Origin of the sequence: Pontibacter sp. JAM-7, from assembly GCF_048548695.2 — a bacterium.
Classification (GTDB): Bacteria; Pseudomonadota; Gammaproteobacteria; order Pseudomonadales; family Balneatricaceae; genus Neptuniibacter.
In genome coordinates, this window is the sequence record NZ_JBLYIF020000001.1 from 114,376 (window position 1) to 229,718 (window position 115,343).

Annotated in this window: 95 protein-coding genes and 1 tRNA gene (1 of these 96 running past the window's edge); 38 read left to right on the forward strand and 58 right to left on the reverse strand. The window is 51.5% G+C overall.

What is annotated here, in order from left to right; all coding sequences use genetic code 11:
* A protein-coding gene (locus ACFVYJ_RS00545; protein ID WP_419414226.1) for a hypothetical protein crosses the window boundary here: on the reverse strand, positions 1-599 show its 5' portion. It extends 148 nt beyond the left edge of the window; only the first 599 of its 747 coding nucleotides appear in the window; it begins with the start codon at positions 597-599; the stop codon falls past the left edge of the window.
* The gene (locus ACFVYJ_RS00550) at positions 596-1,753 is read right to left on the reverse strand and encodes a methyl-accepting chemotaxis protein (RefSeq protein ID WP_419414227.1); all 1,158 of its coding nucleotides are present in this window, start codon (positions 1,751-1,753) and stop codon (positions 596-598) included. The genes ACFVYJ_RS00545 and ACFVYJ_RS00550 overlap by 4 nt, the downstream gene beginning before the upstream one ends.
* A 664-nt stretch (positions 1,754-2,417) precedes the next feature.
* On the opposite strand from ACFVYJ_RS00550, the gene ACFVYJ_RS00555 reads away from it, so the two are divergent.
* A complete protein-coding gene (locus tag ACFVYJ_RS00555; RefSeq protein WP_419414228.1) occupies positions 2,418-2,816 on the forward strand; it encodes a phasin family protein in 399 nt (132 codons plus the stop codon).
* A gap of 60 nt (positions 2,817-2,876) precedes the next feature.
* Here the strand turns inward: ACFVYJ_RS00555 and ACFVYJ_RS00560 are convergent, their stop codons facing one another.
* Genes ACFVYJ_RS00560 through ACFVYJ_RS00570 form a run of 3 tightly spaced genes read right to left on the reverse strand, consistent with a single transcriptional unit; the run spans position 2,877 to position 6,441 of the window.
* The gene (locus tag ACFVYJ_RS00560) at positions 2,877-4,781 is read right to left on the reverse strand and encodes an MOSC domain-containing protein (RefSeq protein ID WP_419414229.1); all 1,905 of its coding nucleotides are present in this window, start codon (positions 4,779-4,781) and stop codon (positions 2,877-2,879) included.
* Positions 4,782-4,799: 18 nt separating this feature from the next.
* Entirely contained in the window at positions 4,800-5,042 is a 243-nt protein-coding gene (locus ACFVYJ_RS00565) for a Rho-binding antiterminator (RefSeq protein WP_419414230.1), read from the reverse strand.
* Positions 5,011-6,441 (reverse strand): methyltransferase domain-containing protein, encoded by a 1,431-nt coding sequence (locus ACFVYJ_RS00570; protein WP_419414231.1) that lies wholly within the window; start codon positions 6,439-6,441, stop codon positions 5,011-5,013. Before ACFVYJ_RS00570 ends, ACFVYJ_RS00565 begins: the two co-directional genes overlap by 32 nt.
* Before the next feature lie 114 nt (positions 6,442-6,555).
* On the opposite strand from ACFVYJ_RS00570, the gene ACFVYJ_RS00575 reads away from it, so the two are divergent.
* From ACFVYJ_RS00575 to ybaK, 4 genes are all read left to right on the forward strand, one after another.
* Entirely contained in the window at positions 6,556-6,771 is a 216-nt protein-coding gene (locus ACFVYJ_RS00575) for a DUF3820 family protein (RefSeq protein ID WP_419414232.1), read from the forward strand.
* A gap of 98 nt (positions 6,772-6,869) precedes the next feature.
* Positions 6,870-7,403, forward strand: a complete 534-nt coding sequence (locus ACFVYJ_RS00580; RefSeq protein WP_419414233.1) for a BPSL1445 family SYLF domain-containing lipoprotein — start codon at positions 6,870-6,872, stop codon at positions 7,401-7,403.
* A gap of 12 nt (positions 7,404-7,415) precedes the next feature.
* On the forward strand, positions 7,416-7,997 hold the full coding sequence (locus tag ACFVYJ_RS00585) for a hypothetical protein (protein WP_419414234.1): 582 nt from the start codon (positions 7,416-7,418) through the stop codon (positions 7,995-7,997).
* Positions 7,994-8,470: a Cys-tRNA(Pro) deacylase gene (gene ybaK, locus ACFVYJ_RS00590; RefSeq protein ID WP_419414235.1), complete on the forward strand. Its 477-nt coding sequence runs from the start codon at positions 7,994-7,996 to the stop codon at positions 8,468-8,470. Before ACFVYJ_RS00585 ends, ybaK begins: the two co-directional genes overlap by 4 nt.
* A gap of 4 nt (positions 8,471-8,474) precedes the next feature.
* On the opposite strand, the gene ACFVYJ_RS00595 is transcribed toward ybaK, so the two are convergent.
* From ACFVYJ_RS00595 to ACFVYJ_RS00610, 4 genes are all read right to left on the reverse strand, one after another.
* Positions 8,475-9,794: a sigma 54-interacting transcriptional regulator gene (locus ACFVYJ_RS00595; RefSeq protein ID WP_419414236.1), complete on the reverse strand. Its 1,320-nt coding sequence runs from the start codon at positions 9,792-9,794 to the stop codon at positions 8,475-8,477.
* Positions 9,791-10,279, reverse strand: coding sequence for a hypothetical protein (locus ACFVYJ_RS00600; protein WP_419414237.1), 489 nt, complete (start codon positions 10,277-10,279; stop codon positions 9,791-9,793). The genes ACFVYJ_RS00595 and ACFVYJ_RS00600 overlap by 4 nt, the downstream gene beginning before the upstream one ends.
* A complete protein-coding gene (locus ACFVYJ_RS00605) occupies positions 10,279-11,679 on the reverse strand; it encodes a HAMP domain-containing sensor histidine kinase (protein ID WP_419414238.1) in 1,401 nt (466 codons plus the stop codon). Before ACFVYJ_RS00605 ends, ACFVYJ_RS00600 begins: the two co-directional genes overlap by 1 nt.
* A 260-nt stretch (positions 11,680-11,939) precedes the next feature.
* Positions 11,940-12,278: an EF-hand domain-containing protein gene (locus ACFVYJ_RS00610; RefSeq protein WP_419414239.1), complete on the reverse strand. Its 339-nt coding sequence runs from the start codon at positions 12,276-12,278 to the stop codon at positions 11,940-11,942.
* A 364-nt stretch (positions 12,279-12,642) separates the two neighbouring features.
* On the opposite strand from ACFVYJ_RS00610, the gene ACFVYJ_RS00615 reads away from it, so the two are divergent.
* Positions 12,643-13,671: a hypothetical protein gene (locus ACFVYJ_RS00615; RefSeq protein ID WP_419414240.1), complete on the forward strand. Its 1,029-nt coding sequence runs from the start codon at positions 12,643-12,645 to the stop codon at positions 13,669-13,671.
* On the opposite strand, the gene ACFVYJ_RS00620 is transcribed toward ACFVYJ_RS00615, so the two are convergent.
* The 4 genes from ACFVYJ_RS00620 to ACFVYJ_RS00635 all read right to left on the reverse strand — a co-directional run bounded on the left by ACFVYJ_RS00620 (position 13,657) and on the right by ACFVYJ_RS00635 (position 17,212).
* A complete protein-coding gene (locus ACFVYJ_RS00620; RefSeq protein ID WP_419414241.1) occupies positions 13,657-14,385 on the reverse strand; it encodes a DnaJ domain-containing protein in 729 nt (242 codons plus the stop codon). The genes ACFVYJ_RS00615 and ACFVYJ_RS00620 overlap by 15 nt on opposite strands.
* A 10-nt stretch (positions 14,386-14,395) precedes the next feature.
* Positions 14,396-15,097 carry a hypothetical protein gene (locus tag ACFVYJ_RS00625; protein ID WP_419414242.1) on the reverse strand — a complete coding sequence of 234 codons (702 nt, stop codon included), beginning with the start codon at positions 15,095-15,097 and terminating at the stop codon, positions 14,396-14,398.
* A gap of 74 nt (positions 15,098-15,171) precedes the next feature.
* Positions 15,172-16,926 carry a bifunctional ornithine lipid synthase OlsF gene (olsF, locus tag ACFVYJ_RS00630; RefSeq protein ID WP_419414243.1) on the reverse strand — a complete coding sequence of 585 codons (1,755 nt, stop codon included), beginning with the start codon at positions 16,924-16,926 and terminating at the stop codon, positions 15,172-15,174.
* A gap of 118 nt (positions 16,927-17,044) precedes the next feature.
* A complete protein-coding gene (locus ACFVYJ_RS00635; protein ID WP_419414244.1) occupies positions 17,045-17,212 on the reverse strand; it encodes a hypothetical protein in 168 nt (55 codons plus the stop codon).
* Between the two features lie 101 nt (positions 17,213-17,313).
* On the opposite strand from ACFVYJ_RS00635, the gene dinB reads away from it, so the two are divergent.
* The 4 genes from dinB to ACFVYJ_RS00655 all read left to right on the forward strand — a co-directional run bounded on the left by dinB (position 17,314) and on the right by ACFVYJ_RS00655 (position 21,384).
* Complete coding sequence (gene dinB / locus ACFVYJ_RS00640; protein WP_419414245.1) at positions 17,314-18,399, forward strand: DNA polymerase IV; 1,086 nt, start codon at positions 17,314-17,316, stop codon at positions 18,397-18,399.
* A gap of 30 nt (positions 18,400-18,429) precedes the next feature.
* Positions 18,430-19,149 carry an outer membrane protein OmpK gene (locus tag ACFVYJ_RS00645; protein ID WP_419414246.1) on the forward strand — a complete coding sequence of 240 codons (720 nt, stop codon included), beginning with the start codon at positions 18,430-18,432 and terminating at the stop codon, positions 19,147-19,149.
* A 19-nt stretch (positions 19,150-19,168) separates the two neighbouring features.
* Positions 19,169-19,747 (forward strand): deaminase, encoded by a 579-nt coding sequence (locus ACFVYJ_RS00650; protein WP_419414247.1) that lies wholly within the window; start codon positions 19,169-19,171, stop codon positions 19,745-19,747.
* 83 nt (positions 19,748-19,830) lie between these two features.
* Complete coding sequence (locus ACFVYJ_RS00655; RefSeq protein ID WP_419414248.1) at positions 19,831-21,384, forward strand: SulP family inorganic anion transporter; 1,554 nt, start codon at positions 19,831-19,833, stop codon at positions 21,382-21,384.
* Between the two features lie 6 nt (positions 21,385-21,390).
* On the opposite strand, the gene ACFVYJ_RS00660 is transcribed toward ACFVYJ_RS00655, so the two are convergent.
* A complete protein-coding gene (locus tag ACFVYJ_RS00660; RefSeq protein WP_419414249.1) occupies positions 21,391-21,732 on the reverse strand; it encodes a HopJ type III effector protein in 342 nt (113 codons plus the stop codon).
* A gap of 214 nt (positions 21,733-21,946) precedes the next feature.
* Between ACFVYJ_RS00660 and ACFVYJ_RS00665 the strand changes: the two genes are divergently transcribed.
* Positions 21,947-22,201 (forward strand): hypothetical protein, encoded by a 255-nt coding sequence (locus ACFVYJ_RS00665; RefSeq protein ID WP_419414250.1) that lies wholly within the window; start codon positions 21,947-21,949, stop codon positions 22,199-22,201.
* A 134-nt stretch (positions 22,202-22,335) separates the two neighbouring features.
* Entirely contained in the window at positions 22,336-23,925 is a 1,590-nt protein-coding gene (locus ACFVYJ_RS00670) for a DUF255 domain-containing protein (protein WP_419414251.1), read from the forward strand.
* A 245-nt stretch (positions 23,926-24,170) separates the two neighbouring features.
* Here ACFVYJ_RS00670 and ACFVYJ_RS00675 read toward each other — a convergent pair whose 3' ends face one another.
* Together ACFVYJ_RS00675 and ACFVYJ_RS00680 are read right to left on the reverse strand one after the other, a co-directional pair.
* On the reverse strand, positions 24,171-24,422 hold the full coding sequence (locus tag ACFVYJ_RS00675) for a TIGR02647 family protein (RefSeq protein ID WP_419414252.1): 252 nt from the start codon (positions 24,420-24,422) through the stop codon (positions 24,171-24,173).
* 38 nt (positions 24,423-24,460) lie between these two features.
* A complete protein-coding gene (locus ACFVYJ_RS00680; RefSeq protein WP_419414253.1) occupies positions 24,461-25,057 on the reverse strand; it encodes a DUF938 domain-containing protein in 597 nt (198 codons plus the stop codon).
* Positions 25,058-25,249: 192 nt separating this feature from the next.
* Here ACFVYJ_RS00680 and ACFVYJ_RS00685 point away from each other — a divergent pair, with 192 nt between their 5' ends.
* Entirely contained in the window at positions 25,250-27,754 is a 2,505-nt protein-coding gene (locus tag ACFVYJ_RS00685; RefSeq protein ID WP_419414254.1) for a two-component system response regulator, read from the forward strand.
* Here ACFVYJ_RS00685 and ACFVYJ_RS00690 read toward each other — a convergent pair.
* The 3 genes from ACFVYJ_RS00690 to metG all read right to left on the reverse strand — a co-directional run bounded on the left by ACFVYJ_RS00690 (position 27,735) and on the right by metG (position 32,395).
* On the reverse strand, positions 27,735-29,285 hold the full coding sequence (locus ACFVYJ_RS00690) for a sensor histidine kinase (RefSeq protein ID WP_419414255.1): 1,551 nt from the start codon (positions 29,283-29,285) through the stop codon (positions 27,735-27,737). The two genes, ACFVYJ_RS00685 and ACFVYJ_RS00690, sit on opposite strands and share 20 nt — an antisense overlap.
* The gene (locus ACFVYJ_RS00695; protein ID WP_419414256.1) at positions 29,282-30,223 is read right to left on the reverse strand and encodes an ABC transporter substrate-binding protein; all 942 of its coding nucleotides are present in this window, start codon (positions 30,221-30,223) and stop codon (positions 29,282-29,284) included. Before ACFVYJ_RS00695 ends, ACFVYJ_RS00690 begins: the two co-directional genes overlap by 4 nt.
* A gap of 135 nt (positions 30,224-30,358) precedes the next feature.
* A complete protein-coding gene (metG, locus tag ACFVYJ_RS00700) occupies positions 30,359-32,395 on the reverse strand; it encodes a methionine--tRNA ligase (protein WP_419414257.1) in 2,037 nt (678 codons plus the stop codon).
* A gap of 193 nt (positions 32,396-32,588) precedes the next feature.
* Here metG and ACFVYJ_RS00705 point away from each other — a divergent pair, with 193 nt between their 5' ends.
* From ACFVYJ_RS00705 to ACFVYJ_RS00745, 9 genes are all read left to right on the forward strand, one after another.
* Positions 32,589-33,839 carry an HDOD domain-containing protein gene (locus ACFVYJ_RS00705; RefSeq protein ID WP_419414258.1) on the forward strand — a complete coding sequence of 417 codons (1,251 nt, stop codon included), beginning with the start codon at positions 32,589-32,591 and terminating at the stop codon, positions 33,837-33,839.
* Positions 33,840-33,907: 68 nt separating this feature from the next.
* A complete protein-coding gene (gene trmA, locus ACFVYJ_RS00710) occupies positions 33,908-34,996 on the forward strand; it encodes a tRNA (uridine(54)-C5)-methyltransferase TrmA (RefSeq protein ID WP_419414259.1) in 1,089 nt (362 codons plus the stop codon).
* Positions 34,997-35,097: 101 nt separating this feature from the next.
* Complete coding sequence (locus ACFVYJ_RS00715) at positions 35,098-35,709, forward strand: TetR/AcrR family transcriptional regulator (protein WP_419414260.1); 612 nt, start codon at positions 35,098-35,100, stop codon at positions 35,707-35,709.
* Positions 35,706-39,164, forward strand: coding sequence for an acyl-[ACP]--phospholipid O-acyltransferase (locus ACFVYJ_RS00720; RefSeq protein WP_419414261.1), 3,459 nt, complete (start codon positions 35,706-35,708; stop codon positions 39,162-39,164). The genes ACFVYJ_RS00715 and ACFVYJ_RS00720 overlap by 4 nt, the downstream gene beginning before the upstream one ends.
* 250 nt (positions 39,165-39,414) lie before the next feature.
* Positions 39,415-41,706: a putative bifunctional diguanylate cyclase/phosphodiesterase gene (locus ACFVYJ_RS00725; protein WP_419414262.1), complete on the forward strand. Its 2,292-nt coding sequence runs from the start codon at positions 39,415-39,417 to the stop codon at positions 41,704-41,706.
* A 178-nt stretch (positions 41,707-41,884) separates the two neighbouring features.
* Positions 41,885-45,472 carry a response regulator gene (locus ACFVYJ_RS00730; protein ID WP_419414263.1) on the forward strand — a complete coding sequence of 1,196 codons (3,588 nt, stop codon included), beginning with the start codon at positions 41,885-41,887 and terminating at the stop codon, positions 45,470-45,472.
* A 129-nt stretch (positions 45,473-45,601) separates the two neighbouring features.
* Positions 45,602-47,824, forward strand: coding sequence for a two-component system response regulator (locus ACFVYJ_RS00735; RefSeq protein ID WP_419414264.1), 2,223 nt, complete (start codon positions 45,602-45,604; stop codon positions 47,822-47,824).
* A 116-nt stretch (positions 47,825-47,940) separates the two neighbouring features.
* Positions 47,941-49,032 carry an iron-sulfur cluster carrier protein ApbC gene (apbC, locus tag ACFVYJ_RS00740; RefSeq protein WP_419414265.1) on the forward strand — a complete coding sequence of 364 codons (1,092 nt, stop codon included), beginning with the start codon at positions 47,941-47,943 and terminating at the stop codon, positions 49,030-49,032.
* A 281-nt stretch (positions 49,033-49,313) separates the two neighbouring features.
* The gene (locus ACFVYJ_RS00745) at positions 49,314-50,183 is read left to right on the forward strand and encodes a DUF481 domain-containing protein (RefSeq protein WP_463254731.1); all 870 of its coding nucleotides are present in this window, start codon (positions 49,314-49,316) and stop codon (positions 50,181-50,183) included.
* A 446-nt stretch (positions 50,184-50,629) separates the two neighbouring features.
* Here ACFVYJ_RS00745 and ACFVYJ_RS00750 read toward each other — a convergent pair whose 3' ends face one another.
* The 6 genes from ACFVYJ_RS00750 to ACFVYJ_RS00775 all read right to left on the reverse strand — a co-directional run bounded on the left by ACFVYJ_RS00750 (position 50,630) and on the right by ACFVYJ_RS00775 (position 54,786).
* Entirely contained in the window at positions 50,630-50,992 is a 363-nt protein-coding gene (locus ACFVYJ_RS00750; protein WP_419414267.1) for a DUF805 domain-containing protein, read from the reverse strand.
* A gap of 22 nt (positions 50,993-51,014) precedes the next feature.
* Positions 51,015-52,043: a hypothetical protein gene (locus ACFVYJ_RS00755; protein WP_419414268.1), complete on the reverse strand. Its 1,029-nt coding sequence runs from the start codon at positions 52,041-52,043 to the stop codon at positions 51,015-51,017.
* A gap of 27 nt (positions 52,044-52,070) precedes the next feature.
* Positions 52,071-52,382 carry a hypothetical protein gene (locus ACFVYJ_RS00760; RefSeq protein ID WP_419414269.1) on the reverse strand — a complete coding sequence of 104 codons (312 nt, stop codon included), beginning with the start codon at positions 52,380-52,382 and terminating at the stop codon, positions 52,071-52,073.
* Positions 52,383-52,534: 152 nt separating this feature from the next.
* Complete coding sequence (locus ACFVYJ_RS00765; RefSeq protein ID WP_419414270.1) at positions 52,535-52,972, reverse strand: DUF3465 domain-containing protein; 438 nt, start codon at positions 52,970-52,972, stop codon at positions 52,535-52,537.
* A 56-nt stretch (positions 52,973-53,028) separates the two neighbouring features.
* On the reverse strand, positions 53,029-54,114 hold the full coding sequence (gene hemH, locus ACFVYJ_RS00770) for a ferrochelatase (protein WP_419414271.1): 1,086 nt from the start codon (positions 54,112-54,114) through the stop codon (positions 53,029-53,031).
* Between the two features lie 126 nt (positions 54,115-54,240).
* A complete protein-coding gene (locus tag ACFVYJ_RS00775; RefSeq protein WP_419414272.1) occupies positions 54,241-54,786 on the reverse strand; it encodes a thioredoxin family protein in 546 nt (181 codons plus the stop codon).
* 147 nt (positions 54,787-54,933) lie between these two features.
* On the opposite strand from ACFVYJ_RS00775, the gene dcd reads away from it, so the two are divergent.
* The 3 genes from dcd to ACFVYJ_RS00790 all read left to right on the forward strand — a co-directional run bounded on the left by dcd (position 54,934) and on the right by ACFVYJ_RS00790 (position 57,094).
* Positions 54,934-55,500, forward strand: a complete 567-nt coding sequence (dcd, locus tag ACFVYJ_RS00780; protein WP_419414273.1) for a dCTP deaminase — start codon at positions 54,934-54,936, stop codon at positions 55,498-55,500.
* 15 nt (positions 55,501-55,515) lie between these two features.
* The gene (locus ACFVYJ_RS00785) at positions 55,516-56,157 is read left to right on the forward strand and encodes a hypothetical protein (protein ID WP_419414274.1); all 642 of its coding nucleotides are present in this window, start codon (positions 55,516-55,518) and stop codon (positions 56,155-56,157) included.
* Between the two features lie 139 nt (positions 56,158-56,296).
* The gene (locus tag ACFVYJ_RS00790; RefSeq protein ID WP_419414275.1) at positions 56,297-57,094 is read left to right on the forward strand and encodes a hypothetical protein; all 798 of its coding nucleotides are present in this window, start codon (positions 56,297-56,299) and stop codon (positions 57,092-57,094) included.
* Here the strand turns inward: ACFVYJ_RS00790 and ACFVYJ_RS00795 are convergent.
* The 6 genes from ACFVYJ_RS00795 to ACFVYJ_RS00820 form a co-directional block, all read right to left on the reverse strand.
* A complete protein-coding gene (locus tag ACFVYJ_RS00795) occupies positions 57,088-58,386 on the reverse strand; it encodes a TolC family outer membrane protein (RefSeq protein WP_419414276.1) in 1,299 nt (432 codons plus the stop codon). The genes ACFVYJ_RS00790 and ACFVYJ_RS00795 overlap by 7 nt on opposite strands.
* A 12-nt stretch (positions 58,387-58,398) precedes the next feature.
* Complete coding sequence (locus tag ACFVYJ_RS00800; protein ID WP_419414277.1) at positions 58,399-61,449, reverse strand: efflux RND transporter permease subunit; 3,051 nt, start codon at positions 61,447-61,449, stop codon at positions 58,399-58,401.
* 2 nt (positions 61,450-61,451) lie between these two features.
* Positions 61,452-62,537 (reverse strand): efflux RND transporter periplasmic adaptor subunit, encoded by a 1,086-nt coding sequence (locus ACFVYJ_RS00805; protein ID WP_419414278.1) that lies wholly within the window; start codon positions 62,535-62,537, stop codon positions 61,452-61,454.
* A 215-nt stretch (positions 62,538-62,752) separates the two neighbouring features.
* The gene (locus ACFVYJ_RS00810) at positions 62,753-63,262 is read right to left on the reverse strand and encodes a disulfide bond formation protein B (RefSeq protein WP_419414279.1); all 510 of its coding nucleotides are present in this window, start codon (positions 63,260-63,262) and stop codon (positions 62,753-62,755) included.
* 71 nt (positions 63,263-63,333) lie between these two features.
* A complete protein-coding gene (locus ACFVYJ_RS00815; RefSeq protein WP_419414280.1) occupies positions 63,334-64,221 on the reverse strand; it encodes a DMT family transporter in 888 nt (295 codons plus the stop codon).
* 89 nt (positions 64,222-64,310) lie between these two features.
* Entirely contained in the window at positions 64,311-65,495 is a 1,185-nt protein-coding gene (locus ACFVYJ_RS00820; RefSeq protein ID WP_419414281.1) for a pyridoxal phosphate-dependent aminotransferase, read from the reverse strand.
* A 251-nt stretch (positions 65,496-65,746) separates the two neighbouring features.
* Between ACFVYJ_RS00820 and uvrB the strand changes: the two genes are divergently transcribed.
* Entirely contained in the window at positions 65,747-67,768 is a 2,022-nt protein-coding gene (gene uvrB, locus ACFVYJ_RS00825) for an excinuclease ABC subunit UvrB (protein WP_419414282.1), read from the forward strand.
* Positions 67,769-67,797: 29 nt separating this feature from the next.
* On the opposite strand, the gene ACFVYJ_RS00830 is transcribed toward uvrB, so the two are convergent.
* The 3 genes from ACFVYJ_RS00830 to ccoG form a co-directional block, all read right to left on the reverse strand.
* Positions 67,798-68,223, reverse strand: coding sequence for a GFA family protein (locus tag ACFVYJ_RS00830; RefSeq protein ID WP_419414283.1), 426 nt, complete (start codon positions 68,221-68,223; stop codon positions 67,798-67,800).
* Positions 68,224-68,477: 254 nt separating this feature from the next.
* Positions 68,478-69,497 carry a sodium:calcium antiporter gene (locus ACFVYJ_RS00835; protein ID WP_419414284.1) on the reverse strand — a complete coding sequence of 340 codons (1,020 nt, stop codon included), beginning with the start codon at positions 69,495-69,497 and terminating at the stop codon, positions 68,478-68,480.
* 285 nt (positions 69,498-69,782) lie between these two features.
* The gene (ccoG, locus tag ACFVYJ_RS00840; protein WP_419414285.1) at positions 69,783-71,141 is read right to left on the reverse strand and encodes a cytochrome c oxidase accessory protein CcoG; all 1,359 of its coding nucleotides are present in this window, start codon (positions 71,139-71,141) and stop codon (positions 69,783-69,785) included.
* Between the two features lie 112 nt (positions 71,142-71,253).
* On the opposite strand from ccoG, the gene ACFVYJ_RS00845 reads away from it, so the two are divergent.
* From ACFVYJ_RS00845 to ACFVYJ_RS00860, 4 genes are all read left to right on the forward strand, one after another.
* Positions 71,254-72,669 carry an aminotransferase-like domain-containing protein gene (locus ACFVYJ_RS00845; protein ID WP_419414286.1) on the forward strand — a complete coding sequence of 472 codons (1,416 nt, stop codon included), beginning with the start codon at positions 71,254-71,256 and terminating at the stop codon, positions 72,667-72,669.
* A gap of 491 nt (positions 72,670-73,160) precedes the next feature.
* A complete protein-coding gene (locus tag ACFVYJ_RS00850) occupies positions 73,161-74,237 on the forward strand; it encodes a TRAP transporter substrate-binding protein (protein ID WP_419414287.1) in 1,077 nt (358 codons plus the stop codon).
* Positions 74,238-74,314: 77 nt separating this feature from the next.
* A complete protein-coding gene (locus tag ACFVYJ_RS00855) occupies positions 74,315-74,845 on the forward strand; it encodes a TRAP transporter small permease subunit (protein WP_419414288.1) in 531 nt (176 codons plus the stop codon).
* Positions 74,846-74,856: 11 nt separating this feature from the next.
* Entirely contained in the window at positions 74,857-76,146 is a 1,290-nt protein-coding gene (locus tag ACFVYJ_RS00860; RefSeq protein ID WP_419414289.1) for a TRAP transporter large permease, read from the forward strand.
* Here the strand turns inward: ACFVYJ_RS00860 and ACFVYJ_RS00865 are convergent, their stop codons facing one another.
* Positions 76,147-76,989, reverse strand: a complete 843-nt coding sequence (locus ACFVYJ_RS00865) for a DUF4922 domain-containing protein (protein WP_419414290.1) — start codon at positions 76,987-76,989, stop codon at positions 76,147-76,149.
* 66 nt (positions 76,990-77,055) lie between these two features.
* On the opposite strand from ACFVYJ_RS00865, the gene ACFVYJ_RS00870 reads away from it, so the two are divergent.
* Both ACFVYJ_RS00870 and ACFVYJ_RS00875 read left to right on the forward strand, forming a co-directional pair.
* Positions 77,056-78,414: a cache domain-containing protein gene (locus tag ACFVYJ_RS00870; protein WP_419414291.1), complete on the forward strand. Its 1,359-nt coding sequence runs from the start codon at positions 77,056-77,058 to the stop codon at positions 78,412-78,414.
* 13 nt (positions 78,415-78,427) lie between these two features.
* A complete protein-coding gene (locus tag ACFVYJ_RS00875; RefSeq protein ID WP_419414292.1) occupies positions 78,428-79,078 on the forward strand; it encodes a response regulator in 651 nt (216 codons plus the stop codon).
* Positions 79,079-79,202: 124 nt separating this feature from the next.
* Here ACFVYJ_RS00875 and ACFVYJ_RS00880 read toward each other — a convergent pair whose 3' ends face one another.
* The 10 genes from ACFVYJ_RS00880 to ACFVYJ_RS00925 all read right to left on the reverse strand — a co-directional run bounded on the left by ACFVYJ_RS00880 (position 79,203) and on the right by ACFVYJ_RS00925 (position 90,780).
* Positions 79,203-80,843: an electron transfer flavoprotein-ubiquinone oxidoreductase gene (locus tag ACFVYJ_RS00880; protein ID WP_419414293.1), complete on the reverse strand. Its 1,641-nt coding sequence runs from the start codon at positions 80,841-80,843 to the stop codon at positions 79,203-79,205.
* 10 nt (positions 80,844-80,853) lie between these two features.
* Positions 80,854-82,632 carry an acyl-CoA dehydrogenase gene (locus ACFVYJ_RS00885; protein WP_419414294.1) on the reverse strand — a complete coding sequence of 593 codons (1,779 nt, stop codon included), beginning with the start codon at positions 82,630-82,632 and terminating at the stop codon, positions 80,854-80,856.
* A 98-nt stretch (positions 82,633-82,730) separates the two neighbouring features.
* Positions 82,731-83,660, reverse strand: a complete 930-nt coding sequence (locus ACFVYJ_RS00890) for an electron transfer flavoprotein subunit alpha/FixB family protein (RefSeq protein WP_419414295.1) — start codon at positions 83,658-83,660, stop codon at positions 82,731-82,733.
* 10 nt (positions 83,661-83,670) lie between these two features.
* On the reverse strand, positions 83,671-84,420 hold the full coding sequence (locus ACFVYJ_RS00895) for an electron transfer flavoprotein subunit beta/FixA family protein (RefSeq protein WP_419414296.1): 750 nt from the start codon (positions 84,418-84,420) through the stop codon (positions 83,671-83,673).
* 64 nt (positions 84,421-84,484) lie between these two features.
* Positions 84,485-86,131 (reverse strand): acyl-CoA synthetase, encoded by a 1,647-nt coding sequence (locus ACFVYJ_RS00900; RefSeq protein ID WP_419414297.1) that lies wholly within the window; start codon positions 86,129-86,131, stop codon positions 84,485-84,487.
* 22 nt (positions 86,132-86,153) lie between these two features.
* The gene (locus tag ACFVYJ_RS00905; RefSeq protein WP_419414298.1) at positions 86,154-87,074 is read right to left on the reverse strand and encodes a branched-chain amino acid ABC transporter permease; all 921 of its coding nucleotides are present in this window, start codon (positions 87,072-87,074) and stop codon (positions 86,154-86,156) included.
* A gap of 10 nt (positions 87,075-87,084) precedes the next feature.
* Positions 87,085-87,972 carry a branched-chain amino acid ABC transporter permease gene (locus ACFVYJ_RS00910; protein WP_419414299.1) on the reverse strand — a complete coding sequence of 296 codons (888 nt, stop codon included), beginning with the start codon at positions 87,970-87,972 and terminating at the stop codon, positions 87,085-87,087.
* A 55-nt stretch (positions 87,973-88,027) separates the two neighbouring features.
* The gene (locus tag ACFVYJ_RS00915; protein WP_419414300.1) at positions 88,028-89,227 is read right to left on the reverse strand and encodes an ABC transporter substrate-binding protein; all 1,200 of its coding nucleotides are present in this window, start codon (positions 89,225-89,227) and stop codon (positions 88,028-88,030) included.
* Positions 89,228-89,287: 60 nt separating this feature from the next.
* Complete coding sequence (locus ACFVYJ_RS00920) at positions 89,288-90,001, reverse strand: ABC transporter ATP-binding protein (protein WP_419414301.1); 714 nt, start codon at positions 89,999-90,001, stop codon at positions 89,288-89,290.
* Positions 89,998-90,780, reverse strand: a complete 783-nt coding sequence (locus ACFVYJ_RS00925) for an ABC transporter ATP-binding protein (RefSeq protein WP_419414302.1) — start codon at positions 90,778-90,780, stop codon at positions 89,998-90,000. Before ACFVYJ_RS00925 ends, ACFVYJ_RS00920 begins: the two co-directional genes overlap by 4 nt.
* Before the next feature lie 183 nt (positions 90,781-90,963).
* Between ACFVYJ_RS00925 and ACFVYJ_RS00930 the strand changes: the two genes are divergently transcribed.
* From ACFVYJ_RS00930 to ACFVYJ_RS00945, 4 genes are all read left to right on the forward strand, one after another.
* On the forward strand, positions 90,964-93,846 hold the full coding sequence (locus tag ACFVYJ_RS00930; protein WP_419414303.1) for a cache domain-containing protein: 2,883 nt from the start codon (positions 90,964-90,966) through the stop codon (positions 93,844-93,846).
* Positions 93,839-94,540 carry a response regulator transcription factor gene (locus ACFVYJ_RS00935; protein WP_419414304.1) on the forward strand — a complete coding sequence of 234 codons (702 nt, stop codon included), beginning with the start codon at positions 93,839-93,841 and terminating at the stop codon, positions 94,538-94,540. The genes ACFVYJ_RS00930 and ACFVYJ_RS00935 overlap by 8 nt, the downstream gene beginning before the upstream one ends.
* Before the next feature lie 16 nt (positions 94,541-94,556).
* Positions 94,557-96,434: a sigma-54-dependent Fis family transcriptional regulator gene (locus ACFVYJ_RS00940; RefSeq protein ID WP_419414305.1), complete on the forward strand. Its 1,878-nt coding sequence runs from the start codon at positions 94,557-94,559 to the stop codon at positions 96,432-96,434.
* Positions 96,435-96,610: 176 nt separating this feature from the next.
* Positions 96,611-97,501 (forward strand): transporter, encoded by an 891-nt coding sequence (locus ACFVYJ_RS00945; RefSeq protein WP_419414306.1) that lies wholly within the window; start codon positions 96,611-96,613, stop codon positions 97,499-97,501.
* 138 nt (positions 97,502-97,639) lie between these two features.
* Here ACFVYJ_RS00945 and ACFVYJ_RS00950 read toward each other — a convergent pair whose 3' ends face one another.
* The 5 genes from ACFVYJ_RS00950 to ACFVYJ_RS00970 form a co-directional block, all read right to left on the reverse strand.
* A complete protein-coding gene (locus ACFVYJ_RS00950) occupies positions 97,640-99,349 on the reverse strand; it encodes a methyl-accepting chemotaxis protein (protein WP_463254739.1) in 1,710 nt (569 codons plus the stop codon).
* A 97-nt stretch (positions 99,350-99,446) separates the two neighbouring features.
* Positions 99,447-102,401 carry a CHASE3 domain-containing protein gene (locus tag ACFVYJ_RS00955; protein ID WP_419414308.1) on the reverse strand — a complete coding sequence of 985 codons (2,955 nt, stop codon included), beginning with the start codon at positions 102,399-102,401 and terminating at the stop codon, positions 99,447-99,449.
* Between the two features lie 75 nt (positions 102,402-102,476).
* The gene (locus ACFVYJ_RS00960; RefSeq protein WP_419414309.1) at positions 102,477-103,418 is read right to left on the reverse strand and encodes a GGDEF domain-containing protein; all 942 of its coding nucleotides are present in this window, start codon (positions 103,416-103,418) and stop codon (positions 102,477-102,479) included.
* Positions 103,419-103,618: 200 nt separating this feature from the next.
* Positions 103,619-104,053, reverse strand: coding sequence for a DUF6691 family protein (locus ACFVYJ_RS00965; protein WP_419414310.1), 435 nt, complete (start codon positions 104,051-104,053; stop codon positions 103,619-103,621).
* A gap of 3 nt (positions 104,054-104,056) precedes the next feature.
* Entirely contained in the window at positions 104,057-104,497 is a 441-nt protein-coding gene (locus ACFVYJ_RS00970) for a YeeE/YedE family protein (RefSeq protein ID WP_419414311.1), read from the reverse strand.
* Between the two features lie 178 nt (positions 104,498-104,675).
* On the opposite strand from ACFVYJ_RS00970, the gene ACFVYJ_RS00975 reads away from it, so the two are divergent.
* Positions 104,676-105,917, forward strand: a complete 1,242-nt coding sequence (locus ACFVYJ_RS00975) for an OmpP1/FadL family transporter (RefSeq protein ID WP_419414312.1) — start codon at positions 104,676-104,678, stop codon at positions 105,915-105,917.
* A 290-nt stretch (positions 105,918-106,207) separates the two neighbouring features.
* Positions 106,208-107,689, forward strand: coding sequence for a cysteine synthase A (gene cysK, locus ACFVYJ_RS00980; protein ID WP_419414313.1), 1,482 nt, complete (start codon positions 106,208-106,210; stop codon positions 107,687-107,689).
* Positions 107,690-107,842: 153 nt separating this feature from the next.
* On the opposite strand, the gene ACFVYJ_RS00985 is transcribed toward cysK, so the two are convergent.
* From ACFVYJ_RS00985 to ACFVYJ_RS01020, 8 genes are all read right to left on the reverse strand, one after another.
* Positions 107,843-107,919, reverse strand: a tRNA-Val gene (locus tag ACFVYJ_RS00985).
* A gap of 347 nt (positions 107,920-108,266) precedes the next feature.
* Entirely contained in the window at positions 108,267-109,169 is a 903-nt protein-coding gene (locus ACFVYJ_RS00990) for a beta/alpha barrel domain-containing protein (protein ID WP_419414314.1), read from the reverse strand.
* A complete protein-coding gene (locus ACFVYJ_RS00995) occupies positions 109,166-110,950 on the reverse strand; it encodes an ORC-CDC6 family AAA ATPase (protein ID WP_419414315.1) in 1,785 nt (594 codons plus the stop codon). Before ACFVYJ_RS00995 ends, ACFVYJ_RS00990 begins: the two co-directional genes overlap by 4 nt.
* Complete coding sequence (locus tag ACFVYJ_RS01000; RefSeq protein WP_419414316.1) at positions 110,943-112,121, reverse strand: metallophosphoesterase family protein; 1,179 nt, start codon at positions 112,119-112,121, stop codon at positions 110,943-110,945. Before ACFVYJ_RS01000 ends, ACFVYJ_RS00995 begins: the two co-directional genes overlap by 8 nt.
* 1 nt (position 112,122) lies before the next feature.
* Positions 112,123-112,920 carry a DNA adenine methylase gene (locus tag ACFVYJ_RS01005; RefSeq protein WP_419414317.1) on the reverse strand — a complete coding sequence of 266 codons (798 nt, stop codon included), beginning with the start codon at positions 112,918-112,920 and terminating at the stop codon, positions 112,123-112,125.
* A 267-nt stretch (positions 112,921-113,187) separates the two neighbouring features.
* Positions 113,188-113,481, reverse strand: coding sequence for a hypothetical protein (locus tag ACFVYJ_RS01010; protein WP_419414318.1), 294 nt, complete (start codon positions 113,479-113,481; stop codon positions 113,188-113,190).
* A gap of 519 nt (positions 113,482-114,000) precedes the next feature.
* Positions 114,001-114,771, reverse strand: a complete 771-nt coding sequence (locus ACFVYJ_RS01015) for an SHOCT domain-containing protein (protein ID WP_419414319.1) — start codon at positions 114,769-114,771, stop codon at positions 114,001-114,003.
* A 148-nt stretch (positions 114,772-114,919) separates the two neighbouring features.
* Positions 114,920-115,327: a SpoIIAA family protein gene (locus ACFVYJ_RS01020; RefSeq protein ID WP_419414320.1), complete on the reverse strand. Its 408-nt coding sequence runs from the start codon at positions 115,325-115,327 to the stop codon at positions 114,920-114,922.
* Positions 115,328-115,343: the final 16 nt, after the last annotated feature.

The following is a 115,343-nucleotide window of genomic DNA, read 5'->3' on the forward strand; positions in this document are numbered from 1 at the left end:
CCATTAGCTATCGGGTCGCTTTTCATCTGCTGTAACAAGTATTGCAGTTGCACCCGTACCGACGCCTGGCAGCGGCCTTCCCGTGCGGATTTAGCACCCAGGCCGCGCAGTCGTGCCAGGGACTCGGCATGATGCGGTCTGCGGATCAGGTTTTGCCACAGTGCTTCTTGGTCAAACAGGCTGTTCTCTGCAGTCAGGGCACAGTAATCAGCAATCTCAGTGAGCTCGTGCAACAGCTTTTCGATCAACTCGCTGTGGGGCATAAAGCTGTTTTCCGGGTTTTGGCGAATCTGTTGCCAATGTTGGTGCTGGATGCGCACCCGGGACGGTTTGCCGCAATAATCTGCCACTTGCAAGGGCTGCCACAGCCGATCAATCTCTCGGCTCAACTGCTGCTGCTCCATACGGTTATCATCACTTAGCGATGCGCACAGACCGCGATGCCGTTGCAGCTGCTGTATCAGGTCGAGTACAGCCGTAAGCTGGGTAATGCCTATCTGGGTCTGCGCCTGCAGGCGCAAGCGGGATTTATGCCGACTGAAAAGATGCAGGCCTATAAACAGGGAGCATAAGAGCGTGACAATCGCGATCTCAATCATACCTGCGCCTCCTTGATGTTGGCTTTGACGGAAAGGTTTTCCAGGTAATGGGTCAGTTCAGTCAGGGATTTGGCCTGCGCTGAGTGTTGTTCCAACAGGCTGCTGATAACGGTCAGTTTCTCACTTAGTTCACCGCTGGCCATGGCATGTTCATCTATGGCGTTGTGGACCTCGCCTATCAGTTGCAGGCTCTGGTTGCTACCTTCTTCGACCTGTTGCAAAAGGTGATGCATCTGTTCACAACCCTCGGCGCCATTACCCAGCTGGGTTTCACTGAGGGTCATGCTGTCAATCAATTGGCTGACACCATCTTGCATGCCGGTTACCAGTTGTGTGATGTCCTTAGTGGCTTTTTCTGTGCTGGCCGCGAGCAGGCGTACTTCATCTGCAACTACCGCAAATCCGCGACCTGCTTCGCCGGCTCGGGCAGCCTCAATCGCTGCATTGAGGGCCAGCAGGTTGGTCTGAGCTGCCACCGTTTCAATGGTGGTAACAAAGGATTGAATCGACTCAGCCTGGGTATTCAGCCAGTTAATTTTGTTGCTGGTATCGGTGAACTGATAACGCAGGTTTTCCAAGGTGGTCTGCAAGTCAGCGGCTTTCTGTGCGCCCTGCTGCGAATCTTTTTGTGATGTTTCAGCCGACTGGTGGGTGCGTGAAAGGTGGTCACGTATCTGTTGTACAGTCTGGCTCATCTCTTCAGAGGCGCTGGCGATTGTCAAGAGTTGGTTCTGTTGTTCGCCTGCGGCATGTGCTGTGTGGTTGGCTAAAGACTCCAACTCTTTAGTGGAAAACTGCATTTCACTGCATAGCTGCTCTGCCAGCTGGGTTTTCACAGAGTAGTTGCGGGCAAAACTGTAGAGATGCTGGGTGCTTTCTGTCAGTGGCTTGTCGCTACCGTTGTAGTCTGTCCGGAACTTCAGGTTGCCATCATTAAAGGCATTGATAACCTGATTTAGTTTTTGCCAGCGCTGACTGCATAACTGGTTAAAACTTAATTGCAGATATAGCAGTGGCAGTGCCAGCCATAACAGCAGGGTTAATTGGAACCAGGCGGCAACAGCGACCGCGCACCAACCTGCTACCAGTAGCAGTCCGGCGAAAGTCAGAGTTAACCGGTTCAGGATTGTGAAACCGGCAGACCAGATCAGCATAGATATCTCCAAAAAAGGATAAGCTACTGTTAAGAAGGCAAATAATATGCCATATAGAGGAAAACCGGGTCTGCTGGTATCAGTGGATTGTCCGTCTTATTAAAAGTGTATTTTGTGTGCATTAATTGTTCTCGTGTGCACTTTTATGGTGCAGTGGTGTAACTGTCGATCCGGGACTACTCGCTGGTGGGCGTTGCAATTGCGATAGGGTAATAAGTGCAGTGTTTATTTATTTGCTATGCACAAAATTGGCATAGGGTTTTTCCTGGATGCTCGATCTGGTTTCAGTCAGTGCGTCATGTGAAGGGGGATGCGGCTTTGGTTGTAGATTAGGTGATATTGATGAAGAATCTGATTTAAGGTGGGCCGAAAAAAAACACAAATAAATATTAATTTATCGTATTAAATCATAGATATAAGGCGTTCCTGTGCGGCCTTTTACCTGCTGGCATACAGTAGTGGATGATGCAATGTGACGCGAATCAGTTTGGTTTATTCTTTATAAATAAAGACCTTATATAATTAACGGCTTTTTTGTAGACTAAAGTATAATAAAAAAAGTTTTGTGCAGTGCAAAAAAATACTTGACTCATTTCTGATCAGGCTCTATCTTTGGGGCAAGTGATTTGTTGCGCCGCAACATTAAAAGATAAGGGGACTTACCATGTACGATATGAATAAATTTGCTGATATGTTCAAAGCTGAAATTCCTAAAGAATTTGCTGATTTCTTCAAGCCTGTTGAAGGTCTGGTAGAAGTTAACAAGAAAACTGCTGAAGTTTTGACTGCACTGTCTAAAGATTCTTTCGAAACTCTGTCCAGCGCTAGCGTTGAACAGTTCAAAGCTCTGTGCGAGTGCAAAGACCCTAAAGCTGCTATGGATCTGCAGGTTAAGTTTTACAAGCTGGTAGAAACCAAGCTGACTGAAACTACTGAAAAATCTCTGGCTACGCTGACTGAAGCTAAAGATGCTTACATGTCTTCTTTCGAAGAGTCTACTAAGAAAGTCACTGAAATGGCTGAAGAAGTAGCGAAGAAAGTACCTACTCTGCAAGCTGCTTAATGCAGAACAGTCTTCTTAAAAAAAACCCGGCTTAGCCGGGTTTTTTGTTTTATGGCGAACTCATTCACTGCTGTCGGGCAATGTAATCTCAAGATCCGATTGAGGAATGCAACTGCAGGCCAGAATCACGCCGGCGGCTTTTTCCGCATCTGATAGCGGCAGTTCTGACAGCCGCTCCACTTCTCCTGATTCCAATTGCACCTTACAGGTGCCGCAGATACCGGCACGGCAACCATAGGCGATGCCTATGCCGTTAGCTTCAGCCTGTTGCAGTATTGGTTCGCGGTTGTTGCCTGTCACCTGTACTGCATGGTTGAAGCAGATGTTCAGTGCACTCTCGGCCGCGTCTGTTTCCTGCTGCGGTGGCACTATATTAAAACTTTCCTGGAACCATTGCTGCTCCGCCAATCCGATTTGGCGGCAGGCGCCTTTGGCCGTTTGCATAAAGCCATTCGGGCCACAGCAATAAACCGCGCGCTCCAGCAGATCCGGTACTGCTTGTAACAGCGTCTCTCTGCTCAGGTGGCCAGTGACACCACTCCAACCAGCATCGGGTTGCGATAAACAAAAAATCAGTTTCAGTCGCGGATTTTGCCGTGCCAGCCAGAGTAGTTCATCCTGACAGATAAGGTCTTCCTTATGACGTGCCTGATGGAAAAAGACCAGATCCCGCTGGCTTTGGCTGTCGGTTAAATCACGTACCATTGAGAGTAGCGGGGTAATGCCGCTACCGGCTGAGAGCAGTAACAGTGCTGCTTGACCACTGCTGTTGACATGAAACTGGCCGCGGGGTGGGCTGGCCTGCAATATGCCGCCCGGTTGCAGGTGCTGGTGCAGCCAGGCGGAGACGCCCTGCGCATTGACCTGCTTCACGGTAATGGCGATATCGCTGTTTCTGGATGGCGACGAGGATAGGGTATAGCAACGTTCGGTGGTGCCATTTAAAGGCACCGACAGGGTGATAAATTGGCCGGCCTGGTACTCAGTACGGCAGTAGTTTTCCGGCTGGCTAAAACGGAAGGTGATAACGTCTGGCGTTTCCTGAATGCGGGCGGTGCAGGTCAGCTCGACCTGACCATCAGACCAGGCATCAGGTGTATGCTGTTGTACTGCAGATGTCGGCCGTACAAGCGGTGCTGATGCCGGATACACCTCCGGTGTCTGGATCTCCAAAACCTCAACTCTGTCACCTTGCTGTATGCAACCCTGATTGAGTGCCACCAGGTTCTGACCGAAATAAACTTCACCATCTTGGCCGCGCCGAAAGTTAATTAGGGTTTTTAAGGGTTCTGCGTTAGCGACTTTGTCTGCGGTTAATGGATCGTAGGTGGTCATCACGCAGCGGGAGCAGGGTTTAACCACGTCAAATTCCACTTCGCCGATACGTATTTTGCGCCAGTGATCCTCGGCAAAGGGCATGGTATCAGTGACCACTAAATTGGGTCGAAAGTGTGCCATGCTAACCGGCTGCGTGCTGCGCTGATTGAGGTCATCTAATGACGCCTGTGAGATCAGAAGTAAAGGGTAACCATCTGCAAAGGCGACCCCTTGCGCCGGCCGTCGGCTGGTATAGCGTTGTGATTGTTCTCCAAAGTACAGCAACCGGCAGGGGCGTTGCAGCTTGTCAGAAAACCAATTGTCCAGTGTCTCGCCACAGGATTGGGCATTTACTTCATCGCCCCAAATGTTCACCTGATGGTAGGTGTAGATTAATTCGGGGTAGCGCAGGGTGATATGCTCGCCATCCGGGGCAATGATCTCGATACCGTCCTGTAACAGTAACGCTTTAAACAGCAATAGTTTGGGAATTTCCCGGGCGGTCAGCATGGCGCCATCCGGGCTGCTGAGTATCAGGCGGCGATCAAACGGCAGGCCGTGGGGATCAATATTGGCAGCAGATAGCTGGATAGGGGCACAGGATTTGACCGGGTAGATATGGATGCTGTCCAGTCTGCTGACGGGCATTGGCTGTCCTTAACGAAATTAATAGGGCAGTGAGCTGATAATTTGATCAAGCCGGATGCGAAACGGTTCCCCGTCCCGGTTGTCTGCCAACAGGTACTCTGCTCCGCCAGTATATTCCAAATCCCGGCAGCGCAATTTTTCGCTGCGAATCTGGTTGCCATCATGCCATTTGAAAAGGTGGATAGCATGACGCATACAGGCTAACTCATAGCCATCATGCTGATCACAGTTAATCGGTTGGTAGGGTTTTTGTTCGGTCACGACAGGCCTCCTTCTGTAACAGCAGGATAGCACCCTCAACGGTACTATTGCCTTCCCGGCGTAATGTTAGAGTCTCTTGATGACGCATTATCAGCCCCCTGATGGAAGCTTGTTTACTGATATAGCCGATGCTATGCCTGAAACGGCCGGATGGCTGTAGCTGTGGCGTGTCAAAACTGCACAATTCCAGGGTGCAGACAAAATGCCCGCCGGGGGTAAGCCAGGCAGTCACTTTATCCAATAGCGTGGTGAGCTCACCCAAATAGATCAGCAGGTCCATCGCACAGATCAGCGAGAACTGCTGAGAGTTCTGCCAGTTTAAGACATCACTATGGATCAGTTGGGCGTAGCACTGTTTATTGGCGGCCAGGTCCAGCATACTCTGCGACAGGTCAACGCCGATCAGTTGCTGGCCGGTGGTTGCCTCGGCGAGTGCTTGCCCCATCAGTCCGGTGCCACACCCGAGATCAAGTACCTGCTGTGCTGGCAGTATGTTGAATGTCCTTAGCAGCGTGGTTGCCAGGGTCGGAGCGTTGTAGCCGAGTGTCTGGACCAGTCGCTTTTCAAACTCATCAGCACAACGGTCATACAGCGTGCTGACATAGCTGGCAGGGGCTCGTACGGTATCCTCGCCGGCTATAGCCGCCAGCATGTGCTGGGCGGTATGGTCGGACGGGTTACGCAAGAGACAGGCGCTATAGAAGGGCGTTGCCAATGCCGCATAACCCTCTTCGGCAATATAGTCGGCCAGATCACGCCAGCTGTCGCCATCAAGCTTTAGTTGATCAAGTTCGGCGAACAGCAAGCTTTGTTGTTGCAGCTGGCTGCCGATCAGGCACCACTCACATAGCCAGTCGTAATCCCGGTCTGCTTCAGTTATGTTTTTCAACTCCTGTTGTGCTGCTGCCGGTTGCTCAAGCTTGCGCAAGGCGATGGCATAGCCCAGGGCGGCAGATGCCATGCCTGGTTGCAGGGACAGGGCCTGACGAAAGTTGTCTGCCATGGCTGGAAAATCAGCTTCGCTTTCGGCCAGATTAGCAAGGTTGCAGTAAAATGCCGGATCTGTCGGGCAGATTTCGATAGCTTGCTGCAGTGCCTGCCGCGCGGCGTTAAACTGTCCCTGTTGTTGCAGGCCCAGGCTCAGGTTATTCAGCGCCTGGGCTTTTTGTTTCGCTGGTGCGGGTAAAGCTGCGGCGCAGTTAAGTGCGTAGACAGCTTGTTTAACTCTATGTTGCTTTAACAGTAATACCCCGAGCAGGTGCTGGGCATTGAAGTCTTGCGGCGACTGATGGAGCTGTTTCTTCACCAGAGCAATGGCAGGACCGAGTTTGTTTTGCTGCAGCAGGCGCAGGGCTTTCTGTAAGGGTTCAGTGGGTAACATGGTGTCATGTAGCGTCATCAGTTTGCGGCTAATATAAAAAGCCTTGGTGGTAGCTGTCCAGTACAAAAGGCTGGCTTTTATAGCGTGCGGTTCATAGGTTGCGGGTGATGGTTGAGGTGAGTATTTACAACGATGGATAAAAGCCAATTATTAAAGCTGGCACGGATGAATATGCCATTCGGTCGTTATCAGGGGCGGTTGCTAATGGAACTGCCAGAATCCTATCTGTTGTGGTTTGCCAATAAAGGTTTTCCCAAGGGGGAGCTGGGGGAATTACTGGCCCTGATGCTGGAGATCCGTATCCACGGACTGGAAGAGGTACTGATACCTCTGAAGCGCAGGACTTGACCTGGGCTGGAAACTAGGCGCTGTCCGCCCCTGCTTTTCAGGCATTATTCAGCCAAACTATGGTACAAGAATAAAAACCCACAACCCGGGAGGGCGTGATGAAATTACGGAATATCACAGCATTTTTTTTGATTTTGTTGAGCATGAGTAGCCTGGCGCAGGCTGCCTCTAATGTTGAGATAGATGCTAAAACCCGAGAGGCGCTGACAAAATTTTATCAGCACAGTGCGGCGGGTAAAGAGTTAATCAACCGGGCAAAAGGTGTGTTGATCTTTCCCGAAGTATACAAGGCAGGCATCGGCATTGGTGGTGAGTACGGCGAAGGGAAGCTCATGATCGGTGGCAAAACCGATGGCTATTACACTATTTTCTCGGCATCTATTGGTCTGCAGTTGGGTGCTCAAATCAAGTCCCAGATGATTCTGTTTATGACGGATGCAGCGTTGCAGAAGTTCAGGAATAGTCAGGGCTGGGAAGCGGGTGTGGATGGCAGTGTCGCGTTGGTGACACTGGGTGTGGGCGGCACCATTGACAGCTCTACCATCCAGGATCCCATCATTGGTTTTATCTTCTCCAATAAGGGACTGATGTATAACTTGTCTCTGGAAGGCTCGAAAATAACCCGAAAATAACAAGGATTGCTGATGAATAAGTTTGCACTGACAGTGTTAGCAGCACTACTGGCGTTGCCCGCCTATGCAGAAAAGCCAGAACATGCGGGTAAGAAAGAGCATAAAAAACATGCCAAAACGGAGCAGGTAACAGAACGTCGTGATGAGGAGCAGCGTCGTGACTACCGTGAAGGTCGCGATGATGAGCCAAGGCTGCAGGGTCGGCTGGAGTATCGCCATTTCAGTGATCGGGAGCGGGACGAAATCCGCCAGTATTATAATGATAATGCCGCGTCCGGCACCGGGCAGACCTACGGTAAGCAAAAAGAGCTGCCGAAAGGGCTGCAGAAAAAGCTAGAGCGGGGGGGCGAGTTACCTCCAGGCTGGCAGAAAAAACTGGCGCGTGGTGAAGTGCTGGATCCAAGTTTGCGTGGCTATGCACAACCTCTGCCGCGTGACCTGCTGGGGCGGTTGCATTATGACGCCGATGCGGTGGCTGACGAAGTGCTGCGGATTCAGGATAAGGTGGTCCGGGTCAGTCGCGGTGAAGGCACCGTCATCGATATTATCGACCTGGCTGATGTGATGTCCGGCAGGGGGATGCGCAGGGAATGACGCCGGCCATTAATGCGGCAAAAAAAGCCAAAGTTAAGCATCAGGTGCATGAGTATCGGCATGACCCGTCGGCTGACTCCTTTGGGGAAGAAGCTGCCAATGTGCTGGGGTTAGACCCGGCACAGGTATTCAAAACCCTGCTGGTGGCCTGTAATGGGGATAATAAACATCTGGCGGTGGCGGTTGTGCCAGTGGCGGGTAAGCTTGATCTGAAAGCCATGGCTGCGGCGTTAAACGTTAAAAAAGTGGCGATGGCGAACCCGCAGGATGCTGAGCGTGCTACCGGCTATGTCGTGGGCGGTATCAGTCCGCTGGGACAGAAAAAACGTCTGCCTCTGGTGCTGGACAGTAGCGCCAGCACTTTCCCAACCATTTTTATGAGCGCCGGTAAGCGCGGCTTAGAGATTGAGATGGCAGCCGCTGACCTGGTGAGGCTGACCTCTGCCGTCGTTGCCGAGATTGGTCGCGGCTAAGTACTTAGTCTTTGAAGCTGGATGCATCCATGTCGTGACGGTTTAGCAACTTATAGAAATCGGTGCGATTTCGTCCGGCAATGCGTGCCGCCTGGCTGACATTGCCCTCGGTGATCTGCAGGACTTTTTTCAGATAACGTTTTTCAAATTCAGCGCGGGCTTCATTGAAGCTGGGCATGACCTGGTCTTGATTGGCCAGCGCTCGGGACACAGCGCTGTCGCTGATTACAGGCGTGGTGCTGAGTGCGGTGACCTTTTCAATAATGTTTTCTAACTGGCGCACATTGCCGGGCCAGGCCGCTTGTGCCAATAACTGCAGAGCAGCACTGGAGATATTCTTTACTTTCGGATTATGGCGTTGTGCCGCGCGCTGCAGGAAAAATCGCGCCAGAGGGGGAATATCTTCCGCCCGTTCTGCCAGCGAAGGTAGATGCAGGTTGACGACATTAAGCCGATAGAACAGGTCTTCCCTGAACTCCTGCTGGGTCATGGCATCTTCCAGATTCCGGTGTGTCGCTGACAGTATCCTGACATCGACGGGCACTGAATCTGTGCTACCGACCGGTCTGATCTGACGTTCTTGCAAGGCCCTGAGTAGCTTAACCTGCAGGGGCATCGGCATATCGCCGATCTCATCTAAAAACAGGGTGCCGCCGTTCGCCGCCCGGAACAACCCCTCATGACTGCTGATCGCACCGGTAAAAGCGCCTTTGCAGTGGCCAAATAACTCGGATTCGAGTAATTGCTCGGGCAGAGCACCGCAGTTGATGGCGATAAAGGGCTTTTTGCAACGCGGACTGGCTTTGTGGATCGCGTTGGCCAGCATCTCTTTACCGCTGCCACTGGCACCAGTGATAAGCACGCTGACATCGGCACTAGCGACCTGTTCGGCTTCTTGCAGTACCTGTTCCATCAGTGGACTGCGGCTGATGATATCGGCCCGCCAGTCGCCCTGATTGACAGTGGTTTCAGCCAGGGCAGAACTCAATGTGTCCAGCAGCTGATCGCGATTGATTGGCTTGGTCAGAAAACCAAAAACCCCTTGCTGGGTGGCACTGACGGCTTCGGGAATAGAGCCATGCGCGGTCAGTATCACTACCGGCAGTTGTGGCATCCGTAGCTGGATTTGATGGAACAGGCTCAGGCCATCCATACCTTCCATGCGTAGGTCAGTTAGCACCAGTTGTACCGATTCGTCCAAGCGTTTCAGGGCGTCTTCGCCGCTCTCTGCGCAGGTGACACGATAACCTTCAGAATCCAGCCGGACACGTAATAGTTTCAGCAGGGCGGGATCATCATCGACCAAAAGAATATGTGCACTCATGGCTGGGACTCTCGCTCACGGGTTAGTTCGTTTTCAAGTTCAGTCAGCGCATTGATTTTGGCCTGCATCTCCTGATGCTGTTGTTGCAGGGTTTGTCTTTCCAGTATCAATTGCTGCATGCTCTCTGCCTGGCGTTGCCGCAGGTTCAGGTAGGTGTCCCCGGGACAGTCTTTGCTGGGATAGAGTACGAGGCGTTCATACAGCCGTACGGCCTGTTGCAGTTGTTCCAGGGCTGCATCTGGTTGAGACAGCAGGACCGCCTGTAACGCGATATTCTTATCACTTCTGGCTTGCTTCAAGAGCGCCGCTTTTTGTTTGGGTTGATGAAACAGGCTGAATTCGCTTTGTTGCAGCATCTGCAACTCACTATTGTTCATGCTACAGGTTCGTTCGCTACCTGTTGCTGGCACCAGAGTGTGCAACTGGCAGCCGGTAAGCAGCAGGGGCAGCAGACTAAGCAGGAATTTATAACAATGGCTTGGCATCAGGCAGCATCCATTTGGGTCAGGTTTACCCGAAAGCAAACCGTGTGATCTTTATTATGTTGCAGGGTAACATAGCCGCCCAATGCGCTGGCGGCATCCTTGACAATACTCAGGCCAATACCTGAGCCGCGTACGGGACCGGCCCGGCGGTTTTGCCCCTGATAAAAGGGTTCAAATAAGTGTGGTACATCACTGGAGGGAATGGTCGGGCCTTTGTTCTGCACATCGATAAACAGCTGTTTATCTTCGATGAACATTTTCAGGCGAATTTCACCCTGTTTTGCGCCATATTGGGCGGCATTGCTGATCAGGTTAGTCAGTATCCTCAGCAGCATATCTGCATCGGTATGCCATGTCAGATCGTGCTGTGGCAGGTGCAGGGTTATCTGTTTCTGTTCCAGCAGTAACTGGTGTGGCTCACAGGCCTGTTGCAGCAGGGGCAGTAGTGCTACAGGTCTGCCTTTTGTCGGTTGTAGCTGTGCCAGACGGTTGTAATCCAACAGCTGCTCGATCAGTTGTTGTAGCTGGCGGGCATTACTTTGTAGCAGGCTGGCAATTTCTTGCTGACTCTCATTTAGTGCCCCTGTGACTTGTTCGGCCAGCAGGTCTGAACCTTCTCTCAGTGTAGTGAGGGGTGTTTTTAACTCGTGCGACATGTGCCGCAGGAAACGGTGTTTTTCTTCTTCTGCGGCACTCAGTTGCTCGCTTAACCAGTTCAGTTGTTGCTCAAGGGAAACCAGTTCTTGGGGGCCACCTACGCCCAGATTTTCATAGGATTCACCTGTGCCCATGGCGCGTATGCGTCGAGCTATCCGCTTTACTGGCTGGATAATACTGCGACTGAAAATGATCATCAGCAGGAGGGAAATTGCCAGTAACAGTAAAGTTACGATTTCCAGCCGTACCTGAGTGTCCTGGGCGACCTGATTAAGGCGCTGCAAGCTTGTGTCTAGGTATTGATCCACCGACTGGTTCATGGTTTGGGTGAGTTGCTGCAGTTCTGCCGGGGGGTTGCTGGTATTTTGACGATAGTGATCCAGCACGTGCTGAATCAGGGTGTTTTGCTCCGGGTTGCTGTACAGCGCCTGATGCAGGGTGAACTGTTGTTCAAATTCGTTAATCAGTTGCAGCAAGCGTTGCCGGATATCTTCACGCTGCAGAATTTCGAACTGTTTTGCCGCACGGGTGATTGCTTCGGCCTGCTGCTGTAGCTGCTGGCCTCGGCGGGTGACCTCAAGTGCCTGTTGTGCAAGGACCCGGCCCTGACTGGACTGGTCAACCAATTGATCGGTGGCGTAATAGATCAGTATGCCAAAAGGCGCGACCACGGCGACAAAAGCCAGAATGACCAGCTGCTTCAGTGAGCTTAGGCGCCACATATTGGCAGGTTGTTTGGGCATGGGCAGAAGTGTAGGCAGCTAGACAGGTTAATCTATTATCCACAATCCCCGGCTTAATGTATTGCGGGCGGGGAGGGTAGAAACGAAAAAAGGCCGATTCATGGGCTGAATCGGCCGGCTAAATCAGGTGAATGGGCTAACTTGGAGAACGGACGTCCCTGATTTAACCTGCTCCCGAAATACCTGGGTAGGTGACTGTCAGCAGCTGTCTCGGAAGCTGCAGTCAACAAGGACGGTATCCGGGAAGCAAGGGCTCCCCCTCACAGAGAGGCGTTGTTTACCATGGCCAGTCGGTCACGTGTTTTTGCAGCACGGGCCCACAGGTTGGCAAATTCTTCCTTAGTCAAAAAACCATCCTTGTCAGTATCAATTGAGGCGAAGCCCTTGGACAGGGCAGGAGACACTTCAGCTTCTTTCATGCTGATTTTATTATCCTGATCAATATCCAGCTTGGTGAAAATCTCTTCGTGAGTTTCCGCCAGCGGTTTTGTCTCAGTGTTTTCAGCGGCCTGGTTCTTGGCAGGCGCGGTTTCTTCTGCACTTATGGCAATTGGGGTAACAAACAGCAAAGAAGTCAGCAGCAAAGCACAGGTTTTCATAATACACAGTCTCCTTACGGGAAAATTCAAACTCATCGATATACGGTTGGGTCATATCAAGTTATGTGCCATGTGTTTATTACTGCTTATAAATCAGGTGTATAGGTTTTGTTTTAAGTGTTTTCCTGGAGCGGCAGCGATGGATTTTTTATCATCTGATGATAAATCTGTTTCCAAATAGCGACAGGTTTTGGTTTTTTTATAGAAATTCAATATATATCAAGCAGATAAGGCGTATCCAAACGGAGACACGGGGCGGCATTTAGCGCATCGGATTGGCCAAGGTGCTACTGAGTGGTTGTTCCTGCCTAGCGGAGCAGCCTATTATCCGGTGCTTAGGGGCGAAATAGCAGGGAGTAAAGCAGTGTTAGTCACGTGTCGTTGGAGTGTCAGTGGGGTTTTGCTGCTCAGTCTACTGCTGTCAGGCTGCCAGGGTATACCGGTCAAAAAACAGCAGGCATTCAAGGTGTCTGAAGTGAATCAGCCGAGTTTGTTCCAACGAGGTATTGTCAGTCAGACTGCTGAGGGGGTGTTGCGCTTTCGCCCCTGTTTCGCGCGTTATGATTGGTTGTTGACGGACCCCACCGAGCGGCTACACAGCCGGTTTAGTGAACAGCTGGCACCGACGGTATATGGTGAGTTTTCACTGCGCCCTGGGGTGGATAGTCAGCATTGGCAAGTTCAGTCGATACATGTTTTAGGTGGTGGTAAAGCAACCTGTCGCTTCCCGTTGAACGGGATTAAATATCGTGCTGCAGGTGGGCGTGACTGGGTGGCGGACGTTACCGCCGACGCTGTCATCGTGCAGGATTATGCGCGGCGTTCGCGTTGGATATTTCCCGTAAATCAGACTGATGTTACTGATACGCTGGCGTGGCAGGGCGAGATGAAGGATCGCACGGGGAAGTCGATTCAGTTTGCCCTCGAACTGCAATCCGCCGTGTGTCGCGATGCCTTTGCCGGCGAGTATGAATTTCAGGCTGAGCTGCACCTTGATAAACGAACGTTGACCGGTTGTGCTCGGTCGGGTGATCTGGCACAACGTACGCTGCCCGGCCACTATTTGGCTGAATTAAAAGTGGCCAATACGCCCGGCCGTCGTATTGATATGCTGTTGTTTGCTTCCGGCAATATGGAGTTGCAACAGCACTATCTGGATCAGCAACCACCCGTGTTGCAGCAGGGGCAGTGGTCGTTGCTGCCAACGGGTAAACTGCTCGTGCAGATTGACCAGACGAATGGCCGCCCCGATAGTGATCTGCTGTTGTTTTCTCGTAATAACTCAGGGCAGCTGGTGTTGGAAGGTTTCAATGCCAGCTATGGCGAAAACCAGCTGCAACTGAAATTGATTGGACCCGACCCAGAACAGCTTTGGCACTTAGGGGTTCAATAGACAGTCCTTGGCCTGATTAATTTTCGCTGCCAGGTAATCACTGCCGCCGCGGTCCGGGTGGTATTTCTGCATCAGGCGGCGGTGGGCACTGATGATCTCTTCACGGCTGCAGCCGGGCTCCAGGCCGAGAATCTGGTAGGCTTCCTGCCGGGTCAAATGGCTGTTTCCCGGGGCAGTAGATGTCGTTTCACCGGGGTCATCGTCTTGCCAAGAGTCGCCAAAACGTTTGTTCAGATACGCTTCCAGCAGGCGGGCGGATTCTCCATCCTCCGCTCTGCAATATTGCAGCAGCTCGATAAACTGTTGCTCAGAGAGGTCTCCTAATTCTCGTCCCCGCATCGGCCCAGCCAGGATTTGTCCGTACATAACTCCGGCATCATGATCCAGCTGCATTTTCAGAATACGGGTTTGTACTTCCGATACGTTGCCTGCCTGGGGCTGTTGTGATTGGCGGCGCCGATAGAGGAAACGTAGAAAGGGAAACAGGCGCAATATCCAGGGGAAAATTTGCCTCGCGAAGGGGAGTAAAACGGCAAATACTGCTCCGATCCAGTGTAGGCGGCCGGTAATCGCCATCAGAATAATAGCCAGTGACACGATTACCAGCACGAGCAGGATCACCGCGCCCCCTCGTTTTTTCTGAGGGAGAGAGCGGACCCAGAACACCACCAATGCAACAATTCCGGCAAGCAATAATAGGCTGATGGGGTTCACGAAAGGGTCCTTATTTCAGTTGCTGAGTCAGGCGCAAAATGGTCGCCCCCTGTTGCTGGGCAAAATGCTCTAGTGCTTTTTTACCACCTGTGGCGAAGATAGCAACCGCTGTCAGTAAGGCTTTCAGTTGATCAGCACTGCGTTGGTCAAATTGCAGGTGAGCACCACCGGATAATCTGGCCATCTGTCGCATCGCATTTGCCGCCGCCGAATCACTACCTTCCTGAAATAAAAACAGAGGGGTATTGAGTAAACCCAGCTGCCCGGCCAGGTTGCAAAGTGTGTCGAGTCTTTCTTCCATACAGTCACCGACAAAGACGACCGCCTGTATCGGTTGTTTGCGGGTTTCATTCAGCGCATGACTGAGCACTTTGGCGATCTGGGTGTGACCGGCGGCGCATTGCACCTGTGTCATTTGTTGTAACAGGTTGGTGCTATCAGTAAACCAACGACTGTGGCGGAACTCGCCGAAGCCGCGAAAATAGCACAACTGAATCTGCAGATCACCGATTGCAGCTGCGGTGCTGAACATATCGCTCTGCAAGTGGCTGGCATGATCCCAGGTGGGTTGCCGGCTTGCTGTCGCATCCAGCGCGAACAACAGCCGGCCACTGCCGCCGGTGACGAGCGCTGGTGCTTTCGCCAATTGCTCAATAAACGCATCGATATCTTTCTGGCTTGAGCGGATGACTGATGGAGATTGCCGACCCATGGTGTGCCCTCAACACATGACTGATGTCAGTATAGTGTTTATAACCGGGTCATAGTTCCAAGCGGCGGCAGTGATTACTGCGGTGGGTTAAGGTAGCGGGCACGCTTTTTTTCTTTCAGGTATGCCATGTCAACCAGTACCAGGCCGTCTACGCAGTAGCCGAAATCCGCATCCACGCCAAAGTCCAGAAAGCGTACGCCGCCTTCCTGACAGACTTCACTGTACTGCTTGTACAGTGTGGGCACGCTGACACCCAGATAATCCAGTTGCTCTTTCAGTATGCGAAAGTCCGCTTTGTAGTCATTGCCACTGAAAAGCGATAATAGGTGTTGCTCGGTGTTCCGGTCGATCTGGTATGGGGAGTTGGAACTCGCCAGGCCCTCGGTGTCACCAAAATAATGGCGGTAAAACCAGACCAGTAAATCCCGGGCTGCTTTAGGGTAGCTGTTGCTAATGCTGACGGGCCCGAACATATAACGGATGTCCGGATGTTGCTGCAGATAGGCACCAATGCCGTACCAGAGGTAATCCAGACTGCGCTTGCCCCAGTACTTGGGCTGAACAAAGCTGCGGCCCAGCTCGATACCCTTGGCAAAATAGGGTTGCATCTGGGGGCTGTAACGAAACAGTGAGTCGGTGTAGATGGGAGTGTTGTTAGCCTGAATGAGTGTTGCCGTTTCTGCCAGTCGATAAGCCCCGGCGATCTCCAGTTCATCTTCATCCCAGAGAATCAGGTGGCGGTAGTAACTATCATAGCGGTCAAGATCGCGTTTTTGCCCGGTGCCTTCGCCTACCTGGCGAAACGCCACTTCCCTGAGGCGCCCTATCTCTTGCATCACTGCGGAGTCAGCCCGGTAATCAAACAGGTATATTTTTTTGCCATCAGCCGTTTCACCCAACCTTTGCGCCTGACGTAATTCCTGTTTCAGGATTTGCCGGTTTTGTGGGTGAGCAATGGTTTTTTCGGTAATGAACAGCGGCTTGCGTCCCTTGCCTATGCGGTATAGGTGACGTTTAAGCAGCTTGGATTTTTCCCGTGAGGAAACCGGAATGGCATCAATCTGGCTGAAAGGAATCGCCTCACCAACGCGCATCGGTAGCGAATGGCTGTGTTGTTGGAACATCTCTCGTGGCAGCATCAGGGTCGAAAGTTGACGGTTCAGGCTGGAAATACCGTAGAACAGTGAGGAGTTCTTGCCACCAATATACACGGGCAGGATCGGTGCGTTGGATTTCCGGGCAAACATGAGAAAGCCACTGTTCCAGCGTCCATCACGAATCCCGGTCAGACCGGCGCGGGAGACTTCGCCAGCAGGAAACACGATCACCGCCTCTTCGTTGTGCAGCGTATCGACAATTCGGCTGATGTCGGCCTTACGTGTACCCTTACCCATGTTGTCTACGGGCAATAATAAACGCTTCAGTGGGTCCAGACTCATTAATAGATCATTGGCGATGATCTTTACGTCGCGCCGGATCTCGCCCACCATTTTTAGCAGTGCCAGACCATCCAGTGCGCCCAGGGGATGGTTGGCAACAATCAGCACGCGTCCGGAGGAGGGGATATTGGTCCGGTCCGTGTGACTGAGGTTGTAGCTGAAATTAAAATGCTCCAGCACCTTATCGACAAACTCAAATCCTTTCAGGTCCTGATGCTGATCGAGAAAACCATTGATCTCCTGCTCTCGCACCAGTTTGCGCAGCAGATAAAGTGTCGACCGTCGCATGAGCGGCGGTTTGTTTTCAAAGGCAGGGTATTTCGTCAGTAGCGCTTGTTCTACGTTAATGACCGGGCTAACAGGGACGGGGTATAGATTGTCTGTATTCATATCCGGCACTGTATGCCAGTGCCATGACACTAAATTGATAGTTTGATGACTAAACTATGACAAAGCAGGCCAGCCGCCGATCAGCTGGTTTTGGCGCGGTTGCTGGTTCACGCCAGACTTATTCTTCGCGGTGAAACCAGATGTCTCGTTCTTCACGTCGTCGACCATGGTTTTTACGCCGGTCTAGTTTGCCGGGTTCAAAACGCACTTCTTCTCTGCGGTCATGATGCGTGCGGCGTTCATGGCCTTTGCGGCGGTTCTGGCCGTCCCATTCGGATTCCTGCATGACGTATCTCCCCAGAATCAGGCAGCTGACATAATCGGATTATTGCGTTGCTCTGATACTTTTATTATTTATAATTCTGTATATAAATACAGTGAATTGCTATGGCTACCCAACGAAAAATCATCCACATCGACTGTGACTGCTTTTTTGCTGCAGTTGAGATGCGCGACAACCCCGCACTGGCTCAAATCCCACTGGCCATAGGTGGAAGTGTAGATCGGCGCGGGGTAATTGCCACTTGCAACTATCCCGCGCGGCGTTTTGGTATCCACTCTGCCATGGCAACAGCTCAGGCGATCAGGTTATGTCCAGACCTGCACTTACTGCCTACGGATATGCAGAAATATCGGCTTGCTTCGGCACAAGTGATGCAGATTCTGACTGGATTTTCTGACCTGATTGAGCAGATTTCGATTGATGAAGCCTATCTTGATGTAACCGGCTCAAATCACTTTCAGGGCAGTGCAACCCGCATTGCTGCAGAGATAAAAGCGGAAGTGTTTCGTCAGGTTGGTATTCGTGTCTCTGCCGGTGTAGCCCCTAATCGTTTTCTCGCCAAAATTGCCAGTGACTGGCAAAAACCTGATGGGTTGTTTGTGATTAGACCTGAGCAGATAGCGCCTTTTGTGGCGGCCTTGCCGGTGGGAAAACTGCCGGGTGTTGGCGGTAAAACCGAGGCTAAGTTACAGCGCTTGGGCGTTGCAACAGGCTTGGACCTGAAACAACAATCACAGGCGTTATTAAGTCAGCAGTTTGGCAAATTTGGCTTGCGCCTCTATCACTTGGCGCATGGGGTGGATGAGCGGCCAGTAGGGGTAGTCCGTGAGCGTAAATCAGTCAGTGTTGAACACACCTTTGCCGAAGATCTACCGGATTACACGACCTGCCAGCAACAACTGCCCGCTTTAATCGACCGGTTGCGGCAGCGCGCGGCCCAGCATTTGAAGCAGAGGAACATTGCCGGTGCGGTGGTCAAAGTGAAGTTTGCAGACTTTACCCAGACGACCGCCGAGCATCAGGTCACGCGTCCAACCCTGCAATGTTATGAAAGCCTGTTGCGAGAAGCCTATGGGCGGGGAGGGAAGCCGGTACGTCTGTTGGGGGTGGGTATCAGGCTGTTATCCGGAACTCATAGCACCACAGAGCAATTAGACTTGTGGCAGGATGATGAAAACACGTACATTTAGTCTGTATTTCAATCAATTGGAGTGGCTTCTATGGCATGTCGCGGGCTATTGTTTTGCCTGTTGTTGGTGCCGTTTAGCGTACAGGCGGAGCGCCTGTTTGCAACGACCAGCCTTAGTTATCTCAATGGTAGTCACTATCAGTTGGGTGATAATCAACGCGAGGTTATAACCTTGGAACAAGCCTCAGTCTTCGACTGGGGCGACTGGTTCCTGTTTATTGACCGGCTAAAATCGGCAGCGGGTGATGATGAGACATATGGCGAGTGGGCGCCTCGCTTAAAACTGCCGTTCCTATCACCGCTAGAGCAGGACGCTGGCCTGCTTAAGGGTGTTTACTTGGCGACAATGCTGGAATCGGGACGGGCATTGGGCAAACGCTTTAATAACGCCCTCTATGGTGTGGGTGTTGGCTTGAATCTGTCTGGCTTTACGTACTTCAATATCAATCTGTATCGGGTGGAAAATGCCCGCTGGTCGGATGATGAACAGATGACGCTGACCTGGGCATACCCGTTCACTCTGGCCGGACAGCAATTACTGTATGACGGTTTTCTGGACTGGTCCAGCGCCAGCGCTATGCATGCAGCGGAAATGAATTTTACCTCGCAGTTAAAATGGCAACTGCCAGTACCTCAGGGCTGGGGTGACCGGCTGTACTTGGGCCTTGAGTATGCGCACTGGAATAATAAGTTTGGTATTGCCGGCGTAGACGAGCGAAACCCTTCTATTCTGTTGAAGTGGCATTTCTGAAATGTGATAGGTGAAGTGGATGATCGAAGCCCCGAGTATCAGCCAGCTTGAGCAGCAGCTGGCGGTATGTCGGACTCAATATCAGTCTGGCAGCCTGGCCGAACAGCGGGCGCTGCACTGTTGTACGCTTGCCATGGCCGCGCTGAGCAAAGGCAACTATGGTGTGGCAGCGATTTTGATCGACGCCAATGGTGCCATCTTGTCTCAAGCCGCGAATGGGGTGTTCACGCAGGGCTACCATCCTGGAGCGCATGCTGAAATTTCGCTTCTTGAGCGGTTCCAGTTGGACTATCCCGATTATGCAAACCCCCAGCAACTGACATTACTGAGTCTGCTAGAACCCTGCCCAATGTGTTTATGCCGTATTTTGGCATCAGGTATTGGCAGGCTACAGTATCTGGTTGCAGACCCCCAGGGAGGTATGGTGTCGCACCTGGCTCATTTGCCGCCCGCTTGGAAAAATCTGGCTCAGCTGTGCCAGATAACTTGCCTAAAACTCCCTCAGGAATTAGCCGATTTGGCTGGTTTTATTGCGACTGCACAGCGGGCTGCTTTGCGGCGCAAAACCCTACGTTATATTCGGCCTTCCGATCTGTAAAGTGGTTATATATCTGTTATAATTGCAGGCTTTGCTTACGCCTGCGTGCTTTTTTCAGGCCCCCATACTGACGGAATATCCTTATGTTTCAGAATGTCTTTACGCGACCGCACAATTTAAGGAGCGACCTGCTTTCAGGTCTGACAGTTGCACTTGCACTGGTGCCCGAAGCTGTTGCTTTTGCTTTTGTGGCCGGTGTGGAACCGTTGGTCGGACTTTATGCTGCCTTTATGGTCGGGCTGATTACCGCAGCTATAGGTGGTCGTCCGGGTATGATATCAGGTGCCACTGGTGCGCTGGCGGTGGTGATGGTGAGCTTGGTGGCTCAGCACGGTGTTCAGTACCTGTTTGCAACGGTGGTACTGATGGGGGTTTTCCAGATCCTGGCAGGTGCTTTCCGGTTGGGTAAGTTTATCCGCATGGTGCCGCATCCGGTGATGCTGGGTTTTGTTAACGGCCTGGCCATCGTGATTTTCCTGGCTCAGCTTAAGCAGTTCCAGTACACCGATGAGATGGGTATTACCCAGTGGCTGCAGGGTGTTGATCTGTGGCAGATGCTGGGCCTGATTGCGTTGACTATGGCGATTATTCAGTTTCTGCCCAAGTTAACCCGTCTGATTCCCTCTTCTCTGGCGGCTATTTTGACCGTGTCACTGCTGGCAATAGGCCTCGATCTGGATGCGCGTACGGTACAGGATGTGTTGGCGGATATGACCGGCGATGCAGCTGCCACAATTGCTGGCGGCTTCCCAATGTTTGCCATGCCGGATGTGCCTTTTAGCCTTGAGACGTTGCGTATCATTGTGCCTTACGCGCTGATCCTGGCGGCGATTGGTTTAATTGAATCCTTGTTAACCTTGACCCTGATTGATGAAATGACGGAAACCCGGGGCCGGGGTAACAAAGAGTGCGTAGGTCAGGGTACGGCAAACATTGTCACAGGTTTCTTCGGTGGTATGGGTGGCTGTGCGATGATTGGTCAGAGCATGATTAACATCAATTCAGGCGGTCGGGGGCGAACCTCAGGTATTGCTGCGGCGCTGTTCCTGCTGGCGTTTATCCTAGTGGGGTCAAGCTTGATCGAGCAGATTCCGGTAGCGGCGTTGATTGGCGTGATGTTTATTGTGGTGATTGGCACCTTTGAGTGGGCCAGTTTCCGTCTGCTGGGCAAGATTCCATTGTCAGATACCATTGTTGGGATCACGGTTGCCGTGGTGACTGTGCTGACCGATCTGGCGATTGCAGTGATTGTTGGGGTGATCATCTCGGCATTGGTCTTCGCTTGGAAGCATGCTCGCACGATGCAGTTTGAGATTCGTGATGAATTTGATACCAAAATCTACCTGCCCAAGGGGCCGCTGTTTTTCGGCTCAGTGCAGGCGTTCCGCGATCGTTTTAACCCGCGTTATGATCCGCCGGAAGTCATTGTTGATTTTGCCGATTGCCGGGTGATGGATCACTCAGGTCTTGAAGCGATTGATGCCTTGGCTGAACGCTACGAAAAAGCAGGTAAAGAACTGCATATCCGACATCTCAGTGAAGAGTGCCGGGCTCTGTTGCAGCGCGCGGGTAACTTAGTGGAGGTCAACGTGATTGAAGATCCCCACTACCATGTGGCGGATGATCGCCTGGCCTGAGTTGAATCAGCCTTTGCTGGTCAGGGCAGTATTTGAAAAAATAATGCCCGACCAGCCTGATTGCATGAAGTTACGAATATTGCCGTGGTCTGATCCGTCCGGTGTAGCCATTACGTCCTGATAGAAACGGCCAAAACAACGCAACGTTGTTTGTTCATCTAGTTGCATCAGCTTAGCGAAAGCAAAAATTTTGCAGCTGCCTTCATTTTGCCCCGCCGCATTTTCCAACTCGCCATTACGAAAAGCGGTTGGCTGGTAGAGAAAGTGTTGTTCAATAACCGACATGGTGTCTTCAAAGTCCAGGGTGTCGCCATTTTTCAGGGCGGTAACAAAGGCTTCAGGGGTCATGGGAGTTTCCTTGTTTCAGCGTGAAGCGGCATGATAAAGCAGCCTCGCAGGCTTGCAAGTTATACGCCTGAAATTCTATCAGTCCATCCCCCCTTTGATCTGGATCAGACAACGCCTAATAAGCGCGGTTTTTCTAGGCCTGGTTCAGTCCGTGTCCGTAAATTCGGCATAAGCTGTAAGTGAGATTTTTAATCAGGCAGGTGGGGTAGTTGTTATGTTAACTTACAAAGAATGCCTGGATTTGAGTGATCTGACTTCTGGAGAAGTGGCCGCCATCGCAGAACACGCACATGTTGATAACATGATCGCTATGGCTGCAGGGCATGACCTGCTGGAACGGCGCAAGGATCCGGTGATTCGTCGTATGATCCTTGATGATATTGCTCGGGCGGAATGCCAGGGGGATGTTGCCCATGAGGCGGATTTACGCCAGGTATTGCAACAGTATGACCAGGCACATAAAGCCTGAAGGTATGTAAAATAGCGTATCGATAAAGGGCCTTTGGGGCCTTTTTTTGTTTTGGCTGTTTAGCACTGACATCTGTTTCCCGGTTTAAGGCGTATTGATAGGTAACGAATCAAACCGGGAGAGAGAGAGTGAGAATGCTCAAACAAGGACTCGTTGGAATCTGTTTGCTGGGGTGCTTGCAAGCTAGCCCCGTTATGGCAACTGAATCTGAGTCAACGCTGCAGTGGCAAACGCATAATGCCGCCAGCTTTCAGTTGGCGCAGGAAAGCAAAAAGTATCTGATTCTGGATCTGCTTGCAGTGTGGTGTCACTGGTGCCATGTGATGGAAGCCACCACTTATGAAGACCCACGGGTCATTGAGCTGCTCAAACAGCATTTCATCCCCCTGAAAGCTGATCATGATGCCAGGCCGGATTTGGCTGAACGTTACCGTGACTGGGGTTGGCCGGCCACGGTGGTGTATGCTCCTGATGGCACTGAGCTACTGAAGCGTGCTGGATATATTTCCCCGGACGAAATGGTCGCTATTCTCCAAGACATCATTGAGGATCCTACGCCTCAGGGCAGTCAGCTGAGCTATCCAGAGCAGGTTGCCAAACACGCCTCTCTGGAGCAGTCACTGCGCGTTAAATTGCAGCAAAAACACAGCCGCCGCTTCGATTACACCGTTGGTGGTTTGGATATAGGCCAGAAATTTATTGAACGAGATTCCTTGGCCTGGGACTTAGTGTTGGCCGCTGAAGGGGATACTAAAGCTGAACAGCGGGCCCGGTTGACTTTGGACAGTGCTATCAAACTTATTGATCCGGTGTTTGGTGGCGCATACCAATACTCTACCCATGGTGACTGGCAGCATCCGCATTATGAAAAGATCATGCGCATCCAGGCACGTTATGTCGAGCTATATACGCTGGCTTATCAGCAATTCGGTGAGCCTCGTTATCTGCAAGCTGCACAAGCCGTGGTGAGCTATCTGCTTGAATTTTTGTCGGCACCGGAAGGGGGGTTTTATAACTCCCAAGATGCAGATCTGGTCCCGGGTAAAAAAGCGCATGACTATTACAAGCTTAATCGCGCGGCACGACTACAGCAGGGACTGCCCAGAATTGACCAGCAATTGTATGCCTCTGCAACCGGCTATGCCGTTGATGCGTTACTGCGGCTGTATGCTGTCACTGAGGACAAGCTGCTGCTGGATAGGGCGGAACGCGCGTTGGTATGGGTATTTAGTGAGCGCAGGTTGGGCCAGGGTGGTTTTCGGCATGACCGGCGTGATGTAGCCGGTCCCTATCTGGCGGATAACCTGATAATGGCCAGAGCGCTGTTGACCTACCACCAGGTTACAGCGGATCGACAGGCCTTGCAGCATGCGCTGCAAACCGGCGACTTTATCGGGCGCTATTTAAAACATCCAACGGCGGGGTTGGTGAGTGCTGCCGACAGTGGTACGCCACTAAAACCTTTGCCGCAGCTGGATCAGAATATCGCCGCAGCTCAGCTAATGCTGGATTTATATGAACAGTCAGCGCAGCCGCGTTTTTTGGTGTTGGCAGAGCACATTCTACGTTATCTAAATAGCTCAGAGGTGGCGTTATCTCGTATCACAGAAGCGGGTCTGTTGTTGCTCGATAAACAATATCAGGCACTGCGGCAGGACGCCGCTGTGCCTAGGGAACCTGCGAACAAGTCCAAGACTTTCTCTGCGGGCGATAAATCAGCCTGATGCGCGAAAGGCAGCGCAGCGGAATGACAAGTCCTTCCCAAGCTGCCTGACAAAGCAGCAGGTTGTTTTAGAGCCCGCCCCATGGGGATTTCAGAGCAATCCAATCTCTGTGTTATCGTTTTTCGACAGGCAACCAGCATGCCTGTAATCGCTGCCTTGATCGCACATTGCTCTGAAAGCCAGAGGGTTTTGGACTTATTCGTAGGTTCCCTCGTAGTGGAGCTGAAGCGAGTGGTTAACGGGTGCTAAAGCGTTACCCGGCTTTCGCTACACAGAATGGTCAGCAAAACCTGACTGTGTTCAGCGGCATCGTGGCCCAATGGCGTGAGGTAGCCACCATCAGATTGCGTAATTAGTCCCTTCTCAAACAGGCGCTGGGTGGCGGAAATGACTTCAGGTCTGGCATTGGAGTGAACTTTGATACCTTCCTGGGTGGTTTCCAGGGTATACAGGCTGAGTACGTTTAATTCCTCAATATGCTCAGTGGTGTAGTGCATAGATGGTTCTCCCGATCAGCGCAGCGTACCGGAGTTGGTTAACTGCGTTTTTGCCAGACCAGACATTGATTGTTGGCGGGCATGTCCCAGTCCTTCAGTAACTGAAGTCCAACCGCGTTGGCTTCTGCCTCCAGAGCTTCGAAGTCGCGAATGCCACTGTGTGGGTCACGTTGCTTAAGCCATTGATCGAAGGCAGCGTTGCTGGAGCTGGTGTATGCATTCTGGTACTTGAACGGCCCATACACAATCATTAAACCGTCCTGCGGTAAAAATTTTCCCGCCAGCTCGACGAGCTGCCTGACAGCAGGCCAGCTCATAATGTGCAGGGTATTGGCGGTGTACAACACGTCATAAGCGGCAGGCAGTACTGTTGTCTTAAGTACATCCAGTGCGACTGGCTTGGCAATACCGGGCAGGTTGTAGGTGGCAATATTAGTGGCCAGCGAGGGTATATTTTCCTCCAGTTCACTGGGTTGCCACGTCAGGCCTGTCAGATTGCTGACGAAGTGTACGGCATGTTGTCCCGAGCCACTACCGACCTCAAGAACTTGTTGGCCGGGCGCTAGGTAGTACTGCAAAACCTTGAAAATTGGCTGCTGATTACGTGCGCAGGCTTCACTGTAGTTATGCCACATTCGAGGCTCCTGGGTGATAGGTTGGCTTGCTGAGAAGCTTTCTGAAGGTCTTATATTAGATAAAATGCAACTTGATGCATGAACATAGTAACGTTATTCTCCTCGGACTACTTGGGCATGTAATTTATAATAATTTCATCAAAGCCGACATGGATTGACGCCCCGGCTAACAAAGATCTGGATGTATCTAAAATGTATCGCCAAGAGAAGCTACTTCTGGTTAACGGCGACGGTGAGCAACGGGAGATATTAGAAAAATATCTCCTGGCACATACTGAGTATGATGTGATTGCAGCCGAAAACGCACGTGAAGCACTATGTTGTCTTAAGCAGCGGGCCATCCACTGTGTCGTCAGTGATGTGACCATCGAAGGCCTGGATGGTTGGCGTTTGGCGCGTATGGTTCGTTCCGGGGTGTTTAACTGCCCCCATGATATCCCCTTTATTTTGATTACCTCCCTCTGGTGTAAGCGTATCGCTGAAACCACTGCGCGCGAATTTGATATCGACGCTGTACTGCCCTTTAGCGAATATGGTCTGTTAGCTGAAAAAATCATTGCGCTTCGAGATCGGGAAGCGCTGAACCGTAAACCGCGGTTATTGGTGATTGAAGATACCGCCCAGACTGCGGCATTGATCTCCAGAGTATTGCGCAGCCGGTTTGATGTCGAGCTGCTGGTGGATGGAGATGAAGGTCTGCGGGAGTGGCGGCGACAGACCTATGACTTAGTGTTACTGGATATCATGTTGCCGGGTATCTCCGGGCCAGAAATCATGCAGCAAATGTTGCTGGAAAAGCCGGATCAGACCATTGTGGTCATGACTGCTCATGGTTCTATGGAACTGGCAGAAGAGATGATGATGCAAGGCGCTGCTGATTTCATCAGTAAGCCTTTCTCCACCGAGCAGTTGCGCCAGGTATGTGAAATTGCGGCGCGACGCAAAGATTTCATTATCAGTAATGAACAGTTTGCTGATGCGCTGACTAGCATGCAGCAAAATGAACGGGCACTGGCAGCGCAGACACGAGAACACCGGGTAATTTTGGACAATCTTGCGACGGCCGTGCTGGAGCTGGATTGCAACGGGTGTGTGGTATTTGCCAATGAAACCTGGAGCCAATTGACGGGGATGAGCTTCGAGCAGTCACTTGGTAAGGACCTGTTGGATTTTGTTTATTCGGATTCCGCCAGTTCTGTCGCGGTAATTCGTCGTGCTTTGAAAAACCTGCGCAGTGGCCAGGGGTTTAGCCTGCACATAGAGTTCAAATTACGTGATCGTTTTAATCATGGTAGCTGGGTTGAAGCCCGGCTGAACACCATTCGTCGTGATAGCAGTCAACAGGCGATCACTGTTGCTATTGATGATATTTCTGCGCGCAAACGTGCAGAGCAACGGTTGGAGCATCTGGCGATTCATGACTCGCTGACAGGCCTCTACAATCGGCACTATTTTGATACCGAGTTAGTGCAGACCGCGGCGTTGGCCCAGCGCAGTCAAATTCACCATGCGCTGTTGTATATCAACCTAGATCATTTCAAGGCTATCAATGACACTTTGGGGCATCACCGGGGTGATTTCGTCCTGAAAGAAGCCTCTGACCGGTTACAGAAGATGTTGCGTGATTCTGATCGGTTATGTCGTATTGGTGGTGATGAATTTGCAGTATTGCTGAGTAATACCGAGTTGGATCAGGCGCGGGAGATTGCCGGTGCGCTGTGTGAAATGATGGCTTCTGAGCAGTTTGTTTTTGGCGGGCAGTTACTCAAGGTCAGCTGCAGTATCGGTATTAGTTTGATTGATGGCAGCGGTAATAAACCGCAGGACTATCTTCAGCAGGCGGATATCGCGCTTTATGTCGCCAAGCGTCGCGGTCGGAACCGGGTGCATGTGTATACCGAAGAGGATGAGGCCAGCGGCGATGTGCGCAGCAGTATGCTCTGGCTGCATGCGGTGCAACGTGCTATTGAGCAGGATAATTTAGTTTTGCACTTCCAGCCGATTTACGCCGCACCCTTTGATCAGGTGGCCTATTATGAGGCGTTGGTACGTTTGGTCATAGGCGATGAGATTGTCTACCCGGGGCAATTTATTCCGGCTCTGGAGCGGTTTGAGGATATGGGGTTATTAGACCTGCATGTGATTGCTAAATCTATCTACATGCTGTCGTTAAATCCCAAGCTGAAGAAAGTTGCTATCAATCTCTCGGCTCATGCTTTCCAGAATGAACGGCTGGTACCCTTTGTGCAGGAAAAATTGCGGGAATATGCAGTACTGCCTGAACGTATTATTTTTGAGCTAACCGAGAATGCCAGCCTGTCAAACCTGAGTGCGACCCAGGGTATGGTGGAAGCACTGTCGGCGATGGGCTGTGGGTTTTCAATTGATGATTTTGGTACGGGCTTCAGTACTTTCGCTTATTTAAAGAATTTGCCTGCAGAAACGGTGAAAATTGATGGTTCGTTTATCAAAGAACTGAAGCACAGCAGCATTGATCTAGCGTTGGTGAAATCGATTTGTGATGTTGCTCATGCGCTGGGGAAACAAACGGTAGCAGAGTTTGTAGAAGATGCTGAAACCCTGAAGCTGCTCGGTGAGATCGGTGTGGATTATGCTCAGGGGTACTTTCTGGGGCGCCCTCAGCCGATTGAAGAGCTGGAGTTTTCCTCGCCAAATGTCAGTGCAGCGGTAAGCTGAACGTGAAGACTGCGCCCTCACCGGGCTGACTTTCTACCGTAATGGTGCCGTTCATCAATTCTGCGAAATGCCTTGAAATCGCCAGACCCAGGCCTGTGCCTTCAAAGCGGCGCTTGATGCTGCCATCGGCCTGACGGAACTTTTCAAATATCAGTTCCTGCTGCTCCGGAGCGATGCCAATGCCGGTATCGCTGACGGTAAAAGTGAGCTGGTGCTCCCGTATTTCGCAATACAAACTGACCTTTCCCTCCCGGGTGAACTTGCAAGCATTGGAGAGCAGGTTAATCAGGATCTGTTCTACTTTCTCTCTATCCAGCAGCAGTGGCTTATCCTGTTCCGGTGTGTGCAACGACAGGCTATTGTTGTTTTTCAGCGCCAGAGGCCGGATGATGCTTTCCACGTCACTGATCAGCGAGGCTATTGCGGTGCTACGTGTCTGCAGGTCCATTTTCCCGGATTCGCACTTAGCCATATCCAGGATAATGTTGATCATTACCAGTAGGCGCTCAGCAGAGCGCAAGGCCTCATCCAGATCTGATGTCAAATCAGTCATTCCCGCGTAGCTGAGTTCCTCTCGTACCAGTTCGACATAGCCAATATTGGCCTGCAGCGGCGTGCGCAGTTCGTGGCTGATATTGGCGAGAAATTCGGATTGCGTGCGAACAGCAACTAAGGCAGCGTCCCGAGCATGGCGCAGCTCCTCAGTGCGGATTTCGACTTCTGACTCCAGTCCGGCATTCAGGGCCAGCAGTTGCTGTTCTTGTTTTTTCAGCACGTCCATCATTTCGTTGAAACTGATAGCCATGCGTTGCACTTCTTTTGGCCCTTCAATGCGGGCAAATGGATATTGCCTAGAGGTGCGGGCCAGTTTCATGGTGTTGGACAGGTGGTATAACGGCTGGGTTAACCGCTGTAATACCCGGTTCATCAGCAATGACATAATCAGGGTGAAGAGGGCAACGGTGATAAAGCTGTATAACAGTATCTGCTGAATTAACTGCACCAACGATTGTTTGGATACCTTGATGGCGACATAGCCCAGCAATTGACTGGCATTGGTATCCAGGCTCAGCTCATTAAAAGGCGCTTCATTAATGGTCAGATTAACGGGCGCCCAGATGAGCCAATGGTCGCTGGTATCATCGACTATCGTTGGCAAACTCAAGGTGAATAGCTGCCCCAGGTGCTGTTGCGACGGGATAGTGTCGCCATGCTGAACCAGGGGGGTAAAGTTAGCATTGAAGATGGTCACGCCAACAATGTCATCAAATCCGAGTATTTGCTCAATTGCTTGGTGTGCATTTTCTTCGCTGCTGGTAATGAGGGGTAAGACGCTCAGCTGGGTTAAATTGGCCGCAATTTGTAGTGAATGGCGTTGCGATGCCTGACTGGACTGACTGACCGCCACCCACGCAGAAACCAGCATGCTGGAGAGCGCGATTAAGCAGATAAACCCCACCACAAACAGGTAAAGGTGCCGTTTTAGGCTGATGCTTTTTTGCTGTGATCTGGGGTTGTTAGAGGCGTTCATTGATCTCTTTTAACGGGCACGGTGGCGTAAAATGATTGTTTTAATTCTGGCGTAAACTCATAACCCAGATGCTCTGCTGTCAGCAGGTTAACTGCCACAAGATTAGAGTTGGAGAGTTCTATGCCTGGCTGTTGCTGGTGGGTGTGAAGTGTCCTCACCATCTCTGTCATGCGCTTGCCTGAAGCTTTGCTGTTAGGGTAAATGGAAAACAGGATGCCACGTTTTACGTGTGAAGGTCGACTGGAAAATACGGGTAACTTCAGCTTCCAGCAGGTTTGCAGCAGGAGTGGCAGTAGTGCTTGTTCATTGACGGATACGCGATCGACCGGTAGCCAGATGGCATCGGTTTGGTTGTTTAATCTGGGTAGTACCTGACGGTAGCGAGTAACAGCCTCAGTCAGGTTGTTGACTTCAATGGGGAGTAATTCCAGGTTGAATTGCTGGGCGGCTTCCATAGCACGTCGTATCAGCCAGCGATTATAGGGGCTGAACAGGGTGATCACCCGTCGGGTGTCGGGAGACAGTTTTTGCAGCTGGCGGAACAGGCTGGCAGGCTCTTCAATCAGGCTGACGCCAGAAACATTCAGTGCCGGCGTTAATGGCAAGGCTCCGGCGACCACCGGGAAGTGTTGGCGCAGTTCGGGCACCATGTTCAAGCCGCTGCGGCCCAGTGAAATGACCATCTCAACCTGGTCTTGCTGCAGGCGGTTGAACAGCACTTGCTGGTTCAGTTCTGCAGCAAGAGGGTAACGTATCAATGTGTCCCCGTGTTCAGCGGTGATGCCTTGAATGATCTGCTCAAATACGTCCTGATAAGGGGGGGACGTGGTGGGATAGAGCACGCCAAGCGTTGCTGCCACAAGCGGGGTCGCTGTGACAGCAGATACCAGTATCGTTGCCAGCAGTGATAGCAGCGCGTGTTGCAGTCTCGATTGCAAAGCTTAAATACTCCAGTTGCTTTAATCCGCAATATCCCTGTGGCCTATGTGCTGATGCTGTTGCCGAACCAGTATAGGAAGCGTGCCGAAATCCATTCGTCTGAGTAAGCTGTGTAGTACCGTGCCAGATCCCGGTTATTTTATGCGCATGCCCGGTTGTGCTCCATCATCGGGTTGCAGAATCCATAGGTCTTGGCCGCCTGGGCCTGCGGCCAGCACCATGCCCTCGGAAACACCAAACTTCATTTTTCTTGGCGCCAGGTTGGCGACCATTACTGTCATCTTGCCTTCCAACTGGTCTGGGGTGTAGGCAGACTTAATACCGGCAAATACCTGGCGGGTTTCACCGCCTAAATCCAGTGTCAGTCGCAACAGTTTATCTGCTCCTTCGACGTGCTCTGCCTTAGCAATCCGCACAACCCGTAGGTCAAGTTTGGCAAAATCTGCAAACTCTATCGTATCTTCCAGTGGTTCTGCTGCCAATGCTGCAGATGCAGGTGTTGCAGCAGGTGGTTGATTACTTTCCAGGGTCGCTTTGCTGTCTGCGATCATGGCGTTGACCTGATCTGCTTCAACCCGTTGCATCATGGGTTTGAACTTATTGATGCTGTGATCCAGCAGCGGTTGTTGGATGCTGTCCCAGTCCAGGTTGTCCAGGTTCAGGAACTGACGAGCATCTTCCGCGACCTCAGGCAGTACTGGTGCCAGATAAGTGATAATCACCCGGAACAGGTTGATGCCCATCGAACAGCAGTCGATCACCTGCTGGGCTTTACCTTCCTGCTTAGCTAGAACCCAAGGTTCCGCCGCGTCGATATATTGATTAGCAAGGTCCGCCAGAGCCATGATTTCACGCATGGCACGGCTGTATTCCCGTTTCTCGTAACAGGTGGCAATCTGCTCGCCAGCGGTGATTGCGGTTTGGTATAACTCGGGTTTGGCCAGTGTTGCAGCCAATTGACCGCCACTGAGTTTTTTGATGAATCCGGCGCAGCGAGAGGCAATGTTAATGACTTTGTTGACCAGATCAGCATTGACTCGCATGCGGAAGTCTTCGAGATTGAGGTCGATATCATCGATCCCGGAACCCAGTTTTGCCGCGAAATAGTAACGCAGGTATTCAGGTCGCAAATGATCCAGATATGTTTCCGCCATGATAAAGGTGCCGCGGGACTTGGACATTTTTTGCCCGTCTACCGTCAGGAAGCCATGGCAGAATACGCCATCGGGCTTACGGAAACCGGCGCCTTCCAGCATTGCTGGCCAGAACAGGGTGTGGAAGTAGGCGATATCTTTACCGATAAAGTGGTACAGCTCGGCGTCAGAATCAGGGCCCCAGTAACTGTTGAAGTCGACACCCTGTTTATCACACCAGTTTTTAAAGCTGGCCATATAGCCGATTGGTGCATCCAGCCAGACATAAAAATATTTGCCTGGAGCGTCCGGAATCTCAAAACCCCAATAAGGCGCATCGCGGGAGATATCCCAATTATGCAGCCCGGATTCGAACCACTCGTTGAGCTTATGGATCATATGTTCCTGCACATGGTTATCTACCCAGTTGCGCAGGAAGGGCTCAAAGTTGCCCAGCTTGAAGAAGTAGTGCTCAGACTCACGTTCCACCGGCTTGGCACCAGACACGGCAGAGTATGCATTCTTCAGTTCGACCGGACTGTAGGTAGCGCCGCATTTCTCGCAGGAATCGCCATATTGATCAACCGCACCACATTTGGGGCAGTCGCCCTTCACAAACCGGTCCGGCAGGAACATCTCTTTCACCGGGTCATAGGCCTGGGTGATAGTCTTGCGTTCAATATGCCCGGCATCACGCAACGCGGTGTAGATCTGTGATGCGAAGTGACGATTCTCTTCCGAATGGGTCGAGTAATAGTTATCGAAGTTCACCATAAAACCAGCAAAATCGCGCTGGTGCTCCTGACTGACCTGATCGATCAGCGCCTCGGGACTGGTGCCCAATTGATCGGCCTTAAGCATAATCGGAGTGCCGTGAGCATCGTCAGCACAGACATAGATACATTGATGGCCGCGCTGTTGCTGAAAACGAACCCAGATATCTGTTTGAATGTATTCAACCAGATGACCCAGATGAATAGGGCCGTTGGCATAGGGCAGGGCGCTGGTAACCAGAATATTGCGTTTGCTGTCGGTCATGATTCGAGGGAAACCTACGAAACTAAGCTATTAAGAAAGCGGCGATTTTACGCTTTTTTACACCCGATTACGAATCCGTTCCTTCGTTTAGAGCACAGAATTATTGCCGCGTGTTAAGCTTGCTTAATGGGTGCCGATAGCCGTATCTCCGGCTGGAAGTTGTATCTTATCCCTCAGGTAAAACAGGATCTGCATGGGTCAGCACGAAACCGACAAACTACAGGGTGTGAAAATCCTGATTCTGGATCCGTTAGGCTATCTGCGGGTGCAGTGCAACGCGCTGGAAAGAGAGCAGGGCGCGGAGCTTTATTACCTGAAATCGCCGGACCTGGAAGAAGCCGTAGCACTGATTGAACAACATCAGATTACGGTATTTCTGGCGCTGCTGGGTGAGCATCCCGACCCTGAGCTTGAGCTTATGGAAGCCGTGATGGAACGCATGCCAAAGGTGGTGCGGATTGTCTTCACCAGTCAGTTGACGGTGCGCCAGGCATTCTTTGCCTCGGAAGTCACTCATCATGCGTTGCTGGATACCTGCGCCATAAGTGTGCTGTTGCAGGCGATTCTGAGTAGCCAGCGTTTGACGCAGATGTTATTTAAAGATGACATTCTGCATTATATGTCAGTCCTCAATATGCAGCCGGAACTCCCCGATGCGTATCTCAAGTTGCGTAAACGATTGCGTCGGGAGGCGATGCGTCCTAAAGCCATTGCTGACCTGTTGGAACGGGATCCTGAGCTTACAGAACATCTCATGGCGCTGGTGAATTCGGCTTGGTATGGCTATCACCGCGAAGTAGAGAACCCGCTGGAGGCTGCCAGTTTGCTCGATGCCCGTACCTTGAGGGATTTATTGCTGGCGGCCCATCTGTTTGCTGCTTTTCCGGAAGGTGATCGCTGGAGAAGTTTTCGTTTTGAAACACTACAGCAGCGCGGCATGTTGGTGGGTAAGGCGGCACAGCATTTGTGCCGGTCAGTTAAGGCCCGCTCCTATGTGCAGCATCAGGCGTTTCTTGCAGGCCTACTGCATGACCTCGGTATTCAGGTACTTGCTGCACGCAGCCCTGGGGTATACCAAGAAATTATGGCGGAAGCCGTATCTCTGGATCAGCCCCTGTATGCCCTGGAAAAGCTGGAGTTTGGCGTGACTCATGCCGAAGTGGCAGCGCACCTGCTGTATAGCTGGCACCTGCCGGTTGCGGTGGTGGAGGCGGTGTTGTTTCATCACTTTCCCAATGCCAGCCAGACATCGGGTTTCTCTGTGCTGATGGCGCTGCATATATCGGATTCTCTGGTGCGCTCGATGGACAACACCATGGGTTGCTCACTGGCCAGTAAACTGAATAATGCCTACATTAGCCGGGAGGGTATGGATAAACCGCTGATGGCCTGGCAAATTCTGATCGCTGATTTCCAGGAAGAAGTTATTCTGGGCATGCAGTAACCCGCAGCACTTGTTAAAACAAGCTGCTAAAATGCGGCTCCCGTTTCCATGGTGCAGTTGAGATAGATATGGCATTACCTGTAGTAGACCCCGCTGACTATGACCGCCAGTTGCAGATCAAGCAGCAGCGTATTACCGAGCAGTTTGCCAACTTCAACCCGCCGCCGGTTGAAGTGTTCAAGTCGCCCACCAGTCACTACCGCATGCGGGCAGAGTTTCGTGTCTGGCATGATGAAGATGATCTTTACTATGTAATGTTTAAACCGGGTGACAAGCATACCCGGTTTAAAGTCGAAAGCTTCCCGGTGGTGTCTGAAACCATCGAAAATACTATGTTCCGCCTGCTGGATCTTATTCGCCCGGTACCGGCATTGCGGCACCGGCTGTTTCAGGTCGACTTTCTTAGCACGCTGAGTGGTGAACTGCTGGTAACCTTGCTGTACCACCGACCCCTGGATGAGGCTTGGCAGACCGAGGCCCGGGCATTGAAGCAACAGTTGGGTATTCAATTGATTGGCCGCTCCCGTAAAAGCCGGATTCTCCTGGATCAGGATTTTGTGTTGGAACAAATGGCGATCAATGGCCGGAACTACACCTATAAACAGGTGGAAAACAGTTTCAGTCAGCCCAATGGCGAGGTCTGCCGGCATATGATTCATTGGGCGCTGGATGCCACTCAGGCTGCTGGTGGTGACATGGTTGAATTGTATTGCGGTAACGGTAATTTCACCCTGCCACTGGCGCAAAATTTTAATCGAGTGGTTGCAACGGAGATCTCGAAAACCTCAGTCCATGCTGCGCAGTATAATATCGAGGCCAATGCGATCGAGAATGTTGATGTGGTGCGTATCAGCTCTGAGGAATTTTCTCAGGTGCTGAATGGTAGCCTGGAGAAACGCCGTACCCGTCATCTGAATTTGGATGCATGCAATTTCACCACCGTGCTGGTGGATCCTCCCCGCGCTGGATTAGATGATAATACAGTGCAGCAGGTGCAGAGCTATGAGCATATTCTGTATATCTCCTGTAATCCTGACACCCTATATCAGAACTTGGAGCAGATTTGTCAGACCCATCGCATTGAGCGTTTTGCACTGTTTGACCAGTTTCCCTATACCGATCACCTTGAGTGCGGGGTTTATCTAACCCGTCGTTAGGCGTTATTGGCGCTGAAATCAGGAAAAATGTTTACATTATGAACGCTGTTCAATATATTGTCTCGGAGTGTAATTGAACATTGTTTAATTGGGGCGGGCAGATGGCAAGGCGTAATGATCATTCCAGAGAAGAGTTGCAATCTATGGCGTTGACGGCCGCCGAGCGGCTGCTCGATGAACAGGGTGCGGCGGCACTGAGTGCTCGTAAGGTCGCAGCTGAAATAGGCTATTCGGCGGGGGCGTTGTATCTGGTCTTCACTAATCGCGATGACCTGTGTTGGCAACTGAACGCCCGCACGTTGGAAAAGCTTCTGCTGGCGTTGCGAGAGGTCAGTTGCCGTCAGCCAATTCAGTGCCTGCAACAATACGCTGAGACCTATCTGGCATTTGCGTCGCGCTGGAGTAACCGCTGGTCACTGTTGTTTGAGCATCGCTCCCCGGATGGCACAGAGGCACCGGTCTGGCTGAGTGAAAAGATTGAACTGTTATTCCGGTGTTTAGAACAGCCACTGTCAGGTTTGTTTCCTCATGCCAGAAGTGCTGAAATTGGTCTGATGGCGCGCACGCTATGGAGTGGTGTGCATGGAGTGACCATCCTTCAGCTACGGGATAAGTTGTTTATCAGTCAGGACGCCAGTGCTGAGAAGATGCTGGATGGATTAATAACGGCTTATGTCGCCGGTATCCAGCACAACAGGGAGGTAGCAGTATGAAATCTTTGCTTCGGTTTGCCGGTTTTTTGCCGTTTATTCTGATGGCGTTTATCAACGCTTTTGTGGATTCAGGCCACAAGATTATTATCCAGAATACCCTCTTTAAAGCCTATGATGGCGAATTGCAGATACTGTTGACGGCCATTGTAAATGGGCTGATCCTGCTGCCGTTTATTCTATTGTTCACACCCTGTGGTTTCGTCGCTGATAAATATCCAAAAAATCGGGTGATGCGCCGGGCAGCGGTTGCTGCTGTCTGTATCTGTCTGCTGATTACATTCTGTTACTACCAGGGCTGGTTTATCGCTGCGTTTGGCCTGACGTTTATTATTGCGGTGCAGAGTGCGTTCTACTCTCCGGCCAAGTATGGCTATATCAAAGAATTACTCGGCGTTGATAACCTAAGTGAAGGTAATGGCTGGGTTCAGGCAGCCAGTATGGTGGCAATTCTGTCCGGTATCGTGGTGTTTTCACTGATGTTTGAGCTGCGCCTTGACGGTGCTGAACAGATGACTCCGGAGCAGAGTCTGCAGCGGGTAGCGCCGCTTGGTTGGGTGCTGGTGGCGGGTTCTCTGCTTGAACTGATCCTTGCCTGGCGCCTGCCCCAGACGCAGGAGCTGAATCAGGAAGCTCGCTTTGACTGGTCTGCTTACCGCGGGGGTCTGACCCTGACCCGTAACCTGGGGCTGATTTTTTCCCATCGCCCGATCTGGCTGTCAATTATCGGTTTATCGTTGTTCTGGTCTATCTCTCAAGTGATGTTGGCGGTGTTTCCGGCGTTTGCTGAAGATCATCTGGATCAGCACAATACCTTCGTTATTCAGGGGGTTATGGCACTGGCTGGTATTGGCATCATGCTGGGTTCGATGTTGGCTGGTCGCTGGTCAAGGCATCACATTAATCTGGGTTTAATTCCCCTGGGGGCGGCCGGGGTCGCATTGGGCCTGATTGTGCTGCCTCAACTTAACAGTATGCCGCTACTAGGGCTGGCGTTTTTTGCTATCGGTCTATGTGGGGCATTGCTGAATGTACCGTTGAATGCGCTGATTCAGTTTCATGCTGATGAAAACCAGACCGGCCGGATCCTGGCGGGCAATAACTTTATTCAGAATATCGCTATGTTCAGCTTCCTGGTGCTGACGGTTGCCTTTGCCTATTGGGGCATTGATAGCCTGTGGTTGCTTGGCATGTTGGCGATGATTGCCGTGGCGGGTACGGCATTGGCACTGAAAACGGTGCCTGAGGCGTTCTTGCGCCTATTGGTGATGTCGCTGCTGAAACGCAAATATCGCCTGCAGGTATTAGGTTTTGAGCACCTGCCGGAAGATGGCAAGGGTACGCTGTTATTGGGTAATCATGTCAGTTGGTTAGATTGGGCGATGCTGCAGATGGCTTCCCCCCGACATGTCCACTTTGTGATGGATAAAGAGATCTACAATCGCTGGTATTTACGCTGGTTTATGCAGTGGTACGGCGTGATACCGATATCAGGCAGTCAGAGTAGAACCGCCTTAGAGCGGGTCAAGGAACTGCTCAATCAGGGTAAAGTGGTGTGTCTGTTTCCCGAGGGGGCTATCAGTTATACCGGGCAGGTGGCGGAGTTTAAGCGGGGCTTTGAGAAAGCTTGTCTGGATGCTGCTGGCGTGATCGTGCCATTTTATCTGCGCGGATTGTGGGGTAGTCGTTTCTCACGTTCCAGCGAACGCCTGAAAACATTGCGTGCCAGTGGCTTGAAGCGGGATGTTATCGTTGCCTTTGGTGAGCCTATGCCAATCACCAGCAGCGCAGCTGAGGTCAAAAAGCAGGTGCTCGAGCTGTCGATTCATGCCTGGGAGGAGCATACCCGCAGTCTGGAACCCCTGGCACAGGCTTTTGTACGGACGGCTAAAGCCGCCCCAACTGAATGGGCAGTCACCGATGCGAAAGGGCAACCGCTTTCTCACCGCCGTTTGCTGACAGCCTGTGCGCTGTTTTCCCGCCGGATCAAACAAACCCCTGGTCAGAATCTGGGATTGTTAATGCCGACCTCCAGTGCCGGGCTAATCGCCAATATGGCAGGTTTGATGGCAGGGCGTACCCTGGTAAATGTGAATTTTACCGCTTCAGCTGAGGCGCAAGTGATAGCGCTGCAGCAGGCAGATGTGCAAACGTTGATTACCGCCAGACAGTTTGTCAGCAAGCTGGCCGCTCGGGGTATTGATGTAGAGCCGCTATTTGCTGGCCGCACAGTGTTGTTTATGGAAGATATTAAAGCCGCAATTGGCCGGGCTGAAACCCTGACTACATTGGCGCTGGTAACGCTTATGCCTACCCGAGTACTCTCGGCCTGGTTATGTCAGCGCGTGGGCCTGGAAGACCCGGCTGCGATTCTGTTTTCTTCCGGCAGTGAAGGTGCGCCCAAAGGTGTGATGCTGAGTCATCGTAATATGATTGGTAACCTGAAACAGACCGCTGATGTACTCAATGTGCGAGACGAAGAGCGCATCATGGCTACCCTGCCGTTGTTCCATGCTTTTGGCCTGACGGTCACCTGCATGTTGCCGCTGATTGAAGGTATTCCTGTGATCTGCCACCCGGACCCGACGGATGCGCTGAATATTGGGCGTGGTGTTGCCCGGTACCGTGCCACGCTGATGTGTGCTACTTCGACTTTCCTGCGTTTATATACCCGCAACCGCAAACTGCATCCGTTGATGCTGGAATCGCTGCGAGCGGTGGTGGCCGGTGCCGAGAAACTTGATTCGCAGGTGCGTGAGGCATTTGAAGCCCGATTCCATGTGCCGATTCTGGAAGGGTACGGCTGTACCGAAACTACGCCGGTGGCCGGGGTGAACCTGCCGGATTATCTGGTACCGGAAACGCTGACGGTGCAGTCTGCCAGCAGACAGGGGACGGTTGGGCTGGCATTGCCTGGTTCTACCTTTCGGGTGGTTGAGCCTGAAACGCTGGAAGAGCTGCCTGCCGGAGAAGATGGTCTGATTTTGATCGGCGGCACCCAGATAATGCTGGGATATCTTAACGATGCGGAAAAAACCGCTGAAGTCGTCATCGAGCACGCGGGTCTGCGCTGGTATAAAACCGGTGATAAAGGGCACCTGGATGACGATGGCTACCTGACTATCGTTGATCGGTATAGTCGGTTTGCTAAGTTGGGTGGGGAGATGGTTAGCCTGGGCGCGGTGGAGCGTAAAGTGCGGGAGATTCTGCAGCAGCCTGAGCTGCCGCTCATTGCCGTCAACCTGCCGGATGAACGTAAAGGTGAGCAGGTCATTCTGTTAGTCCAGAATGACCTGCAGATGAGCTCGGAACAATTGAGACATACGCTGGTAGCGGCAGGAATGGCACCTTTGATGTTGCCGGCTGAGATTATTACCACGGATCAGGTGCCTTATTTAGGTAGTGGTAAACCTGATTTTGGTGATGCGAAAAAACAGGTGCTGGCAGCACTTAAATAACCCAAACATTGTTTGAACGCTGGGTGTAGTACTGCGTTTATCGCTTGGTTATGATGGTCAATGAAACCGGATCGGATAACCCGGTTTGTCTTACATAATCGAACAGGTGTATGAAGAAAAAGCCCGGAAATGTGGGGTTTTGGCGCAAGGTTGTTGTGTAAACTTGATACAACACAATCTTTTATCACGGTATTTCGCTGATACTTTGTCTGGCTAGATTGAGACGAGTATTTCAGAAAGGCATGTTTGAATGAGCCAGCAAAAACAACAAAAAAACCTAGGCAGGCAGGAATTCTTTAGTAAAGAAGTGAATGTGGCCTCCAAGGTGGCATTTTATTATTTCATTTTCGCCGTGACCTGGATTGTATTATCCGATGCCGTCGTTGAGCATCTGGTGGTAGATTTGGGTTGGTTAAGCTTTATCCAAACCATTAAAGGTTTGATGTTTGTATTGTTATCAGCCTTGCTGATTTTCTTTCTGGTTAACCGTTATGCTCATCAGCTACGGCAATCAGAGCTGCAGTTACGCACCCTCTTTAATACATTACCCGATCTGGTCTGGTTGAAAGATGGCCGGGGTATTTATCTGAGTTGTAACAGCAAATTCGAGCGTTTTTTTGGCGCGCCTGAACATGAAATTATCGGTAAAACCGATTACGATTTTGTTGATACTGCGTTAGCCGACTTCTTTCGCGAGCATGATCTTAAAGCGATGCATGCGGGCAAAGCCTCTGTTAATGAAGAGGAGCTGGTCTACGCCGATGATGGCCATGTCGAGCTGGTAGAGACCATTAAAACTCCCGTGGTGGATGCTAAGGGTAACCTGATTGGTGTGTTAGGGGTGGGCCGGGATATTACCCAACGTAAAGCCAATGAGCAGGAAGTGAAACTGCTAAAAGTTGCGCTGGAGCAAAGCCCGGTATCCATCATGATGATGGATCATGATTGCCGTATCAGCTTTGTAAATACCGCCTATGAACGAATCAGTGGTTATTCGGCCAGCGAAATGCTGGGTGAAGTGCCGGCGTTTATGCTGGGAGAAGACGGTACAACTATGCCTGAAATCACCTCGGCGCTTGCAGGCGGGCAATCCTGGTCTGGTGAACTTAGCAGTCGCAAGCGTGATGGCAATATCATCTGGGAGTATGTGTCTGTTTCGCCGGTACTGGATGAAGCGGCAAACTTGACGCATTATCTGGCGGTTAAAGAAGACATTACCTTGCGCAAGCAGCAGGAAGATCGGCTCTGGTTCCATGCCCATTATGATGAGTTGACCGGGCTGCCAAACCGTATGTTGGTACTGGATCGCCTGCAACAGATGATCAGGGATGCCGAGCGCAACCAAGAGCAGGTCGCGGTGCTGTTTCTTGATCTTGATGATTTTAAAAAGATTAATGACACCATGGGGCATGATATTGGTGATAAAGCATTACGTGAGGCGGCGCGGCGCCTGCGCAGTGCTGTGCGGGCCGGTGATACTGTAGGCCGCTTGGGCGGGGATGAGTTTATTGTATTGGCCGGTCGCTTAAACAGTGAAGATAGTGTACCCGTGATAGCGTCACATATTCTTGCCAATTTTCAGGAAACGTTCAGTCTGGATGAACGGGCTATCAGCCTTACGGGCAGCCTGGGGGTTGCCATGTATCCACAAGATGGTGAAAACCCTACTGAACTGCTGAAAAGTGCCGATGCGGCGATGTATGTTGCCAAGGATCAGGGGCGTGACCGGTTTGCTTTCTTTGAGCACAGTATGAATCGGAAAATCTCTCGGCGCTTGATGATAGAAGAGCACCTTACCGGGGCGATTGAGCGGCAGGAGATGTATCTTTGTTACCAGCCGCAGGTTGAACTTAACACTGGATGTATTATTGGAGTCGAAGCACTGTTGCGTTGGGAGTCACCCGTACTGGGCAATGTCCGCCCAGATGAGTTTATTTCGGTGGCAGAACAGACTGGACAGATCGTGTCTATTGGCCGCTTTGTCCTGCAACAGGCACTGACAGCCGTCTCTGACTGGCCTGTGGATCTGCAAAATTTCAAATTGGCAGTTAACCTTTCGCCCAGACAACTGCGCGATGAATCATTGTTGGCCTTTATCCAGGATGCATTGCAGCTTGCCAGAATACCGGCGACCTCACTGGAGTTGGAAATTACCGAAGGCGTGCTAATGTCTGCCGATAAATCGTCCAGAGAGTTACTAGGTGAATTACGTCACCAGGGCATCAGCCTGGCACTGGATGATTTTGGTGTGGGTTATTCATCGCTGAATTATCTGCGCAATTATCCGTTTGATCTGGTGAAAATTGATCGTAGTTTTGTTCAGGACATGACTGAAGATAGCGGTGACAGAGCCTTGGTCAAAGCTGCAGTGTCTATGTCCCACGAGCTGGGCATTAAAGTGCTGGCTGAAGGTGTGGAAACTACCGAGCAGCGTGGGCTATTGGAACAGATCAACTGTGATTATGTGCAGGGTTTCCTGTTCAGTCGGCCAGTGCGGTCAGCCGAGTTGGAGGAGATGCTGCGTCAGGCGGTTACGCTCTGAGTTAGCACTGGCCAATGGTGGCTGAAATACCGAATAATCCATATTTTTTAAGGGGTTATTAAAGCGTAGCATCATCAGAAATGAATAGTTAGACTGTTTCGATCAGCATTCCTTAGGATGGGTTATGCACAGGCAGCAGCGTTTAAATCTGGGTTTGGTCTCCTCAGCAGTCGTATTGATGCTTATTGCAGCAGTACTGTGGGGGTATTTTGCTTACCGTAATTACTCGGAATTTGATCAACAGTGGCATATCAATGATGTGCGCATGCAGCAGACCCATGAGGCCTATGCTGACTATGTTGAGTTAATCGGCTACGGCAACTTGATCCATAACTTCAAGAATTTGGTGTTGCGTCAGGACCGAAAATACTTAGATCACCTCGACAAGCTTGCGCCACAGATCAGAGCCAAGCAGGAAGAATTAAATAACCTGCTGGAAACCCACGCCGAACGTACCGCGCTAAAAACCCTGTTCTCCACCGTTGAGTTGTACCTGAGCAACTATCGCTTGATTCAGACCCTGATTGATGAGGGTCTGACCACAGCGGAGCTGGATGCTCGGGTCAAAATTGATGATCGCCCAGCTATGGCTGCCAAGGCAGAATTGTCGCGGTTGCTGAACTTGCGCCATCAACGGGTACGCCAGGCATCGGAAAATGAGTTGCAAACCATTAAGCAACAACTGGTATTCGGGGTATTGATCCTGATCCCGATTGTGCTGGTCAGTATCCTGTTTGTGGTGGCGTTGATTCGTTTACAGAGTAACAACATCAGGTTGCAGATGGCCCAGAAAGAGACCGACACGCTACTGCAAACCACTCCCGATTCGGTATTGGCGGTTAATGCTGATGGCACCATCATCAAGGCGAATAAAACCGCACTGGACTTCTTCGGCCACGGCGATGCAATGGTTGGCATGTCGGTCGAGCAGTTGATTCCAGAACGTTACCGACACAGCCATGTGGCGCTGCGTGATTCATTTTTCACGGATCCAGGCCGCCGTTCTATGGCACCCGAGCGGCGTGTTATGGCTGAACTGGCGGATGGTTCTGAACGTGAAGTGGCTATTGAACTGGGTTATGCCGATGTTGAGATCGGTGCTTTCAGTGTCCTGAGTATTCGGGATGTCACCGAACAGAAAAAAATCACCCATGCCTTGCAGCAATCACAGCAGCGTATGGCGCTGGCTGCCAAATCCATGGGCTTTGGGGTTTGGGATTGGGATGTCGCTTCAGGTGAATTGATCTGGGATGACGCCATGCTGAAGCTTTACGGCATGACTGCTGATAATTTTCATGGCGACTATGACGATTGGGCTGAGCACCTGCACCCGGATGATCGAGCCAGAGCCGAGCTGCAGCTGGCAAAAGCGGTTGAGGAAAGCGATAGCTGGAACACAGAGTTCCGTATCGTGCGCCAGGATGGCCAGGTGCGGCATATGGAGGCCGCTGCGCTGTGTGTGCGGGACCAGGCTGGCCAGATTACCCGCATGATTGGTCTGAATAACGACATTACCCAACGTAAAAGGAATGAAAGCGAACTGCTTAAAGCCAAAGAGGCGGCAGAACTGGCTGCTCAGGCCAAGAGCCAGTTCCTGGCCAATATGAGCCATGAGATCCGCACCCCGATGAATGCGGTGTTGGGTATGCTGACGCTCATGCAAGACACGCAGTTAGATACCCGTCAGCAACATTGCCTGCAGTCTGCCCATACTGCGGCCAAGTCGTTGCTGGATATTCTGAATGACATCCTCGACTTTTCGAAGCTTGAAGCGGGCAAAATGACGTTGCATAACGTGCCGTTTGAGCTTGATGAAGTGATCCATGATACTGCGGATCTGTTCAATGTCGTGGCGGCGGTGAAAAGTCTGGACCTGCAGCTGGATGTTAAACCGGACGTGTACTGTCAATTGCAGGGTGACTCGATGCGTATCGGCCAGGTATTGAATAACCTGGTCAGCAACGCGATCAAGTTTACCTCTAAGGGCTCGGTCAGAATCTGTATCTCCAGAGTTGCTTCAGACAACCGCCAATGTCGACTGCGTTTTGCGGTGCAGGATAGCGGTATTGGCCTGATGCAAGAACAGATAGAGAAGATTACTCAACCGTTTACTCAGGCGGATATGTCGACGACTCGGGTCTACGGTGGAACCGGCCTGGGCCTGAGTATTGTTAATGGCATTTTGGGCCTGATGCGGTCGCAGTTGGAGATCACCAGTGAACTGGATGTCGGCTCCGAATTTGCCTTTGAGGTAGATCTGCAATTGCAACCCGAGGCGCAACAGTATTCGGATCGGGTGATTGAGTACCAAACGGTACTGCTGAGCAGCAGTGATACTCATACCCGTGAGATGATCGGCCAGTATTTCACTGCCTGGCATAAGCGCCTGCGTACTTTTGATAATCTTATGGCCGCTAAGGAAGCAGCCAAGCAGGATACTCTGGCCGATTGCGAACTGCTCATTGCCGATCTGAGTCAGGCGGGTGCAGTGGCCGAACTGACCGAGATATGTCAGTTTTGGCAAGATAACGCGCAACCGGATTTTGTCTCTAATTTGGTGCTGTTGCTGGATGATGCGGAGTTCAGGGTACCGACTTCGATTCTGCAGCAGTTTACCCCTGTCGTCTTGCATAAGCCGCTGACCCCATCACGCCTGTTCGATGCTATTAGTAATAAACGTTCGGCTCACTTGCGCAAAGTCGGTGAAAACTCGCTGGATAGAGCCGTGGCGTTAAGCCGTCCAATCAAAGGCAGTCGTGTCCTGGTGGCGGAAGATGTGCTGACTAATCAGCTGATTGCGGTGGATTTCCTTGAGAAACTGGGCATGAAACCGGTAGTGGTGGATAACGGTGCTGAAGCGGTGGAACGTGTCAAACAGGAGCGATTCGATGCCGTGCTGATGGATTTCCATATGCCAGTGATGAACGGTTTGGAAGCCAGTCTATCCATCCGTCAGCTTGAGGATGGTTACGACCTGCCGATTATCGCGATGACCGCGGCTGCGTTTGAGCAGGATGTGAACAAAGCCATAGAAGCCGGTATGAATGCCCATATAGCCAAGCCGGTTGATATTTTGGAGCTGGCCGAAAAGCTGCTGCAGAATATTCCAACCAAAACCACAGCAACAAAATATGCAACGTCACCAGCAACAGTATCTCAGGAGGGTCTGGGATTGTCGGCAGAGCAGTTACCCCGCGGTATGCAGTTGGATGAACTGCCGGAACACTTCCTGTTAAGGCCTCAGTTATTCTTGGATTGCTTGAATGCCTTTGTGATTGAATTTTCTGGCTGGGAAGCTGAAGTGATGACTGCTGTTGAAACAAGAGACTGGGCGAAGGTGTCGCAACTGGCGCACAAACTTAAGGGCGCAGCGTCGAATGCTGCTGCATTTGAGTTGGCCGCCGTTGCCAAATCACTGCAGCAGCAGGCGGATTCTGGTTCGGAGCCGGCACCGGAAACAACCTGCCGTATACTGCAGCGTTTTCTTGATGATATTGCCGCAGTCACCTTACCGGGTGGCGGGTCTGATGTTCCGCTCCAGCAGATGAGTGAGGCTGAGCTGCAGCAGGCAATAGATGAGATTCGTGATAGCCTGCAAAAACAACGATATTTGCCAGTAGATCAACTCAAATCGACCTTGCAACAGGTCGCTGCTCGTCATGATCCGGTTGTGTTAACCAAGTTCTTTCATGCCGTAGAGCAGTTCGACTTTGCTAAGGCGCGGGAATGTTTTGAACAATTGCTAGCAGGAGAAAATTCCGGATAGCGTAACAGGAGAATTCCTCGTTCCAGAAATACAGTGTTTTTATGATATGAAACAACGTCATGTAATGCTGTTGTCTATACTGCGGGTTAGTCTGCTTACAGGATGTGACCCACGAGCATGGAGAATCTCTTGACTGAATTTAACCAAAGCTTACCCTCTTCGAAGGTTACGACTCCCCAATCCACAGTACTGTTGGTTGATGATGAACCGGTCAATCTGCGGTTATTGGTTGAGGCGCTCAAAGAAGATTATGACATCCGTATTGCCAATAGCGGTGAGTCTGCGCTGGCACTGCTGGATGAAATTCGCCCTGACCTGATTTTACTGGATGTCATGATGCCCGGCATGGACGGTTTTGAGTTGTGTCGGCGGATCAAGGCGCGACCGGAAATGGATGCGGTGCCAGTGATCTTTATTACGGCATTGAGTGACCCGACCTCCGAGGAGTCTGGTTTTAATCTGGGCGCTACAGATTACATCTATAAACCGATTCAGATTCCGGTGACTAAGGCGCGCTTGAAGGCACACCTGGATAACGGTCACCTGATTACCCGACTTGAGCACCTTAGCCGTTACCTGCGGGAAAAAATTCGCGAGCTGGAAGGTGCCCGTAAGGCTGTGTCAGAGAGGAATCGTGCGCTGGAAGAAGCGCTGCAAGAAAAAAATCTGCTCTCCCATGTGTTTATTGCGGCCTCTGAGGGGATCGCGATTACCGACATGGAGTACAACATCTGTGCGGTGAATAAAGCTTTTACCCGGATTACCGGTTACACCGAACAGGATACGGTGGGGAAAACTCCGGATATTTTGCACTCCGGCTTCAGTGGCTCCAGTTTTGTCCAGGAAGTTGCTGGTGCTATGGCGCAGGATGGGCATTGGCATGGTGAGCTGTATAGCCGACGTAAAAATGGCGAAAGTTACCCCGAGATGCGTACCGTTTCCAGTATCAAAGATGATGACGGTAATGTTACCCATTATCTGATGGTGTTCAGCGATATCAGCTCTATTAAGGCTAAGGAAAACCAGATTCACTTTTTGACTTGGTATGATTCATTGACCGGCCTGCCAAACCAAAAGTTGCTGCAGAACCGTTTGGAAACACTGCTTAAGAACCCACACTCTCAGGGCTTATTCAGTGCGGTCGTGATGATTCATATTGAGAACTACAAACGACTGAGTAAGTACTTTGGTGTGCTGAAACTTGACCAGTACGTTAAGGAGTTTGCCAACCGGCTCGATTCCATTACGACGGATGCTGAAACCCTGTCCCGTCTGTCAGGTTCCAGTGATGAGTTTATTCTGTTGCTGGGGTCCTATAGTGAAGAGAAAGCTGCAGAAAAAGCCTCAGTACAGTTCTGCAAAGCGATGCAGCGAATGCTGGATACATCGCTGGATGCGGCTGATATTAGTGGTGCGACCTTTAATTGTGTGGCAGGTATTAATGTCTTTCAGTTGCATCATGCGCTGTCTGCCACCGGTATTCTGCAACAGGCTGAGATTGCACAGCAGAGTTTGCCGCAGGAGGAGTGTCCGGGCTATATCTTCTATGACGATAAGATGGGCAGTGTAAACCAATATAATTTTGATCTGGAACGTGAACTGGCGGTTGCTATCGATCAGGGTCAGTTACAGGCCTATTTTCAGAGCCAGGTCGATCATGCCGGTAATATTGTCGGGGTGGAAAGCCTGGTGCGTTGGAATCACCCGAAACGCGGACTGATTCCGCCGGACCATTTTATCCCGTTGGCGGAAAGTTCGTTTCTGATTGTTGATCTTGACCGTTGGATGTTGGCAACCGTATTGCAACTGCTGGATGGCTTGTTACAGCAGGGTAAATCACCGTTGCAGGCAGCGATCAATATCAGTGCGCTGCATTTTAATCAGGCACATTTTGTTGAAGACATGGCGACTCTGTTGGATCAGTACCCCGATGCTGCGCGGTACATCACTTTTGAACTGACTGAAAGTTCGATGATCAATGATGTCGATCGTGGCATAGCGAAAATGCTCGCGTTGCAGGAGAAGGGTGTCTGTTTCTCTATCGATGATTTTGGTACAGGTTACTCGTCGCTGTCGTATCTGAAAAAATTGCCGATCGCTGAAGTTAAACTGGATAAGGCGTTTGTGCTGGATGCCCCCCATGATGAAAATGATGCCCAGTTGGTTGATCTGGTGGTGAATATTGCTAATCTGCTGCGCTTAAGAGTGGTGGCCGAAGGGGTCGAAACACAGTTACATGCCGATTTTCTGCAAAACTATACTGGTCTGGTACAGCAGGGCTTTCTGTATGGTAAGCCACAACCTGCTGAGCAATGGCTTGAGACGTGGCTGCAGCACTCTGATAGCGAGTGACCTTGGCAGCTGCTGCCAGGAAGAGTCTCTTCATAACTGTTTATAAGTTGCGTAAGATGCAGCTTTCTTGGCGTTTCATCCGGTAAATGACTGTTATTTCATAAAGGCGGTATTGCGTGTCATCACTTCAGACTCAGCTCGATTCCCTACTTTCAAACTTCCAGGAACCCAATTTGCAGCAAGACCTGCAAAGTGCCGGCGTTGTTAAACATGCGGTGGCTGACCAGGGCCAGGTGAATATCGTGCTGGAGCTACCATATCCCTGCCAGGGTGTTGCGGCAGCATTACAAGCGGCATTGCAGAATGAGGTAAGTAAACTGCCAGCGGTGACCGGGGTAAGTATCGAAATTACTCAGCAGATCGCCACCGGTCATGGACAACATCAATTGCCAGCGATGCAGGGTGTGAAAAATATTATTGCAGTGGCATCAGGCAAGGGTGGGGTAGGCAAATCGACTACGGCGGTGAATCTGGCGTTGGCCATGGCGGCGGAAGGTGCCCGGGTAGGGATTCTGGACGCGGATATTTATGGCCCCAGCCAGGGAAAGATGCTGGGTGTTGCTGCCGGAACTAAGCCGGAAACCCATGAAGAAAAGTATTTTTTTCCGGTCGAAGCACTGGGACTGCAATCCATGTCCATGGCGTACCTGATTGATGACAACACACCGATGGTGTGGCGTGGCCCGATGGTGAGTGGCGCCCTGCAGCAGCTGCTTACCCAAACCTTCTGGCAGGACCTCGATTACCTGTTTATTGATATGCCGCCGGGCACAGGTGATGTGCAACTGACGCTGTCACAAAAAGTACCGGTTTCAGGCGCCGTAATTGTGACCACGCCGCAGGATATCGCCCTGCTGGATGCGAAAAAAGGTATCGAGATGTTCCGTAAAGTGGATATTCCGGTACTGGGTGTGGTGGAAAACATGAGTGTGCATATCTGCTCTAATTGCGGTCATGCCGAAGCCATCTTTGGCAGTGGTGGTGGTGAAGCTATCGCAGAACAGTATGAAACCAGACTGCTGGGCCAACTGCCATTGGCTTTGTCTATTCGCGAACAGGCGGATGCCGGATTACCTACCGTAGCGGCCGATCCTGAGGGAGCGCATGCTCAGATTTACCGTGATGTAGCCCGCAAGCTGGCGATCAGTCTGGCACGCTTGAATCAGTCTGAAGGTGATATGCCGACTATTCTGGTCGAGGAAGACTAACAGTACTGGTGCGGTTGAGCAGGTTGGACTGGGCGAATACTGATGCGGTCTGGTCTCAGGTGATCGGAAAGGCGTTATTGTGCGTAACGAATTTATCAGCTCGTACATGGATGATCATTCTGAAGCCCAATAGGCTCTGTTTTTAACTTCTGCTTTGCCGGTAACGGTCTCAATCTTCACCGGTATCCATCTTTACTTCTTTAATCTAATCAATTAATTACATTTATTTTATGTCATATTCCCACGTTACTTCGTTAGCTTTTCCTCTATTGCTCCTAGCCGTGACTGTTCAGGCTGAGATGCTAACCCTGCAGAACGGCGATACCCTGACCGGTGAAATATTGCAGGAGACGGACAGCAGTATTCAGTTTCAGCACCCGACTCTGGGTACCCTGACAATTCCACGTAGCCAGCTTAAACCGGCTGTCGTCACGGCAGAACCGCAACCCGCAGCAGAATCTGCAGATACGGGTCTGTTGGGCACTGGCTTTCTGGCAGGCTGGAAACGAAGCCTGGCGGTGGGCTTGAATGGTGCCACCGGCAATTCTGACAATCACAACCTGCATGTGGGTCTGGCATTGGCCAGGGCCAATAATGAAACGCGTAAGCAGTTCAATCTCAATTACGACATTAAGCAGGAAAATGGCGAGCAGACTGAAAACGATTTGGTCATGCAGCTGGATAATGATTATCTGATGCCCGGTTCCCAGTGGTTCTGGTTTCACCGTGAACGACTGGACTGGGATAAACTTGCGGTATGGGACTATCGCTTTGGTGGCCATATCGGTGCCGGTTATGACTTCATTAACACTCAACACCTAACCACCAGTGGCCGCTTGGGTATTGGTGGTACTCAGACCTGGGGCGGGCCGGATGAAGGGTTTAGCCCAGAGCTGCTGATCGGTGCCGAGGCGGGCTGGACCATCAGCCAGCTGCAGTCGTTGTCGTTAAGCAACACGCTTTATCCCAGCCTGGAAAACACCGGCGAATACCGTAATATCACCCGACTGGATTGGGCGTGGAAGCTATCTGATCTGTATAAGGGCATTGCTCTGAAGCTTGGTATGATCAACGAATATGAGTCAGACGTGGCTCCGGATACCAAACACAATGACTTTAAATACCACTTGTCGCTGGATATAGGCCTGTAGTAGCCGGTATCGCATCAAACGCACGAATATTGACTCGCTCAGGCTGAGCTGGTCGATATTCTGCTAGGTGAGGGTGTGCTCAGTTACCGCTGGCGCAAGCGCCGTATCTTGATTCGAGGTGTTAGCCGTGTATGGCTTGCAGAGCCTGGTAGACAGTTTTGAAATCCAGATTAGCAAACGCCATGCTCTATAACATCGCCAGAGGGCAGGTTGCTATCGAGCTGGCTGAACGAAGTCAGTTGAGGTATTGCCGATTATCGAGGGGGGTTTTTCTGGCAATCGCTGCAGCCGATCCTGATGGCAAATCCAGTCTTATTTGGCTAAAAAGCCGTGCTGCAAAGACGCTATTTGCACGATATAACGCCGGGTAAATACCCTTTCAGGCTCATGCCCGGCTGAGGGCGTAAATCCCCGCGAGTCAAATGATCTTGCATGACCAGTCGCTGTCAGAGGCTTAAGGCATTCAATGACTTAGGGTATGGGCCAAACTGATTACAGCTGTCATCGCTGTCTTGTATCAAAAACGCCAGCAATACCAGTGTTCCCAGCACAGGAATCAGCCCCACCAGCATCCACCACCCACTGCGTCCGGTGTCATGCAGTCTGCGCACGCAGACAGCAAGGCTTGGCAGTAGAATAACCAGACTATACATGCCACCCAATATGCCACCAGAACTGAGCAAACTGTCAATACTGGCTATCAGTACGAAAACCAGCAGGTTAACCAGGCAAAACAGCCAGTACTCGCTACGTCTGGCTCGACCGGAAAAGACTGCATACTTTTCTAAAACGTCCAGGTACCAATTCATATAACGCTCCCTGTTGAGTTGTTTATAGTTGCCGGTTGTCCAGCAATTCTTGTAATGCTGCGGGCAAGCAGGCGTGTAGCTGCTGCGTTAGCTGTTGCTCGTGTTTTTGCCACAGAATGCCCAGGTAAATAACCAGTAAGCCGATAAAGGTCAGGGTGATGGGGAACAGCCAGCTGTCCTTGAAAACATTCGCCGCCAGGTGCCCCAGATAACCGCAACTGCCTAGCGCACCAAAGACCACAAATACCCGCCGTACCAACACGGCTCCGACTCCTATCAGCAGCAGGTTGATACAAAAATAGCCAAATTTTGCCAGCTCACTGTCAGACTGCTGCAGGCTGAGGCCACCCCAGAATGCGATCACGCCAAACAGGTACAGCCAGAAGGCGTAATCACCGTTATGCCGGGCACGGATATCTACCCAGAACGCCAGTCCAATCATCAGTAAGCCGCAATACATGGAAACCAGCTTGCGTAGCTGCCAATCAAAATCGCCATCGGTGAGCATGGCAGATAGGTCCATGGAGAGATACCAGAGTGTGACTGCCACCGGCATAATCAGGAAAGGGAAGCGGTAACGCCAGGCAATAATGGCACCTACAGCCAGCGTTGCCAGCTCCATATACAGCCAATGCCATTGGATCCAGCGGTGGTAATCACGATAACTGCTGTCATCAGGCCAAGCACCTAATCCCTGTTGCAAGCCATACACGGCTAACGGCGTCAGCGTTACCACAAAGGCTGCGCAGAGGGCGGCAGGCACCTGATAGCCTTTGCTTGCGAACAGGTTGGCCAGCTTGAGTCCGACCAGCGCATAGATCAGCGCGATGGCGAGAATGCCCCAGCCACCAAATGACTCCCAGCCCAGCGTCATGAACAGAGTCATTGCACCGATGGCAAGCAAGCCGCCCAGATAATAAAGCACATGGGTAAAGTCGAAATGAGGGCCGGTATGCTGGGTCGCAAGAAACTGTTGCAGCGCCTTTGCCTGTTCAGCATTGATGATGCCATTGACTACCGCTTGATCCAGCTGTTTGCCAGGAATACGCATTAACATCGCCTCATGGGAGTCAGCCGGTCACTCGGGTATGGATAATAAATAGCTGCACACCAGCAAGGCCAGAACGCTACTGTAGGTTGTCACTTCAAACTTCAACTGGTGTTTTTGCTGGTCGCTGAGAGGGTTCGTACGTTGCTCGGCTTTATGGTCAGTGAGGAGTGTCAGGTTAAGCAGAATAGCGATGATAAAGATCAGGCTGATGAAGATAAAACCCATTGGGTAGTCAGGTAGAAAATAACCAATGATCAGGTTTGTCACGATTGCCAGCAGGGCCAGCCGCAGCAGGGGGCGGGCGTGGTTATGAGGCAAAGCCTGTATGTCCGAATCCATGGATTTCTCCCTGAGTGTCCTTGTTCAAGGGCTTGTTGTTGCATTGACGTCAGCAAGTGGCAGTTTTTACCACCGAAACCGGGGTTAGATTAACCCAATTATGCTACGGGGTAAATTGGTTGATATTTGCTCAGGCATAGGCCGGTAGCAGGTTACTGGTAGGTCGTGCCTTTATGCTTTAACCAGCCATTGGTATGACGCCCTGCGGGGTCGTGATGGGTCCAGTGCATGACACCCCCCTTGTTGTTCCACTCATATTCGCCGAAGAACTCCACGCTGTCGCCGACTTTCAGGCCGTCCAGTCTTGGTGCCAGGTCGATATTATGTGCTACCAGTAAGGTTTGCCCGGTGCTGAGTTGCAGAATGAAACGTTGGTGCTGACTGCCATGGGTATCATCCGGTAGCAGCTGGATGACTTCGCCATAACCCTGAATCTGCAGGTCACTTTGTTGGTTCTGGTAAGCCTGCCAGAGACGTTGGTCACTTGCCGGGGCAGGCTGGTTGGCCGCCGTTGGTTGGGTCAGAATGCCGGGTTGCAAATAAGCAACGCCGGCAGCTGCACATAAAATCAAGAGTAATAATTTCTTCATATCATCCCTGATAATCTAGCCTGGCCCTATTAAGGCTCCAGGTCAGCGGCTGATGCTCATGGCTGGTTATGTGAGCAGGCATGATAATGCTTTTGTCTGGCAGCGGTATCCGTGGCTGGAATTTCCCAGCCTGACAGGTGCTGATTGATGATCTGTGATAGGGCATCAATGTGGATGGGCTGGTCATTCAGTGCTGGAATATATTCATAGCGCTCCCCCCCCGCCTGCATAAAATATTCACGGTTTTCCATGCCGATCTCTTCGATGGTTTCCAGGCAATCGGAAGAAAAACCTGGGCAGACGATCTGCACAGATTTCACACCTTGGCCGGGTAGGGCTTTAAGGGTTTCATCGGTATAGGGTTGCAACCAGGGTTCGCGACCAAAACGCGACTGAAAGCTGGTCAGGTACTGGTTTGGTTTCAGGTCGAGTTTTTCAGCCAGCAGGCGTGTCGTTTTCAGGCATTGGCAGTGGTAAGGATCGCCGTTATGCAGGTAACGCAGCGGTACACCGTGATAGGAGAAAATCAGCTTTTCGGCGCGACCGTTTTGTTGCCAGTACTGCTGGATGGATTCAGTCATCGCATCTAGGTAGGCATCGCTATCCAGGTAGCTGGTAACAAAACGTAATTCAGGTAGCCAACGCCGTTGGCTGAAATCGGCAGCAATGGCATCAAATGTCGAAGCCGTGGTAGAGGCGGAGTATTGCGGGTATAGCGGCAGTACCAGCAGCTTGCGAACACCCTCGTTAAGCATCTCGTTGACCACTGAAGCAATAGAGGGGTTGCCGTAGCGCATGGCATATCGCACGACCACCTGGTCGCCCCACTGTGCTTGCAAACTTTGATGCAGTTTTTCCGCCTGTGACCGCGTATAAATCAGTAGAGGGGAGCCTTGCTCTGTCCATACCTGCTGGTAAGCATGAGCTGAACGTCTGGGTCGAATCCGCAGAATGACTCCATGCAGGATCAGCCACCACAGTAAACGTGGTACTTCAACCACCCGTGGGTCGGAAAGAAACTGTTTCAGATAACGGCGCAGCGATGGTGTATCTGCTGCGTCCGGGGTGCCAAGGTTGGTAATCAGTACGCCAACTTTATCGGCTTGTTCATGGCTGAATGCGGTGGGATTCTGATACTGCATAAACATCTCTCAAAAAATATCGTCTTTCCTACGCAGTACAGGTGGTGCTGGATCAGGCGCAGGGCAGTGGCCGCCTAGTTTACCTGACTTTGTATGGATATAAATGTGGTTGCTGCAGCGCTGGAATTAATTTCGCCATTTAATGTTGCAACCAATACTTGGTTTTTGCTCTGCCAGGGGAGGCTGGCCTGCCAGTAGCCGGTCCATGGCGGCACGCAGGTCCTCGCCAGTGACTGGCTGGTCGCTGCCTGGACGCGCACTATCAAACTGTCCGCGATAGGTCAGTTTTAACTGTTGGTCATAGAGAAAAAAGTCCGGTGTACAGGCGGCATCATAGGCTTTGGCGGCATCCTGAGTTTCATCATAGAGATACGGGAAAGGATAGTTTTTTTTGGCCATCTGCTGCGGACCATCATCAGGGTGAGCCACAGCATCGTTGCTGCTGATTGCGATGATTTGAATGCCGCTGTTCGTGTAATCCTTGCCCAGTTGTGTCAGCGCATGCTCGATATGTTTTACAAACGGGCAATGGTTGCAGATGAACATTATCAGCAGCCCACGCTCGGGGTTCAGGTTATTCAGATTGATATGCTGGCCGGTGCGTGGGTCCAGCAGGTCGAAGGGGGCTGCCGGGCTACCCAGATCGATCATGTTTGAGGGTGTCAGTGCCATATGGTTACTCCCTTTGCGCTCGGAATGGCTGCGGTTGGATGTTAAGTCTGAAATGGAGTGCTGCGTTTGCGGTATTACTCTTTTTCCAATCTGTGGTAACAGGTACAATAGCCGATTCTTTGATATCGACAGCGGATTACAATCTCCATGGGAATTAAAGCCGATAGCTGGATTCGCCGCATGGCGGAAGAGCATCATATGATCTCTCCATTCGAGCCAAATCAGGTGCGCCGGGCCAACGGTGCGCCGATTGTATCTTATGGCACGTCCAGTTATGGCTATGATGTTCGCTGCGCTAATGAGTTCAAAATCTTCACCAATATCAACTCCTCTGTGGTTGATCCGAAGAACTTTGATGATGGTAGCTTTGTTGATGTGGAATCTGATGTTTGTATCATTCCGCCCAACTCTTTTGCCCTGGCGCGTACCGTTGAATATTTCCGTATTCCGCGTGATGTGCTCACCATCTGTCTGGGTAAAAGCACTTATGCCCGTTGCGGCATTATCGTGAATGTCACGCCGCTGGAACCTGAATGGGAAGGGCATGTGACACTTGAGTTCTCCAATACCACCCCTCTGCCGGCAAAAATATATGCCAATGAAGGTGTGGCTCAGATGCTGTTTCTGGGTGGCGATGAGGTATGCGAAACCTCCTATGCTGACCGAAGCGGTAAATATCAGGGTCAGACCGGTGTGGTTGTCCCCCGCACCTGATCACGCAGGACACTGATGAATTACCAAAAGCAGATTGCTACATTCTGGGAACAGCTACAGGGCACCATAGAGCTGCTGTTGTCTAGCCGAACGGATGATCGATTCGATGCTGAAACCCTGCTCAAAGAGTATCGGGATCAGCTAAAAGAGATCGATGATAATCTCACCTTTCACTTCGAACATGATGAAGATGTGGATGATCGGGTGGATATGATTTTTGGCTGTGACGGCTTTCCTGAATCCATCCCCTCTGTGCTGAGTTTGATTGGAGCGGCTCCCGAGCTATCAGGTATCCGTTTTAAAGCCTTTAACCACCGTTACGACCCGGTGCCACAACAGATCAATATGGGCGATGAAGAGTGTCTCCTGAAAGACTTCTGGTGCCGTTTGGTAGAGATCGGTGATTCGCTGCATCTGGAAATTTACCTGGAAGATGCACCGGTGGTGCTGGATATGGATCCACGGGTAGAAGCGGTGATGATCTTCCTTGATGCGCTGATCGGCGAGTATGAGTTGATGACCCGTATTACCGCTTTGGACTGGTTTGATTTGCCTCCGGAACCAGAAGATTACGGCCTGACTCCGTTACGCCGGTTGCGCCGGGAGTTTGATGCCAAAAAACACCAGGCTAAACCGCTGGGTATTGTACTGCACTAAGCTGCCGGCATTTTCTTAAGCCTCTGGTTTACGGGCTTGCGTCAACGGATAAATTCAACCATTGTGGTAGCAGATATCTGCAAAATGCGTTTGAGGCTATCGCAGCACCCTACTTATCAGTAAATGAAAGGGCACGCCCATGAGTGGATTACTCACCACCCTGCTTGAAGAGATTCGTCTTGAATATATCGAGCGGATGCGGGCAACTGATTTCATCGAACCCTACCTGACTGCGGAACGTCTCTGCCATGAACGGCTGTTTCTGGAAGGTGACTTGCTGGCTGAAATTATCGAACAGGACTCATCATTACTGGCCGCTCGTGCTGGCGATCTGATCATGAACCAGCAAGAAAACGAAAACCCCTCAGTAGGAGTGATTATCTGCAGTAATATCCTGGCCGCAGCACTGGAAGGTTTGCTCGCGGTGGCTGCAGAGCGGGACTGGCTGGATGTGGATGATCAGGGCCGTATTCTGGTGGATGAGGAAGAGTTGCAGCAGAGTAGTCAGTATCCGATCCATGTCGACTACAGCACCTCAGAAACTGCCAAACGCAATATCATGCGCGGTAAAAGTGAGCTTTCTACTATCTTCGCCGCGGCGGAAGCTGAGTTTCTGGATGCCCTGGAGCAACATACGCGTAACGCCTATCAGACCGCTCTGGATATTTCCTCCAACCACTCCGTTTTTGCTCCGGATGATATCGCGCCGCTGGTGGCGGAAAATCCGCTATTGTTAGGTATGCGCAAGGATGACCTGATTGATGATGATATGTTTGAAGGCGATCCGCCGGCGGGATTGATTATCAGTGCCCACCTGACCCGGATGCTGCTCCAGCAGATGCTGGAGCTGGGGGCTGAACATGGTGTGCTCGACTTGGACAGCAGCGGACATATTATTCCTCCGGAAGAACCGGAGGACCCGCCGATTATTCACTGAGTCGGTGATTCTAACCAGCTGTCCAGTTGGTTGATATCTTCAGGTGATAGTGTGCCCAACTGTAGCTTAAAGCTGACCAGGTTGGAGATAAACTCAAACCGTGCAGATGCATAGTCGCGCTTTGCTGAATAGAGCTGCTGCTCTGCCTGCAGCACATCTACTACATTTCGTGTCCCTACCCGATAGCCTTCCTCGGTTGCTTTAAGTGCCAGTTCACTGGAGCGAATACTCTGTTTCAGCGCTTCTACTCTGAGTGCGTTGGTGTTGAGGTTACGCAGCAGGCTGCGGGTGCTCTGGGTGACATTACGCAGGGTGTCTTCTTCGTCAAATTTCGCCTGCTGCAAGGTATATTCAAGCTGACGGCTACGAGAGCTGGTTGCGCCGCCGGAAAAAATCGGCACGCTCAGGCTCAGGCCAATCGAATCGGTTTTGCTGTTGTCATCAAAGGTCAGGCTACCGCCACTATCATAGTCATGGCTGGCGGTGAGGCTGAGCACCGGAAGATGATCAGAACGTGCCGCTTGGGCGCCGCGGCGCGCTGCTTCGCTGCCATAGCGGGCAATTTTTAGTGACAGGTTATCCTGCCAGGCTTTTTCCAGCCAGTCGGCTGGTGCTGCCGGTACAGGGGCCTCAATGGGGTAATCCGGGCTGAGCGCCGCGACCTGCTGATAACTTTCGCCGGTCAGTCGTTCTAACGCCTCGTAGCTGTTGTCCAGGTCACCCTGGGCAGAAATTCGGGTGACCAGTGCATTATCATAAGACGCCTGGGCTTCCTGAACGTCGGTGTTGGCAATCAGGCCCACTTCATACTGGGCATTAACCTGATCCAGTCGCCGCTTAATGGCGCGTTCCTGCGCCAGCGCTGTTTCTAACTGGCTATCGGCGTTCAGTACTCCGAGGTAAGCCTCCACCGTTCGTTGAATCAAACTTTGCTGTGACAGTTCAAACTGGGTCAGGGCCTGTTCTGACAGGATTTCACCCTGTTTAAAGCTGAACCAGGATGCAGCATCAAACACCGGCTGGCTGAGCGACAGGGTATAACCGTGGTTATTATATTCGCGGGTATCCGTATCAATTTTGCGGGTATCTGCGCTCAGACTGGCCTGTGGTAGCAGTGCTGCACGGGCCTGTGGTGCGACTTCGCTATTGGCACGGTAATTAGCTTCAGCCGATTTCAGCTGCGGATCAGTGCTCAGCGCCTGCTGGTATATATCAGCCAGATCACCGGCCAGAGAAGTTCCGCTTTGTCCGGCCAAGATCAGTAAAGAGAGTGTCATCAAACGTGCGTTCATGGATATCAATCCTTAATCCTTTTCGGGTTCGATGTTTAGCAGTGTACGTTGCCCAAGGTAACTGTAAACGGTTGGGATCACAAACAGTGTCAACAGGGTACCGAAAGTCATACCGCCCACGATAACCCAGCCAATCTGATGGCGGGACTCAGCACCCGCGCCAAAGGCCAGTGCCAGTGGCAAGGCCCCCAGTACTGTTGCGCCGGTGGTCATCAAGATAGGACGTAGACGCAAAGCGGCAGCCTCCAGTATGGCATCTTTCAGCCCGCGCCCCTGATCCTGTAATTGGTTCGCGAACTCCACAATCAGAATGCCGTGTTTGGTTACCAGGCCGACTAGGGTAATCAAACCGATCTGGCTGTATACGTTGAGACTGCTACCGCTGAAATGCAACGCCACCAGAGCACCAAAGATTGCGGGCGGTACCGACAGCATGATAATCAGTGGATTACGGAAACTTTCGAACTGTGCTGCCAATACCAGAAAGACAACAATCAGTGCCAGGCCAAAGGTTACTTGCATGCTGCTGCTGGACTCTTTGAACTCGCGTGAGTTGCCGCTGTAGTCGAAGCTTGCCTGGGGGGCAATTTCAGCTAGATTGCTTTCTAGGAAACTCAGGGCCTCGCCCAGACTGTAGTCCGCTGCCAGCTGGGTCTGGAATTTCACCGCTTTTACTTTATCGAAGTGGTTTAACTCACGCGGGGCAACGGTTTCGTTCACGGTGACCAGGTTGGCAAGCTGCACCATATCGCCCAGGTCATTACGGACGTAGATGTCGGTCAGGTCGCTGGGGTCACGCCGCTGATTGTCTTCCACCTTAACGATAACCTCATATTGTTCCCCAACGCGCTTGAAACGGGTGACTTCACGTCCGGCCATATAGGTTTCTATGGTGCGGCCCAGTTCGGCCACATCAATGCCCATGTCTGACAACTTGTCGCGTTTAACTTCAATCTGCAGTTCTGGTTTGTTCAGCTTGAGGTCGGTGTCCGGCTGCTGAAAGCCCGGGTTTTGCAGAATACGCTGCATCAGTTCATCAGAGATGCGTTTCAAGTCATCATACGTGCCGTTGGATTTAACAATGAATTCCACCGGACGGGAGATAAAGCTCTGTCCTAACGAAGGCAGGTTCAGAGAAAAGCTCATGATGCCCGGAATACCGCCGTAGAGTTTGGGCGTCTGCTCTTCAGCGATGGCTTGCTGTTTGCGGTCACGATCTTCCCAGCGGTCCAGCCCCTGGAATACCAGAGAGTTGGTTTCTGTCGGGAAGCCCACCACAGCAAAATAACGATCGGTTTCTGGTGTCTGACTGACGATGCCTTCTATCTGACGGGTATAGCGGTCAATGTAATCGACCGAGGAACCGTCAGGAGCCAGTGCGAAGTTAAGAATAGTGCCACGGTCTTCGTAGGGAGCCAGTTCCTGTGGCAGTTGCTGATAGTAATATACCGCCCCGGCCAGACTGACCCCCATCAGTGCCAGTGCCAGCAAACGCGAGCTGAGGACCTTGTTAAGCAGTGCCTTATAGGTTTCCGTGATGCTGTGCAGGAAGCTTTCGATCACGTTAAACAACCAGCTATGGCGTTTTTCGTGCTTCAGTAGCCGGGAACACATCATTGGTGACAGGCTCAGGGCGACAAAAGTGGACACTACGACGGCACCCGCGAGGGTCAGGGCAAACTCGGTGAAAAGTTTACCGGTACGTCCTTCGGCGAAGGAAACTGGGACAAATACCGCGACCAGTACCACCGTCGTGGCCAAGACCGCGAAGCCGATCTCTTTGGCGCCTTTAAAGGCGGCCTGTATAGGGTCAAGCCCCGCTTCAACATGACGGTAGATGTTTTCCAACATCACGATGGCATCATCGACTACCAGTCCGATTGCCAGAACCAATGCCAGCAGGGTCAGGGTGTTCACGCTGAAATTAAACAGGTACATCATAAAGAATGCACCGATCAGCGACAGCGGAATTGTCAGTACCGGGATCAGTGTGGCACGTACGTTACGTAGGAAGAAGAACAGTACCAATACTACCAAGGCACCGGCCTGCAGTAGGGTCTGGTATACCGACTTGATCGACTCATCGATGAAGATAGAGGAGTCGTAAGCGACCTCAACTTCTACGCCTTCCGGCAGGGTTGGAATGGCTTGTTCGAGCTTTTCCCGGATACTGTTGGAAACATCCAGTGGGTTGGCGGTGGACTGTTTAACCACACCCAGCGCGACCGCGGTGGTACCTTTATAACGGGTCAGTTTACGTTCGCTTTCGGGGGCAATTTCTACCCGCGCCACATCCTGAATCCGCACCGGATAGCCGTTTTCATTGCGGATAATGATTTTTTTGAAGGCTTCGATATCGTTGACGTCAGTTTTGGCCAGCAGGCTGAATTCACGTTCCTTGGATTCAATCCGGCCGGCTGGGATCTCCACGTTCTGGTTGGTTAACGCCGTTTCGATATCACCGGGTATTACTTTATACGCTGCCATGCGTACCGGGTTTAGCCAGATCCGCATGGAGTACTTGCGTTCACCGAAGATCAACACGTTGGCGACACCCGTGGCGGTCTGCAGCTGGTCTTTGACCCGCTGATCGGCAATTTCGGTTACTTCCATGGTGCTGTGGCGGTCAGAAGAGAAGGCCAGCCAGATAATCGGCTGGGCATCCGCTTCGGTTTTAGCGACTACCGGGGTTTCTGCATCATCTGGTAACTGACCGCTGACCCGGCTGACCCGGTCGCGGACATCCGCAGCTGCGGAATCGGGGTCACGGTCAATTTTGAAGGTGATCGAGATCTGCGATTGTTCGGAGCGACTGATCGACGTCATGAAGTCGATGCCTTCAATCCCTGACAGCGAGTCCTCTATTACCTGAGTAACCTGGGTTTCTATAATCGAAGCGCTGGCACCGGGGTAGTTGGTTTCTACCGTGACGACTGGCAGATCAATCTTGGGATATTCACGTACCGTCAGGCGGTCGTAGCCAATGCTGCCGAGCAGCAGTACCAGCAGGCTCATCACCGTAGCCAGTACCGGGCGTTTAATACTGATTTCCGACAGGACCATGATTATTTCTCCTCAGCGGCAAGCGGCTGAGATTTTGGTTCTGTCTGACTGCCATCCACAAAAATGGGTGACACCGGCATGCCGGGTTGCAGCTTGATTTGACCGGCGGTCACGATAATGTCGCTTTCATTCAGTCCGGAGAGAATCTCGACAATACCGGGCCGACGCTGGCCCAGCTCTACTTCAACCATATCAATTTTGTGCTCGTCACCGACAACGCGCATCACAAAAAATGACTTGCCCTGGGGCACGATCGCCTGCTCTGGGATAGTCAGGCTATCTGTACGGTCAACCAGAATTGCAACCTGGGCAAACAGGCCGGGACGCAGGGTGCCGTCCGGGTTCGGAATGGTGGCGCGCACTTCTATGTTATGGGCATTTTGATCGGCACTGGGAGCCACCGCAAAAATCTCTCCGGTCAAAATCTTGCCGGGCATTGCGTCGATCTCAATCTCGATGGATGCGCCGGGCTGTAGTTCGGACAGATAAATTTCAGCCACCTTAAAGTCCACTTTCATGGTGCTGATATCCGTTAGCTGTACCAGGTCTTGACCAACGTTGACATAATCTCCTGGGCTCACCAGCCGCAGGCCGGTAATACCACTAAACGGAGCCTGAACAGACATCTTGTCAAGACGAGTTTTAGCCAGAGCCAGTTGGGCTTCATCTACCCTTAGTTGAGCCAGCGAGCTGTCGCGTTGCTGGACCGAACCGACACCTTTTTTCAGCAGGCTGCTGGCGCGTTCATAATCGGTTTTGCTGAGAGAGACCCGTGCGGCCGCTGCCTGCAGTTCTGCTTCATACAGGGCGGTATCCAGCTGGAATAATGGTGCGCCTTGTTTGACTGGCTCGCCTTCAGCAAAGAGCGTTTTTTCGATGCGGCCGCTTTGTTCAGGGCGCAGCATGATGGATTCATTGGCCCGCAGGTTACCAACAGACTCAATCCGTCGTTCCAGTGGCTGTTTTACTACATGAACCACTTCTGCTGGCAGACCCTGTGCCCAGCTCGGCAGAGCAGTGATAGCCAATGCGCTGAATAGGAGTGCGCAGAGGGATGGGCGCAAAACAGAAATCGACGGATGTTTCATAGCAGAATCCTTGCTGTCTGAGGGCAGGTAAATTAACACAGGGTAAACAGCGCATCCGGGTCTGGATGGCAAACATATATTCTACTCGTTCCAGGTATCGCCTCAATCCTTAATTATGTAAAGTTTTGCAACAGATTGTTGATTTTTGAGTGAAAAATAGACGTTTTGTCGCAATATTGTTGCAAAAAGAGCGCAAGTGTCGCGTTGATATGCGACTAGGTGTGTCGGCGGAATTGCAAGAGGCTCAGGGTCAGGCTGATGGCAACCAGTGCAATTGAAAACAGCATCAATGCTTCTGCCATGGTTATGCCGAACAGTAGTTCGGGCGTGTAGCCACAGGTTTCCCAGGGTTCAAAAAGCATCGGCAACCACTTATCCAGTGCAAACCATTCGGGCAAACCGCTATCAAAGCTGCAGCTGCCTTCAATCCAGCCTCGTTCGACACCCAGTGTTTGATAGGAACGTTCCGCCAGGCCCACGCCAATCAGCAGTGTCAGTGGGTGGCAGATACGTTGTGAAAGTTGGCAGTGCCGGGTGATCAAGCCCAGTATGGCGACCAGTAATAAGGCCAGTACCCAGATTCGGATCTGAATGCATAGCACGCAAGGACCGTAATCTAGGCCATATTGAAAAAACAGCGCAACGCTTTCCATTGCGATACTCAACACCAGTAATAATAGCCAGTAACCAGCGTGATGACTTACCGCGACGAGTTTATCCAACATTTAAGTATCCATTTCCAGTTGCAGCTTTGAGTATATCCCGGTCTTTTGGTCAGTCCCAAAGCTTTATCTATTCATTTCAGTCGCTTACTGACATCAGCGAGCACCGCCAGATACAGACCGATGAAAATCAATAAAGTGCCCCACAGATGGAAGCCAAGCAGGGTTTCATCTAACAGTAGAACCGACAACGTCAGGCCAATCACCGGCATCAGGTGAATATACAGCCCCGATTTGGCTGCTCCCAGCAGTTCTACCCCTTTATTCCAGAACAGATAGGAGAGAATGGAAGGGAAGATAGCCATATAGAGAATGCTTAACCAGACAGACTGGGGCCAGTCGTTTGTGTCTGTGTGGTTGATCTCAAGCAGGGTAAATGGCAACAGAAACACTACGCCGATGATGACGGTGCAGCCGAAAAAGGTAAAACCATCCAGTGATTTTGGTTTCCAGCGCAGGCCGATTGAGTAGATTGCCCAGACGGTCACCGCGCCCAGAATCCATAGGTCACCCGAGTTGAACTGTAGTGAGGTTAAGTTGGCCAGTAGTCCTTGGCTGATCAGTATGGTGACCCCCAGTAACGACAGGGCGATTCCCAGCCATTGCCGTAGATGGCCTTTTTCCCCCAGCGCCAGCGCGGAAAACAGCACAATAAGCACGGGCACTAGTGATTGCATCAGTACTGCATTACTGGCAGTGGTGCTTTGCAGGCCCAGGTACACCTGAGTATTGAAACCTGCGACACCTATCACGCCAAAAAACAACAGCCTGCGCCAGTGACTGCGGATAAGTGGCCATTGGCGGATGATACGGGGCAGTAGCCAGGGCAGAATAATCAGCAGAGCCAGAGACCAGCGACTGAACGCCAGGGTAATGGGCGGGATATCCAAATGAATGGCGCGTGCGACAATAAAGTTGCCAGACCAGAACAGTACGGTCAGGAACAGTAGAAGGTGAGCCATAAATGCATATCCCTTGTTAGCAGCGTGCCGGGTCAGGGTAATAAAAAAGCCGGGTTAGGCCCGGCTTTAATTTAGCAGGCTGGCCAAACTCAGGTCAGTGCCTGTTTAATGCGCCCCAGCGCGTCTTTCAATACGTCCATGCTGGTGGCAAAAGAGAGGCGCATGTTACCTGGTGCACCAAAGGCGGAGCCGGGCACTAGAGCAACACCGGCTTCGTTCAACAGGAATTCGGCCAGGTCAAGATCATCCGCGAAGCGGTCATCAGCGTCGATCACGCCCTGGAAACTCGGGAATGCATAGAATGTACCGTCTGCGGGGATACACGCCACCCCTGAAATAGTATTCAGGGTTTCGACAACATAAGCATGCCGCTCACAGAAAGCGGCCACCATTTCAGTAACACAGTCCTGGGAACCTTCCAGAGCAGCCTGCGCTGCAACCTGAGCGATAGAGGTCGGGTTAGAAGTGCTCTGCGACTGAATTTTCTTCATTGCGCCGATCAGCTTTGCCGGTCCGCCGGCATAACCGATCCGCCAGCCGGTCATTGAATAGGCTTTGGACACACCGTTGAGTACCACGGTGCGCTCATACAGTTCCGGGCAGGCATTCACGATGTTAACAAACGGCTGGTCGTTGAGACGGATGTGTTCATACATGTCGTCGGTAGCAATAAGTACATCAGGGTGTTTCAGCAATACCTCGGCCAGCGCTTTCAGTTCGCTCTCTGTGTATGCCACACCGGTAGGGTTGGATGGACTGTTCAGTACCACCAAACGGGTTTTGTCGGTAATGGCTGCTTCCAGTTGCGCAGGCGAAATTTTGAAACGTTGCTCCTGAGTGGTGGTAATAATGACCGGAGTGGCGTCAGCCATTTTCACCATGTCAGGGTAGGACACCCAGTACGGTGCTGGAATGACCACCTCATCACCCTGATTCAGCAGCGCCAGAGCCATGTTGAAAAAGCTCTGTTTACCACCGCAGGACACCAGAATCTGGTTAGCCTCGTATGTCAGGCCATTGTCTTGCTTGAACTTGTTAATAATCGCTTTTTTCAGCGCCGGAGTGCCATCAACAGCAGTGTATTTAGTGAAGCCGTTATTCAACGCTTCAATCGCTGCCTGCTTGATGTGTTCCGGAGTGTCGAAATCGGGTTCACCTGCGCCCAGGCCGATAATGTTTTTACCTTCGGCGCGCAGTTCCGCCGCACGGTTAGTTACCGCCAGCGTTGGAGAGGGTTTGATGTTATTAACGCGGTTTGACAGTTCAATGTTCAAGCCAAGTTCCTCAAAAATATACCTGCATAAATAGGTGTCGACATGGGTAACGCGTTGGGCCGTATGTTTGTTAACTCGTTCGCCCCCCGCAACCGGTAATCATAGCGTAAAAGCAGGGTTTCTTGCATCTGCAAAATAGGGCTAACCTAGCAATTTTTACCGGAATTTCCCAGCTTTACGCGATTGGAGCTGAACACATCAGCCTGAATCCGCGTATACTAGCTGATTCCTTTTTTGTACTGCCATACGACATGAAACAGCGCTTTAAAGTCAGTTCTAAATTTGATCCAGCAGGGGATCAGCCTGCAGCGATTGCTGCACTGGTTGACGGTATTGATTCCGGTCTGGCAGCACAAACTCTGCTGGGGGTGACCGGTTCCGGTAAGACCTTCACTATTGCCAATGTGATTGCGCAGATACAGCGTCCAACTATCATCATGGCGCACAATAAAACCCTGGCCGCCCAGTTGTATGGCGAATTCCGCGACTTCTTTCCCGATAACGCCGTTGAGTACTTTGTTTCGTATTACGATTACTACCAGCCGGAAGCTTATGTGCCGTCTTCTGATACTTTTATCGAGAAAGATGCCTCAGTTAACGAACATATAGAACAGATGCGGTTGTCCGCCACCAAAGCACTGCTGGAGCGCGATGATGCCATTATCGTGGCCACGGTATCCGCTATTTACGGTTTGGGTGATCCAAAACTTTACCTGGGCATGATGCTGCATCTGGACCGGGGCGGCATGATTGACCAGCGAGCAGTACTGCGCCGGTTGGCTGAATTGCAATACACCCGCAATGAAACCGAACTGCATCGCGGTACTTATCGGGTGCGGGGTGATGTGATCGATATTTTCCCGGCGGAATCCGAGAAAGAAGCCCTGCGGGTGGAGCTGTTTGATGAGGAAGTTGAGCAGTTGAGCTACTTCGATCCGTTGACTGGTGAAGTGTTGCGCAAGGTACCCCGTGCCACTATTTATCCGAAAACCCATTATGTGACACCACGGGATGTACTGCTGGGCGCAGTGGACAAAATTAAGGATGAACTGCGCGAGCGCCTGGAGCAGTTGCGGGAAAACAATAAGCTGGTGGAAGCTCAGCGCCTGGAACAGCGTACCCTCTATGACATGGAGATGATCATGGAGCTGGGTTATTGCAACGGCATCGAAAACTATTCCCGCTACCTGTCAGGCCGCAACCCAGGGGAAGCACCGCCGACCCTGTTTGATTACCTGCCGGATCATTCGCTGCTGGTGATTGATGAATCTCATGTCACGGTGCCGCAGATCGGTGCCATGTACCGTGGTGACCGTTCTCGTAAAGAAACTCTGGTGGAGTATGGCTTTCGTCTGCCATCGGCATTGGATAACCGGCCAATGAAGTTTGAAGAGTGGGAGCATGCCTCACCCCAGGCGATCTTTGTTTCTGCTACACCAAGCCGATACGAGGCAGCAAACCAGCAACAGGTGGTGGAGCAATTGGTGCGGCCTACCGGATTGGTCGATCCGCTGGTAGAGGTGCGGCCAGCCACCACTCAGGTGGATGACTTGCTATCCGAGATTCATAAAACCGTCGCCAGGCAGGAGCGGGTGGTGGTCACAGTACTGACCAAACGCATGGCAGAAGACCTGACAGAATACCTCGATGAGCATGGGGTTAAAGTGCGCTACTTGCACTCGGATATCGATACCGTAGAGCGGGTAGAGATTATTCGTGACTTGCGAATTGGTGAATTTGATGTGCTGGTGGGTATCAACTTGCTGCGGGAAGGTATCGATATGCCAGAGGTCTCGCTGGTTGCGATTCTGGATGCGGATAAAGAGGGCTTCCTGCGCTCAGAAACCTCCATGATTCAGACCATTGGCCGGGCCGCGCGTAATGTCGCGGGGCGGGCGATTCTTTATGCTGATCGCATCACCGGTTCTATGCAGCGAGCTATGGATGAAACCGCACGCCGGCGTGAGGCACAGGTCAGCTACAACAAAGAACACGGTATTACACCGCAGACGATTCTTAAATCTGTGGCAGATATTATGGAAGGGGCCAGTACCATACCTGGCCGTAAAGTGGGCCGTGGCAGCAAAAAAGTGGCGGAAGCTGAAGCGGAATATGCCGTGGATCCTGCGACCATGTCGAGCAAAGAGCTGGCCAAAGCGATCAACCGGCTGGAAGATAAAATGTATGAAGCGGCGAAAAACTTGCAGTTTGAGCAGGCCGCTAAACTTCGCGATGAGTTGCAAAGCCTGAAGCAGCACACCTTTAAAGAGTAACGCGACTCTGACGTTGGCTTGCTGGCAAATCAGTCCTGGTCGGTAAGCTGAGCGAAAAACTCAGCCCCTGTCAGGTTGCTGGTAGGATTGCCAAATGCATAGTAATCCGGTTTTTCATCGACAAAAATCTGTAGACCGAAATGCAGTGGTGCCTGTTGATCGAACAGACCGACCGGAATGATGTACTGACCCGATTCCTTGAGCCGGAAAAACAGATGGGTGCCGCACTTAGCGCAAAAGCCTCTTTCCGCCCAGTCGGAGGTGGCAAATACCTTGATGCTATCCTGACCTTTGATGGTGACCTCAGTGGCGCAGTCCACTGCCATCAGTGGCCCGCCGCCCCATTTCCGGCAAATGTTGCAGTGACAGCTGGCAATATCCGTGGACATGGAGGCTGCTTCAACCGTCACTGCACCACATAAGCAGTTGCCTGAAGCTGTTATTGTTGAACTCATGACTACCTCCATCGTTTTCGTAGACCGATGCATTCTCAACGGCCCATGTAGATTAGCACATGAATATCAGCTGGATTGACCACAGATACCCCAGTACAGAATGGATTGAGTGTGGCTTGAAGTCGACTGGCTGGTGCTGTCGTGTGCCCAAGGGTTGAGCAGGTCTAGGCACAAAACTGTGCGAAACAGTGCACGCCGCACTGGGAGAGTAGGGTTCGAATGCCCGCTAACTTATTCGGGTGACAGAAGGTGGTTCATTGCGTCATAACCACGACACCCAGTGCCACCGCATATACCCCCAGGATCAGAGCGCTCTCAAAGCCGATGCGGCCAATGCCATAGGTTTGTCGCCTTACCAGCCCAAGCAGCAGGATAGCGGTCATCAGAATACTGACCAGCCCCCAGGTCATCTGTACCGGTGCCATATCGTGGTAAATAGAACCTTGCACATAACCGGCATCAGCAGCAGCGACCACCAGCATGTTAAAACAGTTGGTGCCGAAAATATTGCTGACGGCCAACGTCAGGGCGCCAATGCGAATGGCTGCAATGGTGGTTACTAATTCCGGTGTTGACGTTGCCAGCGCAGTGAGCAATCCGCCCACCAGTGTGTCGGATAGATCAGTCTGGTCGGCGATAGCTTTGGCGGCTTCCATCAACACCCAGCCGGCCAGCCCGGTCAGGACAGCCATCGCGATAAAGCCAAGCCATGCCGTGGTAGAACTGCCGTGATGTGCTGTGTCGGGTTCATCCGAAACGGTTTGGTGGGTTTGCCGTGGAAACCACATGGGGTTCGCCCGTGTGCGATGTACAAGGTGCAGCCCAAACAGATAAGCGATGATAATAAGGGGGGTAACGGGATGTATGCCCCATTGGTTGATTGTAGGTGTAAAAACGGCGAGCAAGGGTAATGTCAGCAAGACAATCAGCAAGCCCGCCAGCATTAGGTTGATGGGGGAGGCGGCGGCATGCTCCAGATTGGCTTTACGGTAGGCAATGTCAGCCACACCCAGAAAAGCCAGGTTAACCGCCATGCTGCCCATCACGTTACTCATGGCCAAGTCGGGACGGGCAGCGAGTGCTGCGCTCAGGGTCGCAGCGAAGTCGGGCAACGACGTCACCCCGGCCAGCAGCACAACGCCGAAGATTGCTTCGCCCAAACCGGTTTGATCCGCTAATTTGTCAGCCTGCCGAGCAAGTTTACTGCCCGCGATAATGATGGCTACGGAAGCTACGCTGAAGGCGATACTACTGGCTAGTAATGAAGAAAACATGCAACTCCTAAAGGGCTATGAACTGCTGTCAGGTATAGCACACAAACGATTTGGCTGAAGGGGCGCTGCAATGATGAACCGGAGTTAATGTCCTTTGGGGTATATCGTCTGGTGTTCAACTGAGCGTATTGTTTTGTCGGGCGTTTTCCATACAGGCACGGCCTGCTGCATCATTGAAGGGTCAGGATACTTTGGGAAGGTCCCCTCGGACTATGCCCCCGGTGACAGGGGCACAGTCGTTGGCGTTGATATGTTTGGCTTGGCTGAAATATTCAGTTTTTCAACCTAGATGGATTTGGTCAGGAAGGTGGTGGCTTTGGATGCGGTACCCGCCTTTCCCTGGAAATTGAAAGTCAGCTCCGCTCTTGGCTGCGCTAAATTCCGGGCACAGACCCGGTATGGCAGCCAGGTTGAGTTGCTGTCGGCCAGGTCTATGGTGGTAGGACCAAAGAGTGCGAACTGCGTAGGGTTGGCGAGGGAAATTGCGATCTGGTCCTGTCCGCTGGTAAATCCTTCAACCTTGATACGATAGTTATTACAGACTGTGTGTTGGTCTAGTTGGATGAACAAGGCACCACGGTCCCGGCGAATTTCAACCAGCAGTTTGGTGGTGTCTGTAAAGCCATAAAGCACAGCACTGCAGGCGGCGATCATCATGATGCCGTATCCCGCCAGGCGAGAACGTATCAAGGGTGAGTGGTTGCCCTCGAGCTGCGATTCCGAAGCAAAACGTATCAAACCCTTGGGGCGGTTCAATTGTTCCATGACGTTGTCGCAGGCATCGATACAGGCAGCGCAGTCGATACACGCTGCCTGCAGCCCATCACGGATATCAATACCGGTGGGACAAGCCTGTACGCAGAGTCCGCAATCGACACAGTCGCCGCTATTGGCAGCGGCATTCCGCAGGTGGGCACGGGGTTCCCCACGATGCTTGTCATAACTCACGCTACGTGTATCTGAATCGAACATCACGCTCTGAAACCGGGAGTAGGGACAGGCATGCAGGCAGATTTTTTCACGCACGAGGCCTGCATTGGCGTAGGTGAGTCCGGCCATAATTATGATCCAGCCGGATAGGGCTGCGGAAAGCTGTAACTGACTGGCGTCGGCCAGAATCTGCCTGATCGGGATGAAATAGCCGGTAAAGGTAAGTGCGGTGATTGTTGCCAGGCCTATCCAAAGCAGGTGTTTGGTGATTCGTCGCAACAATCGCTCGCCGCGCAATGGCTGGCTCTCGTCGCGGGCACGTTGGCTGGCCCGGCCTTCGGTGAAGTCCTCAATTCGGATGAATAGCCAGGTCCAGATACTTTGCGGGCAGGCAAAACCGCACCAGACCCGGCCCCAGGCTACGGCCATGAAAAACAGCAAACATGCACCGGCGATCATCAGTCCAGCCAATAAGGGCAGATCGTGCCAGGAGAGGGCGTTGCTAAACAAGATGATCCGACGTTGCGCGAAGGAGAACAGCAGCCAAGGCTGGCCGTCGACTTGAACCCAGGCCAGGCCGAAGAACAACGCGATCATCGGCCAGCTTGTCAGGCGGCGCAGGTTCTGGAAGCGACCTTCCGTTAACCGGACATAAAACTTCCCATCCTGAGCAAAAGGTGGCGTGTAGTCTTGCACAATCGGTATTTTTTCCATGCGGAGGAACCTCCTAAGTTTTTAAACTGGGAGCAGATTACGCTTGTGATAAGAATGGGATCAGGTATAAAAATAATAAAAACAATAGGTACAGATTGTGTGGGTAATTTAAATGACGTCAGACTACCGCTACCAGCAGCTTGAAAACTGGTTGTTGCAAGGTATTCAGCAGCAGCGTTGGCGGCTGGGTGAACGCCTGCCTTCGATCCGTAATCTATGTCGGGAACAGAACCTATCCAAGGCGACAGTACAGCATGCCCTGCAGCGCTTGGAGGCACAGGGGGCGGTGGAAGCGCGTCCCAAGGCGGGCTACTTTGTTACGTTTCAGCCCAGCGTGGTAAAGCAACCGGTTAGCAGGGTGAGCATTGAAGCGCCGCGCCCGGTAAACGTCAGTGACCTGTTGCTCGATATTATGCGTCGCAGTGCTGCATTTGATTTGTTGCCTGATCTGCATGCCGGTGACCTGCCACCGGGTATCGTTGCCCTGAATCGCGCGATAGGGCGTTCGTTGCGTCGTCAGCGCGGTGATGATTTCCAGTATTACGATGAACCGGCGGGGGATGTTGGTTTGCGTGAGCAGCTGTCGATGCATCATGCCCGGCGCGGCTGGGCGGTACCACCGGATCAACTCTGTACCACCTCTGGCTGTCAGCATGCGCTGTTCCTGGCGCTAATGGCATGTTGTGAGCGTGGTGATGTGGTTGCGGTTGAATCGCCGGGATTCTATGGCGTACTGCAGCTGCTGGAACAATTGGAACTCAGGGTGGTCGAGGTACCGACCTCCGTAGCAAACGGTATGGATATTGATGCGCTGGAGGAGGTGCTGGCGCGGTGGCAGGTGAAAGCCTGTATCGTGTCGCCTGCCTTCGCAACGCCGGGTGGCGCACTGATGTCGGTAGAGGCGAAACAACGATTGCTGACGCTTGCTGAATACCATGATTTGGCGGTGATTGAAGACGATATCTACGCCGATACCGCATTGGGCCCGGTGCCTGACCCGCTTAAGGCGCTGGATGCTGGAAACCGCGTGATCCTGTGCAGCTCTTTTTCGAAGAGCCTGTCACGTGATCTGCGATTGGGGTGGGTGTCGGGCGCACGCTGGCATGATCGTATACTGCACCTGAAGCTGGTCACTCAATTAGCGAGCAGTCGCTACTTGCAGCAAGGGGTGGCCGATTTTATGGCGGATGGTAGTTATACCGCGCATCTGCGTCGTCAGCGTAATGAGTTGAGGGCGCGTCGAGACCGACTCATCGCCTCGTTGCATGCCTGGTCTGCAGAGTTACGTGTTAGTGTTCCTATGGGCGGTTTGGCCGTCTGGGTTGAGCTGCCGCCCAACGTCGATACCCTGGCAAGCTATCCAAAAGCACTGGAACAGGGGGTCGTGATCACTCCGGGCCCGCTGTTTTCTGTCTCTGGCCAGTTCAAAAACTGCCTGCGAATCAGTTATGCGCACCCTTGGGACGAACGCAGGGTGGCCGCGTTGAACCGACTGCCCAGACTTTTCGTGAGTCGCTCATCAGATTGATATTTATGCGAGGCGTGCCCTGACTAAAATTATCTTTAACATCAGTACCTTGCAGAATCAGGCAAGTGGCTCGGGTGTTTTTTTAATTGTCTTGTTGTTTCACTGATAACTCTTTATTAGATGCATACACGCGTAATCTAAAACCAGATTGTTGGGGCGCTGAAGGTAGCCCCATATACCTTGTTATAGCGGCGTTTAAAAAAATTACAGTGCATTTGATGCGCATATTAATCTCAACTGCGATTACCAAAAAAACGGGCATATCTGGTTTCGCCTTCTCCGGCGTAATCTACGTATTATTACGTAGCCTTAAACTTTTGGTTTAAGGGCTTTCTCGTAGCGAATCCAGCGGGTTAGTGCGCATGTGAATGCGCTAAGAATGTGCCAGACTTAGACTATTATGTTTTAAGCAAGCGATCACACCTACTGTGAATAAGCAGAGCCAACAGGCGGTGATCAATCCAGAGTGAGACAAGAGGAAAACAATAACAATGTTTAAACTGAAGATGGTTAAAAAACTTGCTGCTGTGGCCGCCTGCGCTGCAGTACTGGCAAGCCCGCTGGCGATGGCTGAAAAAACCTATCGTCTGAAACTGGCTGAAACCTGGCCAACCAATTTCCCTGTATTTGGTGATGCGACCAAGAACATGGCGGCGATGGCGGAAAAGATGTCCAATGGTCGCCTGAAGATCACCATCGACTCTGCCAACAAGCATAAGTCAGCGTTTGGTGTGTTTGATATGGTGCGCTCCGGCCAATATGACATGGGCCACTCTGCCTCTTATTACTGGAAGGGTAAAGTCCCTAACACCCTGTACTTCACCACTATGCCGTTTGGTATGACTGCGCCTGAGCAGTACGGCTGGTTCTATTACGGTGGCGGTATGGAGCTGATGAATGAGGTCTATGGTGAATTTGGCCTGCTCTCATTCCCGGGTGGTAACACCGGTAACCAGATGGGTGGCTGGTTCCAGAAAGAGATTAACTCTCTGGAAGACCTGCAGGGCTTGAAAATGCGTATTCCAGGTTTTGCTGGGGAAGTGCTGGCGAAACTGGGTGCAAAACCCACCAATATTGCCCCGGGTGAGCTGTACACTGCCCTTGAGCGCCGTACTATTGATGCGCTGGAATGGGTAGGTCCATCCCTTGACCTGCGTATGGGTTTCCACAAGATTTCACCGTACTACTACACCGGTTGGCATGAGCCTGCAACTGAACTGCAGTTCCTGATCAACACGCGTGTTTGGGAAAAATTGCCAGCTGACCTGCAGGAGATTCTGCGTATCTCCATGCGTACTGCTGCGTATGATATGTACACCCAGTCCTACCACGACTCTGCAGAAAACTGGGCAACCATGAAGCAGGAATTTCCGAATATTCAGGTTAAAACTTTCCCGAAAGATGTAATTGCTGCTATGCGTAAGGCCAACGATGAGCTGTTGGCTGAGAAAGCAGCAGAAGACCCAATGGCCAAGAAAATTCTCGACTCTCAGGCCGCGTATATGCAGAAAGCCCGTGCCTGGACTGATATTTCAGACCGTGCTTACCTCAACAGTCTGTCTGACTGAAGCTGATCAGGCATCCGGGAGGCTCCACAAGAGCCTCCCGTTCGTTTTTTAACAACTCGTCAGAAATGGTGATGTCGATGTTGCGACTGGAAGATTTTATCAACCGGTTTTCCGATCTACTGGGGAAGATCTCCGCAGTACTCTTTGTGCTGATGCTGTTCAACGTGTTTATCGATGTTGTGATGCGTTATGCGTTTAATGATGTATCCATCGGTATGCAAGAATTGGAATGGCACCTGTATGCTGCGGTGTTTCTATTGGGTGTTCCCTATACCCTACGCGCCGGTGGCCATGTCCGGGTGGATCTGATTTATGAGCGTTTGAGCGATAAAAAACAAGCCTGGGTGGATATTGGCGGGACACTGATTCTGCTGTTGCCTTTCTGTGGGCTGGTTGCATGGTATGGCTACGACTTTGCGCTGGAGTCCTATAACCTCGGCGAGACCTCGGGTGATCCGGGCGGTTTGCCTTACCGCTGGATTATCAAGGCTGTGATTCCCTTCTCTTTTCTGGCGATGCTGATCAGCGGGATTGGTTTGCTGGTCAAGTCAATTAACGTATTGCTTGGTCTGCGTCAGCAGGACCATTACGAAGCCCCACAACAGTAAGGAGCACAAACATGATCGGTATTGTGATGTTTTTTGTTGCCCTCGTGCTGTTGCTGGTGGGCTTTCCGGTAGCATTTACCTTTGGTGGTGTTGCCCTGATTTTTGGTGTGTTTGCCGAAGGCCCGGATATCTTCGCCTTCATGCCGTTTCGTATTCAGAGCATCATGGAAAATACGGTATTGATGGCAGTGCCGCTGTTTATTTTCATGGGCCTAGTGTTGCAGAAAACCAAACTGGCCGAACAGCTGTTGGAGTCAATGGGTAAACTGTTTGGCGGGGTACGAGGTGGTCTGGCAATCTCCACCGTGCTGGTGGGTGCGCTACTGGCAGCGTCAACTGGTGTGGTCGGTGCTTCGGTAGTGGCTATGGGCCTGATCTCCCTACCGGTTATGCTGAAATACAATTATGACAAAAAGCTGGCCTGCGGCACTATCTGTGCTTCAGGCACCCTGGGCCAGATTATTCCGCCCTCCATTATTTTGATTATTCTGGGGGATGTACTGGGGATTCCGGTGGGAGACCTGTTTAAGGCAGCCATTGGACCGGGAGCGGTACTGATTGGTGTCTATATCATCTATATTCTGGCCTATACCTATCTCAAACCTGAAGCTGCTCCTGCGATGCCGATGGATGATGATGTGGCCAACAAGGCACAGCAGTATCGTAAAGCACTGATCGCGATTATTCCGCCGTTGGCACTGATCTTGGTGGTACTGGGTTCTATCTTTGCGGGGATTGCGACGCCGACAGAGTCTTCCGCGCTGGGGGGGGTGGGTGCTTTGGTTCTGGCGTTGCTCTATCGTCAGTTCAGTTGGAAGATGGTGATGGAGTCTGCCACAGAAACGGTTAAGGTCACGGCCATGGTGTTCGCCATTTTGCTCGGGGCTACAGCGTTCTCTATGGCATTTACCTATACCGGCGGGGATTACATTGTTGAGGAAATTTTGTCTGACTTGCCAGGTGGCGCGACAGGCTTCCTGCTGCTGTCGATGCTGGCTATTCTGGTTCTGGGCTTCTTTATCGACTTTGTTGAGATCAGCTTTATCATCGTGCCGATTCTGGCGCCGGTGGCAGACCTGTTGGGCATTGCGCCGGTATGGTTTGCGATTCTGATTGCCATGAACCTGCAGACCAGTTTCCTGACGCCGCCCTTTGGTTTCAGTCTGTTCTATCTCAAAGGGGTTTCTCCGCCTGAGGTCAGAACCCTGGATATATACCGGGGTGTAGTGCCTTTCATCCTGATGCAGGTCGCAGTGGTGATTACGATTTTGGTCTTCCCAAGCTTCTATGGCCTGACCTGATCAACCACTAATCAACTGCAGGGTGCTGGCCAGTCCGGCGTCCTGCAGTTGTTTTACCTGAGTCCGGTCTTGCACCAGCAGTGATCCGGTGAACGCCAGGGCATTGAACGAGATCCCCATAACACTTTCTCTCTGGCGTGGCACCAGCATCAGCCACTGCCGTGTCAGTAGCAGGTTATAGGGCTTTTCTATTGCATTTTCGCTGACCTCTATCCCCAGTGTCATGCGCAGGCGGTCATAGAGCTGCAGCAATTGCTGACCCGCTTCTGAGACAGACATGTTAAACAACTCAGTTGGCAGAGCGACGGCTGCATGCGTAAACGGCAGGTTCTTGAGCTGACGTGGTACTTGGTCATTTAAGGCCGTCAGCTGTGGTGCAAAAGGCAGGGTGTTGCTGTCGGATAGCGCAACAAGTTGCAGATGTTTATGTGGCTGGCTGGCACCTGCTATCGGGCCGCTGTTATAAAACGCCAGGGCCTCTTGCTGTTGCAGGCAGGCAAACAGGGCACTGAAATCTGCCAGATCCAGCGCCTGAGACTGGGGGACAAAAGTGGGTGTTACCAATAACAGGTGCAGATCAAATACATTGTATTTGTTGAGTACGCACAGGTGACTGTTGCCGATTTTCGTCACTGTCAGTGCAGGTTCTGGCGGTAAAAATGGGTTGCTTCTGATGCTGTTGGTATCAGCCGGAGTCTCTTTTAATTTCAGCGTTTGCAGAATGCGTACCACCCAGTTAAGGCCGTGTTCGGTGAGTGCCAGGCTTGTCGCGGGTAGGCTGAGCAGGGCGCCACTATTCAGGGCTGCCTGTCTGATCTGGACGGCCTGTTGCCAAAGATGCATAACCCGGTTCCTCAGTGAATCTATATAATGACTAAAACAGCCTCTGATAATAAAAGACAGCAGAAGATGTCCAACATTGCCACTTCGTTAAGAACCAAAATCCTGTTGCTGGCGATTCTGCCGCTGACGCTGGTCACGGTGGTAGTGACCATGATCAGTATGAATCAGGCACGGCATCTGTCTGAGCAGGAGATCCAGACTTTTGAGGAGAACCTGCTGAGTTCCAAGCGTAATGAGCTGATGAATTACGTTGATATGGCTATGAATGCCATTGCCCCTGTTGTGGCGAATGCTGAACCAGGCGATGCGGCAGCAGAAGCAGAACTGAAGCGTATCCTGAATAATCTGAACTATGGTGATGATGGTTATTTCTTTATGTATACCGCAGAGGGCGTCAACCTGGTGCATCCGGTGCAACCTGAGCTGGTAGGTCTTAACCTCTACGATCTGCAGGACCGGGATGGCAGGTATGTGATTCGCAACCTGTTGCGGCTGGCGAGTGAGGGTGGCGGTTTCTTCCGTTACCTGTGGGAAAAGCCCTCCCGTGGCGATCTTGAAGATAAACTCAGCTATGTGGTGTTGATTCCCAAATTTAACTGGATGATGGGTACCGGGTTGTACATTGATGATATCGCCAAAGAGGTGGCGTCTATCCGCTTAAAGGTGACCCAGAATATCCGCAATACTTTTTTCACGGTGCTGGCGATTCTTGCTGCCACATTGGTTGTCATCGCGCTGATCGGGGTGGCTATTAATATCCATGCCACGCAGCTGGCAGACAAAAGCCTGCGGGATATGGCGCACCGCTATGTGCAGTTTCAAGTCGCCCAGCGGCGAAACTTTGCCCGTGAACTGCATGATGGCATCAATCAGTTGATGGTGTCGGTTAAATTTCGTATTGAGCTGGCGCTGGAAAAACTGCAAGGCGGCCAGGACTCGGCGACTCAGGACCTGGAAACTGCGCACCGGGTGCTGGACCAGACAATTCAGGAGGTGCGCCGTCTATCCCATGACCTGCGTCCCATGTTACTGGATGACCTGGGCCTGGAATCTGCCTTGCAAAGTATGCTGAATGATTTTTCGTTGCGTACGCATATCGCGCCTCGGGTCAAACTGGTATTGCCTGATACCCGTCTACCTGATGATATTGAGATCACGCTCTATCGAATGGCACAGGAGGCGCTGACCAATATTGAGCGTCACTCCGGTGCCACTGACGTTAGCCTGACCATCTGGCCGGAGGACGGTGAAGTGTGGCTGGAGATTAAAGACAACGGCCAGGGTTTTTCGTCCGCAGCAGCTTCAGGCGATGGCATTGGCCTGTTGAATATGCGCGAACGTACCGAGCTGCTGAGTGGCGTATTTCATCTACAGAGCAAACCCGGGCAGGGTACAACATTGCGGGCTGGTTTTAGCGTGTTATGAAGGGGCAGAATCAATGACAGATGAGTTAGTTCGGATCCTGTTGGTGGATGACCATCCGCTGGTGCTGGATGGCATTAATGCCCGGCTGGAGCAGGAAGCAACAGTGCAGGTCGTGGGTATGGCCAATAATGGCCAGCAAGCGCTCGAGCTGGCAGCGGAACTGCAGCCCGATGTGGTGTTGATGGATATCTCAATGCCGGTTATGAACGGGTTTGAGGCGACTGAACGCTTTCGGGAGCAGCTTCCGCAGATCAAGGTACTGATTCTGAGCATGCATGACGATCGCGAATACATAATGAAACTGGTACGTTGTGGTGCCAGCGGTTATGTCTTAAAGGATGTGTCGTCACGGGAGCTGATCAACGCCATCCAGACGGTCTCTACCGGTGCCAGCTATTTCAGTTCTGGTGTCTCCCAAACCCTGTTTAATGCCGCTGCCTTGGAACCGGCAGAGACAGCGCCTAAACCTGACCTGCTGACACCGCGAGAAAACGATGTGCTGAAATCTATTGCCGAAGGCTTGAGCAACAAAGAGATTGCCCGGCAATTGTCGATCTCGGTCAGAACCGTGGAAACCCACCGCCTGAATATTAAACAGAAACTGGACCTGCAGACTACCGCTGCTCTGGCGCGGTATGCCTTTGAGCGTGGTTTGCTTGAATGACCAAGACGCCACTGCGACTGGATAAAAAAAGCCCTCCAGAAGGAGGGCGAAAAGGCACCGAGCCAGAGTTAAATATACAAGTACAGCGTGGAACTACAGTGCCAAGGGCTACATAGCAGAGTGGCTACATATTCGGATAATTGGGACCGCCACCGCCCTCTGGCGTGATCCAGCGGATATTCTGGTTGGGGTCCTTGATGTCACAGGTTTTGCAGTGCAGACAGTTCTGCGCATTGATCTGCAGTCGCTTGCCCTGATCCTCCTCCACCACTTCATACACCCCGGCCGGACAATAACGCTGCGCCGGTTCTTCATACAGCGGGATGTTGACGGTCAGCGGTAGCTCGGGCTGCGCCAGTTGCAGATGGCAGGGCTGATCTTCTTCATGGTTGGTATTGGACAGGTACACCGAGGACAGCTTGTCGAATGACAGCCTGCCGTCAGGCTTCGGATAAAAGATCGCCTTGCTGACGGCGGCTTCACGCATCTGGGCATGATCTTCATTGCCGTCATGCAGAGTCAGCGGCAGGCGACCACGGAAAATGTTCTGATCCAGTGTATTGAATGCGCCCCCCAGCAGCGGGCCGAAGCGGTGCAAAGCCGGGCCGAAGTTACGTGAACTGAACAGCTCGTCATACAGCCAGCTATTACGATAACGCGGGCAGTAGCCGGTTGCGGTACCGCTATCATTCTGCAGTGCTTCAATGACCGCTTCTGCTGCCAGCATGCCGGATTTCATGGCGGTATGGGTGCCCTTGATGCGGGAAAAATTCAGTGTGCCGGCGTCACAGCCGATCAGCAGGCCGCCGGGAAACGTCATCTCCGGCAGGGCATTAAAGCCGCCTTTGGTGATGGCTCTGGCACCATAGGAAACCCGTTTGCCGCCTTCTAGATACTGTGCCAGCAATGGGTGGTGTTTCAGTCGCTGGAACTCTTCGAACGGGCTCAGCCAGGGGTTGCTGTAGTTCAGGTCGATGATCAGACCCACTGCTACCTGATTGTTTTCTGCATGGTAGAGGAAGAATCCGCCGCTGGCATCACCTTCCAGCGGCCAGCCACTGCCATGAATCACCAGCCCCGGCTGGTGTCTGGCCGGATCAATATCCCACAGCTCTTTGAGGCCGATAGCATAATGTTGCGGGTCGCGCCCTTTATCCAGCTGATAATGACTGATCAACTCTTTGCCCAGATGGCCGCGACAGCCTTCGGCAAACAGCGTGAATTTAGCCTCCAGCGCCATGCTGGGCACATAGGCGTCCTTCGGCTCACGGTCAGCACTCACGCCCATCTCGCCGGTGAGCACTCCCTTGACCTGATTGTTGTCGTCATACAACACTTCGGCGGCTGGGAAACCCGGGAAAATTTCTACACCCAGAGCCTCTGCCTGCTCCGCTAGCCAGCGGCACAGATTACCTAGACTGGCGATATAACAGCCGTCATTGTGCATGGTTTTCGGCGCCAACCAATTGGGCAGGGTGACAGCGGATTTTTCGTTACGTAGCAGGACGATCTGGTCGGTGGCGGCGGGTGTGGTCAGGGGTGCGCCCCGCTCCTGCCAGTCAGGGAAGAGTTCCTCTAGTGCTTTGGGGTCAATCACCGCGCCGGAGAGAATATGGGCACCGACTTCAGAGCCTTTTTCTACCACACAGACACTCAGTGCCTGGTCGTTGTCATTCGCCAGTTGTTTGAGTCGACAGGCGGCGGCGAGGCCTGCAGGCCCGGCACCGACAATCAGCACATCAAATTGCATTACTTCATAGTCCATCAGGATGTCCTCAGAGCTGTTCCACAGTCAGGGCAAAGGTTGCCGACAGGCCGCTACTAAGGATTTCGGCGTGTTGACCGACCCGAGGCAGGTAGTGTTGAGCGTAGAATAGAGCGATCGATTGTTTTGCCTGCAGGAAAGCATCACCGTACGCGTTGTCTGTTGCCTCAAGCGCGGCAGCCTGCAGGGCGGAGCGGGCCAGTAGCCAGCCACCGCACAGATAACCCATCAGCATCAGGAAGTCGTAGCTGACACAGCCCGCCTGCTGACGGTTGCCAGCGTTGCTCAGAACCCAGGCTTTTGCCGCCTCAGCCTGTTGGATGGCATTGCTCAATTTGCTCCCCAGCTGGTGCAGCGTTTTATTATCACTAGCCGACAGGATTTCTGCAGTGGTCAGCATCTCCTGCAGCAGGTCGATAAGTGCCTGACCCTGATCCGACAGGGTTTTACGGCCGATCAGATCCAGTGCCTGAATGCCGGTGGTGCCTTCATAGATGGGCAGAATGCGGGCGTCACGGTAGTGCTGGGCGGCGCCGGTTTCTTCCACAAAACCCATGCCGCCATGCACCTGAATATTCAGTGAGGTGAGCTCTTGTGCCAGTTCAGTCATCCAGCCTTTGACAATCGGGGTGAGCAGCTCCGCCCGCGGTTTGGCTCTGGCAGCACTGTCATTACTGCTGTGACTGAGGTCGACCTCTGCGGCGGCGATCAGCGCCAGTGCTCGCATCGCTTCACAACCGGACTTCATGGCCATCAGCATGCGGCGTACATCAGCATGTTCAATAATTGGTATTTTGCTGCCGTCAGGTCGGTTGCCCTGCAGGCGTTCTTGAGAGAATAACAGCGCCTGCTGATAAGCCCGTTCTGATATCGACAGACCCTGTAGACCAACGCTCTGGCGGGCATGGTTCATCATAGTGAACATGTAGCTGAGGCCTTTGTTGGCTTCGCCCACCAGATAACCGATGGCACCGCCATTATCACCAAAGCTCATGGTGCAGGTAGGACTGGCGTGGATGCCCATCTTATGTTCCAGCGAGATACAGTGGGCATCATTCAGCTCACCCGGTTCACCATTGTCGTCCAGCAGAAACTTGGGCACGATAAACAGGGAGATCCCTTTAACTCCGGCTGGTGCGTCCGGCAGGCGTGCCAGTACCAGATGCACGATATTCGGTGTCATCTGGTGATCGCCCCAGGTGATAAAGATTTTTTGTCCGCTGATCCGGTAGTAATCAGCTTCAGGTACCGCCCTGGCGGCCACCGCAGCCAGATCAGACCCGGCGTTGGGTTCGGTCAGGTTCATGGTGCCGGTCCACTCGCCGCTGATCAGCCGGGGCAGGTATTGCTGCTGCAGTGTTTCACTGCCATGGGCAATCAGTGCTTCCACAGCTCCCTGGCTCAGCATCGGACAGAGGGCGAATGACATATTGGCAGCGTGCCACAGTTCATTGACTGCGGTACCGATTACATTGGGCAGCCCCTGGCCGCCAAATGCTAAAGGCGCGGTGAGGGTGGCCCAGCCGTTTTCCATAAACTGCTGATAAGCCTCGGCAAAACCGGCACTTTCCAGTACCTTGCCATCTTCCAGCCGGGTACCGTTTTTATCGCCCTGGCTGTTCAGGGGGGCCAGTACATCACTGGCCAGTTTGCCGGCTTCTTCGACAATCACATTCGCCAGCTCAGTGTTGATTTCATCCAGTTGCAATTCGGCACAAAGCCGATCCAGTTCGACCAATTGTTCCAGCACAAAACGGGTGTCTTGCAGAGGGGCGTTGTAGATGCTCATATTTGTCTCTCAGTCCTGCCTGTGGCAGCGAAAAAAGGCGGCGTGCCGGCCCAGACGGCACAGATTGCCGGCGCGCCACCAAAAGCTTATCGGGATGCTCAGAGCTTGCTGGTCAGCTCCGGCACAAGGTCGAACAGATCACCCACCAGGCCATAATCGGCCACGCCGAAAATTGGTGCTTCCTCGTCCTTGTTGATGGCCACGATGGTGCCGGACTCCTTCATGCCGGCTAGGTGTTGAATAGCGCCGGAAATTCCCACGGCTATGTACAGCTTCGGAGCCACCATCTGACCGGTCTGACCAACCTGCAGGTCGTTGGCGACATAGCCGCTGTCCACGGCGGCGCGGGATGCACCCACCGCAGCGCCCAATGTGTCCGCCAGTTGATAGATCAGGTCAAAGTTTTCTTTGGAGCCAAGGGCGCGGCCACCGGATACTACAATCTCGGCACTGCTCAGCTCAGGCCGGTCGGACGCGCTTACACTCTGGCGGATAAAGCGGACTTTGGCTTCGGGTAGATCAACTGTCGGGGTGGTCACGGAGGCACTGCCAGCTTCGCTGTTCAGTGGTGCAAACGCCGTGCTGCGCAGGGTAATGACCAGCCTGCTTTCACGGCTTTTTACCGTGGCGATGGCGTTGCCGGCATAGATCGGGCGTTTAAAGGTATCCGGGGCCATGATGGTAATAATGTCAGAGATCTGGTTGACACCACACAGGGCAGCGATGCGCGGTGCTAGATCTTTACCGAAGGAGGTAGAGGTCAGCAGGATATGGCTGTATGCCCCGCTCAGTTGGTGGACCAGTGGCGCGATCAGTTCCGCCAGAGGGTGCTCCAGTGCGCTATTGTCGATTTTCAGTACCTGGTTTAAGCCGGTCAGTCGGGTCGCACTGTCACACAGGGCATCAATACCCTGGCCGGCAATCAGCAGATCGGTCGGCTGATTCAATTGGGAGGCCGCACTCAGGGCGGACAGGGTGGCACCCTTCAGTGTCTGGTTGTCGTGTTCTGCAATAATCAGGGTTTTCATGTCGGCCTCCTTAAATGACCTGTGCTTCGTTGCGCAGTTTGTCCAGCAGCTCATCCACTGTTGCCACCTTGATACCTGCCTGACGTTCGGCTGGTGGCTCAACACCCAGCAGCTCAAGGTTGTTGCTCAGGCTGATAGCAAGTTCTTCCAGGGTTTTCACAGCCAGCGGTTTGCGCTTGGCCTGCATGATTTTCGGCAGGGCAGCAAAACGGGGTTCGTTCAGACGCAGGTCGGTGGTTATCACGGCTGGCAGGTCCAGTTCCAGCGTCAGCAGGCCACCATCTACTTCGCGGGTCACTTGGGCTTTGCCTGCGGCGATTTTTACCTCGGAGGCAAAGGTGGCCTGTGGACAGTCGAGCAGCGCCGCCAGCATCTGGCCGGTCTGGTTGTTGTCGGAATCGATCGCCTGCTTGCCCAGCAGGAACAGGTCGGCCTGTTCGGCTTCATTCACTTTGGCGAGGATGCGGGCTACATCCAGTGAAGAGGGAGCGGTGTCGGTTTCTACCTGAATACCGCGGTCGGCGCCCAGTGCCATAGCATAGCGAATCTGTTCCTGACAGGCTTTCGGGCCTACAGACACAACCAAAATTTCACTGACAATACCGGCTTCTTTCAGGCGTACCGCCTCTTCAACCGCGATCTCACAGAATGGATTGATCGACAGCTTGGTGTTGGTCAGATCCACATCACTGTGGTCCGCTTTAACCCGGACTTTGACGTTGTAGTCGATGACTCGTTTAACGGCGACTAATGCTTTCATTACGGTACCTCGTTAACGTGCCCCCGGTCGACATGCGCCGGAGGTTCTGTATTTTTTGGACGGGTTATTTGGTTTCAGCCTGTGGATTGTTGGCCCGATCACGCAGCAGGAACTTCTGGATCTTGCCGGTTGAGGTTTTTGGCAGCGGCCCGAAAAACACGTTTTTCGGTGCCTTGAAGTGAGCCATGTGCTCGCGGCAGTATTTGATGATCTCCTCGGCGGTGACCTCTTTATCACCGTCTTTCAGGGCGACAAAAGCACAGGGCGTCTCGCCCCATTTGTCATCAGATTTCGCCACTACTGCCGCTTCCTGAATCAGCGGGTGACCATAGAGCACATCTTCCACCTCGATACTGGAGATATTTTCACCGCCGGAAATAATGATGTCCTTGGAGCGGTCCTTGATCTCGATGTAACCGTCTGCATGCCAGACAGCCAGGTCGCCGGAGTGGAACCAGCCGCCGTCGAATGCCTTGGCCGTGGTTTCCGGGTTTTTCAGGTAGCCTTTCATCACCAGGTTGCCCTGCATAAAGATCTCGCCCATGGTTTTACCGTCTTGAGGAACCGGCTGCAGGGTTACGGGATCAGCCACCATCAGGCCATCCAGCATTGGCGCACGCACACCCTGACGGGCTTTGAGGCGGGCTTTCTCTTCCAGGGTTTTGTTGTCCCACGCTTCATGCCAGGCACAGACTACGGAAGGGCCGTAGGTTTCGGTCAGGCCGTATACGTGGGTCACTGAGAAGCCCAGTTTTTCCATACCGGCAATTACCGGAGCTGGTGGCGCTGCGCCGGCGGTCATCACTTTGACTTCGTGTTTGATACCCGTTTTCATGCTGTCATCCGCAGAGTTCAGCATGTTCAACACGATAGGCGCGCCACAGAAGTAACCAACTTTCTCGGTTTTGATCAGGTGGAAAATATGATCAGCGCGAACATGGCGCAGGCTGACACTGACACCGGCCATGGCAGCAATGGTCCAGGGGAAACACCAGCCGTTACAATGGAACATCGGCAGGGTCCAGAGATATACAGGGTGCTGCTGCATCCCCCAAGATATGGCGTTGCTGACCGCATTTAGGTACGCACCGCGATGGTGGTAGACCACCCCTTTGGGATCGCCGGTGGTACCAGAGGTATAGTTCAGCGTGATAGCGTTCCACTCATCTTTTACTTTTGGCCAGATGAATCCAGCATCACCGGTCTCCAGAAAGGCTTCATAGTCAGTGGTGCCGATCAGATCACCTTCTCGGTAGTAAGGATCATCGATATCAATGACGTAGGGCTTGTCGTCCAGTCGTTCCAGCGCCTGACTGGCAACCTGGCTGAATTCACGATCAACAATCAGCACCTTGCAGTCGGCATGCCGCAAAATAAAGGCGACTGCTTCGGCATCCAGCCGGATGTTGATGGAGTTGAGCACAGCACCGCTCATAGGGACCCCAAAATGGGTTTCAAAGTGTTCCGGCAAGTTGGGGGCCATGATGGATACCGCTTCACCTTTTTTGACGCCCAGCTGTTGCAGAGCACTGGCCAGACGGCAGCAGCGCTGATAAACCTCACGCCAGCTGCGACGGATTTCGCCGTGTATCGTAGCGATTCGGTCCGGATAAACGGTGGCGGCGCGCTCCAGATAGGTGAGTGGCGACAGCGCGGTATAGTTGGCCTGGTTCTGATCCAGGTCGGTCTCGAAGGCTGAGTTATTATTCATGTGATTCCCTCGTCGTTGAAGCTTAGAAATTGTCACGGCGGAACTTGGCCAGCTGGCCGACAATGCCGCTACGGAAACTTAGAACGCAGATCACGAATACCGCGCCCATGATGATGTGGAGATAGTTGCCAAGCTCACCACCGGACAGATAGTTCTGCATGGTGACAACAACACCAGCGCCGACCAGTGGCCCGAAGATGGTGCCGACCCCGCCGACCAGCGTCATCAGGATCACTTCGCCGGACATGTGCCAGTGCACGTCCGTGAGGGATGCCAGTTCAAATACCAGGCACTTGGTGGCACCGGCCAGACTGGCCAGAGCAGCGGAAATAATAAAGGCGATCCATTTGTATTGGTGTACGTTGTAGCCCAGCGAGATAGCCCGGTCTTCGTTTTCCCGAATTGCTTTCAGTACTTGGCCGAAGGGTGAGTGCACCGTACGGTTAATCAGCCAGAAACCGAAGATAAAAATGGCCAGCACGAAGTAATACATCACGGTGTTGTTGGACAGGTCGATCAGACCGAACAGTGCACCACGTGGAACCCCTTGCATGCCGTCTTCGCCACCGGTGAACGGTGCCTGGACATAAAGAAAGAAGATCAATTGAGCCAACGCCAAGGTGACCATGGCGAAATAGATACCTTCCCGTTTCACTGCCAGCTTGCCATAGACCGCGCCCAGCAGGCCGCCCGCCAGTGTGCCAGCGATGATGGCCAGTTCAGGTGTCAGGCCGCTGTTGATCATGAGCCAGCCGGTGACGTAACCACCGGTGCCGAGAAATGCAGCATGGCCAAAAGAGAGCAGCCCGGCAAAACCCAGTAACAGGTTGAAAGCTGCAGCAAACAGTGCAAAGCAGAGTATTTTGGCAAGAAACACCGGATACAGCGCCAGCGGAGCCAGCAGTGCCAGCGCCAGAAGAATAAAGAGGGTCATTTTTTTCATCGTTGTGTCCTCAGGCCGCTTTGCCGAACAGGCCGGCCGGTTTCAGCAGCAGCACAATCACCATCACCAAAAAGATTACGGTGGTGGAGGCTTCCGGGTAGAAATATTTGGTCAGACCTTCCACCACACCCATGCCCAGTCCGGTGAAAATGGCACCACCGATGGAGCCCATGCCGCCGATCACAACAATGGCGAACACCACAATTAATATGTTGGAGCCCATATCCGGTGAAACTGAGTACACTGGAGCGGCCAGCACGCCAGCCAGTCCTGCCAGTGCTACACCGAAACCAAAGGTCAGGGTGACGATCAGTGGTACGTTGATACCGAATGCCTGAAGCAGTTGCGGGTTTTCTGTTCCCGCCCGCAGATAGGCACCCAGTTTGGTTTTTTCAATCATCCACCAGGTGCCGGCACAGACCACTACGGAGACCAGGATGATCCAGGCGCGGTAGTTGGGCAGGTACATGAAAGGCAGCTTGGTACCGCCTTTCAGGGCTTCAGGAATGGCATAGGCTTGTCCTGAAGAACCGAATAAATGGGTAAAGATGCCCTGAATCATCAGTGCCAGGCCGAAGGTCAGCAGCAGACTGTACAGATGATCCTCGTTGGCGATAGGTCGGATCAGAAAACGTTGCATCAAAATGCCGATCAGACCTACGGCCAGGGGTACCAGAATCAGGGCGAACCAGTAGTTGAGTCCCAGGTATTCCAGTCCCAACAGGGCGGCAAAAGCCCCCAGCATGTACATGGCACCCTGGGCAAAGTTAATGATTTTCAGCAGCCCGAAGATGATCGCCAGACCAAGACTGAGCAGGGCATAGAAGGAGCCGTTAATCAGCCCGATCAGCAACTGGCCGAACAGGGCAAACAGGTTGATATCGAATAAAGTTGCCATAGCGGTTCAACTACCTTGCGCGAGTAACAGGGGAGCACGTGGCTCCCCGCTGGGTTTAAGAGGAGAAGTTGCATGCCTCGGTTATCGGGTTGTAGGCCTGATCTCCCGGAATCACCTTGATGATCTTGTAGATGTCTTTATCGCTGTTACGCTCGGCCGGTTTTTTGATCTCTACCAGTAGCATGTCGTGCACCATACGGCCGTCGGCACGCAGGGTGGCGTTACGGGCAAAAAAGTCATCTGGGCTGGTCGCCTTCATCTGTTTCATTACCGCATCCGGATCATCGGTGCCGACAGCCTTGACAGCATTCAGGTAATGCAGGGTGGCCGAGTAGGCACCGGCGTGTGCCATGGATGGGATAGCGCCGTGTCGGGCTTCAAAACGCTGGCTCCACTCCCGGGCGTTGTCATCCATATCCCAGTAAAAACCGGTAGTCAGGCGCATGCCGCCGGCAGTATTAGGGTCCATTGCCTGGGCGTTCGGAGTGAATACCAGCAGACCGGCCACGTCCATGGATTCGGTCAGGCCGAATTCGGCAGCGGCGTTCAGAGCATTGACGGTGTCGTTACCGGCGTTAGCCAGAGCGACTACATCCGCGCCGGAGGACTGAGCCTGCAATACGTAAGAAGAGAAGTCGGTGGTACCCAGCGGCGCGCGGACGCTGCCAACCACTTCACCACCGTTTTCTTTGATGACATTGCTGGATACGCTCTCCAGTGCGTGGCCGAAAGCGTAGTCGGCGGTGATGAAAAACCATTTTTTCTTGCCGTCATTCACCATGTATTTCACGGTGCCGTTGGCCAGAGCGACCACGTTATAAGTCCAGTGGGCGATATAGGGCGAGCAGGACTTGGTGGTAAAGGCGTTTGAGGCTGAACCGGTGATCAGGGTGATATTCTTGCTGGCATTGGTGACCTGGGTGACAGCACCGGTGACGGCAGAGGAAACCAGACCGCCAATGGTATCTACCGCTTCACTTTCTACCCATTTGCGGGCGATGGCAGAGGCAATATCCGGCTTCAGCTGGGAGTCGGCGGTGACCAGCTCAATCGGTTTGCCCAGTACCTGACCGCCGAAATCCTCAATGGCCATTTCGGTGGCGGTGACACAACCGGGACCGCATAGATCGGCATAGGTGCCGCCCATATCAGCCAGAACGCCGAGCTTCACTTTACCATCGGTGGCGGCCAAGGTGCTGCCGACCAGTGTGCTGGCCATCATTGCAGTAAGGATGCGCTTGTGCAGGGTTCTCATCTTCATATCTCCGAGTGGATGTTTATTGTTATGGCTTCTCAAAGCAGATATTGGCCCCGGTTAGACTCCGAGGTAGGTGTTCAGTAATTCGGTTTTTGCGGCCAGCTCGTGGGCGGATATCTCTTCCACTATATGGCCGTGTTCCATCACGTAATGCCGGTCGGCAATGGGTGCCGCGAAGCGGAAGTTCTGCTCTACCAGCAGAATGGTCAGGCCTCGTTGCTTCAGCTGGGTCAGGACTTCGGCCAGCTTCTGCACAATCACTGGTGCCAGGCCTTCGGTGATCTCGTCCAGCAACAGGATGTTGGCACCACTGCGCAGGATGCGGGCCAGTGCCAGCATCTGTTGCTCACCGCCGGACAGGCGTGTGCCCTGGCTGAAGCGGCGTTCGTAGAGGTTAGGAAACATCTGGTAGATCTCTTCCACCGATACGCCATCGGAGCGTACCTCCGGTGGCAGCATCAGATTCTCTTCCACATTCAGGCTGGAAAAGATGCCACGCTCCTCGGGACAGAAACCCAATCCCAGGTGGGCGATCCGGTGAGCCGGTAGATTCATGGTGTCGTTGCCGTTGACCACGATCCGCCCGGTGCGCTTGCCGACCAGGTTCATGATTGATTTCAGGGTGGTGGACCGGCCGGAACCATTACGTCCCAGTAGGGTGACCAGTTCCCCCTGCATCACGGATAGGTCGATGCCGTGCAGGATATGGGATTCACCATAGAAAGCGTGTAGGTTCTCAATGCGCAGCTTCTCGCGATGGTTATGGCTCATGATACGGCCCTCACTTCATCAGCCTCGGTGCCCATGTAGGCCTCGCGTACCTGAGGGTCGGCGGAAACGGTGGCGTAGTCGCCTTCGGTGAGAATAGCGCCGCGCTGCAAGACGGTAATGCGGTCCGCCAGTCGAGATACCACGTGCAGGTTGTGCTCCACCATCAGAATGGTGCGGTTGTGCGAGACCTGTTTGATCAGGTCGGTGATCATCCCTACATCCTCATGCCCCATGCCCTGGGTTGGCTCATCCAGCAGCATCAGCTCTGGTTCAAGTGCCAGGGTGGTGGCAATTTCCAGTGCCCGTTTGCGGCCGTAGGGCAGGTCAAGTGTCTTGCTGTGGGCAAAATCCGCCAGACCGACCGAGTCCAGTAGCTCCAGAGCGCGACTGTTAAGCCGGTCGAGTACCCGGTCTGAGCGCCAAAAATGGAAGCTGTTGCCCTCTTTGCGCTGCAGGGCGATACGTACGTTTTCCAGCACCGAGAGGTGGGGAAACACGGCAGAGATCTGGAAAGAGCGGATCACGCCAAGCCGGGCAATGGCGGCGGGCTCCATGGTGGTAATGTCACGACCGTTAAAATGTATGCTGCCGGAGGTTGGCTGCAGGAACTTGGTCAGCAGATTGAATACCGTGGTTTTACCGGCGCCGTTGGGGCCGATCAGCGCATGGATATGGCCGCGGGTAATCTGCAGGTTGACGTCATCCACGGCGGTAAAACCTTTGAACGCCTTGGTCAGATTACGGGTTTCAAGAATGAAATCCTGATTCGACTGGGACATGATTGTTATTCTCTTCACAGTTAGAAGCAGCACTTCTGCTTCAGATCTTGTTGTTATGTGAAGAGACGATACGCAGTAATCTTTGCGCAACTATTTGGCAATTCTAACGAAATGTAACAAGTGGCAGGCGGGCACTGGACTTTATGCTACATTCAGTGACATATAACTATAACTATGCCGCCCATGTCTCAGATCTCCCCGATAACCCTGCGACTATTCCTGATGCTGTTGATCCTGGTGGGCAGCATTTTCGGTTCGATTTATATGTTCTCGGTGCCCCTCATCAAGAACAACGTTTTCGGCCTTGAGCTGCATGCCAACCGGCAGGTGCTGAATATTGTTTACGATCTGGCCAACCGCATCTACTTCAATACCGAAACCTATATTGAGCGCACCCTGGGCTATCACGAGCAGCGTTTGCGTTCGATTGTCGAGCTGTCGGAAAATCATATCCGGGCGTCTCTGCGGGAGGAGCGGGCTGAGGGCAAAACTGACCAGCAGATCTGGCCGGAAGTTTTCAGTCATCTGCGCGAGTTCAAGTTTGGCCATGACGACTATGTGTGGGTCGTGGATTACAACAACCGGATACTGGCGCACCCTTCATCCCGGTTCCATGACCGGGATATGCGTAATAAGGCTGACCCGTCTGTCAGCCAGTTTACTGAAAAGCTGGTGCAGCTGGCGCTGGATGAAGGCGAGGGGTTTTACAAATACCAGTGGTATCGGCTGGAAGACACTGAGGTCATCGATAAGTACTCCTATGTGAAAAACTTTCCGCAATGGGGGTTTGTGGTCGGAGCTGGGGTGTATATCGATGATGTAGAGCGGGAGATCCGGCAGCAGAAACAGAAGGCGGTGGCGGCAATCAGCAATGCCCTGAAGAACATCAAAATCGCCAATAATGGCTATCTGTATATCTTCGATTCACAAGGCAATATGCTGTTTCACCCCAACCCGAATATCCACGGTAAGAATTTTATAAACCAGCTGAATCCGGTCACCGGACATCCAATCTATCAGGATTTGATGGCGGTCGCAGATACCGGTGAAGAGCTGTTTTACAAATGGGACCGACCAGATGATCAAGGTAACTATGTCTATGAAAAACTCTCGCTGGTGCGGCATCTGTCCGGTTTTGACTGGTATATCAGTTCGTCGGTGTATCTGGATGATCTGAAAGCCAGCTCGGTACAGCTGAGCCAGCGGATTATGGCGATTGGTTTTTTTGGGCTGTTGGCCGGAGTGCTGGCAGCATTCTTTTTTGCCGAGTGGATCACGGCGCCATTGCGCAAACTGTCCCTGACCGCCTACCGTATTAGCCGAGGCAACCTGACGGCAAAAACCGGCATCCGGCGTAACGATGAACTGGGTACCCTGGCGGAATCGTTCGACTACATGGTAGATCGGTTGCGGGACAACATCACCTCGTTGAACTCCCGAGTGAAGGAGCGTACCAGTGAACTGTCAGAGAGCAACGCTCAGCTGCTGAGGGCCGTGCGGTCGCTGCAGAAAACCCAGAGCGAGCTGCGGGCGGTAGAGGAGCGGCAGCGACTGATTCTGAATGCGTTGCCGGCGCAGGTAGCCTATATGGATCAGGATCAATGTTTTGTGTTCGCCAACCGGGAATACCTGGAAATGTTCGGTGAAGACAAGCGCAGCATTGTTGGCCAGTCGTTGTTTCAGGTAATCGGTGATGTGATGTACCGGGACATCAAACCGTATATCGATCGTGCCTTGCAGGGTGAGCGGGTGGTATACGAGTACCCGATTCGGTTTCGCGGACGGGAGATTCTTACTCGCCGCACCGTATTGCCATTCAATAACGAGCAGGGCGAGGTGGTCGGTCTGCTTAATCTATCGATTGATATCACCAACGAACGCGAGACCGAACGTCGTCTTGCCGAAGCCAGCAAGATGAAAGCCGTCGGCCAGATGTCTGGTGGCCTGGCGCATGATTTTAATAACCTGCTGACGATTATCCTCGGTAATTTGCTGGAACTGCAGAATTATCCGCAGCTACCGGCCGAGCTGAACAGCAATCTGACTCCGGCGATCCGTGCTACCCGCCGGGGGGCTGATATGACGCGCAGGTTATTGGCGTTCTCCCGGCGTCAGCCGCTGACGCCGGCCCATATTCGACCACAGGAACTGATCAGCGATCTGGCGGAACTGTTGTCTGCACCGCTGCCGGAGAATGTCAGACTGACTACCCAGGTTGCCGATGATGCACCAAACATCTATTTGGATGCTGCCCAGATGGAGGATGCTCTGGTCAATCTGGCGCTGAATTCCGCAGATGCCATGCCTGCTGGCGGCGAGCTTTGTCTGCAGGTTAGGGGGCTGCGCTGCACCGACAGCATGCCGGAACTGACCGACTATGATGAGCCGGTTCCTGCGGGGGATTACCTGCATATTCAGGTCATTGATACCGGGGAAGGTTTTTCTGAAGATGCACTGCATAAGGCCTTTGAACCCTTCTTTACCACCAAATCCACCGGTGCGGGTTCCGGGCTTGGTCTAAGCATGGTGTACGGCTTTGTGAAACAGTCTCAGGGGTATATCCGGTTACAAAATCGTATTGGCGGTGGTGCCAGTGTGGAACTGCTGTTACCGGTTGCGGCTGATAATCTGATGGCAGAGGGGAGTGGCGTCGAAGCGACGCCATCCCTCACTGAGCGGATGCTCGCCAGTTCGCTGGTGCTGTTGGTGGAGGACAATCCTGATGTGCGACGGGTGGTCCGCAAACAACTGCTGACACAGAATTTTACCGTGTTGGAAGCCGGTACGGCAGATGAGGCCCTGCAGATTCTGTCTGGGGATATTGCTGATTTGGCCGGGGTAGTATCCGATGTGGTAATGCCAGGAGAGAGTGACGGTTATGCTGTGGCGGAGCGGGTGAAGCAGCTTTTCCCGCAAGCCTTTGCCGTACTGATGACCGGTTACAGTGAACCGCCGCCGGAGAAAAGTTTCACCTATAGCCTACTGCAGAAACCCTTTACTGCTGACAGTCTGACCAAGGCGATCAGCAGCAGCCTGATACATGAATCAGGGGCACAACATGACTAAAAAAGCACTGATTTATGTGATTGAAGATGAATCAGATCTAGGGAATCTTATCTGTTCCAGCTTAGGCAGCTACCATTTTGATACCCGCTATTTTGCTGATGGCAGCAGTGCTGTGGCAAGCCTGGAGCAGGAAAAACCGGCACTTTGTCTGGTTGATCTTAACTTGCCGGATATGGATGGCATTGAGCTGGTCAAACAGCTGCAGTATCAGCAGATCGGCATCATTATTGTATCTGGGCGAGACGCCCTGACCGACCGGGTGTTGGGATTGGAACTTGGTGCCGATGATTACCTGACCAAACCGTTCGAACCACGCGAGCTGGTAGCCCGGGTACAGAGTCTGTTACGCCGTATGCACCTGGCGGGGAAACCGGCAGTGGAGAAAACCCGCTGTGCACATTTTTCCGGCTGGACCTTCTACCCCGAATCCCTGGCACTCTACAGTGAGTTTGAAAATGAAGAGACCCTGAGCCGGGCGGAAGGCGACATGCTGCTCTCATTGTTGCAACACCCCTATCAGATTCTGTCCCGTGATCAGTTGCTGGGTGACAACATCATACCTTACGACCGCAGCATTGATGTGCGTATGTCTCGGCTGAGGAAAAAGCTGGATATCTATCCGGACCGGCCGGCACTGATCAAAACCGTCTATGGCGCTGGTTACATGCTGATGTGCAACGTGAGTTGGGATTGATCCCGGGGGGTGAGTGATGAGTAGGGGCCTGTTGGATTTTAATCGTAATATCAGTCGTACCCGGCAGCAGTTTTTTGAAGACCAAAACCCGGAAGTTAAGTTGGATGAGCTGGTGCGGAATTCTTGGCAGCGCTGTCAGGGGATGGGGCTAGGACACCGGGAACAGCTTGATTTTACACCGCTGAACCGAACCGAACTGAGCCGTATACAGGATCAGGACCGGCAGCTGATCGATTGTTTCAGCCAGGTGCTGCCGCAGTATCACCGCTTGATTGAGAACGCCGGTTATCTGGTGGTACTGACCAATGATAGGGGCATCGCACTGACTATTCAGGGAGAGCTCAGCCGGCATGACCGTGATACCCGGCATACCTTTCGGCCCGGTATCAGTTTTGCCGAAGAGAGTATTGGTACCAATGCAATGGGCTGTGCCATCAATTTCCGGCGTGAGGTCAGTATCCTCGGTGGTGAACATTATGTTGAAGCGATTACCGGCTTTCAGTGTGCTGCAGCACCCGTACTGAACCAAAGGGGTGAGGTACTGGGTACAGTGGATCTGTCCCGTTGTTCAGACCGGCCGGACTATGGTGCCAGACATATTGCCCGCAACATTGCTCGACAGGTGGAGCGGCAGTTGTTTTTCCGCCAGCCGGGTTTTCTTTCTCTGGAATTGAACCTCAGTGGTTTGCCCGTTGCTGTGCAGGATAGTAGCAGTAGCGGTGTGTTGTTGAGTTTTGACCAGGATGGCCGGTTACAGTCAGCCTGTTATCAGGCCCAGTGCTGGTTGGAACTGGAGCGGATGAGTGGCCCGGTGCAGTTTGAGGATATCTTTGAACAGTCCTTCAGCGACTGTGCCGGAATTGCCCCAGGTGGCTGTACACAGGTGCTGCGACTGCACTCCGGTTTGGATGTTATTGCCAGGCGTTGTCAGGCTGATTTGCTACCGCTGAATATATCGGCAAAAGCGGTACGGCCGTCGGTGCCGGAGTTCGGTGATCCCAGCATTGATCGGCAGTTATCCAAGGCGCTGGCTGCCTTGGAAGCAGATCTTCCGGTACTGATCAGTGGAGAAACGGGCACCGGCAAAGAGGTCTTGGCGCGAACCCTGTATCAGCAGAGTGGCCTGAGTGGACGTTTCATAGCCCTGAACTGTGCCGCGATTCCGGAAAGCCTGATTGAAAGTGAGTTGTTCGGTTATGAAGAGGGAGCCTTTACCGGTGCCCGCCGTGGGGGTGCCCGGGGTAAAATAGAACAGGCTGATAAAGGTGTGCTGTTTCTGGACGAGATCGGCGATATGCCGCTGACACTGCAGGCGAGGCTGTTGCGGGTGCTGGAAACTGGTGAAGTCAACCGCCTGGGAGGTGAGCGTAGCCGGATCAGTCGGTTCCGGTTACTGGCGGCCAGTCACAGGGATCTGCCGGATGCGGTACACCAGGGGGAGTTTCGTCAGGATCTGTATTACCGTATCAAAGGACTGAACTTGCATCTGCCGCCATTGCGTCTGCGCAGTCAATTGCCAAAGTTGGTCAATACCTTGGCAGGGCAGGTTTTGACCGAATCCACTCTGACAGCTGACGCCATGGCATGTTTGTGTGCATATACCTGGCCGGGCAACGTGCGAGAACTGATCAATAGCCTGCGGGTACTGCGGGTGTTCTGTCGGCATAAATCGCAGATCGCCGTTAGCGACCTGCCGGAAGAGATCTTTTCCGAAACGGTTTCCCAGCCACAGCAGGGAACCCTGCCGGAGGTGGAGCGGGGTCTGATTCTGAATGCTCTGAACCGGCATCAGGGGCAGGTGCCAGAGGTCGCCTTGGCGCTGGGTCTGAGCCGGGCAACGCTGTACCGAAAAATCCGCAGTTATGGTTTGAAACTGGATGATTTTCGTAGTTGAACCGTCAGTTTCAGATTGAGAAATCAACGGTCTCAGATTGAGACTGAGACGCCCGTTTTTTTACTCTAATATTATTTAATTCTTTTAAAAAACAAATGCTTATTAAGTTTCTCCTGAGCTGGCACATGTCTTGCTGATAGCTATCGGCACAACATAACAACTATAAGGAGAAACAAATGCCAAAATCTTACCCTGTCTGGTCAGGCCTCAAGGCTCTGACAGTTGCAGCTGCGATCACCACCGCATTGCCAGCCCATGCATTGGATGTGGATGCGGGTGATTATACCGCCTTGCCGGAAGGAACCCGTTTGTTTGCCCTGTATGGGCAATATGCTGAACGAGATAGTCTGCAGGTCGGTAATGATAAGGTTGCCGGGGATTACAGCCTGGACTCCGAGGTCGGAATACTTAGGGGGGTGTATTACACCAAGTTGGGTGATTATATTGTCGACCCTCAGTTTCTGCTGCCATTCGGTAAGCTGGAAGCCAAAGGGGATCTGGCCGGTCTGGGTGAAACTGACGGTTTCGGTGATCTGATTCTGGCAGCTACGGTATGGCTGGTGAACAAACCTGAAGAAAGAGAATATTTTGGTATCACCCCTTTCCTGTATTTGCCCACCGGAAGCTATGACAAGAGCGACGCATTAAATCTTGGTGAAAACCGTTACAAGCTGACAATGCAGGCGGGGTATATCAAGGGCTTAGGTGAGAAAACCACACTGGATTTGATTGGTGATGTCACTTTTTATGGTGATAACGATGATTTTACCGCTGATAAATTGACCCTGGAACAGGATGCCAGCTATCAGATACAAGCGTATCTTCGTTACAACATTACCCCTACGTTTGATCTGCGTGCAGGGATTTCAAAGTCCTGGCTTGGCGAGACGTCTGTCGAGGGTATCGATAATGATGATGCCGCTGAAATCACGAAATACCAACTAGGTTTTGGTTGGTTCTTTACGCCAACCACACAGTTGCTGGCGACCTATGGCAATGACATTTCAGTGGATAATGGGTTTAAAGAAAATACTCGGCTCAACTTAAGATTGTTGACCTTGTTCTAATTCGGCTGGCTTCCCCGTAAGTAACTGTACTGTGCCATTGTGCTGAAACCATACCGGGAGGCCTGCCGATCCTGTTTAAAGCGAACGCTCCTCGCCCCTGGAGTGTTCGCTTTGTGTGCTTATGGCTGAACAGGCCAGTCAGATTTTGAACTGACGGATATTCTGGTTCAATTCTTCTGCCATCTGGGCCAAGCCCAAGCCTGCCTGACAGGTTTCTTCAGCGTTGGCAGAGTTCTGATGGCCAAGGTCGTTGATGTGTTGCAGGTTACGGGTCATCTCTTCTACCACATGGCTCTGCTCTTCAGAGGCGGTGGCAATCTGGTTCGACATATCCGTGATGGAGGTCATCTGTTCGGTGACACGCATCAGGCTTTGTTCGGTAGTTGACGCACCGTCTACCAGTTTATGCGCCTGCTCCCGGCTGACTTCCATGGTTTGTACGGCACTTTTTGAGCCTTGTTGCAGAGTCGTGATGATCTGACCGATCTCGGAGACAGAGTCCTGGGTGCGAATTGCCAGGTTACGAACCTCATCGGCCACGACCGAGAAGCCACGGCCACTGTCACCCGCGCGGGCTGCCTCAATGGCGGCATTCAGTGCTAGCAGGTTGGTTTGTTCGGCAATGTCAGTGATCACCTGCAGCACCCGGTTGATGGTGGCGGTGTTCTCTTCCAGGCCACGAACCACGGCTGAGGAGTTTTCCAGTTCGGCCGCCAGCGAACGAATGCCATTCACGGTTACCTGCAGTGCACTGTTACCGCTATTGGCTTCTTCATGTGTGGTCTGCACTGATCCGGCTGCCAGCGTAATGTTGTTGGCAATTTCGTGGGCGGTGGCGCTCATCTCATGCATTGCTGCAGACAGGGTTTCTGATTCCTGCTGCTGCTGCGAAATATGGCCGCTGGTGACGTTCATGGTGGTGGCCAGCTCTTCTGAGGTGGCACTTAACTGATCACTCACAGACCCCAGGTTTTGAATCATCACCTGCAGCCGGGTACGCATCTGTTCCAGGTTATTTTGCAGGTGAGAGATTTCGTCGCTGCCATCGATATCCACCGTATGGGTCAGGTCACCTTCGGCAATACTTTGCATGGTGGCGATGGTGGCATCCAGGCGACGCACAATATTGGACGCGATGGTCGAGCTGATAAGAATACCGACAAGGGTGGCAACCGCCGCACTGATGGCCAGGATAATCAGGGCATTCTGTTCATGCTCCAGTGCCCTTTCGGTGGCATCGTGGGTCAGGGTTTCCACTGTCAGTAAGATGGCCTCAAGCTGTTTTGTCAGCTTATCAGCCTCTTCTTCGACATGAATCAACGTATTGTCGGTTGGTGCATATTGAGCTTGCAGTAAACGGAGGAGCTGTTGCTGGTGAGCTAACTGCCCGGTACGCCATTCTGTCAGTGCCACCATGATCTGGCTAACTTTTTCAGCTTGTTCCGGGGTGGCGGCATTCTTGATGGCTTGTTCGGCCTGGGGTTGCAGCGTATTGACGATTTTGGTGATCTGAGTACCCAGGTCTTGAATCTGGGCCACTTCATGTTGCTGGCGTTCGCTATGCGCCTGGCTGAGGTAGCTCTGCTCACTGTTTAAGCTGGGGAGTAGGTGGATTGCGCGCTCAAAGTGGATTTCCTGTTCAAGCTGGTAAACCGTTATGTGGGTTAGCTGTTCAGTAACAGGAATCGCTTCATGCGAGATATACGTCAGTTCTTGTTTAATACGATCCATGCTGACGATGGCGGTGGCGGCAATTAGCAGTGTAAGTACGATTAACAGACCTGATAGGCCAAATACTTTCAAACGCATGGATAACCGGTTCAATAAACCTATCATACGACTACTCAACTTAAGCTCTTGTGTGCACATGCTATCGGCGGCTAGCGCCAAGTCTGAATTGATTTTTATTTGAATTTCAGCTGGTTAAAACTAAAGTAGGCAGCTTTTAGTCCGTTTGGCTGTTTTTGATGCTGCTAAGCACCAATTGTGCATGTGATAAGTCAAAGGCTTTCAGTGCTGCAGCAAAGGCGGCAGCCTGAGTTGCAAATCCTTTGTGGCTAAGGTTGTAAGTCAGCGTATTTTGCATAACGGGGCTGATATAGCGGTGGCCACTCAGGCGTTCCAATGCCTGATTGATCAGATTGTTGAGTTCTTTCTCTTCAAGTAGCTCAGACGCGGTGGTTGTTATCTCAGGCACCATGCTGCGGAACTGGTTGAGGTGGTCTTCAAGTAATAGCAAAAGTCCTTGGCTATGGGGGAATTCACCTTCTGCCAATTCAAGTTCCATTCGCTCTGCTTCTACGGCTAATACATGGTCTGAGATGTTTCTGGCGTTGGTTTTAAGGTTGCGCAGAAATGATTGTATGCCGGTTTTATCGGCGGCGGCGAGGGCGAAGCGGTAGGCCTTGGTGGACTCGGCAAAGGTATCAACAAAACTTAACAGGCAGCTCTGTAACAGTGCAGGGTTGTTATTAAAGCGGCCCATGGCATCGTCAAAGTCAATGCAGGGAGGAAATACCAGATTTTGTCCGGTTATATTTGCCGGGTCGGCTTTTGGTTTGTCATACAGGCCGTGCTGCTGCAGGGCGGCGATAAACTCCGTTAGTTGAAACGGCTTCATTAGATAGTCATCCATACCGGCTGCCAGGCCTGCTGCTCGGTCCTCTTCCATGACTGAAGCCGATAAGCCGAAAATAACCGGTTGCTGCTTATCTTGCATGGCCCGTATGCGTTGGGTGGTTTCCATGCCATCCAGGCCATCCATATGTATATCCATTAGCACCAGGTCAAAACTGGCGGTCTGCAAGTGTTGCAGTGCCTCGACCCCGCTTAAGGTGCGGGTGATATTGACTTGCAGGTGGTCCAGAATACCTTCCAGTACGTCATGATTCAGAGTGACATCATCCACCGAGAGTATGCGCAGGTGAGACAGGTTATGTATACCTGCCGCTGCCTTGTTCGCCTGACCTGCTTGTCGGCCATGGGATGTTGATGTCAGACAGTTATACAGTCGTGACGGCGTCATCGGTTTGCTGATCAGCTCCACACCGGGTTTGTTCAGCTTGCTGCGCAGCTCTGAGGATAGCAGCGCGGGCACATGCATAATGATTTTGGGGCGTTGCGGTAATATGCGCTGAATTTGCTCCAACTTTAATGCAGGACTCTGGGTGACGTTGTCTGTTTTATCTTCAATATCAAACAATAGTACCTGAATCTTTTGCAAGGTCTCGGCTGGCAGGGCATGCAGCTGCGCCAGATCAGTGACATAGTCGGTTTTTATCTGCCAGCGTGGGGCGTGCAGTTTGACCATTTTCGGCAGCGTATCTTCTGTACTAAGTACCATCATGCGCAGGTCTGACAGGTTAAGGTCATCCAGCGTCTGGCTGTTGTCAGGCAGTTTTACGGGGACGGATAAGGTGAAGCAGCTGCCCTGATTGAGCGAACTGTCGACGGAAATTTTGCCACCCATCAGCATTATGAGCCGTTTACTGATTGACAAACCGAGGCCTGATCCACCATAACGGCGTGCGGTGGTGGAGTCGGCCTGCTCAAATGCATTGAACACGCGTGAACACTGTTCGGGCGACATCCCCACCCCGTTGTCACGGACGTTAATCAGCAGTTGGCAGTTGTCATCATTGCGACGGAAGTAAAGCATGACACTGACATGCCCGTACTCGGGTGTGAACTTAATGGCGTTACCCACCAGGTTGGTAACAATCTGGCTGAGACGCAGGGGATCGCAAATTACACTCAGGGGCATGCCGGGTTCGACAAAAATGCTCAGGTCGATATGTTTTTGCTCCGCGGGTATCGCGAAAATATCCACTGAGTCCTGGAGCAACGTTTCGATCTCGGTTTCCGCGTAACTGAGGGACAGGTTGCCGGCTTCAATACGTGACAGGTCCAGCACATCATTCAAAATGGCCAGCAGCCGTTCTGATGCTTGGTATGCTTTGTTGGCGTAATCCTGCTGGCTGGGTGCCAGTGATGCATCTTTAAGTAATTGCAGCATACCGAGAATACCGTTCATCGGTGTGCGGACTTCATGACTCATATTGGCAATGAAAGCTGATTTGGCCTGATTGGCTTGTTCAGCATCTAGCTTGGCGGTTTCGAGTTGCTGTTGCCGCGCAGACAGTTGTAGCTGCATATCGATAAAGCTGTTCCACAGCTGGCCAATTTCGCTGGTCTCTGTGCTGGGCTCCAGCTTTGTATTTTTTCCTTCGGCGAGAAGTCTGCTGGACTCGGTGAGTTGTTGTATGGGGCTGATTACACGTCGAGATACCAGTCTGGCAGAGATAAACAGCAGTGTCAGCAACAGACCGGTAACGATCAACAGAGATACGGTTTCTACTCGCGTGGTGTTTTGCAGCTTAGACTGCGACGCTTTCAGTTGTAGCTCACTGGCATAGAGTATCTGGCCCAGCTCAAGGCGCAGGGCGTCCATTACCCGTTTGCCTTGGTCGGTCGTAACGATTTGCATTGCCGCATCGTAGTCTTGTTGTTGTGTCAGGCGAATGGTTTTTTCCAGTTCGGTCAGTTTCTCAGTGACGAGCTGCCTGACAGTGATCATGCGTTGCTGCTGGAGGGCGTCTGACGCCGTTAGTTGATCCAGCGTGGTCAGTGTGTTTTCAATTGGCTGTAGGGCGTTATGGTAGGGTTCGAGATAATTGTAGCGCTGGGTTAACAAATACCCGCGCTGGCCGGTTTCGGCATCAACCAGGTGGATTAGCAGTTGGTCAGTTGCTGTGATTAATTGATGGTTATGCTCAAGATTAGAGCTGACGGTATCTTGAGTAACCCGGCCGGTAATAATCAGGGCAGCCAGTACAAGCACCATCATTACGGGCAGGACAATCACCAGAATGGTAAAGCGTTTCAGGGTGATGGATCGCATTGATGAGTGGCCTTTATATAAAACGGACGCCGTAACAGGCTAAAGAATAACTTACCGCTGGCGGAATGTAAGGCCTCAGGCGGTTTTTATTTCGTTGCTGGCGCTGCATACCAAGTTGCGCTGTCCGGTCTTTTTAACCTGCATCATGCAATCATCAGCGGTTTCAATTAGATTCCAGCCGGATGAATCAAATGAAGGCGTATTACTGGCGCAGCCGATGGTGGCACTTGGCTGAATATTTGTATGTTTAAACAGGTCTGCGGTTTGGCATAGGTTGCTGATGTCAAATCTGATGCGCTCCGCAATGGTCATAGCATCTTCCAGTATGGTATCCGGCAGTAATATCACAAACTCGTCGCCGCCATAACGCACCACAACATCCGACGGGCGACGGGCGTGGCTTTGCAGAATATTGGCGACGTAAATCAGGTATTCATCACCGGCTTTATGGCTTAATTGGTCGTTGACCAGTTTGAAGTGATCCATATCCACCATAAGTACACTGAATTCCCGCCGGTAGCGCATAGCACGGCGCCATTCATTGACCAGGCGTTCCTCTAATGCACGGCGGTTATATACCCCGGTCAGAGCATCTTTGACTGCCAGCTTGTTGAGTAACTCAGTTTTGCGTTTAAGGTCGATCAGCGTGCGAATTTTCGAGATCAGTACCAGCTCATGGTAGGGCTTGATCACATAATCCAGCGCGCCATTGGTAAACATCAGTTGGATATCCTGATATTGGTCGGAGGCTGAAACACAAATCACCGGAACATCGGATAGCTGGGGATGTTTTTTAATCTGTCTGAGGAGCTCATGCCCGGTCATATCCGGTAAATTGAGGTCGAGTAGAATCAGGTCGAAATGCTGGTCAAACAGACTGAGCGCGGTGTCACCCGTGGTGGCCAAAGAGATCTCAAAGCCATTGCTGTGAAGCATCTGTGACAGAGCTGTCAGGCAGACACGGTCATCCTCTATCACCAGCAAGTGGGGCAAGCTGTACTGCTGTAGTTCGGCCATGCCTGGAATACTCAGCTTTTTATATTTAAATTGATTGTTTAACTGTTGGAAGTCACAACCAAAGTTGCCTGATTGTGTTATGTCTTATACATCGGAAAATTTTAATATTACTTTAGCTAATATAGTAATCTGAAATTTGTATATTGATCAACTCACAGGGCGGCAGGTGCTTCGTTCTGCCACCGCGCGCCCGTAAAGTGTCAAGATGGGTTGCGATGTGCTATCACCCAGCGACTGATCAAGGTGCCAACGACAAAGGCGGCAAACACGGTCAGAATATCCATGTTGGCAAAGCTCAGAGATGTGATCATCGGCCCTGGACAATAACCGGCAATCCCCCAACCTATGCCAAAAATGATACCGCCCATAATGATACGGCTGTCGACCTCTAGTTTGCCGGGTAAACGAAAAAATTCGGCAAATAAGGGTTTGCTGCGTTGAAGAATCAATGGCGTCAGCAGAGCGTTAACCAACAACCCCCCGGCCATCACAAAAGCTAGCGAGGGGTCCCAGTTACCGGTGATGTCGAGAAAGTTAAGCACTTTGGCTGGGTCAATCATCTGGGCGACGGATAAGCCAAAACCAAACAGCGTGCCGGCAGCCAGCGCGATCACGAGACGTATCATGGCAGTCATCGGTTAGCCTCCCAGCAGATGGCGTGTGATAAAAACAGTGACAATGGCGCTGCCCATAAAACAGAGGGTTGCCACCAGCGACCGGGGGCTGCGCCGGGCCAGGCCACAGATGCCATGCCCACTGGTACAGCCAGTGCCGATCTGGGTGCCAATGCCTACCAGCAACCCCGCCACAATCAGTAGCGGGGTGCCTACCTGTGCTGTGATATGTGCCACACCGGCACCGAGTCCCAGCCATTGGTAGATAAACCCACCGAGTACCAGGCCGACGATAAACATAATACGCCAACCGATATCACCCGGCTGCTCAGGGTAGATGACCCCCCCGGCGATTCCGGATATGCCAGCAATTCGGCCCTTTGCCAGTAACAGAAAGGCAGCGGAGAGGCCAATCAAGGCACCACCCAGCAGGGCAGGCAGCGGTGTGAAATTGATGATAGTCATAGGCTGTCTCGATCTGTTATGGCGCATGGTATTGCAGATATGTGACGCATTATCCCTGTCTGAGCAGAGGAGCGCAAAGGTTATATTCAATATTACTTAAGTATGCAATAAGAGTTAATTTTTATATTTTTTTATTCTAATATACGTGTCTGATTATCTTTCCGAGCAAGGCGTACAGATGGCACTCACAATGCGTTCTATCCTGATAACCGCAGTCGCGGTACTGCCCACAGTAGCACAGGCCACCAATGGTTATTTTATGCATGGTAGTAGTGTCAAGGCGCAGGGTATGGCGGGGGTCAGTTATGCTCTGGCGCATGACAGCATCAAATCTGCCAGCAATCCGGCATCACTGATCGCGCTCGGGAATCAATATGATCTGGGCGTCAACTGGTTCAAGCCGGAGCGTAGTTCAGAAATTTCAGGTAATGGGTTTGGCCTGAATGGCAGCTACGATGCCAATTCGGATCATCACTTCTGGATTCCGGAAGCGGGGTTTGCCCGCCGTCATTCCGATTCTGTCGCCTACGGACTGGCGATGTATGCCAATGGCGGGATGAATACGGCTTACCGGAAAACACCTTTTGCTGCGTTTGGTTCTTCCGGTGCGGCGGGCGTTGATCTGTCGCAGCTGTTTATCACCGGCTCATTGGCCTACAAATTGACGCAACGGCAGAGTTTCGGCATAGGCGTGACCTATGTTTATCAGCGGTTTGCGGCGCAGGGGATTCAGAACTTCGCAGGCTTAAGCAGCAACCCCGCTGCCGTCAGCAATAATGGCCATGACAGCAGCAATGGCTGGGGTCTTAAACTGGGTTGGCAGGGGCAGGTAACGGACACGCTGACATTAGGGGCAAGCTGGTCTTCCAAACTGAACACAGACCGTTTCTCGCGCTACAGCGGGTTATTTGCCGAGCAGGGTGGGTTTGATGTACCGGAAAGCTACGGCGTGGGTTTTGCCTGGCAACTGGCGCCTCGCTGGACGCTGGCGGGGGACTGGGAACGGATTGAATACAGTGACGTGCGTTCTGTTGGTAACCCGCTGTCGTTGTCAGCACCTTTAGGGGCAGATAACGGAGCTGGATTTGGTTGGCAGGATATCGAAGTCTACAAACTGGGTGTGATCTATCAGTTTAATGCGCGGTTGGCACTGCGCGCGGGCATCAGTCATACCGACCAGCCCATTCCGGCGAGTCAAACCTTCCTTAATATTCTCGCCCCGGGGGTGATAGAAGATCACATCAGTCTAGGGGCTAGCTTGGAGATCAGCCCTGAGCAGACCGTTAGCTTCTCGTATACCCACGCGTTGGCACAACAGGTAAAAGGCCAGAACTCTATACCTGTCGCTTTTGGTGGGGGCGAAGCCAATCTGAAAATGAGTCAGGATATGTTCGGCCTTGCCTGGCAATATCGGTATTGAGGTTAATCAGGGGGGCTTGGTAGAGCCTCAACTGGCGTTTAACAGCCTTCTGCTTTGTCAGGCAGCTTGCAGCTTGGAAAGGACTTGTCATTCCGCTGCGCCGCCTTTGGCGCACAGGCTAATTTATTGCCGCAGAGAAAGTTTTGGACTTGTTCGCAGGCTCCTTCATCTTGAATCATCTGCTGTCTTAGCGTTGCTTGCCCATTCATTGCGGGTTAACCGGCACCTTCTCGTCTTACGCTTGCTGCAACCCACTATACTTTGATCAACCACAGCAGGGGTATAGTGAGATGGCACAGCGGTACGAGAATATTTTGCAAACCATCGGCAATACACCGGTGGTTAGACTCAACAAACTGGCGCCAGACGGCATCAACCTCTACGTCAAGATTGAAGCGTTCAACCCGATGGCGTCAGTCAAAGATCGGTTGGCACTGGGTGTGATTGAAGATGCCGAGCGCAAGGGGCTGCTCAAGCCTGGGCAGACCGTCATCGAGGCAACCAGCGGTAATACCGGGATTGGCTTGGCGATGGTCTGTGCTCAGAAAGGCTACCCGTTGGTGCTGACGATGGCCGAAAATTTCAGTGTTGAACGCCGTAAAATGATGCGTTTCCTCGGTGCCAAAGTAGTGCTGACACCGGCTGCGCTTAAGGGGAGCGGTATGCTGGCCAAAGCGGTTGAGCTGGCTGAAAAACATGGCTGGTTTCTGTGCCGTCAGTTTGAAAATGAGGCTAACGCGCAGATGCATTCACGCACCACCGCGCCTGAGATCCTGGCCGCGTTTGACGATGTCGGGCTCGACTACTGGGTTACCGGTTTTGGCACCGGCGGTACGTTAAAAGGCGTGTCACAGGTGCTGAAAGCGCAGAGCCCCGCCACCAAAGTGGTGGTATGTGAGCCGGATAATGCGCCATTGCTGGCCAGTGGTGAGATACAACAGCGCACCGTTGACGGCGCTCCGGCCAGCAGCCATCCCAGCTTTAAACCCCATTTAATGCAGGGCTGGTCGCCAGACTTTATCCCGCAGCTGACCGAAGATGTGGTTAATGCTGATTTTATCGATGAGATCGTTGCGATTCCTGGTGACCGTGCACTGGCGTGTGCCAAGGCACTGGCGCAACAGGAGGGTATTTTTGTCGGGATCAGTGCTGGGGCAACCCTGGCCGGGGCATTACAACTATGTGAACGGGTGCCTGCTGGCAGCAACATCCTGGCGATGCTGCCCGATACCGGCGAACGCTATCTGAGTACACCGTTGTTCGCTGATATTACTGAGGAGATGAGCGACGAAGAGTTGGCGTTATCTTGCTCGACTCCGGGTTATCGGTTCGATCTCGCTCCGGCTGCACCGGCAGCACTGGATCTGCCACAACCAACTGCCGAGATACAGGCGCAGGTTGAGGCTTGGTTAAGCGACACCGAGCAACCGTTGGTGATGTTTGCGTTGGAATGGTGTGAGTTTTGTTGGTCAGTGCGTAAGTTGTTTGCCCGATGCGAGATTCCGTACCGTTCGGTAGATCTGGATTCTGCTCAATATCAACCTGACCAGCAGGGCGGCCAGATACGGGCAGTTATCAATCAGCATAGTGGTAGCATTACCATTCCGCAGATCTTTATCGCTGGTGAATATATTGGTGGTTGCACTGAACTATTCGATCTTTATAAAAGTGGGGAACTGCAACAACGGCTCTCAGCGGTAGGACTTAATCTGCAGTTGGATTCCGACTTTGAACCCTACAGCTTGCTACCAGGCTGGTTGCAACCACGGTAATCGAGACCGGTCGGCGGAGGTCACCTACCGCTAGACAATGCTGCGGCCAGGTTAGTGACATTGTCTCGCGCAGAGCGCTCGGCTCGAACTGGGCAGTGCGAACGGTTTCACCGAGACATAAAAAAACCGCCATTGTGGCGGTTCTTTCATATTTGGTAGGACTAACCAGATTCGAACTGGTGACCTCTACCATGTCAAGGTAGCGCTCTAACCAACTGAGCTATAGTCCTATGGAGTCAGCGTAGTATACTGATAAGATTATCCTGTTCAATAGCTTTCTTTAAAATTCCTTAAAAACACTTATTAAACAACAAATTAAAGTCATAACACCTTATCTCCAATCAACTTACATGACTTCTTATCTGACAAAATTTCAGATGTAACATCATCACTTTATTTATCTGTTCAAATTAAAAAAGTGTGTTATTTGTGTGTTAGAAGTGTGTTATGAATGTGTCACAAGAAAATAAATCCTTATATTTCAATACATTGAATTGTTAGAGCGCTACTATTTCTTGGTAGGAAGTTAAATGGTCTTGGACAAAATGTTCAAGCCCTAAAAGACTCTCCAATAGATTTAGATGCTCACAGTAAAAACTACTCGATTCCCACTGCATGGCCTTTCAGTAGGGGTTTCTAAATGATCAGAAGAAACCCTCCAAACAGGAATACCTAATTCAATACCAATTATTACGCTAAGAGCAGAAAGAATTTTAGGCCCTAGAGGAATCAATAGAGGCCGTGACTCACCAACCAAAGATAGAATCAATGACTTAAGGTCGACATATGTAGAGTAAGGGGACATTACTTTATAAGTAGAAATATGATCTTCTGGAAGAATCTCCAGAAAATCATCATTATTTGCTCTTACTGCCCCCTCAAATTCTGTATTAGGGCTCTCAGGTATCAGAGCAAAAACAATACTTGAATCTAAATAGTTAGAAACGCCTAAAGCCTTACTTCTCTCATATCCCAACCCAAAGATAACAGCCGTAGGTAAATTAAGATCTCCTAATTCACCACATAAATCAGGACAAATTTCACCCAGTGTTCTGATTGGCGTCGGCTCCTCCGGTGGTTCCACATAGGAAGAAAGACTATAGGAAACAGTCAAACTTGAGCCTTCCGAAAGATGTTCAAGTAGAAATGTCATTATGGAGGCTAGTCTGTGCCTGCTCATCACAGAAATTTCTAAATAAACATTGATGGGAGCTTCATAACCATTGGTTTCAAATTCATCGCGTAGATGGCCTATGATGTCGTGGTCTTCACATTCGTAAATATTACAACCATGAGTCTCATAAACAGATTTATTTTTTTGATAATGTAATACATTTGTGTTGCTGGTATATCCGAAGACAACGTTATGACATGAGTTACAAGAGATTTGATCAAAAGCAGAGATTGCCCGACTCTCAAAACCTAACCCCCATATAGCGAGGTAAAATTCAGTTTCAACAGCTTCTTTAAAAACCCTCATAGCAACTCCATTTGTGAGGACTGATCTATTTTGGTTTTACTATTTTTTGAAACAAACTGCTCTAAAATATTATCCATTGTTTCTTCACGTTGGAGAGTCATCAACAACCAATATCTATGAGCAAATATATATGATAACCGACAACGAAAAGGGGATTGTGAAGACATATCCTCAGCTGCATGCTCATAATCAGCCACGATCAAGGCTCCAGCATTCAATGCTGGCCCAACAGCTTTTCTATATTGATGCGGAACAATTATGGAACCTCTAGGTTCGGGGTTAAACCCTCCTTCCACAATGTTACTTTTGAAAGTAGATCCTAAAGCATTGATCAAATCTAGGACAGTTCTAACATTGAGCTTGTCGCCGAAATCAAAACAATGAGGTTCTATAGCAATGGTCCCTAGAAGGGCTTCATAAGACCTAAGGAACTTTTCTAAAGCAGCTATTTGAATATGTAAGGGAATCAAGTCATCTTTTTTTATGGAAGAGACAAATTCATTCATGATCCCAATAAGCATTCGCGGGTTGTATTCTAGTGACCGGCAAATATTATGAAAACCAGCATATATATCTGGTGCTCTTCTCCTTGGTTTTACAGAACCATTTTCTTTTAAGTACAAATCTCGATTTAAAGCTACAAACTGGAACTTTCTTAAAGTTGGCCTTTTATCTTTTTCTGTGTAGCTTGAAATCTTATCAATCTCAATTTCCTGAGAAGAAAGGTATTCACTGAAGCTCTGGTCCTTAGAGGCAAGGCTCGCAAACGTATCATTAAGCGAGAATTCCGGAGGCATCTCGAAGCATTCATCTACAGGCTTTGTAATACCTTTTTTAATGAAAATATTGCCACACAGCTGTTTAGAAAACTCTATTCCTTTATCGTCATCAGTTTCTGTCAAACTTATAAACTTGAAGTCTTGATTTGACATCGAACCTTCTGGCCCAGAAGTCAAATCTACGTTCTGATGATATGGAGATAGTGCAAGTTTTAAAATATAGTCCTCATGCCCGCCTCTCATGGCATCGATCAGGGATTGAACCAAGTGATCTGGAGCAAGTTCAAGTTCATCAAATAGAAAGCACCATTTATGCCCTCGATCATTAAGCAGCTTATTAACTATCGATACAGATGAATCCAGAATTCCTTGTAACTCTCCTGATATAACATCTGGATATCCATCAACTATCTGCCTTCTAAAAGCATCATTAATGAAGGCGGAAATGACCTGTTTTTTCTTTGAAATGGCTACTTCTAAATTACTTATGGTTGGAAAGTTTGGTTTCACTTTCCACATTTCGGCTATTTCCTTAACCAGAACTACCTCATCACTCTTGCTCAAAGAAATATGATTGAAGCGGTCGCTACTTTCATGATTTCTAGATGACCTATAAGAAATTGCTGCCGCGAACCTTTCGAGGATGTGGTAGATAAAGAGTGAATCCAAAATATCTAATAGGCGATGATCACTTTGAAATTTTGTTTTGATTCTTTCAAACTGACTTTTCCATAATCTATCCGTTGGAATAAACACGCCTGAATATGAGATGTTTTCTTTATAGAAATCTGCTGTTGTACCTTGCCAAAGATCTAGGGCATCAATGCTCAACATCCTCATTAATGTTGTTTTTCCGCTTCCCCGTGGACCAACCATGACCGAATGGTTATATGCTGAAAGCCTTTCAAAAAAATCACTTACTATAAAACTTCCACATAGGTCTTTCGTAGAAAAAGTCCGGGCATTGAATGCTTCATGCATACTAGGAATGTATTCAGACATTTTCATCACCCACTTGGATTATTTCGTTAGAAGTTGTAGAAACCCGTAACCCTAACCCTTCTAATTTAGAAATAAGTAATTTGAATTCAGCTGGCATAAGGTTTTGTATGTCACTCTGTAGATCAACAAGATCGGAACGTTCTAAAAATGGGTTATCCTCGTCCAACCTGCCATGAATTTGTTTAGCTAATTCTACACCACTAACATCCCCACCAAATCCACCACGAGCAGGAAGGTTGGTCGCTTTTGATGGTCTCCAAGCTCTTGGATATGGCCTCTCGAATGTTCTAAATTGACCTACCACTTTCTCTTTTTTTTCACTTTCATCTAGGTCAATATCCAGAATATAAAACTGATTCGAAGTTCGATCCTGTATCGTTTTATAAAGCCTTGCAGAAAAGCTTCCCGCAGAGAGGATGACAGGGGGACAGCTGGTTTGGCATTGTCCATATTTGATCTCAGCATAGTGCCTATGCCCGTGGATCACTAACCAAGCACCGGAATATGTTTCATTAATCATATTAATGAGGTGCTGCCCTCCATCCATACTTTCAGTATCTTTACGGTAATCAACATGATCCATTGGATATGGATGGTGGTGAGTAACGAGGATATTAATTTTTTTCTTTTCAAATTGCTCAGAATTTATATGCTGAACTATCTGTTCACAACATTGCTGAGATACTCTTCCTTTTTTGTGTTCATCTTCTCCATAGCCATGATAAGCACTTGAATTAACGATAATAATATTACAATCGTCATGTGGAACCTTACACCAGTTCCAAGCCCAAAAATGCGTATTACCTTCAAAATCAGGCAATGGGAATGAAGGGGTTACAAACTGTAAGTTGTGTTTCGGGGAAAATACATCATCCTTGAGTCTTGACTGATGATCATGGTTTCCGGGAACACAGATAAGTTCTTTAGCTCCTATATTCTCTTTCAGCCAGTGTAAAAAACGCCAACCAGCCTCAAAACCGTCTACGCATGCTTTATTAGATACATCCCCAGCACAGATTAATAGGTCAATATCTTCATTGAGCGAGTTTACATATTCCGCAAAAACTACCCCATATTCACTATCCCCATCCATGAAGGACAGATATGAATCGTCAGCAAACTCTTCCCTGAGGATGGCATGAAGGTCTGATATAACGAGAATCTTTAGCACATTATTGTCCATAATTTTTGACGAGTATTTCCTTACTATCGTTCCAGCTTTCCTTAAATCCAGAAACATGCCTTTTTACAGGAATGACTTCTACTTGATAATCTTCAGATAAAAGCTCTCTTGTTTCTTCACAGGCCCGATACGAAAACAGAAACTTGGCTCCCCTTCTATCAAGTTCAGCTAGGTTATCAAAGAATTCAGGCAGTTCCGATGAATCAAAGCTTCCTAGTCCGTACTCTCCAGTAAATCGCCCGGACTTTGAATAAGGCGGATCAATGTATACAAAATCTCCATCCCCTATTTTCGTTAATGTAGTCTTATAGTCCGCAACAGAAATTTCTGCATTTGCCAGTCGCTTCCGGGCTTCATCAAATACTGCCTCAGATGGGAATTCGCCTGTTCTAGTTCCCATAGGCACATTGAACTGCCCTTTTTGATTCGTCCGATAGACACCATTAAAACAATATCTATTTAGATACAAAAAACGGATAGCCCTATCTACTTTCGATATTGATTCAGGTTCTATTGCTCGGATTCGATAGTACTCTTCCTTGGTTGCTGGAATTTTCACTAGTTGGCTTCTGATAGTGGGATCATTCTTTATGGTATTAAGTGCATTTACCAAATCGACATTAATATCAGAAAGCAGAGCGGGAGAATCAGGGAGTTCAAAAAATAGACTAGCAGAACCACAAAAGGGCTCAACATACCTTTTATAAGATGAAGGAGCGTTGGCGGTTAGCATAGGCAATAACTTTCTTTTGCTGCCTGCCCACCTAATCAATGGTTTGCTTCGCACTTAGTCTTAATCCATTGGACACAGTTGAGAAAGCACCTAGTTTAACCTAATCATATTGTACTAGGTAGCAACTGGTGACTACACTACCAGCCCCCCTTCGATAATACCTTTAAGGCTGAATTGTGATGTAATTGTACCTATGTGAAAAGATCACAATTTAGAGAACTTAGATGTACTAATGCAAACCTTGAACTAGTACATCTAATGAATCCACCTTAAACCCATGTGCCTGATGCCAACTTTAAGAGACTTTCACCATCAGCTTCTCTATTCACGATCCATGAAATCCACATAGATCTCTAGAGCCTTCGGAGGCAGTTTCAGCAGACTTTCTTCTATCCCTTCGTCAGAATACGCTTCATATACTGTTGGATCGTAGGTAGTGACTTTTTCATCAATCACTACGTACTGAGTGCTACCTAGTGTTTTACCTGTTAGCTCACCAGTGAGTATCAACTTCTTGATCGTTTTTGCAGTTGGGGCTGATCCTTCAGCAAAAAACGTTTCTCTAAACTGAGAGATTCTCATCAATTTAGGATTTTGCTCATCGTTCTTAGGCATCTGTTACGCACTATTACTTTCCTATGAAAGGAAAAATACTAGCATCGTCTTTAGGAAAAGAACGCCCCCAAAAAAGAGATAATTGAAGGTATGAATGACTCAATTTCGTAACACATTTCAGAACACATTCTGCTAGTAATAGCTGTGTTTTCGTAACACACTTTTTAGTTTCAAAATTGATTTTTTGAGCGGATTTACCCGATTTTACACACTTTAGTGTGTTACGATAAAATACTATAAGATTATGATATAGAAAGGTTTTTACAGGCTTTAAAGGATGAAAGGCCCTGTGATGTCAAGGTAGCGCTCTAACCAACTGAGCTATAGTCCTGAAGTGCGGTGTATTATACGGTTGGGCTGGGTGTGTTCAATACTTTCTTGCAGAAAATTTCATTTCTTTAATATTGATTGTCAGTCTGATGATTTGAACACCGTCAAACTCAGCGGCGGTAGGCCGCAGCAGTTAAGTGGTTATTGTCTCAACTGCTGCGATTGCAGCATGACAATGTATCAATCCGTTTAAATTCGTTGCAGTAATTGATTCTTTTTCGTGGTGAACTCTTCATCAGAAATGGCCCCTGCATCCCGCAGGCGCGCCAGTTTTTCGATCAGGTCCAGCGCTTCATTAGACGATTCTGTGTGCGGCGCGGAGTACTGCGGGGCCGTATTTTGTGGTTCCGGTTGGCTGTACTGTGGCGCATTGTTTTGCGGTTGGGCAAAGTTGGTATTCGGTTGTGCCGGGACTCCGGGGCCAGAGACAATGGGCAGGCTGCTTACGGCGACGGTTCCGTATTGGCTGCTGAAGGTTAATGACGTATCTCCACCTTGCTGCTGGCTTACCCCGCTGATCTGGTGATTCAGGGTGTCATATACAGTGACTTGACCAAAATGCTCTACCGCCAGGCGTCCGGGAAAAACCGCGTAGCGAATATCGTTTTGTCCGCCGGAGCTGAAAGGCGCTCCAAGGTCAGCAGGCCACCATTGATTACTGCCGGGTGTGCCCGGTTTAACAACAGGAAATACCTGCAGGTTCGCAAGGCCGTTTGAAAGCTCATTACAGAGGTTATCAACTGTCGCTTTTAACCCGTGATTAAACATGTCGCCTACCATCGTCATGCCACCGCGCATCCATTGCCCGGAGCCTCCGAGTTCAGGGCAGTTAAACTGCGCCATGCTCCCGCCGCCGTTGTTAACAGCAATTAACATATGGATGACAGCATCTTGGCTCAGATTGTAACGTTGCGCTACATCCTGCACCAATTGAGTGCCTTGTGGCGTAAGGGTTTGCATGGGGATCTCCAGTTTTTGGTAGGCGTTATGAAAGACCGCCCTTTGGACAGCAATTATACAGCAATTAGATAAGAATTAATGACTGGCAAGCTCAGTTGGCTAGATAAATCTAGCTTTTTAAAACACTGTTTTTCGGGCTCAGCGTAGCTCAGGTCTGATCGCCAAAGGGGTAGGGGGTATTCTCTTCTTCATCCTCGTCATTCAACCAGTGCATGGCCTGCAGTAGCTGGCTGGCTGAGAAATGTTTCAGTTCGCCCCGAGTAAAGTGACTGGCGAGCCTGGATGCCCATTCGAGCCAATCCGGTCCGCCGACAATGGCGCAGCGGTATAACTGATCGCCGTGTGCCAAGCCAAAACGTGCATCTTCCCACATGGCACCGGGTTGCCAGCCTTTGAAATGTGGATCGAGAAACAATAGCAGGCGTGGTTCCGGGTGGGCCTGGCTGACATGTTCAAATAGCGGCAGGAAAGTGGTTTTATAGTCCTCTGCTGTCAGCTCGTCAGTGGCCTGTAAGACCATGATATCGCCTGTGGTTTCCGGTAGAACATATAACATTTCACACTCCCTTTAT

Bases quoted from the DNA above. Each gene is read 5' to 3' on its own strand.
- ACFVYJ_RS00550 (WP_419414227.1), bottom strand. From the start codon at position 1,753: ATGCTGATCTGGTCTGCCGGTTTCACAATCCTGAACCGGTTAACTCTG.
- ACFVYJ_RS00555 (WP_419414228.1), top strand. From the start codon at position 2,418: ATGTACGATATGAATAAATTTGCTGATATGTTCAAAGCTGAAATTCCT.
- ACFVYJ_RS00560 (WP_419414229.1), bottom strand. From the start codon at position 4,781: ATGCCCGTCAGCAGACTGGACAGCATCCATATCTACCCGGTCAAATCC.
- ACFVYJ_RS00570 (WP_419414231.1), bottom strand. From the start codon at position 6,441: ATGACGCTACATGACACCATGTTACCCACTGAACCCTTACAGAAAGCC.
- ACFVYJ_RS00575 (WP_419414232.1), top strand. From the start codon at position 6,556: ATGGATAAAAGCCAATTATTAAAGCTGGCACGGATGAATATGCCATTC.
- ACFVYJ_RS00580 (WP_419414233.1), top strand. From the start codon at position 6,870: ATGAAATTACGGAATATCACAGCATTTTTTTTGATTTTGTTGAGCATG.
- ACFVYJ_RS00585 (WP_419414234.1), top strand. From the start codon at position 7,416: ATGAATAAGTTTGCACTGACAGTGTTAGCAGCACTACTGGCGTTGCCC.
- ybaK (WP_419414235.1), top strand. From the start codon at position 7,994: ATGACGCCGGCCATTAATGCGGCAAAAAAAGCCAAAGTTAAGCATCAG.
- ACFVYJ_RS00595 (WP_419414236.1), bottom strand. From the start codon at position 9,794: ATGAGTGCACATATTCTTTTGGTCGATGATGATCCCGCCCTGCTGAAA.
- ACFVYJ_RS00600 (WP_419414237.1), bottom strand. From the start codon at position 10,279: ATGCCAAGCCATTGTTATAAATTCCTGCTTAGTCTGCTGCCCCTGCTG.
- ACFVYJ_RS00605 (WP_419414238.1), bottom strand. From the start codon at position 11,679: ATGCCCAAACAACCTGCCAATATGTGGCGCCTAAGCTCACTGAAGCAG.
- ACFVYJ_RS00610 (WP_419414239.1), bottom strand. From the start codon at position 12,278: ATGAAAACCTGTGCTTTGCTGCTGACTTCTTTGCTGTTTGTTACCCCA.
- ACFVYJ_RS00625 (WP_419414242.1), bottom strand. From the start codon at position 15,097: ATGGGTCGGCAATCTCCATCAGTCATCCGCTCAAGCCAGAAAGATATC.
- olsF (WP_419414243.1), bottom strand. From the start codon at position 16,926: ATGAATACAGACAATCTATACCCCGTCCCTGTTAGCCCGGTCATTAAC.
- ACFVYJ_RS00635 (WP_419414244.1), bottom strand. From the start codon at position 17,212: ATGCAGGAATCCGAATGGGACGGCCAGAACCGCCGCAAAGGCCATGAA.
- dinB (WP_419414245.1), top strand. From the start codon at position 17,314: ATGGCTACCCAACGAAAAATCATCCACATCGACTGTGACTGCTTTTTT.
- ACFVYJ_RS00645 (WP_419414246.1), top strand. From the start codon at position 18,430: ATGGCATGTCGCGGGCTATTGTTTTGCCTGTTGTTGGTGCCGTTTAGC.
- ACFVYJ_RS00650 (WP_419414247.1), top strand. From the start codon at position 19,169: ATGATCGAAGCCCCGAGTATCAGCCAGCTTGAGCAGCAGCTGGCGGTA.
- ACFVYJ_RS00655 (WP_419414248.1), top strand. From the start codon at position 19,831: ATGTTTCAGAATGTCTTTACGCGACCGCACAATTTAAGGAGCGACCTG.
- ACFVYJ_RS00660 (WP_419414249.1), bottom strand. From the start codon at position 21,732: ATGACCCCTGAAGCCTTTGTTACCGCCCTGAAAAATGGCGACACCCTG.
- ACFVYJ_RS00665 (WP_419414250.1), top strand. From the start codon at position 21,947: ATGTTAACTTACAAAGAATGCCTGGATTTGAGTGATCTGACTTCTGGA.
- ACFVYJ_RS00670 (WP_419414251.1), top strand. From the start codon at position 22,336: ATGCTCAAACAAGGACTCGTTGGAATCTGTTTGCTGGGGTGCTTGCAA.
- ACFVYJ_RS00675 (WP_419414252.1), bottom strand. From the start codon at position 24,422: ATGCACTACACCACTGAGCATATTGAGGAATTAAACGTACTCAGCCTG.
- ACFVYJ_RS00680 (WP_419414253.1), bottom strand. From the start codon at position 25,057: ATGTGGCATAACTACAGTGAAGCCTGCGCACGTAATCAGCAGCCAATT.
- ACFVYJ_RS00685 (WP_419414254.1), top strand. From the start codon at position 25,250: ATGTATCGCCAAGAGAAGCTACTTCTGGTTAACGGCGACGGTGAGCAA.
- ACFVYJ_RS00690 (WP_419414255.1), bottom strand. From the start codon at position 29,285: ATGAACGCCTCTAACAACCCCAGATCACAGCAAAAAAGCATCAGCCTA.
- metG (WP_419414257.1), bottom strand. From the start codon at position 32,395: ATGACCGACAGCAAACGCAATATTCTGGTTACCAGCGCCCTGCCCTAT.
- ACFVYJ_RS00705 (WP_419414258.1), top strand. From the start codon at position 32,589: ATGGGTCAGCACGAAACCGACAAACTACAGGGTGTGAAAATCCTGATT.
- trmA (WP_419414259.1), top strand. From the start codon at position 33,908: ATGGCATTACCTGTAGTAGACCCCGCTGACTATGACCGCCAGTTGCAG.
- ACFVYJ_RS00715 (WP_419414260.1), top strand. From the start codon at position 35,098: ATGGCAAGGCGTAATGATCATTCCAGAGAAGAGTTGCAATCTATGGCG.
- ACFVYJ_RS00720 (WP_419414261.1), top strand. From the start codon at position 35,706: ATGAAATCTTTGCTTCGGTTTGCCGGTTTTTTGCCGTTTATTCTGATG.
- ACFVYJ_RS00725 (WP_419414262.1), top strand. From the start codon at position 39,415: ATGAGCCAGCAAAAACAACAAAAAAACCTAGGCAGGCAGGAATTCTTT.
- ACFVYJ_RS00730 (WP_419414263.1), top strand. From the start codon at position 41,885: ATGCTTATTGCAGCAGTACTGTGGGGGTATTTTGCTTACCGTAATTAC.
- ACFVYJ_RS00750 (WP_419414267.1), bottom strand. From the start codon at position 50,992: ATGAATTGGTACCTGGACGTTTTAGAAAAGTATGCAGTCTTTTCCGGT.
- ACFVYJ_RS00755 (WP_419414268.1), bottom strand. From the start codon at position 52,043: ATGCGTATTCCTGGCAAACAGCTGGATCAAGCGGTAGTCAATGGCATC.
- ACFVYJ_RS00760 (WP_419414269.1), bottom strand. From the start codon at position 52,382: ATGGATTCGGACATACAGGCTTTGCCTCATAACCACGCCCGCCCCCTG.
- ACFVYJ_RS00765 (WP_419414270.1), bottom strand. From the start codon at position 52,972: ATGAAGAAATTATTACTCTTGATTTTATGTGCAGCTGCCGGCGTTGCT.
- hemH (WP_419414271.1), bottom strand. From the start codon at position 54,114: ATGCAGTATCAGAATCCCACCGCATTCAGCCATGAACAAGCCGATAAA.
- ACFVYJ_RS00775 (WP_419414272.1), bottom strand. From the start codon at position 54,786: ATGGCACTGACACCCTCAAACATGATCGATCTGGGTAGCCCGGCAGCC.
- dcd (WP_419414273.1), top strand. From the start codon at position 54,934: ATGGGAATTAAAGCCGATAGCTGGATTCGCCGCATGGCGGAAGAGCAT.
- ACFVYJ_RS00785 (WP_419414274.1), top strand. From the start codon at position 55,516: ATGAATTACCAAAAGCAGATTGCTACATTCTGGGAACAGCTACAGGGC.
- ACFVYJ_RS00790 (WP_419414275.1), top strand. From the start codon at position 56,297: ATGAGTGGATTACTCACCACCCTGCTTGAAGAGATTCGTCTTGAATAT.
- ACFVYJ_RS00795 (WP_419414276.1), bottom strand. From the start codon at position 58,386: ATGAACGCACGTTTGATGACACTCTCTTTACTGATCTTGGCCGGACAA.
- ACFVYJ_RS00800 (WP_419414277.1), bottom strand. From the start codon at position 61,449: ATGGTCCTGTCGGAAATCAGTATTAAACGCCCGGTACTGGCTACGGTG.
- ACFVYJ_RS00805 (WP_419414278.1), bottom strand. From the start codon at position 62,537: ATGAAACATCCGTCGATTTCTGTTTTGCGCCCATCCCTCTGCGCACTC.
- ACFVYJ_RS00810 (WP_419414279.1), bottom strand. From the start codon at position 63,262: ATGTTGGATAAACTCGTCGCGGTAAGTCATCACGCTGGTTACTGGCTA.
- ACFVYJ_RS00815 (WP_419414280.1), bottom strand. From the start codon at position 64,221: ATGGCTCACCTTCTACTGTTCCTGACCGTACTGTTCTGGTCTGGCAAC.
- uvrB (WP_419414282.1), top strand. From the start codon at position 65,747: ATGAAACAGCGCTTTAAAGTCAGTTCTAAATTTGATCCAGCAGGGGAT.
- ACFVYJ_RS00830 (WP_419414283.1), bottom strand. From the start codon at position 68,223: ATGAGTTCAACAATAACAGCTTCAGGCAACTGCTTATGTGGTGCAGTG.
- ACFVYJ_RS00835 (WP_419414284.1), bottom strand. From the start codon at position 69,497: ATGTTTTCTTCATTACTAGCCAGTAGTATCGCCTTCAGCGTAGCTTCC.
- ccoG (WP_419414285.1), bottom strand. From the start codon at position 71,141: ATGGAAAAAATACCGATTGTGCAAGACTACACGCCACCTTTTGCTCAG.
- ACFVYJ_RS00845 (WP_419414286.1), top strand. From the start codon at position 71,254: ATGACGTCAGACTACCGCTACCAGCAGCTTGAAAACTGGTTGTTGCAA.
- ACFVYJ_RS00850 (WP_419414287.1), top strand. From the start codon at position 73,161: ATGTTTAAACTGAAGATGGTTAAAAAACTTGCTGCTGTGGCCGCCTGC.
- ACFVYJ_RS00855 (WP_419414288.1), top strand. From the start codon at position 74,315: ATGTTGCGACTGGAAGATTTTATCAACCGGTTTTCCGATCTACTGGGG.
- ACFVYJ_RS00860 (WP_419414289.1), top strand. From the start codon at position 74,857: ATGATCGGTATTGTGATGTTTTTTGTTGCCCTCGTGCTGTTGCTGGTG.
- ACFVYJ_RS00865 (WP_419414290.1), bottom strand. From the start codon at position 76,989: ATGCATCTTTGGCAACAGGCCGTCCAGATCAGACAGGCAGCCCTGAAT.
- ACFVYJ_RS00870 (WP_419414291.1), top strand. From the start codon at position 77,056: ATGTCCAACATTGCCACTTCGTTAAGAACCAAAATCCTGTTGCTGGCG.
- ACFVYJ_RS00875 (WP_419414292.1), top strand. From the start codon at position 78,428: ATGACAGATGAGTTAGTTCGGATCCTGTTGGTGGATGACCATCCGCTG.
- ACFVYJ_RS00880 (WP_419414293.1), bottom strand. From the start codon at position 80,843: ATGGACTATGAAGTAATGCAATTTGATGTGCTGATTGTCGGTGCCGGG.
- ACFVYJ_RS00885 (WP_419414294.1), bottom strand. From the start codon at position 82,632: ATGAGCATCTACAACGCCCCTCTGCAAGACACCCGTTTTGTGCTGGAA.
- ACFVYJ_RS00890 (WP_419414295.1), bottom strand. From the start codon at position 83,660: ATGAAAACCCTGATTATTGCAGAACACGACAACCAGACACTGAAGGGT.
- ACFVYJ_RS00895 (WP_419414296.1), bottom strand. From the start codon at position 84,420: ATGAAAGCATTAGTCGCCGTTAAACGAGTCATCGACTACAACGTCAAA.
- ACFVYJ_RS00900 (WP_419414297.1), bottom strand. From the start codon at position 86,131: ATGAATAATAACTCAGCCTTCGAGACCGACCTGGATCAGAACCAGGCC.
- ACFVYJ_RS00905 (WP_419414298.1), bottom strand. From the start codon at position 87,074: ATGAAAAAAATGACCCTCTTTATTCTTCTGGCGCTGGCACTGCTGGCT.
- ACFVYJ_RS00910 (WP_419414299.1), bottom strand. From the start codon at position 87,972: ATGGCAACTTTATTCGATATCAACCTGTTTGCCCTGTTCGGCCAGTTG.
- ACFVYJ_RS00915 (WP_419414300.1), bottom strand. From the start codon at position 89,227: ATGAGAACCCTGCACAAGCGCATCCTTACTGCAATGATGGCCAGCACA.
- ACFVYJ_RS00920 (WP_419414301.1), bottom strand. From the start codon at position 90,001: ATGAGCCATAACCATCGCGAGAAGCTGCGCATTGAGAACCTACACGCT.
- ACFVYJ_RS00925 (WP_419414302.1), bottom strand. From the start codon at position 90,780: ATGTCCCAGTCGAATCAGGATTTCATTCTTGAAACCCGTAATCTGACC.
- ACFVYJ_RS00930 (WP_419414303.1), top strand. From the start codon at position 90,964: ATGTCTCAGATCTCCCCGATAACCCTGCGACTATTCCTGATGCTGTTG.
- ACFVYJ_RS00935 (WP_419414304.1), top strand. From the start codon at position 93,839: ATGACTAAAAAAGCACTGATTTATGTGATTGAAGATGAATCAGATCTA.
- ACFVYJ_RS00940 (WP_419414305.1), top strand. From the start codon at position 94,557: ATGAGTAGGGGCCTGTTGGATTTTAATCGTAATATCAGTCGTACCCGG.
- ACFVYJ_RS00945 (WP_419414306.1), top strand. From the start codon at position 96,611: ATGCCAAAATCTTACCCTGTCTGGTCAGGCCTCAAGGCTCTGACAGTT.
- ACFVYJ_RS00955 (WP_419414308.1), bottom strand. From the start codon at position 102,401: ATGCGATCCATCACCCTGAAACGCTTTACCATTCTGGTGATTGTCCTG.
- ACFVYJ_RS00960 (WP_419414309.1), bottom strand. From the start codon at position 103,418: ATGGCCGAACTACAGCAGTACAGCTTGCCCCACTTGCTGGTGATAGAG.
- ACFVYJ_RS00965 (WP_419414310.1), bottom strand. From the start codon at position 104,053: ATGACTGCCATGATACGTCTCGTGATCGCGCTGGCTGCCGGCACGCTG.
- ACFVYJ_RS00970 (WP_419414311.1), bottom strand. From the start codon at position 104,497: ATGACTATCATCAATTTCACACCGCTGCCTGCCCTGCTGGGTGGTGCC.
- ACFVYJ_RS00975 (WP_419414312.1), top strand. From the start codon at position 104,676: ATGGCACTCACAATGCGTTCTATCCTGATAACCGCAGTCGCGGTACTG.
- cysK (WP_419414313.1), top strand. From the start codon at position 106,208: ATGGCACAGCGGTACGAGAATATTTTGCAAACCATCGGCAATACACCG.
- ACFVYJ_RS00990 (WP_419414314.1), bottom strand. From the start codon at position 109,169: ATGAGGGTTTTTAAAGAAGCTGTTGAAACTGAATTTTACCTCGCTATA.
- ACFVYJ_RS00995 (WP_419414315.1), bottom strand. From the start codon at position 110,950: ATGTCTGAATACATTCCTAGTATGCATGAAGCATTCAATGCCCGGACT.
- ACFVYJ_RS01010 (WP_419414318.1), bottom strand. From the start codon at position 113,481: ATGCCTAAGAACGATGAGCAAAATCCTAAATTGATGAGAATCTCTCAG.
- ACFVYJ_RS01015 (WP_419414319.1), bottom strand. From the start codon at position 114,771: ATGCAAACCCTTACGCCACAAGGCACTCAATTGGTGCAGGATGTAGCG.
- ACFVYJ_RS01020 (WP_419414320.1), bottom strand. From the start codon at position 115,327: ATGTTATATGTTCTACCGGAAACCACAGGCGATATCATGGTCTTACAG.